Source organism: Algivirga pacifica (genome assembly GCF_039543525.1).
Taxonomy (GTDB): domain Bacteria; phylum Bacteroidota; class Bacteroidia; order Cytophagales; family Flammeovirgaceae; genus Algivirga; species Algivirga pacifica.
Genome location: NZ_BAABJX010000022.1, coordinates 1 through 115,343 on the forward strand (window position 1 = coordinate 1; position 115,343 = coordinate 115,343).

Annotated in this window: 93 protein-coding genes (1 of these 93 running past the window's edge); 47 read left to right on the top strand and 46 right to left on the bottom strand. The window is 38.5% G+C overall.

Going from position 1 to position 115,343, the window contains the following annotated elements:
- Positions 1-641 precede the first annotated feature (641 nt).
- From ABD985_RS06950 to ABD985_RS06975, 6 genes are all read left to right on the top strand, one after another.
- Positions 642-1,511 (top strand): polysaccharide biosynthesis/export family protein, encoded by an 870-nt coding sequence (locus ABD985_RS06950; protein WP_345370376.1) that lies wholly within the window; start codon positions 642-644, stop codon positions 1,509-1,511.
- 15 nt (positions 1,512-1,526) lie between these two features.
- A complete protein-coding gene (locus tag ABD985_RS06955; RefSeq protein WP_345370378.1) occupies positions 1,527-3,950 on the top strand; it encodes a polysaccharide biosynthesis tyrosine autokinase in 2,424 nt (807 codons plus the stop codon).
- Between the two features lie 114 nt (positions 3,951-4,064).
- Positions 4,065-4,823, top strand: coding sequence for a tyrosine-protein phosphatase (locus ABD985_RS06960; protein WP_345370379.1), 759 nt, complete (start codon positions 4,065-4,067; stop codon positions 4,821-4,823).
- 13 nt (positions 4,824-4,836) lie between these two features.
- On the top strand, positions 4,837-5,808 hold the full coding sequence (locus tag ABD985_RS06965; RefSeq protein WP_345370381.1) for an NAD-dependent epimerase/dehydratase family protein: 972 nt from the start codon (positions 4,837-4,839) through the stop codon (positions 5,806-5,808).
- Between the two features lie 47 nt (positions 5,809-5,855).
- The gene (locus ABD985_RS06970) at positions 5,856-7,244 is read left to right on the top strand and encodes a tetratricopeptide repeat protein (RefSeq protein WP_345370382.1); all 1,389 of its coding nucleotides are present in this window, start codon (positions 5,856-5,858) and stop codon (positions 7,242-7,244) included.
- Positions 7,245-7,391: 147 nt separating this feature from the next.
- Positions 7,392-8,171 (top strand): phosphosulfolactate synthase, encoded by a 780-nt coding sequence (locus ABD985_RS06975; RefSeq protein ID WP_345370383.1) that lies wholly within the window; start codon positions 7,392-7,394, stop codon positions 8,169-8,171.
- A 107-nt stretch (positions 8,172-8,278) separates the two neighbouring features.
- Here the strand turns inward: ABD985_RS06975 and kdsA are convergent, their stop codons facing one another.
- Positions 8,279-9,067: a 3-deoxy-8-phosphooctulonate synthase gene (gene kdsA, locus ABD985_RS06980; protein ID WP_345370384.1), complete on the bottom strand. Its 789-nt coding sequence runs from the start codon at positions 9,065-9,067 to the stop codon at positions 8,279-8,281.
- 249 nt (positions 9,068-9,316) lie between these two features.
- On the opposite strand from kdsA, the gene ABD985_RS06985 reads away from it, so the two are divergent.
- The 7 genes from ABD985_RS06985 (at position 9,317) to ABD985_RS07015 (ending at position 19,315) form a co-directional block, all read left to right on the top strand.
- Positions 9,317-10,852: a PAS domain-containing sensor histidine kinase gene (locus tag ABD985_RS06985; RefSeq protein WP_345370386.1), complete on the top strand. Its 1,536-nt coding sequence runs from the start codon at positions 9,317-9,319 to the stop codon at positions 10,850-10,852.
- A 20-nt stretch (positions 10,853-10,872) separates the two neighbouring features.
- On the top strand, positions 10,873-11,322 hold the full coding sequence (locus ABD985_RS06990; RefSeq protein ID WP_345370388.1) for a response regulator: 450 nt from the start codon (positions 10,873-10,875) through the stop codon (positions 11,320-11,322).
- 15 nt (positions 11,323-11,337) lie between these two features.
- A complete protein-coding gene (locus ABD985_RS06995; RefSeq protein WP_345370389.1) occupies positions 11,338-12,948 on the top strand; it encodes a sensor histidine kinase in 1,611 nt (536 codons plus the stop codon).
- Between the two features lies 1 nt (position 12,949).
- On the top strand, positions 12,950-13,999 hold the full coding sequence (locus ABD985_RS07000; protein WP_345370391.1) for a response regulator: 1,050 nt from the start codon (positions 12,950-12,952) through the stop codon (positions 13,997-13,999).
- A 521-nt stretch (positions 14,000-14,520) separates the two neighbouring features.
- Positions 14,521-16,704, top strand: coding sequence for a DNA helicase RecQ (recQ, locus tag ABD985_RS07005; protein WP_345370393.1), 2,184 nt, complete (start codon positions 14,521-14,523; stop codon positions 16,702-16,704).
- A 118-nt stretch (positions 16,705-16,822) separates the two neighbouring features.
- Positions 16,823-18,094: a phosphoribosylamine--glycine ligase gene (gene purD / locus ABD985_RS07010; RefSeq protein WP_345370395.1), complete on the top strand. Its 1,272-nt coding sequence runs from the start codon at positions 16,823-16,825 to the stop codon at positions 18,092-18,094.
- A 30-nt stretch (positions 18,095-18,124) separates the two neighbouring features.
- Positions 18,125-19,315 (top strand): 5-(carboxyamino)imidazole ribonucleotide synthase, encoded by a 1,191-nt coding sequence (locus ABD985_RS07015; protein ID WP_345370397.1) that lies wholly within the window; start codon positions 18,125-18,127, stop codon positions 19,313-19,315.
- A gap of 61 nt (positions 19,316-19,376) precedes the next feature.
- On the opposite strand, the gene ABD985_RS07020 is transcribed toward ABD985_RS07015, so the two are convergent.
- The 5 genes from ABD985_RS07020 to ABD985_RS07040 form a co-directional block, all read right to left on the bottom strand.
- Positions 19,377-20,282 (bottom strand): rhomboid family intramembrane serine protease, encoded by a 906-nt coding sequence (locus ABD985_RS07020; protein ID WP_345370399.1) that lies wholly within the window; start codon positions 20,280-20,282, stop codon positions 19,377-19,379.
- A 137-nt stretch (positions 20,283-20,419) separates the two neighbouring features.
- Positions 20,420-21,229: a rhomboid family intramembrane serine protease gene (locus ABD985_RS07025; protein WP_345370400.1), complete on the bottom strand. Its 810-nt coding sequence runs from the start codon at positions 21,227-21,229 to the stop codon at positions 20,420-20,422.
- A 91-nt stretch (positions 21,230-21,320) separates the two neighbouring features.
- A complete protein-coding gene (recJ, locus tag ABD985_RS07030; protein ID WP_345370402.1) occupies positions 21,321-23,039 on the bottom strand; it encodes a single-stranded-DNA-specific exonuclease RecJ in 1,719 nt (572 codons plus the stop codon).
- A 116-nt stretch (positions 23,040-23,155) separates the two neighbouring features.
- Entirely contained in the window at positions 23,156-23,647 is a 492-nt protein-coding gene (locus ABD985_RS07035) for a hypothetical protein (RefSeq protein WP_345370404.1), read from the bottom strand.
- Between the two features lie 495 nt (positions 23,648-24,142).
- Positions 24,143-25,936, bottom strand: coding sequence for an ABC transporter ATP-binding protein (locus ABD985_RS07040; protein WP_345370406.1), 1,794 nt, complete (start codon positions 25,934-25,936; stop codon positions 24,143-24,145).
- 258 nt (positions 25,937-26,194) lie between these two features.
- On the opposite strand from ABD985_RS07040, the gene ABD985_RS07045 reads away from it, so the two are divergent.
- The gene (locus tag ABD985_RS07045) at positions 26,195-27,124 is read left to right on the top strand and encodes a DNA/RNA non-specific endonuclease (RefSeq protein WP_345370407.1); all 930 of its coding nucleotides are present in this window, start codon (positions 26,195-26,197) and stop codon (positions 27,122-27,124) included.
- A 33-nt stretch (positions 27,125-27,157) separates the two neighbouring features.
- Here ABD985_RS07045 and ABD985_RS07050 read toward each other — a convergent pair whose 3' ends face one another.
- From ABD985_RS07050 to ABD985_RS07070, 5 genes are all read right to left on the bottom strand, one after another.
- Positions 27,158-29,293 carry a protein-disulfide reductase DsbD family protein gene (locus ABD985_RS07050; protein ID WP_345370408.1) on the bottom strand — a complete coding sequence of 712 codons (2,136 nt, stop codon included), beginning with the start codon at positions 29,291-29,293 and terminating at the stop codon, positions 27,158-27,160.
- A gap of 29 nt (positions 29,294-29,322) precedes the next feature.
- Positions 29,323-29,628, bottom strand: a complete 306-nt coding sequence (locus ABD985_RS07055; protein ID WP_345370410.1) for a DUF4286 family protein — start codon at positions 29,626-29,628, stop codon at positions 29,323-29,325.
- Positions 29,629-29,982: 354 nt separating this feature from the next.
- Positions 29,983-30,798, bottom strand: a complete 816-nt coding sequence (murQ, locus tag ABD985_RS07060) for an N-acetylmuramic acid 6-phosphate etherase (protein WP_345370412.1) — start codon at positions 30,796-30,798, stop codon at positions 29,983-29,985.
- A 206-nt stretch (positions 30,799-31,004) separates the two neighbouring features.
- Positions 31,005-32,498, bottom strand: a complete 1,494-nt coding sequence (locus ABD985_RS07065) for a sodium:solute symporter (protein ID WP_345370414.1) — start codon at positions 32,496-32,498, stop codon at positions 31,005-31,007.
- Positions 32,499-32,501: 3 nt separating this feature from the next.
- Entirely contained in the window at positions 32,502-33,725 is a 1,224-nt protein-coding gene (locus ABD985_RS07070) for an exo-beta-N-acetylmuramidase NamZ family protein (RefSeq protein WP_345370415.1), read from the bottom strand.
- Between the two features lie 252 nt (positions 33,726-33,977).
- Between ABD985_RS07070 and ABD985_RS07075 the strand changes: the two genes are divergently transcribed.
- Positions 33,978-35,288 carry a tetratricopeptide repeat protein gene (locus ABD985_RS07075; protein WP_345370417.1) on the top strand — a complete coding sequence of 437 codons (1,311 nt, stop codon included), beginning with the start codon at positions 33,978-33,980 and terminating at the stop codon, positions 35,286-35,288.
- Between the two features lie 145 nt (positions 35,289-35,433).
- Here ABD985_RS07075 and ABD985_RS07080 read toward each other — a convergent pair whose 3' ends face one another.
- Positions 35,434-36,732, bottom strand: a complete 1,299-nt coding sequence (locus tag ABD985_RS07080; RefSeq protein ID WP_345370419.1) for a nucleoside recognition domain-containing protein — start codon at positions 36,730-36,732, stop codon at positions 35,434-35,436.
- A gap of 88 nt (positions 36,733-36,820) precedes the next feature.
- Positions 36,821-37,273 carry a hypothetical protein gene (locus tag ABD985_RS07085; protein ID WP_345370420.1) on the bottom strand — a complete coding sequence of 151 codons (453 nt, stop codon included), beginning with the start codon at positions 37,271-37,273 and terminating at the stop codon, positions 36,821-36,823.
- Between the two features lie 130 nt (positions 37,274-37,403).
- Here ABD985_RS07085 and ABD985_RS07090 point away from each other — a divergent pair, with 130 nt between their 5' ends.
- From ABD985_RS07090 to ABD985_RS07100, 3 genes are all read left to right on the top strand, one after another.
- Positions 37,404-38,183 carry a hypothetical protein gene (locus ABD985_RS07090; RefSeq protein ID WP_345370421.1) on the top strand — a complete coding sequence of 260 codons (780 nt, stop codon included), beginning with the start codon at positions 37,404-37,406 and terminating at the stop codon, positions 38,181-38,183.
- 18 nt (positions 38,184-38,201) lie between these two features.
- Positions 38,202-39,440: a S41 family peptidase gene (locus ABD985_RS07095; protein WP_345370422.1), complete on the top strand. Its 1,239-nt coding sequence runs from the start codon at positions 38,202-38,204 to the stop codon at positions 39,438-39,440.
- A gap of 91 nt (positions 39,441-39,531) precedes the next feature.
- Complete coding sequence (locus tag ABD985_RS07100) at positions 39,532-42,045, top strand: M14 metallopeptidase family protein (RefSeq protein ID WP_345370423.1); 2,514 nt, start codon at positions 39,532-39,534, stop codon at positions 42,043-42,045.
- A gap of 379 nt (positions 42,046-42,424) precedes the next feature.
- On the opposite strand, the gene ABD985_RS07105 is transcribed toward ABD985_RS07100, so the two are convergent.
- Entirely contained in the window at positions 42,425-42,919 is a 495-nt protein-coding gene (locus ABD985_RS07105) for a hypothetical protein (RefSeq protein ID WP_345370424.1), read from the bottom strand.
- 320 nt (positions 42,920-43,239) lie between these two features.
- Here ABD985_RS07105 and ABD985_RS07110 point away from each other — a divergent pair, with 320 nt between their 5' ends.
- The 3 genes from ABD985_RS07110 to der all read left to right on the top strand — a co-directional run bounded on the left by ABD985_RS07110 (position 43,240) and on the right by der (position 46,423).
- On the top strand, positions 43,240-43,971 hold the full coding sequence (locus ABD985_RS07110; protein WP_345370425.1) for an LOG family protein: 732 nt from the start codon (positions 43,240-43,242) through the stop codon (positions 43,969-43,971).
- 20 nt (positions 43,972-43,991) lie between these two features.
- Positions 43,992-44,930, top strand: coding sequence for a lytic transglycosylase domain-containing protein (locus ABD985_RS07115; protein WP_345370426.1), 939 nt, complete (start codon positions 43,992-43,994; stop codon positions 44,928-44,930).
- A gap of 188 nt (positions 44,931-45,118) precedes the next feature.
- Positions 45,119-46,423: a ribosome biogenesis GTPase Der gene (der, locus tag ABD985_RS07120; protein ID WP_345370428.1), complete on the top strand. Its 1,305-nt coding sequence runs from the start codon at positions 45,119-45,121 to the stop codon at positions 46,421-46,423.
- A 41-nt stretch (positions 46,424-46,464) separates the two neighbouring features.
- Here der and ABD985_RS07125 read toward each other — a convergent pair whose 3' ends face one another.
- A complete protein-coding gene (locus tag ABD985_RS07125; RefSeq protein ID WP_345370430.1) occupies positions 46,465-47,412 on the bottom strand; it encodes a FecR family protein in 948 nt (315 codons plus the stop codon).
- 18 nt (positions 47,413-47,430) lie between these two features.
- On the bottom strand, positions 47,431-47,961 hold the full coding sequence (locus ABD985_RS07130; RefSeq protein WP_345370431.1) for an RNA polymerase sigma factor: 531 nt from the start codon (positions 47,959-47,961) through the stop codon (positions 47,431-47,433).
- Between the two features lie 311 nt (positions 47,962-48,272).
- On the opposite strand from ABD985_RS07130, the gene ABD985_RS07135 reads away from it, so the two are divergent.
- The 3 genes from ABD985_RS07135 to obgE all read left to right on the top strand — a co-directional run bounded on the left by ABD985_RS07135 (position 48,273) and on the right by obgE (position 50,395).
- On the top strand, positions 48,273-48,458 hold the full coding sequence (locus tag ABD985_RS07135) for a hypothetical protein (protein WP_345370433.1): 186 nt from the start codon (positions 48,273-48,275) through the stop codon (positions 48,456-48,458).
- Positions 48,459-48,620: 162 nt separating this feature from the next.
- On the top strand, positions 48,621-49,202 hold the full coding sequence (locus ABD985_RS07140; protein WP_345370434.1) for an adenylate kinase: 582 nt from the start codon (positions 48,621-48,623) through the stop codon (positions 49,200-49,202).
- 200 nt (positions 49,203-49,402) lie between these two features.
- Positions 49,403-50,395: a GTPase ObgE gene (obgE, locus tag ABD985_RS07145; RefSeq protein ID WP_345370436.1), complete on the top strand. Its 993-nt coding sequence runs from the start codon at positions 49,403-49,405 to the stop codon at positions 50,393-50,395.
- A gap of 385 nt (positions 50,396-50,780) precedes the next feature.
- On the opposite strand, the gene ABD985_RS07150 is transcribed toward obgE, so the two are convergent.
- Complete coding sequence (locus ABD985_RS07150) at positions 50,781-51,776, bottom strand: glycosyltransferase family 9 protein (RefSeq protein ID WP_345370438.1); 996 nt, start codon at positions 51,774-51,776, stop codon at positions 50,781-50,783.
- A gap of 95 nt (positions 51,777-51,871) precedes the next feature.
- On the opposite strand from ABD985_RS07150, the gene ABD985_RS07155 reads away from it, so the two are divergent.
- The 4 genes from ABD985_RS07155 (at position 51,872) to ABD985_RS07170 (ending at position 54,686) form a co-directional block, all read left to right on the top strand.
- Positions 51,872-52,465, top strand: a complete 594-nt coding sequence (locus ABD985_RS07155) for a sigma-70 family RNA polymerase sigma factor (protein WP_345370440.1) — start codon at positions 51,872-51,874, stop codon at positions 52,463-52,465.
- A gap of 131 nt (positions 52,466-52,596) precedes the next feature.
- Positions 52,597-53,169: a guanylate kinase gene (gene gmk, locus ABD985_RS07160; RefSeq protein ID WP_345370441.1), complete on the top strand. Its 573-nt coding sequence runs from the start codon at positions 52,597-52,599 to the stop codon at positions 53,167-53,169.
- A 249-nt stretch (positions 53,170-53,418) separates the two neighbouring features.
- Positions 53,419-53,994 carry a nicotinate (nicotinamide) nucleotide adenylyltransferase gene (gene nadD, locus ABD985_RS07165; RefSeq protein ID WP_345370443.1) on the top strand — a complete coding sequence of 192 codons (576 nt, stop codon included), beginning with the start codon at positions 53,419-53,421 and terminating at the stop codon, positions 53,992-53,994.
- Between the two features lie 17 nt (positions 53,995-54,011).
- The gene (locus tag ABD985_RS07170; RefSeq protein ID WP_345370445.1) at positions 54,012-54,686 is read left to right on the top strand and encodes an ABC transporter ATP-binding protein; all 675 of its coding nucleotides are present in this window, start codon (positions 54,012-54,014) and stop codon (positions 54,684-54,686) included.
- Positions 54,687-54,799: 113 nt separating this feature from the next.
- Here ABD985_RS07170 and ABD985_RS07175 read toward each other — a convergent pair whose 3' ends face one another.
- The 5 genes from ABD985_RS07175 to ABD985_RS07195 form a co-directional block, all read right to left on the bottom strand.
- A complete protein-coding gene (locus ABD985_RS07175) occupies positions 54,800-55,336 on the bottom strand; it encodes a hypothetical protein (protein WP_345370446.1) in 537 nt (178 codons plus the stop codon).
- Positions 55,337-55,379: 43 nt separating this feature from the next.
- On the bottom strand, positions 55,380-56,234 hold the full coding sequence (gene mreC / locus ABD985_RS07180) for a rod shape-determining protein MreC (protein WP_345370448.1): 855 nt from the start codon (positions 56,232-56,234) through the stop codon (positions 55,380-55,382).
- Positions 56,235-56,526: 292 nt separating this feature from the next.
- A complete protein-coding gene (locus ABD985_RS07185; protein WP_345370449.1) occupies positions 56,527-57,552 on the bottom strand; it encodes a rod shape-determining protein in 1,026 nt (341 codons plus the stop codon).
- A gap of 60 nt (positions 57,553-57,612) precedes the next feature.
- Positions 57,613-58,245, bottom strand: a complete 633-nt coding sequence (locus tag ABD985_RS07190; protein WP_345370450.1) for a carboxypeptidase-like regulatory domain-containing protein — start codon at positions 58,243-58,245, stop codon at positions 57,613-57,615.
- A gap of 124 nt (positions 58,246-58,369) precedes the next feature.
- Complete coding sequence (locus tag ABD985_RS07195) at positions 58,370-59,020, bottom strand: hypothetical protein (protein WP_345370451.1); 651 nt, start codon at positions 59,018-59,020, stop codon at positions 58,370-58,372.
- Between the two features lie 530 nt (positions 59,021-59,550).
- Between ABD985_RS07195 and atpD the strand changes: the two genes are divergently transcribed.
- Positions 59,551-61,053 carry a F0F1 ATP synthase subunit beta gene (gene atpD, locus ABD985_RS07200; RefSeq protein WP_345370453.1) on the top strand — a complete coding sequence of 501 codons (1,503 nt, stop codon included), beginning with the start codon at positions 59,551-59,553 and terminating at the stop codon, positions 61,051-61,053.
- Positions 61,054-61,118: 65 nt separating this feature from the next.
- Positions 61,119-61,364, top strand: coding sequence for an ATP synthase F1 subunit epsilon (atpC, locus tag ABD985_RS07205; protein ID WP_345370455.1), 246 nt, complete (start codon positions 61,119-61,121; stop codon positions 61,362-61,364).
- 233 nt (positions 61,365-61,597) lie between these two features.
- Here the strand turns inward: atpC and ABD985_RS07210 are convergent, their stop codons facing one another.
- From ABD985_RS07210 to ABD985_RS07225, 4 genes are all read right to left on the bottom strand, one after another.
- Entirely contained in the window at positions 61,598-62,398 is an 801-nt protein-coding gene (locus tag ABD985_RS07210; RefSeq protein WP_345370457.1) for an SDR family NAD(P)-dependent oxidoreductase, read from the bottom strand.
- A gap of 103 nt (positions 62,399-62,501) precedes the next feature.
- Complete coding sequence (locus ABD985_RS07215; protein ID WP_345370459.1) at positions 62,502-63,032, bottom strand: GNAT family N-acetyltransferase; 531 nt, start codon at positions 63,030-63,032, stop codon at positions 62,502-62,504.
- A 44-nt stretch (positions 63,033-63,076) separates the two neighbouring features.
- Positions 63,077-63,517 (bottom strand): hypothetical protein, encoded by a 441-nt coding sequence (locus ABD985_RS07220; protein WP_345370461.1) that lies wholly within the window; start codon positions 63,515-63,517, stop codon positions 63,077-63,079.
- Positions 63,518-63,547: 30 nt separating this feature from the next.
- Positions 63,548-63,850 carry an antibiotic biosynthesis monooxygenase family protein gene (locus ABD985_RS07225; RefSeq protein ID WP_345370463.1) on the bottom strand — a complete coding sequence of 101 codons (303 nt, stop codon included), beginning with the start codon at positions 63,848-63,850 and terminating at the stop codon, positions 63,548-63,550.
- A 443-nt stretch (positions 63,851-64,293) separates the two neighbouring features.
- Between ABD985_RS07225 and fahA the strand changes: the two genes are divergently transcribed.
- The 3 genes from fahA to ABD985_RS07240 all read left to right on the top strand — a co-directional run bounded on the left by fahA (position 64,294) and on the right by ABD985_RS07240 (position 67,634).
- Positions 64,294-65,556 carry a fumarylacetoacetase gene (gene fahA / locus ABD985_RS07230; RefSeq protein WP_345370465.1) on the top strand — a complete coding sequence of 421 codons (1,263 nt, stop codon included), beginning with the start codon at positions 64,294-64,296 and terminating at the stop codon, positions 65,554-65,556.
- A gap of 87 nt (positions 65,557-65,643) precedes the next feature.
- On the top strand, positions 65,644-66,696 hold the full coding sequence (gene corA, locus ABD985_RS07235) for a magnesium/cobalt transporter CorA (protein ID WP_345370466.1): 1,053 nt from the start codon (positions 65,644-65,646) through the stop codon (positions 66,694-66,696).
- Positions 66,697-66,950: 254 nt separating this feature from the next.
- Positions 66,951-67,634 (top strand): hypothetical protein, encoded by a 684-nt coding sequence (locus ABD985_RS07240; protein ID WP_345370468.1) that lies wholly within the window; start codon positions 66,951-66,953, stop codon positions 67,632-67,634.
- Between the two features lie 66 nt (positions 67,635-67,700).
- On the opposite strand, the gene ABD985_RS07245 is transcribed toward ABD985_RS07240, so the two are convergent.
- On the bottom strand, positions 67,701-69,749 hold the full coding sequence (locus tag ABD985_RS07245) for a S9 family peptidase (protein ID WP_345370470.1): 2,049 nt from the start codon (positions 69,747-69,749) through the stop codon (positions 67,701-67,703).
- A gap of 218 nt (positions 69,750-69,967) precedes the next feature.
- Positions 69,968-70,867 carry a DUF3078 domain-containing protein gene (locus ABD985_RS07250; protein WP_345370472.1) on the bottom strand — a complete coding sequence of 300 codons (900 nt, stop codon included), beginning with the start codon at positions 70,865-70,867 and terminating at the stop codon, positions 69,968-69,970.
- Positions 70,868-71,232: 365 nt separating this feature from the next.
- Between ABD985_RS07250 and ABD985_RS07255 the strand changes: the two genes are divergently transcribed.
- The 4 genes from ABD985_RS07255 to ABD985_RS07270 all read left to right on the top strand — a co-directional run bounded on the left by ABD985_RS07255 (position 71,233) and on the right by ABD985_RS07270 (position 75,300).
- Entirely contained in the window at positions 71,233-71,910 is a 678-nt protein-coding gene (locus ABD985_RS07255; protein WP_345370473.1) for a YggS family pyridoxal phosphate-dependent enzyme, read from the top strand.
- A gap of 208 nt (positions 71,911-72,118) precedes the next feature.
- Positions 72,119-72,673 (top strand): hypothetical protein, encoded by a 555-nt coding sequence (locus tag ABD985_RS07260; RefSeq protein WP_345370475.1) that lies wholly within the window; start codon positions 72,119-72,121, stop codon positions 72,671-72,673.
- Positions 72,674-73,059: 386 nt separating this feature from the next.
- Positions 73,060-73,452 (top strand): response regulator, encoded by a 393-nt coding sequence (locus ABD985_RS07265; RefSeq protein WP_345370477.1) that lies wholly within the window; start codon positions 73,060-73,062, stop codon positions 73,450-73,452.
- A gap of 117 nt (positions 73,453-73,569) precedes the next feature.
- On the top strand, positions 73,570-75,300 hold the full coding sequence (locus ABD985_RS07270) for a tetratricopeptide repeat protein (RefSeq protein WP_345370479.1): 1,731 nt from the start codon (positions 73,570-73,572) through the stop codon (positions 75,298-75,300).
- 326 nt (positions 75,301-75,626) lie between these two features.
- Here the strand turns inward: ABD985_RS07270 and ABD985_RS07275 are convergent, their stop codons facing one another.
- The gene (locus tag ABD985_RS07275) at positions 75,627-75,980 is read right to left on the bottom strand and encodes a hypothetical protein (protein ID WP_345370481.1); all 354 of its coding nucleotides are present in this window, start codon (positions 75,978-75,980) and stop codon (positions 75,627-75,629) included.
- 193 nt (positions 75,981-76,173) lie between these two features.
- Positions 76,174-77,157 carry a hypothetical protein gene (locus ABD985_RS07280; protein WP_345370483.1) on the bottom strand — a complete coding sequence of 328 codons (984 nt, stop codon included), beginning with the start codon at positions 77,155-77,157 and terminating at the stop codon, positions 76,174-76,176.
- A gap of 173 nt (positions 77,158-77,330) precedes the next feature.
- Here ABD985_RS07280 and ABD985_RS07285 point away from each other — a divergent pair, with 173 nt between their 5' ends.
- The gene (locus ABD985_RS07285; protein ID WP_345370484.1) at positions 77,331-78,173 is read left to right on the top strand and encodes an alpha/beta fold hydrolase; all 843 of its coding nucleotides are present in this window, start codon (positions 77,331-77,333) and stop codon (positions 78,171-78,173) included.
- A 93-nt stretch (positions 78,174-78,266) separates the two neighbouring features.
- Here the strand turns inward: ABD985_RS07285 and mutL are convergent, their stop codons facing one another.
- Positions 78,267-80,237, bottom strand: coding sequence for a DNA mismatch repair endonuclease MutL (gene mutL / locus ABD985_RS07290; protein WP_345370487.1), 1,971 nt, complete (start codon positions 80,235-80,237; stop codon positions 78,267-78,269).
- A 225-nt stretch (positions 80,238-80,462) separates the two neighbouring features.
- Positions 80,463-82,151, bottom strand: a complete 1,689-nt coding sequence (ettA, locus tag ABD985_RS07295) for an energy-dependent translational throttle protein EttA (protein ID WP_345370489.1) — start codon at positions 82,149-82,151, stop codon at positions 80,463-80,465.
- A gap of 501 nt (positions 82,152-82,652) precedes the next feature.
- Here ettA and ABD985_RS07300 point away from each other — a divergent pair.
- Positions 82,653-83,990: a DUF349 domain-containing protein gene (locus ABD985_RS07300; protein ID WP_345370491.1), complete on the top strand. Its 1,338-nt coding sequence runs from the start codon at positions 82,653-82,655 to the stop codon at positions 83,988-83,990.
- 51 nt (positions 83,991-84,041) lie between these two features.
- Here the strand turns inward: ABD985_RS07300 and ABD985_RS07305 are convergent, their stop codons facing one another.
- Both ABD985_RS07305 and hslV read right to left on the bottom strand, forming a co-directional pair.
- The gene (locus tag ABD985_RS07305) at positions 84,042-84,941 is read right to left on the bottom strand and encodes a 1-aminocyclopropane-1-carboxylate deaminase/D-cysteine desulfhydrase (RefSeq protein ID WP_345370493.1); all 900 of its coding nucleotides are present in this window, start codon (positions 84,939-84,941) and stop codon (positions 84,042-84,044) included.
- The gene (hslV, locus tag ABD985_RS07310; protein ID WP_345370495.1) at positions 84,941-85,477 is read right to left on the bottom strand and encodes an ATP-dependent protease subunit HslV; all 537 of its coding nucleotides are present in this window, start codon (positions 85,475-85,477) and stop codon (positions 84,941-84,943) included. The genes ABD985_RS07305 and hslV overlap by 1 nt, the downstream gene beginning before the upstream one ends.
- A 265-nt stretch (positions 85,478-85,742) precedes the next feature.
- Here hslV and ABD985_RS07315 point away from each other — a divergent pair, with 265 nt between their 5' ends.
- Positions 85,743-88,292, top strand: a complete 2,550-nt coding sequence (locus ABD985_RS07315) for a M1 family aminopeptidase (protein ID WP_345370496.1) — start codon at positions 85,743-85,745, stop codon at positions 88,290-88,292.
- A 208-nt stretch (positions 88,293-88,500) separates the two neighbouring features.
- Here ABD985_RS07315 and ABD985_RS07320 read toward each other — a convergent pair whose 3' ends face one another.
- Together ABD985_RS07320 and ABD985_RS07325 are read right to left on the bottom strand one after the other, a co-directional pair.
- A complete protein-coding gene (locus ABD985_RS07320) occupies positions 88,501-93,156 on the bottom strand; it encodes an MG2 domain-containing protein (RefSeq protein WP_345370497.1) in 4,656 nt (1,551 codons plus the stop codon).
- A gap of 10 nt (positions 93,157-93,166) precedes the next feature.
- Positions 93,167-95,980 (bottom strand): carboxypeptidase-like regulatory domain-containing protein, encoded by a 2,814-nt coding sequence (locus tag ABD985_RS07325; RefSeq protein WP_345370499.1) that lies wholly within the window; start codon positions 95,978-95,980, stop codon positions 93,167-93,169.
- Positions 95,981-96,230: 250 nt separating this feature from the next.
- On the opposite strand from ABD985_RS07325, the gene ABD985_RS07330 reads away from it, so the two are divergent.
- Positions 96,231-96,995, top strand: coding sequence for an iron-sulfur cluster repair di-iron protein (locus ABD985_RS07330; protein ID WP_345370501.1), 765 nt, complete (start codon positions 96,231-96,233; stop codon positions 96,993-96,995).
- 58 nt (positions 96,996-97,053) lie between these two features.
- On the opposite strand, the gene mnmC2 is transcribed toward ABD985_RS07330, so the two are convergent.
- Both mnmC2 and ABD985_RS07340 read right to left on the bottom strand, forming a co-directional pair.
- On the bottom strand, positions 97,054-97,743 hold the full coding sequence (mnmC2, locus tag ABD985_RS07335; RefSeq protein WP_345370503.1) for a tRNA (5-methylaminomethyl-2-thiouridine)(34)-methyltransferase MnmC2: 690 nt from the start codon (positions 97,741-97,743) through the stop codon (positions 97,054-97,056).
- Between the two features lie 126 nt (positions 97,744-97,869).
- Positions 97,870-101,076 (bottom strand): S41 family peptidase, encoded by a 3,207-nt coding sequence (locus tag ABD985_RS07340; RefSeq protein ID WP_345370505.1) that lies wholly within the window; start codon positions 101,074-101,076, stop codon positions 97,870-97,872.
- 277 nt (positions 101,077-101,353) lie between these two features.
- Here ABD985_RS07340 and ABD985_RS07345 point away from each other — a divergent pair, with 277 nt between their 5' ends.
- The 4 genes from ABD985_RS07345 to ABD985_RS07360 are packed head-to-tail and all read left to right on the top strand — an operon-like array spanning position 101,354 to position 105,779.
- Complete coding sequence (locus tag ABD985_RS07345; protein ID WP_345370507.1) at positions 101,354-102,634, top strand: nucleotide sugar dehydrogenase; 1,281 nt, start codon at positions 101,354-101,356, stop codon at positions 102,632-102,634.
- 38 nt (positions 102,635-102,672) lie between these two features.
- Entirely contained in the window at positions 102,673-103,668 is a 996-nt protein-coding gene (locus ABD985_RS07350; RefSeq protein ID WP_345370508.1) for an SDR family oxidoreductase, read from the top strand.
- 7 nt (positions 103,669-103,675) lie between these two features.
- On the top strand, positions 103,676-104,998 hold the full coding sequence (locus ABD985_RS07355) for an O-antigen translocase (protein ID WP_345370510.1): 1,323 nt from the start codon (positions 103,676-103,678) through the stop codon (positions 104,996-104,998).
- Positions 104,982-105,779, top strand: coding sequence for an SDR family oxidoreductase (locus ABD985_RS07360; protein WP_345370511.1), 798 nt, complete (start codon positions 104,982-104,984; stop codon positions 105,777-105,779). The genes ABD985_RS07355 and ABD985_RS07360 overlap by 17 nt, the downstream gene beginning before the upstream one ends.
- Positions 105,780-105,836: 57 nt before the next feature.
- Here ABD985_RS07360 and ABD985_RS07365 read toward each other — a convergent pair whose 3' ends face one another.
- The 7 genes from ABD985_RS07365 to recF form a co-directional block, all read right to left on the bottom strand.
- Positions 105,837-107,438 carry a DUF4301 family protein gene (locus tag ABD985_RS07365; protein ID WP_345370513.1) on the bottom strand — a complete coding sequence of 534 codons (1,602 nt, stop codon included), beginning with the start codon at positions 107,436-107,438 and terminating at the stop codon, positions 105,837-105,839.
- Between the two features lie 222 nt (positions 107,439-107,660).
- Complete coding sequence (gene rfbB / locus ABD985_RS07370; RefSeq protein ID WP_345370516.1) at positions 107,661-108,686, bottom strand: dTDP-glucose 4,6-dehydratase; 1,026 nt, start codon at positions 108,684-108,686, stop codon at positions 107,661-107,663.
- Between the two features lie 5 nt (positions 108,687-108,691).
- Positions 108,692-109,552, bottom strand: coding sequence for a dTDP-4-dehydrorhamnose reductase (gene rfbD / locus ABD985_RS07375; protein WP_345370517.1), 861 nt, complete (start codon positions 109,550-109,552; stop codon positions 108,692-108,694).
- Positions 109,553-109,565: 13 nt separating this feature from the next.
- Positions 109,566-110,126: a dTDP-4-dehydrorhamnose 3,5-epimerase gene (rfbC, locus tag ABD985_RS07380; RefSeq protein WP_345370518.1), complete on the bottom strand. Its 561-nt coding sequence runs from the start codon at positions 110,124-110,126 to the stop codon at positions 109,566-109,568.
- A 10-nt stretch (positions 110,127-110,136) separates the two neighbouring features.
- Positions 110,137-111,027 carry a glucose-1-phosphate thymidylyltransferase RfbA gene (gene rfbA / locus ABD985_RS07385; RefSeq protein ID WP_345370520.1) on the bottom strand — a complete coding sequence of 297 codons (891 nt, stop codon included), beginning with the start codon at positions 111,025-111,027 and terminating at the stop codon, positions 110,137-110,139.
- 21 nt (positions 111,028-111,048) lie between these two features.
- On the bottom strand, positions 111,049-112,131 hold the full coding sequence (locus tag ABD985_RS07390; protein WP_345370521.1) for a mannose-1-phosphate guanylyltransferase: 1,083 nt from the start codon (positions 112,129-112,131) through the stop codon (positions 111,049-111,051).
- A gap of 156 nt (positions 112,132-112,287) precedes the next feature.
- Positions 112,288-113,388, bottom strand: a complete 1,101-nt coding sequence (gene recF, locus ABD985_RS07395; RefSeq protein WP_345370523.1) for a DNA replication/repair protein RecF — start codon at positions 113,386-113,388, stop codon at positions 112,288-112,290.
- A gap of 237 nt (positions 113,389-113,625) precedes the next feature.
- On the opposite strand from recF, the gene panB reads away from it, so the two are divergent.
- Positions 113,626-114,444, top strand: coding sequence for a 3-methyl-2-oxobutanoate hydroxymethyltransferase (panB, locus tag ABD985_RS07400; protein WP_345370525.1), 819 nt, complete (start codon positions 113,626-113,628; stop codon positions 114,442-114,444).
- Between the two features lie 7 nt (positions 114,445-114,451).
- Positions 114,452-115,132 carry an RluA family pseudouridine synthase gene (locus tag ABD985_RS07405; RefSeq protein WP_345370527.1) on the top strand — a complete coding sequence of 227 codons (681 nt, stop codon included), beginning with the start codon at positions 114,452-114,454 and terminating at the stop codon, positions 115,130-115,132.
- 40 nt (positions 115,133-115,172) lie between these two features.
- Here the strand turns inward: ABD985_RS07405 and ABD985_RS07410 are convergent, their stop codons facing one another.
- On the bottom strand, positions 115,173-115,343 hold the final stretch of the coding sequence (locus tag ABD985_RS07410; protein ID WP_345370529.1) for an aldehyde dehydrogenase family protein. The gene runs 1,260 nt beyond the window's last position; 171 of the gene's 1,431 nt are visible here — the last part of the coding sequence; its start codon lies off the right edge, out of view; it ends in the stop codon at positions 115,173-115,175.

The following is a 115,343-nucleotide window of genomic DNA, read 5'->3' on the forward strand; positions in this document are numbered from 1 at the left end:
ATAGTGAGATTCAAAACCAGAACCTTAACTTATATTTTTTAACTTCTTCGTTTCAGAAGCGGATGCAAAGGTAAGAAAACTTTCAATTACAATCCAAATTAATTTTGAAGTTTTTTTTCAGTGAGATTTCTTAAAAACCTACACTCTCAATAGCGAGAAGTGCAATTTCAACACCTTCCCAAAACTTCTTTTTCTTACTTTCCTTCCGAAAGCGGATGCAAAGGTAAGAAAACTTTTAACTAACTTCCAAAACAAATTTTCAAAAACTTTTCAGGAGTAAAATCCGAGAATTTTGTGGACAAGAAATTACTCCAAAGAGCGTATCCCATGACCTGAATTGTTGTGGCCTTCCGTTTGAAGGGGATGCAAAAGTACGACTTTTTATTACATCTACAAATAATACAAAGAGAAAGAAAGAATATAACAAGCTAAACACTTAATGATCAATAAGATTAAATATTTTATATCTTTACGCACATAAAGTGCATAGGTTTTGATGTAATATTATCAGATATTTCACAATATATAAACTTCTTTGCCTGTTAAGCAGGTTATAGACTTTTTGGTACTTAGATCAACTTCTAAAAAGGGGGATCAAAAAATGTGGTTCAATTAAGCCCTCCCTAAAATACGATGAACAAATGAGTAGAATTACTATTATAACAACTATACTAACATTGGGGTTACTTTCCTCCTGCTCATTAAAAAAAGCAGTATTATTTCAAACCCCCACCTCAGTTAATGCAGAAGTTTTTGAAATGGAAGTAAATGACATTACAAAAAACTATACTATTAACTATAATGATTACTTAGCCATTTCAGTATATACTAATAAAGGAGAAAGGCTAATTGACCCGAACAATGAATTTTCAGTAGGAAATGCTCCCTCTGCCAACAATAATCGATTAGGGAATCAGAATAATCGACAGAATCAATCCATGATGGCTCGCTTACCTATTGAACGCAACTCTCAACCACCTCAAGTCTATTCTGTAGATCCTAATGGAGAAATTAACCTACCCATGGTTGGTAAAGTAAAAGCAGTTGGATTAAACCTCTTTGAGTTGGATGCAAAACTCGTTGAAGCCTATGAGGCCTACTATAGAGATCCATTTGTTATTAGTCAGTATACGAATAAGAGAGTTTTAGTCATGGGGGCCCTCGGAGAACAAATTGTTTACTTATACAATGAAAAAATGACAGTATTGGAGGTTCTTACGTCGGTAGGAGGTATTCTTCAAAACGCCAAAGCCAACAAAATACGTCTCGTTCGTCCAGATCCCACCACAGGTTTCAAAAATGCTAGTGTACAGTTAATTGATCTTACAACTATAGATGGATTAAAAAGTGCTAACCTTAAAATGATGCCAAATGATGTCCTTTATGTAGAACCTAGAAGACGTTTTGATTCTCAAAACCTTCGTGACGCAACTTCTATTATCGGAGCGGTAACCAGTACTATCACAGGGGTCATTTCTCTTTACTTATTAATTCAAGAAATCAACAAATAAAGTCTTTTCACCAAGATGTCAACAGACTTCAAAGTACAAGAACAAGCACAAGGGTATTCTCCTCAAGGAGTAGAAATCGACTTTGACAAACTCAGGTTTGTTATTTTTAAAAGTCTTTTATGGATAATACTAATCTTCGGAATAGCTTCTGCGATTGCCTATATGTATCTTCGATGGACTCCTATGACCTATAATGCCTATAGTATTATCAAGTTGGAGGTACAAAGCTCGAAGAACTTTTTAAACCAAGAGTATAGTGTATATAGCGGTATTAGTTACGAATCCGTCAATATGTCTGGCGAGATTGAGTTATTAAAATCAGATTTAATGTACGAGAGTGTAATGGACTCCCTAGATCTTAGTGTAAGTTACTATTCTTTGGGTGAGATCTCCTACACAGAACTTTATAACCAAACGCCATTTGAGGTACACTATCAAAGTTATGATCATCAATTTTATGGAGAAGGGTACATTGTTCAAATTCTGGATGAACAACAATTTGAACTAAAGTATGAAGAGGATGGAAACAAGCAATCCAAAACCTACTTATTTGGTAATACGATTCAATTAAAGCATGGAGAAATCACGGTCAACTTAAAAAGACCCTTACTGGAAGAGAGTCTCGCTTTATCATATAAATTCGTACCACACCCTAAAGAAGAAATAAAGAGGTTCTTGAATCAAAACTTAAATGTCAATATCGACAACCGCAAAGCCAATACCCTAATTGTTTCCTTTGAGGCCAACAATAAGAATAAAGCTGTCGCTATCGTTGATGCTTTTATTAGAAACTATAAGGAAAAAACTATTTCCAATAAGAACCAAGGACACAAGCAAATGCTGCATTACTTAAGTCAGCAGCAAACTATCGTAAAAGATTCCCTTAGTCGATATGAACAGCTTTATAAAAACTATACGAGTTTAAGTCAATTCTCTGGCCTGAAAGACCAAGAAGAAATTCTCAATCGGGTTCAAGAGCTCGAACAACAAAATGCTCTACTCGGTACCAATATTAAAAACTATGAAAATATTCTGACACTAATAGCTGATGACTCCAGTGCAATTTACCTGGAAGCCATAGCCAACGTCATTGAAGATGAGCAACTATCCGGTTTAGTCAAAACAATTCGTGCAATGGAAACAAACCTTGATCGGGTGACGATTTCCTACACCACTGAAACTATTGCCAGAAAACAGCAAGAGGATCTATTGAAAGCAAATCATAATGCACTCTCCGAGCTTGCTAACTTTAGAATCACTCTTCTTAAGGAGAATATCATAGAAAATAGAAAAGTCATACAAAAGCTTCAAAAAACCTTCTATAGTAATATAGGAGGAGATCCTGTTTTAAAAAGGATCAATAAAAACATGAATGTGTATGAAGATATGGCCTCTCTGTTTGCCTCCAAAATTATTGAAGTCAATATTGTCAAAGCAAGTACCGTGGAAGGTTTTAGAACTATTGCCCCTGCAACAGCCTCTTCTACCCCAGTTGCTCCTATACCTTCCAAAGTAATAGGGTTGAGTATAGCTGCGAGTTTCTTTCTTTCTATTATTATGATTCTGGTACGATATATTGCACACAATAAAATTTATAGTATCAAGCAAATAGAGAAACAAACCAATGCACCTATCCTAGGTGTGGTTCCTGAATACCAGAAGGAAGAAATGAATTTCTCTCAACTCGTAATTCATAAGAATCCTAAATCTTCCATTAGTGAAGCTTTTCGATCGCTTAGAACTAACCTTGATTTTCTGCAATCAGTACAACAGGATAATCAAAACAAGATCATCTCCGTCACCTCTACGATTAGTGGAGAAGGAAAAACCTTTGTCTCTGCCAATCTTGCTGGTATGATTGCTTTGTCAGGTGCTAGAGTGGTCTTGCTAGACCTAGATCTTAGAAAGCCTAAAATTCATTTAGCCTTCAATGAGGACAATACACAAGGCGTATCCTCCCTATTAGTACAACAAGCTTCTATTGGCGAATGCCTCAGGGATACCGAAATTGATAACCTTAAGTTTATCACTGCGGGACCTATTCCTCCTAACCCAGCTGAGTTGATTCTTTCCAATGCGTTTGATCAGCTACTCGAAGACCTTAAAAAGCAGTTTGATATCATTATGTTTGATACCCCTCCTGTAGGATTAGTAACAGATGGTATTATTGCTATGCGACATGCTTCTGTTCCTATCTATGTAACAAGGGCGGAGTATAGTAAAACATCGTTTGTGAAAAATATCAATCACATTATTGATAATAAAAAGTTCAAGAATCTATCCATTGTACTTAACTGTGTGCCCGCTAGAAAAGGTTATAGCAACTATGATTATGGCTATGGTTATGGATATGGCTATGGTGGCTATCACTATGGAGGGGATGGATATTACGAGGAAGCTCCTCCTAAGAAAAAATTTCCTTTTAATCTTTTCTCTTAATCGAACCTAATAAACGATATACCTTATGGTTTTAGGTACTATCTTTGTCAAACTTAATTTTTTGAAGAAAAAATATAACTACGTTTAGATTTCTTTCCTTAATACATAAGATATATGCTTTTTTCCCTATTTAAAAAGAAGAAAAAGAAGGCTCAAAGAGACCTTCCGCCTGTATTAGTCGATATGCATTCGCATATCTTACCAGGTATTGATGATGGATCGAAAAATATGGAAGAGACCATTATTATGCTGAAGGAGTTTCAATCTTTAGGATACAAGAAGATGATCATGACCCCTCACATTATGATGGACTTCTTTAGAAACACTCCTGAAATTGTCTTAGGAAAACTAGAAGAGGTAAAAGTCGCCGCCAAAGATGCTGGTATCCATATGGAGCTAGAAGCTGCCGCTGAGTACTACCTAGATGAAGCATTCATAGAAATGATTGAAAGTGGTGCACCTTTACTAACTTTTGGGGATAACTATGTATTGTTTGAGCTATCATACATGAACGAAAGTCCTTTAATAGACAAGGCTATTTTCATGTTGAAATCAAGAGGCTATAAACCTGTTTTAGCTCACCCTGAAAGATACCTATACTTAGGAGGTAAATACCAAACCTTTATAGATCTAAAATCCAAAGGAGTATTATTACAACTGAATATCTTATCCTTCATTGGTTATTATTCTAAAGGATCTCTTGACCTTGCTGAAAGGCTAATTAAAGATAAGCTGGTAGCCTTTATTAGTAGTGACTGCCACAAACCAAGACATATTGAAAAGCTTATCAAAGCAAGAGAGACAGAACTGTACCAGGATGCTCTGGAGTTGTCCCTTTTAAATAATTCATTACTCACCAATACTGAGCAATAAACACTTCACTAACTTGCGCTATTTTATCACAGGCTGCTCCGGATTTGTAGGAGAACATATTGCTAGAAAAGTCATTCTTGAAGGAGGAACTGTAAGAGCCAGTAAACGCTCCAATAGCAATACGCTTCGTTTAAAAGATCTGGAGCAGTATATCGAATGGGTAGATATTAATCTTCTTGATCCAGAAGCCATCGCTATTGCTATAAAAGATTGCAACGCCATTATTCACACTGCTGCCATGGTCTCTTTTGATTCTTCAAAGGCACAGAGCATGGAAGAGTTCAATGTACAAAGCACTGCTAATATTGTTAATGTAGCATTAGAGAACAATATTCCTTTATGTTATGTTAGTTCCATTGCAGCGGTAGGTAGTTCTTCATCGAATACTCCCATTAATGAAAATCAAAAATGGGAGGATTCTGCAGAAAACTCTGCCTACTCTATCTCTAAATACCATGCAGAGCAAGAAGTATGGAGAGGTGTTGCTGAAGGCTTAAAAGCTGTTATCCTTAACCCTTCTGTTATTTTAGGGCATGGAGATTGGCAAAGAAGCAGCTTAAAAATATTCAACTATATATTAAATGAGGGATATTATTACCCTCAAGGCTATTTTAGTTATGTCGATGTAAGGGATGTTGCCAATCTGGCTTATAGAGGACTAACAGAACAAAAATATGGAGAGCGATTTATCCTTAATAGCGGTAGCCTACCTTATCAAAAGGTATTCCAAACCATTGCTCGCTATTTTGATGTTCGTCCTCCTCAAAAGGCTTTACCCATATGGATGGGAGGTATTGCAGCAAAACTAGAGGCACTTCGCACACGTATATTTGGAGGAGAGCCCAAGATTACCAAAGATCTCATTCGATCTTCCTCTCAAAAGAAGATTTATAGTAGTCAAAAAGCTATAAGTACTTTTGAATATGCATTTTATAGTCTGGAAGATACCATGAAATGGGTCAAAAAAAATTATAATAATACCTGATTTTTATTATATTTTCAGGGAACAAACAATTCTTCTTTTTAACGTTTATGGCGGATTTTCATAACAAAGAATTAAATAATGCTTTGAAGCGGTTTGAAAGTATGCTCAAGAATAAAAATGAGCTATTTTTTGACCTTCATGTCTTTGAAGAAATTATTGAACATTACATTTCCAATGGAAAATCTGAACAAGCGCTACGCGCATGTCATATTGCCATTAAACAATACCCCTTCTCCACCGGAATTCTAATTCATAAAGCGAGAACCTTAACCCTAGTGGGAGAGTTCAAGCAAGCCTATGAAGTAGTAGAACAGGCGGAAGCTATTCAACCTAACGAATTTGATGTACTTTTTTGCAAGGCATCTCTAGCCTCTGCGCTCAACAAGTACGAAGAAGCTCTACACTACTATAATCGCTCTCTTGCTTTTGCTGAAGACAAGTCTGAGGTATATTACTGTATTGCATTTACCTATCAATCTTACAATAAGGTAGAAGAGGCTATTGACTACTACCTAAAAGCATTAGAAGATGACCTTGCTCACGAGGATGCTATTCATGAATTATCTTATTGCTTGGACTTGTTTCCTGCAAAAGAAAAGGTAATCAACTTTTTAAAGGAGATTATTGATCAAGACCCATATAATGAATTTGCCTGGCACAACTTAGGTGTCATTTATAATAGCCTTGATCAAAAGACAGATGCAGTACAAGCATTTGAGTATGCTACTTTGATTGACGATCAATATGCGGCAGCCTTTTATAATATGGGGCATGCCTATACAGACCTTGCAGATCATCCCAATGCCTTTAGAGCCTACCACGCCACTGCTGAACTAGAAACAGACAATGCAGAGGTTCTGTATCTTTTAGGCAATACAGCGGCTGCTATGGAAGACCCTAAGATTGCCTTAAAGTACTATCAAAAAGCTTTGAAACTTGATCAGGAACTGGAAGAAGCTTGGTTTGCGGCTGGAGAGACCTTGAGGTTGATGGAAAAAAACCTTGAGGCGACACATTACCTAGGAAAGGCCTGTGAACTCAATAGGTTCAAGGATGAGCACTGGAGCTCTCTAGCTCAGGCAGAAGAAGCCCTTGGACATTTATCTTCTGCCACTAATGCTTATCAACAAGCGGTCAATATCAACCCTCAAAATACTTCTCTATGGTTGATGTGGGCCAAAATGTTTCAAAATGAAGGTGATTTACAGCAAGCATTAGAAGTTATCTCTGATGGCTTAGATGATAACCCCGATGATGCTGACCTCCTTTATAAGGCAACAGCCTATGCATTAATGAACGGTAATATGGAAAGTGCCTATGACTTTCTAACCTTGGCGTTAGTAGTTGATCCGGAAAAACAAACCATCCTCTTTGAGTCCTTTCCTGAAGAAAGGATGCAAAAAATGTTAAAAAGCATTATTCAGCAAGTTCAATAAGAAACTGAAAGTCATCGTTATAGACGGTGACTTTTTTTTTATCTAAAATTTCCCTTCCCAAATTTGGGTACTGCACGTTTAGCGTTCTCAAAAGAATATCAATATATTCGGACTTGTATTATTCAAATAATTGCTAAACCCACCCTTATGAATATTCAACTAAATCAAATTCCCCAGAGAACATTAAAACCTCGTACTGATGGACTTACTATGATGATGGACAAGGGAATGTCTATTCGAGATGCTGAAAGCATTCTGGAAACTTCATCCAATTATATTGACATTATTAAACTTGGATGGGGAACATCAGTAGTCTATCCTAAACTCAAGGAAAAAATTGCACTTTACAAATCTGCAGGTATTCCTGTCTATTTTGGAGGTACATTATTTGAAGCCTTTGTCATTAGAGATCAATACAAAGACTACAAAAAAATGTTAGATACTTACCAGATAGAATACGCTGAAGTCTCTGATGGCTCCATTGAGTTACATCATGAAGAAAAGTGTAACTTCATTAGTGACCTATCTCAACAAGCTACTGTGTTATCTGAAGTTGGCTCAAAGGATGCTGAAAAAATTATTCCTCCATACAAATGGATAGAATTAATGAAAGCGGAACTAGAAGCTGGTGCCTGGAAAGTTATTGGAGAAGCTCGTGAAAATGGAAATGTTGGACTTTATAGAGCTTCTGGAGAAGTAAGAACTGGATTAGTGGAGGAAATACTAACACAGATCCCTAGTGAGAAAATAATCTGGGAAGCTCCTCAAAAAGCACAACAAGTTTGGCTTATCAAGCTTATGGGGGCCAACGTAAACCTTGGAAATATTGCCCCTCAAGAAGTAATTCCCCTTGAAACTATTCGACTGGGATTAAGGGGAGATACTTTTGATCATTTTCTTAGTTCCACTGGCAATACGTTGATTTAAAACAATTGGAATGAAGGTAAAAAGTAATAGGTAAAAGGGATAAGGTAGTTTAATTTCATCCTATTACCTTTTACCTTTTACCTTTTACCTTTTACCTTAAATGGTAGTTATGATATGTGCTTTAACACCTCTTCCAAGACCCCTTTCAATTCATCTAAAGGAACCATGTTAGGCCCATCAGAAAGTGCTTCAGAAGGATTTCTGTGTGTTTCAAAGAAAAAGCCTTTTACCCCTACTGCCGCTGCTGCCTTGGCAAAGTAAGGAGCATATTCTCTATTTCCACCACTTTTACCTTGTGCTCCTCCTGGCTTCTGACAAGAATGTGTTACATCCATCACCAATGGATAGCCAAAAGATTGCATATCAATAATATCCCTAAAATCTACTACCAAATCATTATTACCGAAAGACTTTCCTCTCTCCGTTAACATGACTTGCTGGTTTCCTGTATACTCTACTTTTTTCGCTGGGTATACCATATCATTACCAGAAAGGAACTGTGCCTTTTTAATATTGACAATTTTGCCTGTATTAGCGGCCTCCAACAATAAGTCTGTTTGTCTACAAAGAAAAGCTGGAATCTGTAAAATGTCTGCAACCTCTGCCACTGGCTTGGCCTGAGATGATTCGTGAATATCCGTGGTGACTGGTAAGTCAAATGTTTCTTTTACCTTCTGTAATATTTTGAGCCCCTCTTCCAAACCAGGACCTCTATAAGCATCTACCGAGGTACGGTTTGCCTTATCAAAAGATGCCTTGAAAATATAAGTGATCCCCAACTCTTCTGTCATTCGCTTAAGTTGCTCTGCCAGATCCATGATCATTGCCTCATTTTCAATCACACAAGGACCTGAAATAAGGAAAGGACCTTTCTTTAATTCTTGATATAAATTCATAAATCCAAATTCAACTAATTAATACCCTAAACAGCACAAAATTTGTATACAATGATAGCAATAAGTGGTGACCTGAGTCACCTTTTTTGCTTTTTTATTTCTCTTCTCTATAACTTGTCACTTCAGTACAAATACAAAATTATCAGATCTGTCTTATTAACAAACAATGGGTTATCCTATGGTGAAGGTTTGTTACTTATAAAAGTACTCTTTCTAAAAAAGCATAAGGCATTATAAATTATAAAATACATGAATCCCTCTACAAATAAATCATCTAATATCAATGATGAAAAGTTCAATAATATAGCCTTCAAAGCACTCTTTGAAACTGCTGCTGAGGGAATTCTGATCACCAACAAAGACGGTATCATCGTTCTTTGTAACCCGAAAGTTGATCAGATGTTTGGCTATCAGAAAGACGAACTTATTGGTCAAAAGCTAGAGATACTTATTCCTCAGGAGTACAAACATTCCCATGTACATCACCGAGACAACTTTTATAAAAAACCCTCTTCCAGACCTATGGGGTTAGGCAAGGATTTTCCTGCCAAGCGCAAAGATGGTACCGTCTTCCCCGTAGAGATTAGTATCAATAGTATGCAATTGGATGAGGAACGGCTTTCAGTCGCTTTCGTAACAGATATCTCAGGAAGAAAAAAAGTGGAACAGCAAGTATTGAAGAGTAGAGAACTGCTCTCTTACTTTGTACACCATACTCCTGCTTCTGTAGCCATGCTGGATAAAGAGCTGAAATACATCTTGGTGAGCTCAAAATGGGCAACAGAATACGGATTGAAGGAAAAAGAAATTATCGGGTTAAAACACGAAAGTATTTTCCCAGACTATCAAGCACATTGGAGTCACCTTTATGAAAAGTGTCTTTCTGGAGAGGTGATCGATATTGGGGAGGAAAGTATTCTTAGACCCAATGGAGATACAAAATGGCTGAAATGGGAAGCACACCCATGGAAAGATGAGCATGGAGAGACTGGAGGAATCATTATCTTTACTGAAGATATTACCGAAAGAAAAATTGCTTCTGAAACACTTCAGAAAAAAGAGAAAGAACTCAAGCTGTATACACAGCAATTAGAGCGCAGCAACCGCGAACTAGAAGACTTTGCCTACATTAGCTCACACGATCTACAAGAGCCTCTACGTAAAATTCGTACGTTCGGTGATCGGCTTAATCACAAAGAGCGTGATAACCTATCACCTAAAGGTATTGATTATATAGAACGAATGATGGGTTCTGCTACACGTATGCAGACACTTATCAATGACCTTCTGGCATTTTCTAGAGTCACTTCTAAAGCCCGTCCTTTTACCTCTGTAGACCTCAATAAGATTGTTGAAGAGGTATTAAGTGACTTGGAAGTGGCCATCGAAACGAAAAATGCTAAGGTAAGGATCAACCCCCTTCCTACGATCCCTGCAGATGCTACTCAAATGCGTCAACTCTTTCAGAATCTGATTAGTAATGCCTTAAAATTCAGTAAAGAAGAAATTTCCCCGGAAATTACCATTTCTTCAGAAATAAATGATAAAGAAAAGAAAGTATATATTAAATTTGTAGATAATGGTATTGGTTTTAATAATCAATACAAAGAGCGTATCTTTCAAATTTTCCAACGTCTGGAAGGTAGAAAATATGAAGGTTCTGGAATAGGCCTTGCGATCTGCCAAAAAATTGCAAACAGACATGGAGGAGATATCAGTGCAGACAGTATACAAGGAGAAGGGACTACCTTTACTGTCACATTAAGCACTGATCACTCCAACTAACCAAATAGTATTACAGGATTATGATCTACAACAAAATGGAGCCAATCACCATCCTTTACGCAGATGATGACCCAGAGGATAGAATGTTGGCATTAGAAGCTTTCGAAGAAAGCAACCTGAACAATAAGCTAACTTTTGTCGAAGATGGGGAGGAGTTGCTGGACTATCTTTATCATCAAAATAAGTACTCTGATACTGAAAAACACCCTACTCCTGGCTTAATCATCTTGGACTTGAATATGCCTAAAAAGGATGGTCGAGAAGTACTTAAGGAGCTGAAAAAAGACAGTAAGCTAAGTGCTATTCCTGTTGTAGTATTGACTACTTCCTCTTCAGAAGACGATATTCAAGACACCTACAAGTTGGGCGTTAGCTCCTTTATTACCAAGCCGGTCACTTTTGAATCCTTAGTAGAAACTATTCAAACCTTAGGCAAGTACTGGCTGGAGGTGGTAAAACTACCTCTCTAAAACAACTACAAACGAATGAGTGATATTATTCGAATCTTATTGGTTGACGACGATGAAGATGATTATCTAATTGCCGAAGACCTATTAGAAGATATTAAAACGCAAGAGTATGAACTGGATTGGATTCCAGACTATGATACTGCTCTAGACGTAATACGTGACAATCGACACGAAGCTTACATCATCGATTATCGACTAGGAGCACAGACTGGGTTGGACTTAGTCCATGCTTCTCAAGAAGACGGTATTCATCGCCCTTTCATCTTATTGACAGGACAAGGAGATATTGAGACTGATGAACGGGCTATGAAAGCGGGAGCCTTTGATTATATGGTGAAAGGAGAGATTACTTCAGCCCAACTAGAACGCTCTATCCGTCATAGTATACAGCACAGTAAGAACATACAGAAGATTCGCTCACTCAACGAACGTCTGGAAGAGCGTGTGCGAAAGCGTACCCGAATGTTGGATAAGGCAATTCAAGACCTTCAACTATCCAATGAGTATCTTCAAAAGCAAATCTCTGAACGTGCAAAGGCAGAGGAAGCCCTCCTTAAAAGCCAACATATTTACCGTACCATTGCCAATAACTTCCCTAACGGAATTATCTGTGTTTTGGATATACATCATCATATCGTATTTGCTGATGGTAAAGAGCTCGGAAAGCTAGAGGTAAATGTAGATGAGTTAATAGGAAAAAATGTTCATGAATTTTCAGCTCTTCCACTTAACAACCAACAGGCTCTACAACTCGCCTTTAAGGGAGAGGAAAGTATGTATGAAACTCAGGTAAATCACAAGCAGTACAGTGTTAGTGTAGTTCCTTTCCCTGTTTCCAAAGGAGGAGTGATTTCACAAGTGATGTGTGTGGCTATTGATATCAGTAATCAAAAAAACATTGAGAATGAGATCAAGAAAGCCCTACAAAGAGAAAAAGAACTGAATGAACTAAAGAGCCGATTCGTATCCATGGCATCCCATGAGTTCAGAACACCACTCAGTACCATTCTTTCCTCCGCTTCTCTGATTGCCCGCTATCCTGAGGCACATCAACAAGAAAAAAGGGATAAACATATTGAGCGTATTAAGTCGAGTGTAAACAACCTCACTCAAATTCTTAATGACTTTCTTTCACTTAGTAAGATGGAAGAAGGCAAAACGATGCTTCACCTCTCTACCTTTGAACTTTCACAAGAAGTCCAAAGTATCTGTGAGGAGATGTATGCCGTTAAGAAAATCGGTCAATCCATTAATTATCAACACGAAGGAGAAGAGATTATTTGTAGAAGTGACAAACAAGTCATCAAAAACATCCTTATTAATTTACTGTCAAATGCCATCAAGTACTCGTCTGCAGGAAAGACCATTTGGGTACGTACCCATCAAAAAGGCGACCACCTCTGTCTCTCAGTAAAAGACGAGGGCATTGGTATTCCCAAAAGCGAGCAAGGGCATCTTTTTGAACGTTTTTTTAGGGCAGAAAATGCCACAAACATCCAAGGAACTGGTCTTGGGTTACATATTGTAAAGAAATATGTTGATCTCATTAAAGGAGATATCTCCTTTGATAGTCAATTGGATGAAGGAACCACTTTTAAAATTTCACTACCACAAAATATACGTTAAGATGAAACGGATTTTATTGATCGAAGATAATACGGAGGTAAGGGAAAATATTGCTGAAATATTAGAATTATCGAATTATGAGGTAATTACAGCCGAAAATGGAAAAGTTGGGGTTGAGAAAGCTCGAGCAGAAAAGCCGGACCTTATCATTTGTGATATTATGATGCCAGAACTTGATGGTTATGGCGTACTATATGCATTAAGCAAAGAACCGTCTACGGCAAGTATTCCTTTTATCTTCTTGACAGCAAAAGCTGAGAAAGCTGATTTCCGAAAAGGAATGAGCCATGGCGCTGACGACTACTTGACCAAACCTTTTGACGACCTAGAATTGCTAGAGGCTATTGAAGGCCGTTTGAAAAAAAATGATATCCTCAAAAAGGAATATGATAAAAGTAAGGAAGGGCTCGATAACTTTATGAATGATGCTCGTAGTAGTAACTCTTTAGAGTCTCTTTCCAAGGACAGAAAAACAAGAAGCTATAAGAAAAAGAGTGTCCTTTTCTACGAAGGAGATATGCCTAACGCACTCTTGTATGTCAATAAAGGAAAAGTTAAAACCTTCAAGACCAATGAAGATGGTAAGGAGTTTATCACAGGTATTCATGGTCCTGGTTCATTCTTGGGCTACATCTCTCTATTGAAGGACATCGCTTATATTGAAACTGCTACTGCTCTGGAAGGCTGTGAAGTAAGTATCATTCCTAAGCAGGATCTAAGCAGTTTACTATATGAAAACAGGGAAGTTGCTCAGAAGTTCTTGAAGATGCTAAGTAGTGAGGTTGTAGAAAATGAAGAGAAACTCCTTAAACTAGCTTATGGATCGGTTAGACAGAGAGTAGCAGAAGTACTTCTACAACTTGATGCTAAATACGAGCAAAAAGGAGAGAGTATTAATATCACTCGTGATGATTTGGCTAAGATTATCGGTACAGCCAAAGAAACATTAATTCGTACTTTGTCTGATTTCAAAGATGAAAAATTGATTGAAATCAAAGATAAGCACATTACTATCCTCAATCAGGAAAAGTTAAAAAGAGTGAGTATTTAAATAATCATTAAGATACATTTACAACTCATTCAAAGCCTTAGAGACATTGTTTCTAAGGCTTTTTTCATTCTCCCTCTCTTTATTTTGTACAGTTTTTACAAATTGGATATTTGTGGCACTTTATAAATGCTTTAAGTACTGTTTTCACACTCCCTACAACTAAGAAAATTACTTTTCATTGAAAAAGAAATCCTATCCGCCTCCTGCTATATTAAAAAAATACAATTAAAAGTGATTATATCACAAAAAGCACCCTATTTTCGAGCCTGTTAATAAAGGATATTTCAAAGGAAAAATATTATGAAATACGGGAGGCATTTTGTAAATTCATATAAGGTGAATATCTGACACGATACTTTTCCGAAAGATCAAATTGAAATTATACAATTGCATGCAATCTTTATGTTTTAACAATTGCCCATGTTTGCATGCAACATTAGAAACTATAAATGTCTTAGTTAGCAAATCGTACTTCAACTTTTATTCTTAGACGATTTGTAGGTGATGTAACTTGCAGAACCATGGTAAAAACAGATTTTAAGGACACCCTTAAGCTAAAGCTTAAGGAGGTATTCGGATACAATAGCTTTAGAGGAGATCAAGAAGTTATTATCAAGAATATACTAGCAGGAAAAAATACCTTTGTCATTATGCCTACGGGGGCAGGAAAGTCTATGTGCTATCAGCTTCCTGCAGTAATGCAAGAAGGTACAGCAGTAGTGATCTCGCCTTTAATTGCTTTGATGAAGAATCAGGTCGATCAACTGAGAGCATTGGGAATCAGTGCTCATTTCCTCAACTCGACCCTCTCCAAGACAGAAGCAAAGAAAGTCAAAAAAGAGCTTTTAGAAGGTACTGTCAAGTTACTTTACGTAGCACCAGAGTCCTTAACGAAGGATGATAACATTGAACTTCTTCGTCAATGCAATATCAGCTTTGCAGCAATTGATGAGGCACACTGTATCTCTGAGTGGGGACATGATTTTCGTCCAGAGTATCGAAAGATTCGAACCATCATTACTCACCTCAAAGAAGGAATTCCCATTATTGCCCTAACGGCCACAGCAACTCCAAAAGTACGAAATGATATTCAGAAGAACTTGAATATGGAAGATGCTGATATTTTTCTTTCTTCCTTTTATAGAGAAAATCTTTTCTATGAGGTTTTGCCTAAAATTAATCCTGAAAAGCAGCTCATTAAGTTTATCAATAAACATAAAGGGCAATCGGGTATCATCTATTGCTTAAGTAGAAAGAAAGTAGAAGAGATCGCTAACTTATTAAAAGTCAATGGTGTTAAGGCGCTTCCCTATCATGCTGGAATGGATTCTTCCATCAGAATGCAAAACCAGGATGCCTTTCTCAATGAAGATGCAGCCGTGATTGTTGCCACCATTGCCTTTGGGATGGGGATTGATAAACCCGATGTTCGATTTGTCGTACACTATGACGCTCCCAAATCACTAGAAGGATATTATCAAGAAACAGGTAGAGCCGGAAGGGATGGTTTAGAGTCTTATTGTCTGATGTTCTTCAGTCCCAAGGACATTACCAAACTGGAAAAATTCAATAAAGACAAGCCTGTTACTGAAAGAGACAATGCACGAATTCTCTTACAGGAAATTAGCTATTATGCGAATTCTTCGGTTTGTCGTCCTAAGCAGCTATTACATTATTTTGGAGAGTATAAAAATGGTGGTTGTAACCATTGCGACAACTGTCTTCGCCCTCATGAACCTTTTGAGGCTAAAGATGATGTTTTACTTGTCCTCAACAGTGTAAAATTAACTGAAGAGCGTTTTGGTATAGAACATATTATTGATGTAGTCATGGGTAAAAACAATGAATACGTTAATAGCTATGACCATCACAAATTAGATGTTTTTGGAAAAGGTAAGTCAGAAGACAAAGCCTACTGGAATACAGTCATTCGTCAATCCATGATCTCTGGCTTCGTCAAAAAAGACCGTGATAATATCACTATCCTTAAGCTGACAGAAGCAGGAAGAGAGTTCCTTCAGAACCCTTACTCTATTAAGTTCACGAAGGATCATGATTATGAAAATGAGGATCTACAGGATATTGATGATACTGGAAATGGGAATAGTCACGCATTTGACGAAACGCTATTTGAACTCCTAAAAGGAATTCGGAAAAAAATTGCCAAGCAAAAAGGACTCCCTCCTTATGTGATCTTTCAGGAGCCATCACTAGAAGAAATGGCTACGACCTACCCAACAAATATTGAGCAAATCTCACAGATTAATGGTGTAGGTATAGGGAAAGCTCGAAAGTTTGGATCTGAGATCGTTAAGGTGATCAAGAACTACGTAGAGGAGAATGATATCACTCCAGCTTCTGATGTAATTGTTAAGTCCGCTGTAGATAAGTCAAAGACAAAGATCTATATCATACAGCAAATTGACCGAAAAATAGATCTGGAAGATATCGCTGATAATAAAGGAATTTCCTTTGATGATCTCCTAGATGAAATAGAACACATCTGTTATTCAGGTACTAAACTGAATCTTGATTATTATATTGAACAGATCATGGATGACGAAAAAATCGATGAACTGTACGATTACTTTATGGAAGCAGATACCGATAGGCTAGAAGTAGCCTTAAACGAACTCGATGAGGACATCAGCGAAGATGAAATTCGATTGATGCGTGTAAAATTCCTTTCAGAGTTGGCAATGTAACGCGATCTATAGGCTCTTTTGAATCAGGCTGGAGATTTTCTTTTCCGGCCTGATTTTTTTTCTCATATTCGCACCTTGAATATCTATATATTTTACAATCTCATACCAATTAGTAACGATGAATGTACTGGTTTTAGGCTCCGGCGGAAGGGAGCACACATTTGCTTGGAAAATTGCTCAAAGTCCGAAATTGTCCAAACTATTTGTTGCTCCAGGTAATGCTGGTACTGCAGCTATTGCGGAAAATGTCAACATAGGTGTCACTGATTTTGATGCTCTTGCAGATTTTGCTTTGGCACAGAAAATAGGACTAATTGTAGTTGGACCAGAGGCTCCTTTGGTAGAAGGAGTTGCGGATTATTTTGCTGAGCGAGCAGACCTTTCTCATATTACTATTATTGGTCCTAAGAAAGCAGGAGCTCTACTAGAAGGAAGTAAGGATTTCTCTAAGCAATTCATGTTAAAGCATGGTGTTCCTACAGGAGCTGCAGAGACCTTTACTTTAGAGCAACTAGAAAATGGATATGCATTTCTAGAAAAACAAACGGCTCCTTATGTATTAAAAGCAGATGGTTTAGCAGCTGGTAAAGGAGTAATCATTACAGAAGACCTTCAAGAGGCCAAGGACTCCCTAAAAGAAATGCTAGAAGGGAAGTTTGGAGATGCTAGTAGCCAAGTATTGATTGAACAATATCTATCTGGTATTGAGCTTTCTGTTTTTGTTTTGACTGATGGAGAGAACTATATCACACTACCTTCTGCTAAAGATTACAAGCGTATTGGAGAAGGAGATACAGGCTTGAATACAGGAGGTATGGGAGCGATCTCACCAGTTCCTTTTGCAGATGATGCATTTATGCAAAAAGTAGACGAGCGTGTTGTTAAACCTACAGTAGAAGGATTGAAGAAAGACAATCTAGATTATGTTGGGTTTATCTTTATTGGCTTGATGAACTGTGATGGTGAGCCTTATGTTATTGAATATAACGTTCGCATGGGAGACCCTGAAACGGAAGTAGTGATTCCTAGACTGGAAAGTGATCTACTAGAAATCTTCCAACTAGTGGGAAAGAAAGCTCTTTCAGAAGTTAAGCTTGAGGTAAAACCTGAAACAGCAACAACTGTTATGATGGTTTCTGGTGGCTATCCTGAAAGTTATGAAAAAGGAAAAACCATGGAAAGCATTGAGGAAGTAACTGATGCTATTCCTTTCCACGCAGGTACTACCATTAATAATGATGGAAAAGTTGTTACAGCCGGTGGACGTGTAATCGCACTAACTGCATTTGGTGAGGATATACAAGAGGCCTTGAAAAAGTCTTATAAAGCAGCCAATACGATTCAATTTGATGGACAGTACTTCCGTACTGATATTGGCTTTGACTTATAAATTGAAAATAGAGTATTCAACATAATACGTATGCAACAAGAAGCAGACAAGCAGTCCAAATTGGGCGTATTGGGAGGAGGACAACTAGGTAGGATGCTTATACAGGCAGGTATGAACCTTAATCTTCATACTAAGGTTCTTGACCCTGATGCTGAAGCACCTTGCCGTGATCTGGCAAGTGAATTTGTCGTAGGTTCGCTCACTGATTATAAAACAGTGATTGAATTTGGACAAGATGTAGACACACTGACCATCGAGATCGAAAATGTCAATACGGATGCTTTGATGGATCTACAAAAGCAAGGCGTAAAAGTGTACCCTCAACCTGAGATTATTCGTATGATTCAGGACAAGCGTACACAAAAGCTTTTCTTCCGTGAACATAATATTCCTACGTCAGAGTTTTTCCTGACATCCAACAAGGAGGAACTTCAGGACTTCATACAGTTCTTGCCAGCCGTACATAAGATCGGTAAAGGAGGGTATGATGGAAAAGGAGTTATCAAACTATCTAGTGAAGAAGATTTTGACAAAGCCTTTGATGCTCCTTCTGTATTGGAAAAACTGGTAGATATAGAGAAAGAAATCTCTATTATCATTGCCCGTACCATTAAGGGAGAAGTAAAAGCATATCCTGCTGTAGAGCTAGTATATCACGATGCCAACTTGGTTGACTATTTGTTGGGTCCTGCAGCTATTTCTAATGAGGTTGCAGAGGAAGCTGAACGTATTGCTACTGACCTGGTGAACGAAATGGAGTTTGTAGGCTTATTGGCCGTAGAACTATTTGTTACCAAGTCAGGTAAAGTGTTGGTCAACGAAATTGCTCCTCGTACACATAATAGTGGACATCAAACCATAGAGGCTAATTATACCTCTCAATTTGAGCAACACTTGAGAGCTGTACTGGAACTGCCTCTAGGAAGTACCCAGCTAAGAACACCATCAGCAATGGTGAATGTCTTAGGTGAAGAAGGGTACACTGGAATGGCTCACTATGAAGGTCTTTCAGAAGTCCTGGGTAAAGAGGGCGTATACATTCATCTCTATGGAAAAAAAATCACAAAGCCTAACCGTAAGATGGGGCACGTGACGATTATTGATGAAAACAAAGAGCAATTATTAGAAAAAGTTGACTTTGTAAAGAAAACGTTGAAAGTTATTTCTTTAGAGGATCAAGATGCTGATACTACGGAAGAGGTAACAGAAGATGATGAATAAATCTCTTTGATCAAGACGAGACAAGTCATAAAAAAGGCTCCCAGATGGGAGCCTTTTACTTTTAATTTTTTTTCTGACTAGCCTTAAAAAGAATTTCCTTTTCTTCCTGTGTGAGGTTTTCATATCCTCTTTCCGAGATCTTGTCAAGAATAGCATCCACCATTGCCTGATCTGGCTCGGAAGATTTCTTGATGTTTGTTTTTCTTCCTCTATGAGTCACCTTAAATTTTCGACTAGGTTTATTCCAATTAGTTATCCAAGTTAAAAAGTTAGAAACCCAACTACCTAAGTCAACTCCTTTCTTGAGAGATTTAACATAGATAAATCCTGTCAAGGCACCTCCAAGGTGGGCAATATGTCCTCCAAAGTTATCTCCTCCGCCTAAAGAGATTACGTTCATAAATATGTAAGCTAGTGCCAGGTATACAATCTTTACAGGTCCAATGAATAATAAATTCATTCTATAATCTGGAGCTACTGTAGCCGCTCCTACAATAATTGCGTAGACACAAGCTGATGCACCAATCAATCCAATCATTGGAGGGGCAATAGGGTTCTGCATAAAAGAGCTTGCGAAGTAGGCAATCATATAAATCAAACCTCCCGCTAAACCTCCTAATACATAGATATCCACCAACTTTTTATTGCCTAAATATTCCATGAAAATGACCCCAAACCAATATAACCCCAACATATTGAAAACAATGTGCAGGAAATGTGAAAGGCTATGCGTAAAAAAGTAAGTCACCAAGGTCCAGGGTTTAGTGATAAACTCCAGAAATGAAGATGGCAAGGCGATGTACTCCAGTATATAGCGCTCAAAGGCATAAGGCCCCACAGCGTACCTTAATACCAGAGAAAGAATACTCATTGCGACAAACGCAACCACATTAATAATAATTAGCCTTGGAAGGCTATTATTCGGCTTATTCCATGTGGTTTTAAAATCTCTGACAAAGCTGTTCATTGGACTTGTGTGTTAGTATTTTCTAATTAAACCGCATATTAAACTTATTTGTTATTTATCGGCTGAGAAGAAAGGGTATATGACAAACCTTTTCGAAAGAAGATAAGTATTCCTTTTAGTAGAAACAATGTATTTTTCTAATACAACGCTTTCATCCCCCACTTTTTCAACAGTAAAAAAGCAAATAACATCCCTCCAAGGTGAGCCAAATGTGCTACGTTATCCCCTGGTGTTCGTTGTAATTCTCCATAAATTTCAAATAAAGCATAGGCCCCCACTAAGTACTTTGCCTTAATTGGAATAGGAGGAAATAACAACATTAACTTAGCATTGGGAAATAAATATCCAAAAGCCAACAAAATACCATAAACAGCTCCTGAAGCTCCCATCATAGGTATATTCAACTTAAAATAAGTCAAATCATTCACAATCTGTCTACCCTGCCCAATCAATACAGAACTTTCAGGGTTTTGATCAAATGCTCCTGCAAATTCTTTCACCGCTTGTTGGTACTCAAATCGGAAACCAGAGATCCCTCCTACTCCCTCTCGTATAAAATTCCCGAAAGTCTCAGGAGATGGAGAGTTTAAATAAAGCTCTGCCAATTGCTCTAGTTGAAACTTGTCATAATAGTCCAGTGCAGCGAACATAGCACCCCCGCCCAGTCCAGCAACAGCATACATCAATAAAAATCGTTTTTGACCTAACGTACGTTCTAGCATAGGACCAAAAATAAAGAGTGCAAACATATTCCCTAACAAGTGCCCAAAGTCTGCATGTACAAACATATAGGTAATCACCTGAAATGGTTTAAAGCTCTCAGAGTGTATATAATGGTAACTAAATAAATCACGGATTGGTATGATATCAAATTGCTGTACAACAAATATCGCAATATTGATGATCAACAGATTCTTAACAACAGGGGTAATATTAAATCCTAGCATAAATTATTTATTCTGTAAGTTCTTCTAAAAATATCACTGTAAGTCTATACAAAGACTTACAGATTAAGTCCTTCTTTCCATGGTGAGAGGGTTATCCTACCCTTTCAGTACTCCTGATATCCTTTACCTTCAATTGAAAATAACGATGAGGCCCATAATGATAAGCTTGAATACTATAAGCCATATCAAACTCCCGACCACTCTTCAAAAATGACAAAACGTCAGGGTTAGCTTGATAAGACACTGCCTCAAAGCGATGTAAGCGTCCTTTTTGACGTACCGTGAACTTCATGTACCTTTCTTTCAATATACGTACTTCACCAGATACAGTTAGTCCTCTAGAAAAAAAAACTGCTTGTTTATGTTCTGGTCCCCAAGGTCGAAGTACTTCTAGTAACTCATAAAGCTCTAATGTGATTTCATCTAAGTGTAATTCAAGGTCTAATAATAAAGATTGCGCTGTCAATCTATCTGTTTGATGAACTCTTTCTATAGAAAGTGAGGCCATAAAACACTGCTCAAATACCTCTCTATGGTCAGCAGCTAACTGTAGTCCTGCCGCTTGAGCATGCCCTCCAAACTGTTGTAAAGTACCCTCACAGGTCTGCAGTATATTATATAAATTGATTTGATTAGCAGAACGGGCAGAACCTATAATCACTTCTTCTTTCTGTGTTAGTAATACGACAGGCTCCTGTACTTTCTCCGCACACCGGGAGGCGACAATTCCCAATACGGCTGCATGCCAATTCTTATTATAAAACACTCTGGTATCCGGTGCTGTTTTCAACAAAGTGAAAACCTCTTGTTCTACGGCTTCCTGTTCTACTTTTCTCTGTTGATTTAGCCACTCCAATTCTATCAATATATCGCTTACCTCCTGTTGCTCATCTGTAACCAGCAAGGATACAGACAAAGTCGCATTGGCCATACGTCCCGCTGCATTTAAACGTGGACCTATTTTAAAGACTAAATCCGATATGCTTATGGATTGTTGAAACTTTCCCACCCGTTTCAGCAAGCCTATTAATCCCTCTTTTGTGGTACTTCTTAGTTGTCTTAACCCCTCTCTGGCAAGAATACGGTTTTCTCCTTTCATAGGAACTATATCACAAGCAATACTCAGTACCAATAAATCCAGTTGCTCATACAAATGGTCTTCTGGCACCTCCATATAATCACAGAAAGCTTGTAATAATTTATACCCTACCCCTGCGCCCGAAAGCTCCTTAAAAGGATAAGTACAACCTGCTTGTTTAGGGTTCAATAAAGCATAAGCCTCCGGAATATCCCCTGTCACTTGATGATGATCACATATAATCACATCGATTCCCATGTGTTGTGCCATCTCTACCTCCTTTACTGCCGTTGTACCACAATCAAACGTTACAATCAGTCCACAGCCATGCTCTTTGGCAAACTGTACCCCCAATTCAGAAAGTCCATAACCTTCCACATAACGATCAGGTAAATAATAGACATAATGGGGATAAACATCCTTGAAGAATCGAATATACATACTCACTGCCGATACGCCATCCACATCATAATCTCCATAGAAAAGAATCCGCTCTTCCTCCTCTATTGCCTGCACCAAACGCTCAACAGCCTTTTCCATATTTTTCATCAAGAGAGGGCTATGAAGACGATCCATTCCTCCATATAAAAATGTCTCAGCAGTATCAACAGTAATCCCCTTTGACTGTAACAAAGGCATCAAGGATAATGGGATTTTATGATCGAGACAAAATTGTTCCAATAATTGATCTGCAGATGTTTCTATTCGTCTCCACTGGTACTTGGAATTCATGAATACGATTGATTTGGTGGGAATAATAAAAAAGAAGCTGTCACATAACAATTATGAAACAGCCTCCTATCCAATAAACACTCGGTCTATTTTATTTCTTATGTACCTTCAACTTCTTAAAACAAATGTCCAGATACCACGCCTTCTCTCAATAGAAGGTTGAAGATCAACACACCTGTGACCGTCCCTACCAAAATTCCCAAAATAAAGGTAATCGTATTATTCATAGATCCTTCAGAAGAAGAGTGTATCGCCTGTATCTCTTCCTTTACCTCTTCTGGTAATTTGTCCTCCAGCATCAGAAGGCTTTTTTCTTTCTCCCGAATTTCTGTTTGAAGATTTACGAGTAGTTCTTCTTTTTCCCTTACTTCCTGTTCTTTTACCAAAACACGGTGCTCAAAAACATTGAGCAGTTTATCTGCATTCGCTTTAGACGTTTTTAGCTCATCAAACAAATAGCGTACTTTTTCTTCCTCGGTAATGTAACGTTTTCGTCTTCCCTTCAATAGAAAAAACAGCATACCTGCTGTGGTTAATACAAAAAAGGCAGCCCAGAAATAGAAATATTGTTGCAAATGAAAAATAACCTGATACCAAGCGTCGTTCATCGGTTCTCTTGTTTAGTCTTTAAATGGTTCTCTCGTCGACTAGCTTTCAATAGTCTAAATATATATTAGGAAAAGAGGACTTTCCCAATTCACCGTTAATGTAACCATTCTTGATGAATTTGCATAAAGGCAGGTTTGGAATAGTTTAGATAAAGAAACATGAATCATCCTGTATTAACAAATGACTTAGTTTTCTGAGAATTCATCACTTTACAGCTATTTTACAAGCCCTTTATAAGCTTCTTCATTTTTTCCTTGATGAAAAAACGAAGCAAAAAAATCAAGGCTTTAAAGAATTTGCCTAATTTTTTATCGCAAAAGCTAAAAATTCCAAACTCGCTGCGCTCAGACAATGGAATTTTCTTAACGCTTTCACAATTAAAAATCTTAACGGCAATTCTTCAAGGCCATTTTTAAATATATAAAGGTACTTTTTTAAACAAAAAATAAGTTATCCCTTAAATGTTAATATGGGATGACTCATATTTCATCTCCTTACTCCTCCGAAGTTTCTACATCAGACTTGATTTGCTTTTCGTAAAGGTCCTTATAAAAGCCATTGGCTTTCATCAACTCCTCATGAGACCCCATTTCAACTACCTCTCCATCATTAAGGAAGATAATCTTATCCGCTAATTTGGCCGAAGATACCCTATGGGAGATAATGATACTCGTACGGTCTTTCATAATTCCCTTGAGGTTATTTAGAATAGCATTTTCCGTATTGGTATCTACTGCCGATAAACTATCATCAAGAATCAAAATCTTAGGTTTTCTAATCAATGCTCTTGCAATAGATGTTCTTTGCTTTTGACCACCAGAAAGGGTTATTCCTCTCTCTCCTACCATCGTACTTAAGCCTTTATCAAAACGCTTAATGTTCTCCCAAAGGTCAGCATCCTTCGCCGCCTGAATGATTTCCTCCTCCGATGCATCATTCTTACCAAAAGCAATATTGTTCTTTACGGTATCAGAGAACAAAAATACATCTTGTGGCACATACCCTATCTGATTTCTGATATGGGCGATATCATAGGATTTGATGTCCTTGCCATCAATCAACACTTTTCCATCAGTGGGGTCATACATCCTACAAACTAAGTTGGCAATAGTACTTTTTCCAGCTCCTGTTGTTCCTAACAAGGCCAATGTTTCTCCAGCTCCTACTTCAAAAGACACTTTCCTCACGGCTTTAATTCCTGAATCAGGGTAAACCAAACTCACACTATCAAATTGTATACTTCCCTGTACAGGATGTTTCAACTGTTCCGTAGAAACAATATCATTTTCTGTTTGTAAAAACTGATTGATTCGCTTTTGAGAAGCTGCCGCACGCTGTACAATACTCGTCACCCACCCCAAAGAAGTCACAGGCCAGGTTAATAGATTGACATACATGATAAACTCTGCGATGTTTCCAGCTGTAATACTTCCCTTAGCCACTTCTATTCCTCCTACATATACTGTCAGAATCGTACTCAGGCCAATTAAGGAAAGCATCAAAGGATAAAACAGTGCATTCACCTTCGAAAGTTTAAGCTGTTTATCTTTGTAATCATTAGCCGCATCATCAAACATACGAGCATTGTCTGATTCCCGAATAAATGCCTTGATCACACGAATCCCGGAAAAGGCTTCTTGCACAAACGTAGACATATTCGATAAACTCTCTTGTATATCCTCTGAACGCTTATTGATCAAGTTATTTACGTAGTAAATACTGATCGACAACAAAGGCAATGGCAATAATGCCCATAGCGTGAGGTTCACATTCACAGACAGCATGTAGCCAATCACCAATATACAAGATACCGTTAGGTTCATTCCGTACATCATCGCAGGCCCCAAGTACATTCTCACCTTTCCTACATCTTCAGAAATACGAGCCATCAAATCTCCAGTATTATTACGACGGTAAAAACTCAATGGTAGTGACTGATAATGCTGAAAAAGGTCATTCTTCATATCATACTCAATCTTTCGGGACATGACGATCACCGTTTGTCTCATGAAAAACAGGAAGACACCTCTCATCAAAGCCATTGCTACAATCAATAACCCATAGAAAAATACTGTCTGGTAAAAGTCACTTCGAAAAGCTTCCTGCAAACTACTTCCATCAAAAATATTATAGGTGTCAATAGAATCAATCACCAAGTTAAGGGCATGTCGTACCATTTGTGCTGGCACAATGGCAAAGATATTTGCCAACACGACAAATAGGACCCCTGACAATAGCATCCCTTTGTATTTGTATAGATATTTATTTAGATATTTAAGCTCTTTCATAAGATATGTTTTCTACAACTGATTGTCTCGCACACACTACCGCACAAAGGTAAGAAAAAGGGAATAAGTAGTGGACACCTATGTACAGGTATTGCACTTTACCTTCTTTGTTTTACAATATTCGCCCATTGTATTTTGTGGTCGATTTTTTGTACTATATCAATTCAAAAAGTATAAGATACCATTGAATCAAAAGAGGTAATGGATTAAACACTTATCTCCAATGAACAATTGTTACGTTTTAAATTAACCAAAGTAATGAAGATTCTGTTTCTGATTTTTAGCTTATTCCTCTTCTGTAGCTGCTCACCTAAAGAGAAAAAAGAAAGCCTCAGCGATAAAGTAGCCAAAGACTTATCAAGTCCTAAGCATTCTACAAAAAAGGTAGAGCCTATTACCCTTTCTCCTTCTCATAGCAAAAACGACAAAGGTACAACAACTCTAAATTACAGTATTCCCTCCTCTTTAAATTTTCTTCCTACCTCTACTACGGGTGTTATTATCAAACATAAAGCCTATACCTTATCCTATGTTGAAACACATGAACAAGCGGAATGGGTAGCCTATGAGCTAACCCGGGAAATGATGGATCAAAGACGCCGAAATAATATCAAGCGAAAAAATAACTTTAGAGATGACCCTTCCATTCCTACAGGATCTGCTTACCTAGACGACTATAAATACTCTGGGTATGACCGTGGCCACCTTGCCCCTGCCGCCACTGTAGGGTATACGATAGAAACTATGTCGGAGAGCTTTTACCTATCCAACATGAGTCCACAAGACCCTGATTTCAATCAGAAAAAATGGCGACTTCTTGAAGAGCAAGTAAGAGAATGGGGATTCAGGGAAAAAGCCCTTTATATCGTCACAGGGCCTGTATTGGAAGATGGATTAAAACAAATAGGAAAGCGTTCTCGCTCGGATCAAAATAATAAGCGCGTATCTGTACCTAATTACTACTACAAGATCATCATAGATCGTACGGATGAGCCTAAAGCCATTGCATTCCTAATGCCTAATAAGGAAATCAAGGACAGTATGGAAAACTATATTGTCAGTATTGATCACATTGAAGAGATTACTGGAATCGACTTTTTCCCTGCCTTGGAGGATTCCTTGGAAAATCGTTTAGAGAAGAAAGGAGATATTCGGGAGTGGAAAATTAATCCAAAAAAATTTCAGTAAAAGTAAGGGCGACCACGAGGGTCGCCCTTATTTTTATTTCTTAGAAGCTGTCAACTCATTTTGCTTCTTATAGTTCTCAATTCCTTTATCCAGGTACTGTACAAACTTAGTCGCATTTGGCTCATAACCTACTGGTTTTTTCACCAACAAATCGCCATCAGCATCTACCAGACAGTAGTAAGGTTGTGCAAGGTTTCCAAACTTACGACGCTCGAAGTCGAAGTTCTGGTCACCAATTGTTTTCTTTACCTGACCATCTAGTTCAGAAGTATACCACTCTGACTCTGGCAACTCAGTAGGGTCATCTACATAGAGTGCCACAATGATATAATCTTTTCTCAGACGTTGCATTACCCTTGGATCAGACCATACGTTGTCCTCCATCTTACGGCAATTAGCACATCCCTTTCCAGTAAAATCTATAAAGATTGGTTTGCCTTCTCTACGAGATGCTTCTGCAGCTTGTTCCCAATCAAAATACCCGTCCAAACCATGTGGCAAATCAAACAAATCATCATGCTTCACCATTTGAATCGATGACTGCTTTTCTCCCGATACAGGTCCGTGATAACGTAACTCTGTTCTTACCACTTCACCTAAATCAAAGCTATGGTGTGTTTGTGGAGGTAAAATACCTGAAAGTAAGTTTAGAGGTGCTCCAAACATTCCTGGAATCAAGTAAACCACAAAAGAGAATGTCGCTATAGACAACAACAAACGAGGCACTGATACCTTATCCAAAGGCGCATCATGTGGCAAACGTAGTTTTCCTAGTAAGTAGAATCCCATCAACGTGAAGATGACGATCCAGATCGCTACCATCACATCTTTATCCAGAATATTCCAGTGGTATACCAGATCAATCATGGATAAGAATTTCAGGGACAATGCTAACTCAACGAAACCGAAAACTACTTTTACGGAGTTCATCCATCCCCCAGACTTTGGTAGTCCATTCAGCAACTTAGGGAAAAGGGCAAACATGGTAAATGGCAAAGCGAAAGCCAATCCAAACGCTGTCATTCCCAAAGCTGGCTTCAAGAAATCACCACCAATCGACTGAATCAAGATCGTACTGGCAATAGGTCCCGTACAAGAGAAAGATACCAATACCAACGTCAATGCCATAAAGAATACAGCAGCCAAACCTCCTTTATCAGATTGCGCATCCATTTTATTTACCAATGAACTTGGTAATGTAATCTCAAATGCCCCAAAGAAAGAGATTGCAAATACGATAAACGTCAAGAAGAATAATGTATTGGTCAGCCAGTGTGTACTGATCTGGTTTGCAATGGCAGGGTTACCAAATAAAGGTGCCAACACCACTCCGATAAATCCATAGATCAATACAATGGATGTTCCATACAAGATCGCTTTTCCTTTACCTCCTTTCTGATTCGTAAAGAAAGACACCGTTAATGGAATCATAGGGAATACACAAGGAGTCAACAAGGCTCCTAGTCCTGACATAAACGCCAACACCATAAAGCCCCAAACAGACATTTCACCTTCTTCTGACTCCATCGATAACATACTCTCTTCTTCTTGTGCGTTATCTACCGTTGTCACTTGTTTTTTGACATTATCAGAAGCTGTTCCTTCCTGTGCTACCTCCTCAGCTTTCTTTTCAATAATTTGTCCTGTTCTTGGTTGCACTGCGGCTCCTGTCACTTCTTTCAAAGAAAACGTGAAAGCATTAGAAACCGGAATACAAGAACCCAATTTGTCGGAACATACCTGTCCTTTTAAGTTGGCTTTAATCGCAAAGTCTTTGCTTAGCACTTTTACCTTTTGCTGGAAGTTTCCTTCTTTCTTGAAATAAGAAATCTCTCCTTCCCAGGTTTCATCATATTTACGCTTTGGATCAACAGGAGTTAGTTCTCCTACCAATTCAAAAGTACCATTCTCTTCAAATTTCACAGAAGTCAGTACCGGCCCCAAGTCCGCATCAAAATCATTGGAATACAGATACCACTCTGGTTGTATCTTCGCCGTGAAGGTTAATGTAATCACCTCCCCTACCTCTGCAGACTGTGTTGACATTGAGGACTCCCATTTGACAGGAACCTGTGTGGAGGGACCACCAATCCCTTGCAGCAACTGTGCTTGGACACTCAATGGGATTAACCACAGAAGCCCAATAATCAGTGAAAAAAGTTTCTTCATCTTGTCTGTTCTTATTATAGTTGGTTCGCTTATATTTCTTTTAGAGTCGTTGCAAAGGCGGCATACTTCCCTCGATATTTGACATTCATCAATTGAAAAAATTCTTTTTCAGCACCTCCCTGAAACGCCAAAAGTGCTTCTACTCCTTTCAAATTAATCTGCATCGCAAATGTCTGTCCATTGCTCTCTGCTATTTCGTCTTGTAAATGCAGTAAACGATGAGACTCATATCCTCCCATTTTAGCCAATGCAGGTAAAAATTGTCCCTTCATCCATGCGACCCATTCGTGGGCTATTGCTTCATCAACATTTACCGTTACATTATATACGATCATAATCCTCTACCCTTGTTATAACTCTGAATACTAGTTGTTTCATTACAAATATACGGACTTTCCTACTGTGATATATGAAAATTCCTAGATATGTAACTTCTATTACACTACAACCAAATAGGCAAAAAGTTCAAAGTTTCTCTACCTTAATAACAATAGTTTTAGATTTTTTAGGAAAATTGCCAGTGTAGGTGGAGTGTTTATCGTTGGTGGTGACTGGTGGTTAGTGATTGGTGAAGTATTTTCTAATCACTAGTGACTAGTCACTAAATACTAATCACTAACAAACAAAAAATCCCCTCCAGAAAAACTCCGGAAGGGATCGTACCTCTCGTTTTCAAAAATATAAAAAGATTATTGCTTAAAGTTATCAACAGCTTTTCTCACTGATCCGTACTTCAATAGCAATGCATTCGCTTCCTCATAAGAGATCTCTCCTTCTCCTATTTCTTGCATAATCATTCGTGTACCACGGTCTACCAACTTCTCATTGCTCAACTGCATATCAACCATCTTGTTTCCTTTCACCTTACCCATTTGGATCATGGTAGACGTTGAGATCATATTCAGAATTAGCTTTTGAGCTGTACCAGACTTCATACGAGTGCTACCTGTTACGAACTCAGGACCTACTACTGCCTCGATAGCAATCTCTGCCTCTTTTGAGATTGCAGATCCTGCGTTACAAGTAACAGCTGCCGTCAATAACCCTTTCTCTCTTGCTGTTCTCAAACCACCAATAACATAAGGTGTACGACCAGAAGCCGCAATCCCCACCAAAGTATCTAGCTCATTGATATTGTGTGCTTCCAGATCCTTCCACGCTTGTGTTTCATTATCTTCTGCTGCTTCTACTGCATTACGAATGGCTTTATCACCTCCGGCAATCAATCCAACGACTAACCCTGGATCAGCACCATAGGTTGGAGGAATCTCAGAAGCATCCAAAATTCCCAGACGTCCACTGGTTCCAGCACCAATGTAAAAGATTCGTCCACCTTTCTTCATACGCTCTACAATACCACTTACTAATTGCTCTATTTGTGGGATTGTTTTTCCTACGGCCTCATGTACTTTTGCATCTTCACGGTTAATGTTTTGCAAAAGCTCGCCCAATGGCATTTGATCTAAGTTATCGTAATTTGATGCTGACTCTGTTGTCGATATCATATGCTAAATTCTATTATTATTTTGGACATGCAATGAGCATGCTCCTACGTTGAATAATCTCTTTCATAAAATTGGTTATCCATATATATGAACCCCAATTTGTATTCGGACGCGCCAGTGGCGTGTCCCTACGGTATGGTGCATAATCAATATACTACCCGTTACTCTATACCTATGATTCCCCAAATACATTCCTGTACCCTAAATTACGCCAATAAATCACCGGAAGAGTCACTCAATAAAGGCTCTTGCATTGGTATAAAGCGTCTTCCTGAAATAGTCCATAGTCCTATAAAGGTAAACAAGCCATTAACAATCAAAATTTCGAACCCAAACTTATACCCCCACAATAATTCCTCAGAGTTCGCATTCAGGATATAAGAAAATACAGGTGAAAGAATACACACTAAAGGTACCAAACGGTCTGCTGGCTTTCTCTTCGTCAACATACCAAAAGCAAATAACCCCAATAAAGGTCCATAAGTATATCCTGCGGCCTTGAATACCGAAGTAACTACCGTCTCATCATTAAACATCTTGAAAAGGATAATTACCATAACCATCAATGTAGAAAATCCAATGTGTACCACTCTTCTGATTTTCTTCTGTTTCTCCTCTGGCTGATGGCTAATGTCCATCATATCTACACAAAATGAAGTCGTCAGGGCAGTTAAAGCGGAATCAGCACTAGAGTAGGCTGCTGCGGTTATCCCTAATAAAAACACTGTCCCTGCCAACGTTCCAAAGTGCTCTAAGGCCAACGTAGCATACAAAGCATCTGTACGCCCCGGAATCTCCACCCCTTTGGCTTCTGCAAACATATATAGCATTACCCCCAATACTAGAAAGAGTACAGTAGAGATTACAAAAGTGATACTAAAACTTAGAAGGTTCTTCTGTGCATCCCAACGGCTCTTACAAGTCAGGTTCTTTTGCATCATATTCTGGTCCAACCCATTCATCACAATGGCAATAAAAATACCTGCGATAAACTGTTTGAAGAAGTTATTTCCTGCTTTCCCATCCCACACAAAGATGTCTGCATAAGGATGACTTTTCACTTCTGTTACTACTCCCCCTAAAGAAAGATCCAGCTCCGTAGCGATCAACCAAATGCTAATACCTACCGAAGATAGCATAAATAAGGTTTGCAAAGTATCCGTCCAAACAATGGTCTTAATCCCTGCCTTAAATGTATAAAGCCAGATCAGTAGAATTGTGATGAAAACCGTTACCCCAAAAGGTATATTATAAGCGTCAAAAAAGAAGAGTTGTAAGACCAATGCCACTAAGAAAAGCCTGAAGGAAGCACCTATCGTTTGAGAAAGCATAAAGAATAAAGCCCCCGTTTTATAAGAAGCATTTCCATACCGATCTCTAAGGTATTCATAAATAGAAGTCAACTTCATCCGATAATACAGGGGGATCAGCACAAAGGCAATGACCCAATACCCTACAAAGTTTCCTAATACAAATTGCAGATAAGACCATCCACTCCCTCCTACTGCCCCCGGCACAGAAATAAAGGTAACTCCCGACAAGGAAGCCCCTACCATTCCAAAGGCAACCAAATACCAAGGTGATTTTCGGTTTCCGGTAAAAAATGTATCCTTATCCGCTCCTCGGGAAGTCAGATAAGAGATCAACATCAATACTAAAAAATAAGCGACCAGGATCGCTAAGACGTAAGTTGGTTTCATCGTTTATTCAAAGTCTGGATACAACAAATATTTTTTACGCATCGCTTTATATACTTGTAAAGAAGGTGCCCAACTATCTCTGATTTCCTCTTCACTCTTTCCTTCTTCTACTTGCTTTCTGAGTTGATCAGTACCTGATAGTTTATCCATAAACGACGCTCTCGTAAATAACTTCTCTCCCTTGTTTTCAAACTTGCGATGCCATTCCAGTAAATAGTTTAAAGAAAACCCTTTTGTCTCTACCTGACGAAGATCTACCCCATAGCACTCCTCTCCTTTTAGTTTAGGATTTTTTGCGGCTCCTGGAATTGATCGAGGTTTAAAAGTGAAACTTCCCATTCCTTTCTCCTTATAGCCTATTACCTGAAAAGGAAAGTCTGTTCCCCTTCCAATACTTACCGGTGTTGCCTCAAAGAAACAAATAGAAGGGTATAAACGAATCGACTGGTCATTAGGTAGGTTAGGTGATGGTTTAATAGGTAAGCTGTAAGCCATCTTATGGGTATAGTTTTTCACAGGAATGACCGTTAACTCACAAGTCTTCTCTCCTTCCAACCATTTTTCTCCATTGATCATCTTTGCTAACTCTCCTACAGTCAGTCCATGAACAATAGGAATAGGATGCATCCCTACAAAAGACTGAAAATTCATATCCAATATTGGTCCATCCACATAATCACCATTGGGGTTAGGACGATCCAATACCAGCATTTCCTTATTGTTCTCTGCACAAGCTTCCATCATATAATGCATAGAACTGATATATGTATAGAAACGTACCCCTACATCCTGTATATCAAATAGCACTACATCAAGCTCTTTCATAAGGTCTGCTGATGGTTTCTTATTTTTTCCATATATAGAAATTATCTCCACTCCCGTCTTTGGATCTTTAGAGTCTTTGATATGTGCTCCAGCATCGGCATCTCCTCTAAAACCATGCTCAGGAGCAAAGATATATTGGATATCTACTCCTAGCGCATATAAAGTATCCACCAAGTGTGTATTTGCTATCGTAGAAGTCTGATTCACCAGCATTCCTACCTTCTTTCCTTTTAGGAGTGGTAGATAGGCTTCCAGCTGTTCTGCACCCACTTTTATGGGGCCTTGCTGAACTGTCGAAGGTTCTTTTTTATTATCTTTCTCCGTACTATTGCCATTGATACAGGAAGCTAAAAATAAGCTTACTACCGTTGTGATAAAAAAAGTAAGTCGTTTATTGTTCATGATTTTAGGAAGGGTATGCTGTTAAAAATATTGTATGGACTTTTACGTTCTCTTCTAAAAGAAAAATCTCAAAAGTGCTTTTAATATTACCTATTTCAAGTAGTGATTATAAATATATTTGAAATAAATATGGTCTTAAGGGTACACCCTTAAAATTTTACAACCCATTGATTCGTTATTAAAATTACGCAACTTGCAAACACAAAATGTGGTCACAGCCACCATCTCATTCGTCATTATTCCTGTTTTGATATGATTCAGAAGAAACTGGTCTTATGTTTATTTTTTGCCGTGCTCTTAGGTCCTCTCAAAATGGCTTTTGCCCAAAATGCATTAGCCTATTATGTCATTGGGGAGAAATTCAGAGAGCATAATGAGCCCCTAAAAGCTATAGACCAATATAACAAAGCCATTAAAATCGACCCGGCTAATCCACAGTTCCACTATCAAAAAGGAATGTGTTACCTTTCGCTTAGACAATTTGAAAATGCCTTAAACGCTTTTAAGGTGGCGGAAGAGTACAATCCTAACAGTCTGGAGACACACAAGCGACTATACAATATCTACATGCAAAAAGACTACTTTGATGATGCCATCTATCATTTAGATCGCATTTTTGAATTAAGTCCTCATGAAAAGATAAAAATTCAAGCAAAATATTCGATTGTCAGTATCCTCTTTAAGCTAGAACGTTTATTAGACACTGAAAAACACCTATTGGATCTCCTCAAACTGAATCCTATTGATACCCGTGCCTTGTTTTTCTGTGCTAAACTCTATAATGAGCAAGGCAACTATACAAAAGCAAAAGAAGCAGCTTTAAGTGCATTGCAACACTTACAAGGGCAAAACTACAAAGTCACCGTTCCTTATTACTTTGAATTATGTAAGTCTTATTACTACTTAAAAGAATATAATGCGCTAAACGAGGCGATACAACGAGCAAGCTACGGACGATACAGGGAGCTGGTTTTTCCCTATACCAGTATGTTTAAATTGCAAGTAGCCAATTGTTATTACAATACCTTTGATTTTAAAACGGCTGCTATCATACTACAAGAAGCCTTGCAACAAGGAGGAAATGAAGAGGCTATTTATCAGTTACAGTTAAAGATTTCGGGGAAAAAAGCCGATAAAAGTAAGCTTATCGAACATTGTCTCATTCGTATTCAGGAACAACCCGATACGCTGAGAGTAGCTCAATACCTCGCAGAACTCTCTAACCTATATATGGATCAAGGCAATTATGCCAAGGTCATCCAAACCACAGAGCAATGCCTTAAAATAACACCCGATAATTATAAGCTGGAATACCTAAAGGCCATTGCCTTTATTCAATCCAACCAAAGAAAGCAGGGGATTGAAATTCTGGAAAGAATTACGACTTATAGAGGTCTAAATGTTAGAACAAAAGCTGCCTTTAACTTTACCTTAGCCCAAGCTTATTTGCTCGAAAAACGTAAACGCGAAGCTGACTTGCGTTTGCTTAAAGCTAAGATTGATACGCAGTTCAAGTATGCCGTTATGTATCTGCAAGAACAAATCACACAACAAGAACTCTAAAAACTTGTTCATGGTGTTTAATTGAGCTTCGCTCGTTCATAATGTTTAGGTGAAATTTTTCTTCATTCAAAAGAACAACTAAACATTATGAACGAGCGAAGCTCAATTAACATACGCCGTGTAGCGGTATCAACAAAAGTAACTCCTAGTGGAAAAAGACATAGGACATCACAATGGCGGCAATCACACCAATCGCATCCGCAAATAATCCGGCACCAATTGCATATCTCGTCTTTTTGATATTTACTGCACCAAAATAAACAGCAATAATATACAAGGTAGTATCTGTAGCACCTTGCATCGTACAAGCTACCTTGGATGCAAAAGTATCAGGTCCCATAGAGCTCATTAACTCCACCATTAACCCTCTGGCTCCACTACCACTTAAAGGTTTCATCAAACCTACTGGCAGGGCAGGCACAAAGTCGCTGTTTAGCCCTACATAGGCAAAGCCATACTTAACTAGGTTAATAATAATATCCATCATACCGGAAGCCCTGAAAATCCCGATAGATACCAACATGGCTACCAAATAAGGAATAATCCTTACAGCAATATTAAATCCTTCTTTTGCTCCATCGATAAAAGCTTCATAGGCATTAATCCTGCGATAGAAGGCTAATCCCACAAAAGAAGCAATCACACTAAATAATATAAAGTTACTTAGTAAGGCCGAATAGAACTTCACGTCTTCCTCCCCCATATGGGTAAAGGTATAAATCATTACACCAATCAAACTGATAATACCCGCTAGATAGAGCATAACTACTCGATCAAACAGATTGATTTTTTGATAAAGGGACACGATGATCAATCCAGCAATAGAAGAAATAGCTGTAGTCAACAAAATTGGTATAAAGACGTCTGAAGGTTGTGCTGCTCCTGCTTGTGCCCTATACATCAATACAGTGATTGGAATCAGGGTCAATCCTGAAGTATTCAAGACCAAGAACATGATCATAGGGTCTGAAGCGGTATCTTTATCCTTATTCGTTTTCTGCATTTCGTGCATAGCTTCCAGTCCCAAAGGAGTTGCTGCGTTGTCCAATCCCAACATATTCGCTGAAAAGTTCATTAGGATAGGTGTCATTGCCGGATGATCTACCCCCAAAGAAGGGAAGATACGTTTAAAGAAAGGCCCTACCAATACCGATAATACCTTCACAATACCACCTCTTTCTCCCACTTTCATCAATCCCATCCACAAAGCCATTGTACCCGTCAAGCCTATAGAGATCTCAAAAGCAGTCTCAGACATTGCAAAAGTACTGTCCACTATTTTCTGGAAGACCAAAGGGTCTGCATTGATAGACGTCTGTATTGCAGAAATAATCTCTGAATTAGCGATAATGCCGGTCTCTATACCGTACCAAAGTATTAGCTTAAGTAGTGCTACAATAAATGCGATCAGGATAAACCCTATCCATATGTAATTTAATGCCATACCTCAATTAATTTGTCCATAGAAAAAAAGTCACTGAATATAATGTTCAGTGACCTCCTTATATTATTACTATAAATATGTTGTCTCATTATTCTAATAAGAGAGACTCTATGCGCTCTCCTTGTACTCTTTTTTGATTCACAAGCTGTGTCTTGTGTACCCTAGCTTCTTCCAATGAGTGAAAGTTTCCCTGAAAAGATTGCACGGTTATTGAGAAAACCGTTTTAGGGTATTTCTCTTCCAAATGTTTCTTGAAGGAAGTTAAAAGTCGATACTTCTCATCTTTCCAAAATATTTGGTCAACCATCAAGATTGGTGAGAAAATATGCGTATCGCCTGAAATACAGTTCTGTCTAGTAATCTGTAAATAAGTGTAGAATGAACGCGATGACTTTGATTTCTTAACCATTGGGTCTCCTTCTCCTGCATTAACAAGTACTACCGAAAAAAAGCTTAGACACAATGCGCCCAAAATCTTCAAAAAAAGTTTGTTAGAAAGCATATTCAATAAACGTTGGCTGTTGGCTAAATAAGGATTCATCTCTAATTTACTATTTTTTATAAATATTATGCAAGTAGGGTTTAGAAAATACACTTATTTTAAACTATTAATTCAAGTATGAATCATTTACATGATGATTAGATAACATTTACCCAACGATAAATAAAAGATGAAAAAAATAATCTATAGTTGGATACTGTGTTTGTATCCACTATTCAGTTATGCTCAAGATAGTATTCCTCCCGATGCTTACCCCGTCAAACATTCATTAGGGCTTCACCTGCACTCCTTAGTGAATCAAACTTTAGACCATAGTATCTCTTCTTTAACCTATTTGGGAGGAGGAATTGGAGGAGGGGTTTCATATGAGGCCACTCATCCCAAGCGATTTCAGCAAGTCAAGCTACATACAGGCCTTAATGCCATGGGACCTATTACAGGAAACGAACTATCTGATGCATTACAAGGGGCTTTTCATTTTATTATTGGGTATGATTATCTTAGGAGTATAATCCGTCAACCTTCTTATAGATTGCTTTTAGGACCTTCTTTTATCTCTCAAAGTAATATTCGCTACAATACACTTCTCTCCAACAGTGCCGTAACCTATGATAGTTTTAGTGGACTAACCCTTTCTGGCAGATTGGAAGCTTCGCTACCTATACGACATAGAACTCTTCGTCCTTACTTACAAACACAATTAGGGATCTTAGGCCTAGGAATAAGACCCTTTTATGCCACTACCTTAAAAGTAGATACCCTATACACCTATCTAGCAACTATAGGAAACCACCCTTTCTTTCTTAATGAGCTAGGGATCAATTACCCTCTACAAAATGGGAACGCATTGGCACTATCCTACACATGGAACTATTATAGTGTACATGAGTTTAATACCGTTTGGAATGCCACACACTTTCTTCGCTTCTCTCTATTTTTCGATCTTTAGTTCTCCCTTTCTTCCATTATGAAAAAATTTACCTTCATCTTCTTTATACTGCTTTTATCTTTTTGCTTTGGGTGTGAAAATATCTTCTTTGATCGCAAACCCGATGAAAACCCAAAAGCTTTATTTGAAAACATGTGGACTACCATTGACCAAAAATATTCTTTCTTTCAGTATAAAGATATTGACTGGGATGCCATCAGACTTCAATATAATCCCCTTATACAAGACGATATGAGTGATGATGAATTATTCAATGTGTTAGGAGACATGCTTAATGAATTACAGGATTGGCATGTTAATCTTAATTCTCGTACGGATATTAGTCAATACGAAGGAATCAATAGAAATGAAGATGAGAATGGCTTCTTCACTCGTTTTGAACAGGATTTTTACGATCCAAATATTTTGGAAGAGCAGTACTTCATTCAAACAAATCAAGCAGATGAAGACATTAAAGTAGCCAACGGCTTCTTGCATAAGATATTTACTCGTACAATTAACGGGAATACTGAAAAGATCGGCTACTTACGTTTTAGTAGTTTCTCTCTCTTACTAGACACTAAAGCATTTGACGAAGTAAGCCTACGGTTTAGACAAGAAAATGTCAAAGGGGTTATACTCGACTTAAGAAATAATGGCGGAGGTTTTCTAAGTAGCGCTCAAAACTTAGCCGCTTCTATCATTCAAAGAGAAGATAGTGATGTTGCCTATTCTATCTATAAAAGTGGCCCTGCCCATGACGATTTTACAAGCCCTGTAGCTATTTCTATTACACAAAGAGATACAAACAACTTATTCAACTTCCCGGTAGCATTGTTACTCAATCGAAATAGTTATAGCGCTAGCTCTTTTTTTGCAGCCTTTATGCGAGCACCAGGGTTTGAACACGTAAGAAGTTTTGGTAACAATACAGGTGGTGGTAGTGGCTTACCTTCTGATTATCAATTAGCCAATGGGTGGAACTATCGCTTTTCAGCGACTCGTACTTATAGCCCGTACATTAATCCCTCAGATATTTTCATCGGTGAAGATCAGTTTATCACGAATTCCGGTAGTCCTCTATCTCATCCAAATGGTGGATTTGATTTTGAAGCTGGAGTTCCCGTTGAATTCCCTGTATCCTCCGAGCAATTTGAACGTTATCGAGAAGAGCAACTCGACTACTTAATGGAAAGTACGATGCGATTATTAATAAACAATAGCACTGTAGAGTGGCAATCACTACCTAAAGGCTCCTCTATTGACTTTGACCTTTAAACATAGAGAACTCATAGAGGTCTCTCCTAAATTGCATTATTTTCATATATTTACACATCAATTATAAAATTTCCACGATTACTATCCGTATATGAAAAAACTATTCTTTTACCTGCTGCTTTGGGTAACCGTCACTCCTTCCCTAGCTCAAGTCACCTCCCCTGAGGAATTTTTGGGATACCCTATAGGTGCTTCTTTTAGCTTTCACCATCAAACCATTGAGTACTTCAAGCAAGTGGCTAATCAAAGTCCCTTGGTACAAATCAGAAGTTATGGAAAAACCTACGAAGGAAGGGAGCTGCTTTATGCGATTATCACCTCTGAAAAAAATATGGACAAACTAGAGGAATTACGCCAAGCCAACTTATACACTGCTAATCTCACTTCAGAAAATAACACAGAAAGTCCATTACCTATCGTTTGGTTCAGTCATAATGTGCACGGCAACGAGGCTTCTTCTATGGAAACCTCTATGCAACTCCTTTACGAGCTTGCAACCCAAAAACACCCTCAAACACAAGAGTGGCTGGATAATATGATCATTATGATTGATCCTTGTGAAAACCCTGATGGAAGAGATCGGTACGTCTATTGGTACAAGCAAAAAAGAAATCGTATTACCAACTCCTCCAAATACACTTGGGAACATCAAGAACCTTGGCCATCAGGACGTTTCAACCATTACCTCTTTGACTTAAATAGAGATTGGGCCTGGCAAACACAAATCGAGAGTCAACAAAGAACAAAAGTTTATCAGCAATGGATGCCCCATATCCATATTGATTTACATGAAATGAATCCAGAGTCTACTTATTTCTTTGGACCTGCCGCAGAGCCTATGCATGAGGAAATTACTAACTGGCAAAAAGACTTTCATCAAATTGCGGGTGAACACCATGCCCAGCACTTTGATAAACAAGGATGGAGTTACTTCTCCAAAGAAGTCTATGACCTTTTTTACCCTAGCTATGGAGATACCTGGCCTATGTTCAATGGTGCTATTGGATTTACCTTTGAACAAAGCGGTAGCGGTAGAGCGGGGGTTTCATACCTTCAATACAGCGGGGATACTATCACATTGAAAGAGCGAGCTGAACATCATTTACTCGCAAGTTTATCTACCTTGGAGATCGCTTACAAGAAACGTAAAGACTTACTACACTCCTTCAAAAAATACTTTGAAGAGGGACCCAAGAAGGGGCATCAAACCTTTATCGTGAATAATCAGGGGAGCAATCAACAAAAGGTTAATGCACTTAAAGAATTATTAGAACAACAGGGAATTACCTATGCCTATGCAGATACCAAAAAAGACCTGCAAGGCTTTAATTACGAAAAAAATAAGAAAAGTAATTTCTCAGTCAATAAAGGAGACCTTGTTGTTTCTACCCGACAGCCTAAAGGGAAATTAGTATCAGTACTGTTTGAGCCAAAATCTTCTTTATCAGATTCCCTTACCTATGACCTTACAGCCTGGTCGGTTCCTTACATTTTTGATGTTCCAGCCTGTATGATTAAGGGAAATATCAATACCCGAAGTACTCCTGTTGATTCCCTATTCACATATCCTGACTTTAAGTCTGAGCATTACACTTACATTTTACCTTGGGATGACTTGAACAGTAGTATTATACTCAGTCAACTATTACAGAAAAAATACAAATGTCGAATGAGTCAGAAGGAATTCAGTAGCAACACTTCTGATAATAAACATACATTCCCTGCTGGCTCTATTCTTATCTCCAAAGCAAGTAACCAAACCTTTAGTCAAGAAGAGCATCAATGGTTAGTAGATTTAGCAAAAAAATATGCTCATCCTCTCTTCACTACAGCTAGTGGTATGGTACTCGAAGGAAAGGACTTTGGCTCTATGGCTTATCCATTTATTAAAACTCCTAAAATTGCTCTGTTAGCAGGGGAAGGACTATCCCCTACTGCTGTAGGAGAATTGTGGTACTTTTTCGAACAAATATTGCAGTATCCTATTCATATCATTGATATCAACCATCTAGAACAAGCCAAACTGGAGCAGTATACTGTAATCATTGCTCCTTCTGGAAAATATGAAGATCATCTGCAAAAGGAGCTTCTGAGATATGGGAAAGAAGGAGGAAAACTTGTCTTATTAGAGAAAGCTATTAACATCGCTACCACTGATGAAGATACTGCCTTATCCAAGGCAATTAAGGCGAAAAACAAATCAGAAAACCGTGTCAACAAGTATGCTGCTAATTCTCTGCTGTATGCTATGAAAGAAAGGGAACGACTTGCGCACAACAGCGCTGGAAGCATTTATGAGATTGACTTGGACATTTCTCATCCGATTGCTTACGGAAAAAGTGCAAGTACCTTTATTATGAAAAGAAACAATACTACTTACCCTCTTTTAAAGAGTGGTTGGAATATCGGTACCTTCCAAAAAGATGGACTTATCAGTGGCTTTGTGGGACATCAGCTTAAAGAAAAAATACCTATGAGTCTTTCTATTGGACAAGAGCAATATGGAAGTGGATCACTTATTTACTTTACTGACTCCCCAGTATTTAGAGGGTTCTGGAGAGGCAACATGCTCTTGTTTAGCAACACACTCTTTTTTAACTACTAAAATATGAATCATCCCATATTAACAAATGGCTTAGCTTTCTGAGAATTCATCACTTTACAGCTATCTCAAAAGCCCTTTATGAGCTTCTTCATTTTTTCCTTGCCACCGTGGCCCGGATGAAAAACGAAGCAAAAAAATCAAGGCTTTGAAGAATTTGCCTAATTTCTAATCGCAAAAGCTAAAAATTCCAAACTCGCTGCGCTCAAACAATGGAATTTTCTTAACGCTTTTACGATTAAAAATTTTAACGGCAATTCTTCAAGGCCACTTTTAGATATATAAAGGCACTTTTTAAAGAAAAAAACATGAGTCTCCCTTAAATATTAATATGGGATGATTCATGTTTCTCTTTGATCTTTCAATCTATCTAATATACAGGCTAGTCGTCTTCGCTAGAAAGCTCCTCTCCTTCCCTACCTACTTGCTCATATAACTCCTGAATTATATTGAGTTGATCCACAACTTCTCCAGACAAGAACTTCCCAACCTTTCCTGTTTTAAATCTTATAAGACAGGTTTTACTCACCTCTTCTCCTCCCCTAGTTACTACTTGTCCACCTGTTTCAGTATGAATTGTAAAGGCTCCCTTCTCCTTCAATAGAAAAAAGTGGTTTTCTTCCTCCAAATAAACTGTCAATGGATAATAAGCATAGTCTGCCTTCTCCACATCAAAATAACGAACGTATAAAGTCTTATTTTTTTCATCAAAAATTACATTGACATAATATATACGTTTGTCCTCCTCTGATGGTAAAATTATCTCTTCATTACTACTCACATACAATCTCATATTAATATCTGAAACCACCTTGCGAATCATAGTATATTGATCTTTTTCTTTTTGCTGAGCATAGGTATGATGTATTGTTGACAAGGCTATAATTCCAACAATTAATCGTAAAGAAATTTGAGAGATGAAATGCATGGAAATGGTTAATAAGTAGGAAAATGATATAGGTTTCAGTAAATGATCTCTTTCTCCGAGACACTACTATCGAAAAACTATTCGCCTACGATATAAAGTTCCATTACATAAGATGATTCTCCTGTTTGCAACGAGAGTTCAATTTTGAGTGTTATATCACTACCCAAAGGACTAGTAAATCATAGATTATGAATATAATAAGAGTCCTTTTGTAGAGAGATATAATGGCTACATCAGCACATCCACACAACACATAGACTTACATTCTTATGAAAGAGAAGAAGCAACAGGGTTTTCAGAAAAAGCCCCCCCATATCAAACATTTTGAACAAAAAAACTGGAGTGAGATAAAAAGCACCAACTCCTGGGTGATCTTCAAAGTAATGGCTGAATTTGTAGAGGGATTTGAAAAACTAAGCCGCATAGGGCCCTGTGTCTCTATATTTGGTTCGGCTAGAACCAAGCCTGAGCATCCATACTATCAACTAGCAGAAGAAATTGCGTATAAAATTGTAGAACATGGATATGGCGTAATATCAGGTGGAGGTCCCGGAATTATGGAAGCGGCCAACAAGGGGGCACATCGAGCTGGAGGCACCTCTGTTGGACTAAATATTGAATTACCCCACGAGCAAGAACATAATGCCTTTATCGACCGGGATAAATTGATTAACTTTGATTACTTTTTCGTTAGAAAGGTTATGTTTCTAAAATACTCTCAGGGTATCATTGTCATGCCAGGAGGATTAGGAACATTAGACGAATTCTTCGAAGTATATACTCTGATCCAAACCAAAAAAATTGGAAAATTCCCCATCATTCTGGTCGGAAAATCATTTTGGTCAGGTCTTATCGAGTGGATCAAAAACGTTGTACTAGAAGAAAACATGAATATTCATACCGAAGACCTCGAGCTTATTAACATTGTTGATACTGCCGATGAAGTTGTTCAAGTCATTGACTCCTTCTATGCGCAATACTTGCTTTCACCCAACTTTTAATCATAAAATTAACCAGAATCGTGTTGAATCAATCCGCCATTTACAGTATCACACTCTGTTGCCTTTTTCTCACCTTCAGTTGTGGAAAAACAACAGAACAACCTATAAAGAACAAAGCCGTTGCTCAGGTAAACCAGACAACTCCCACTTCTCCTTCTTTGGAAGAGAAACAAAAAGTCTTGATGAACCTCAAAGTTCCTCAACCATACTCCTTCTGCGATGAACCTGTCAACTTAAAGGATATCGACGTACAGGAACGTTTTGAGAGAGAATTATATGTCAACACCTTTTGGCACTCCAACACCATCTTATTACTCAAAAGAGCTCATCGTTGGCTCCCAGTAATTGCTGAAATATTGAAGGAAGAAGATGTTCCGGAAGATTTCAAGTTCTTACCTTTAATAGAAAGTGGTCTGACTAACGTTACCTCTCCAGCAGGAGCTAGTGGCTATTGGCAATTCTTAAAATCAACCGCAAAGGATTATGGCCTTACCGTCAATAAGGAAGTCGACGAGCGCTACCATGTGCAAAAGGCTACCCGTGCTGCTTGTCATTACCTAAAGAAAGCAAAAGAACGTCTAGGTTCTTGGACATTAGCTGCAGCAGCCTATAATAGAGGGGTCACAGGTATAGAGCGAGCACTAGAAGATCAACAAGCAGAAAATTACTATGATTTATTGCTCAATGAAGAAACCTCTCGTTATGTCTTCCGTATTTTAGCGATCAAGGAAATCTATCGTAACCCTCAGAAGTATGGATTCCCACTCTACAATAGCAGCTATTACACCATGGAAGATCTAAAATATCAATCTGTCTCTGAAAGTGTTGGTAACCTTGCCTCTTTCGCTAAGAGTCATGGGATTTCTTACAAATTATTGAAGCGATATAACCCTTGGCTTAGAAAAAATAAGTTAACAGTTAATAAAGGAACCTCATATCTTATCGCTTTACCGAAGTGATATGCTTAAATATTACAATTATTTCAAGCGAATTACGATATTTGCAAACTGCATAAGTTTCAGGAGTTCTGGAAGGTTATAGTGCTTCCATGCCAACACAAAGATTGTTGAGTCGCTATGCCCCTTCGTTCTCTTTATTTTAGAGCGAATAAGCTCACAAAAAAGGAATAGAAAAGAATAATAATAATATGGCAAATATAGTCGCAATAGTGGGACGCCCGAACGTTGGTAAATCCACACTATTCAATCGATTGGTAGAAAGGCGTGACGCGATCATGGACAATGAAAGCGGTGTCACTCGTGACCGTCACTATGGTAAAGTACAATGGACCAACAAGAGCTTTAACGTTATTGATACGGGAGGATATGTTGTCGGTTCAGAAGATACCTTTGAGACTGCTATCCGAGAGCAAGTGGCTACTTCTTTAGAGGAAGCTTCTGTAATTCTCTTTGTAGTGGACTGTATCACAGGTCTGACAGACCTGGATAAGGATTTCGCGAAAGTCCTTAGACGCACCAACAAACCTGTTTATCTGGTTGCGAATAAAGCAGATGATTCTGAGAAGTTAATGATGGCGGCAGAGTTTTATGAACTTAATATGGGAGATCCTTATCCTATTGCTGCTACCAGTGGCTCAGGGACGGGAGACCTTTTGGATGCTGTTGTTACTAACTTCCCAGTAGATGTGGAAGAAGAAGCTCCTGAGATTCCACGTATCTCAGTTATCGGAAGACCTAATGTAGGTAAATCGTCTTTGGTTAACTTACTGTTAAATGACACTCGTAGTATTGTAACTGATATTGCTGGTACGACCAGAGATGCTGTTGATGCTCACTACAGAGCTTTTGGTCATGACTTTATTCTAACCGATACCGCTGGTATTCGTAGAAAATCCCGTGTAAGGGAAGATATTGAGTTTTACTCTGTGATGCGTTCTATCAAAGCGATTGAGAATGCCGATGTGTGTGTAATGATCGTCGATGCGAGCAGAGGAATGGAAGCGCAGGATGTGAATATCATCAACTTAGCGCACAAGAATAAAAAAGGGTTGGTCATCATGGTCAATAAATGGGATCTAATAGAGAAAGAGACCAATACTGCCCGTGACTTTGAGCGAGAGATCAGAAGCAAAATTCCACACTTGAATTTCGTACCAATTATCTTCACCTCCGTATTGACGAAGCAGAGAGTAATGAAGGTGATGGAAAAAGCCGTAGAGGTATACGAAAACAAGCGTACAAAAATTCCTACTTCTAAACTTAATGAGGTAATGTTGAAGGAAATTGAGAACTTCCCTCCTCCTTCGTATAGAGGTAAGTATATTAAGATTAAATATATCACTCAATTACCAACTTATAATCCAACATTCGCTTTCTTCTGTAACTTCCCTAAACATATTAAGGAGCCTTACCGAAGATTCTTGGAGAATAAGATGAGAGAATATTTTGAATTTGAAGGTGTCACAATACAGTTGATTTTCAGATCAAAATAAATGAAGAAAGCAGAGACGTTACGATAACATCTCTGCTTTTTTTACTTCTTCAAAGAACAATCTTGTACCTCTACCGTATTTTTACCTACTAACTCAAAGCACAAATCAAGCTCTGAAAGCGCTTCTACCATAGATTGAGGCATATGGTTATAATTGAGTGTCCCTGTGAATCTCAGATCTTTCACCTTTTCGGGTAATTGTAACTCCCAATCTGTTTCCTTCTGCATATACTTACCCAAGACTTCTAAGGATATATCTTCATAATAAGGTACACCAACCTCCCAACCCAAGACTTGTGTCAGATTGGATTCATACACTTCAGAAAGTATCCCATTAGCCCTTAAATGTACAGATTGACCAGTTGTCAGTGTCGTACCTGATAACTGCTGCCCATTAAGCTCCCCCTCTATACAATCTAATCGAAAAGAGTTGTAATCAGCCCATACATGCAACTTCTTTCCTGTAAAAAGTAATGGGCCATAATAGGTATTGATATATAAAGTTACCTCATCCTTCGCTGTTTCAAACAGTGCTTGTCCCAGCAAACGTACCTCTATAATTTCATCCTTAACATGTTCCCTCCTGTATTCCAATTCGGTCTCAGGTGCTATCTTTACAGTGACATCATGTACATTCACGACTGTCTGTTGCTTGGACATACCTGTGATCTGTATAGAGTTTTGTGACCAATAAGATAAGCCTACCACAATTCCCATTAACAATACAATACCAAATAAAGACAGCAGTGACCAGTTCTTCCATACTTCTCTATTCAGAATTTCAGAGAATTCTAACTTAAGCTTATCTACAAAAGAAATATCAGGATCTGGAGGAGTCTCTATTTTCTCCAAAAGCAGAGACCAAGCCTCTCTTTCAGAGCGTTTAAAAGGTAGACGCCAACGACTAGTAACGTCGTTCAACAATTGTTTCCAACGCGATTTCCCTTGAGATTCATCATTTATAGACAGTTTTCTTTTTCGTTTGATCATTTGGTCCGTTAAAGGTGATTATATCTTATATGCAATTGTACTTCTAAGGATATCCAAGGCCTTCTTCATACGTTTCTCCACGGCTTTTACGCTCACCTGAAGTCGATCGGCTATTTCATTGTAAGTTAATCCCTCAATACGATTCATTAAAAAGACTTCCCTACTTTTTTCTGGAATGTCCGAAATCGCCTTTTGTAATTGCATATCAAACTCCTTAAGCTCCATCTCGTATTCAGGAGACTCTATCGTTTCTTCTTTCCGGTTTACAGGGTTAATCGCAAAATTAAATGCCACCGTACCTCTCTTCAGATAATTAATCGACAAATTATTCGCGATGGTATACAGATACGTTTTAACTGTATCGGTTTTCACCTCTTGCCTTTTCTCCCAAACCTTCAGAAAAACTTCCTGGGCCAAATCCTCTGCCACTTGAGCGTCTCCTACCTTATAGTACACGAAGTTTCGGATACTTGCATAATACTGATCAAACAGCGATTTAAACGTATTCACGTCTAATCCCTCTCTATTTAGTGTTTCTGTAGCTGCCAAAAGAAATAAATTTTGTTGTTAGTTATGTTACTATTTTTGCTGGAGTCGATGATTAACCTCTCCAGGCTAATTTTTCACACTTCAAATATTCACAATAAATATGACTAAAGTACACTGTGTTAAGATTGATTTAGTTATTGGATGTCAACACTTGCAAAAGTAAGACCATTTCTCCCCCTATCACAGGTAGGGGAAACCATCGTATATCTGTATATACGTAAGAGAGTCTCTCTCATTTTTTTAGCACTAGCATAGGACCAATTAGCGGATACATCATGAAGGCTGATAAAGAAAAAAACACGGGTAGTGATATGAAGAACAATACACTTACAAACAGCCATGTGCTTTTTGAAGAATCCATTGAGGTCAGTTTTTTATCAAGGATTGAAGAAGTGATAGATACCTGGAGCATCTCAGGGTATATGTCTACAGAAGAGGCTTGGGAGAAACTGGAAAAATCACTTTTTGAAAAAAAGAGCAATCGAGATTTACTTTAAATAGGCATTTGGGAGAATCATGTTTCGTATATTCCGATTCAATGATTTTGTATTAAAAAATTAATGTCTTTAATTTGAGCTCTTTAAGTTTGTTTGTCCATTCTTTTTGAGGTATTGGACAACAATCCAATAACTTTATTTGTAATAATATTCCTTATATACATGCTTAATCTTGTTTTATTTGGCCCTCCAGGAGCAGGTAAGGGTACTCAAAGTGCCAAAATCAAAGAAAAATACAACCTGATTCACTTGTCTACAGGTGATTTGCTTCGATCTGAAATTGCCGCAGGTACGGCGTTAGGTTTAAAAGCAAAAGAATTGATGGACCAAGGGCAACTTGTTCCTGATGAGGTAGTCATTGGAATGATTGACTCTAAACTGAAAGAGCATGCAGATGCCAGTGGTTTTATCTTTGATGGTTTCCCTAGAACCATTGCACAAGCTGAGGCATTGGATAACCTTTTGGAGCAAAACGGTACGAGTATTTCTGGTATGGTAGCTTTGGAGGTAGGAGAAGAAGAGCTAACGGCTAGAATCTTGGAAAGAGGTAAAACCTCCAACCGTGCAGATGACCAGAACGAAGAGCTTATCCGCAACCGCGTTAAAGAATACAATGCAAAGACAGCTCCTGTAGCTAACTATTATCAAGAACAAGGCAAGTTCAAGTCTGTGAATGGTGTAGGAAGTATTGAGGAAATCTTCGATAGTCTTTGCTCTGCAATAGAAGCACTAAAAGTTGCTTAAGGTGACTTAAACAACTTAAGAGCATCATTATAATTAGGGTATTGAGCTAATCAATACCCTTTTTTAGCGAATGATCTTTAATCAGTATCTGTTATAACCATTAGGTTCATACAACTAAAATTACAGTATATAGAGGGTGTCTCAAAAGTCGACAAACATTGTTTACTTCTGCGACAACCTCCTTTCAATCCGGAAAAATAATGGCTTCATCCAATTTTATTGATTACGTAAAGATTTTCTGCCGCTCTGGAAAAGGAGGCGACGGCTCTGTTCATTTTCGTAGAGAAAAGTTTGTTCCCAAAGGAGGACCTGACGGAGGAGACGGAGGACGTGGTGGCCATATCATCGTTAGAGCCGATGAGAGTATTTGGACACTTTTACACCTTCGCTACACCAAGCACATGCATGCTGACAATGGACAGAATGGTGCGGGACACGGAAGTAGCGGTGCACAAGGGGAAGACATGATTATCAAAGTACCCATGGGAACAGTTGTAAAAGATGCCGAAACCGGAAAAGTCTTGTTTGAAGTAACAGAACACGGAGAAGAGCGTATATTAATGACCGGAGGAAAAGGTGGTCTTGGCAATGCAAACTTCAAAAGTGCTACCAATCAAGCCCCTCAATATGCCCAACCTGGACAAGAGTGTAAGGAAGGATGGGTTATTCTTGAGCTAAAGGTATTGGCTGATGTAGGACTTGTAGGCTTCCCTAACGCAGGTAAATCTACTCTACTATCTGTCATCTCAGAAGCCACTCCAAAAATCGCAGACTATCCATTTACGACCATGACTCCTAATCTTGGAGTTGTTGCCTACAGAGGTGAAAAATCATTTGTAGTCGCAGATATCCCTGGGATTATAGAGGGTGCCTCAGAAGGAAAAGGTCTTGGGGTTCGTTTCCTAAGACATATTGAGCGAAATGCGGTACTACTATTTATGGTGCCTTCAGATGCTGACCATATTGGCAAAGAATATGAGATCTTACTCAACGAAGTAAAACAGTATAATCCTGAACTTCTAGACAAGAATAGAGTATTGGCAATTACTAAGTCAGACCTTGTTGATGAAGAACTAGAGGAGATGCTTATGGAAACACTACCCAAAGATGTTCCCCATGTATTTATTTCCTCAGCCACTCAGAAGGGAATTACTACACTGAAAGATGTTCTTTGGCAAGCAATTGGCCGATAAGAAGGTAAAATTAAAACATGAATCATCCCATGTTAACAGATGACTTAGTTTCCTGAGAATTCATCACTTTACAGCTATATCACAAGCCCTTTATGAGCTTCTTCATTTTTTCCTTGATGAAAAAACGAAGCAAAAAAATCAAGGCTTTGAAGAATTTGCCTAATTTTTAATCCCAAAAGCTAAAAATTCCAAACTCGCTACGCTCAAACAATGGAATTTTCTTAACGCTTTTACGATTAAAAATTTTAACGGCAATTCTTCAAGGCCGTTTTTAAATATATAAAGGCACTTTTAAACAAAAAAACATGAATCATTCCTTAAATGTTAATATGGGATGATTCATGTTTCTCTTTAATTCGGGCGACCACAAGGGGCGCCCTTACTGCTACTCTTCCAGCATCCCTTTTTTTCTTGCATACTCTAGAAGTACCTCTTCCACAGCAGCAATCTCTATCTGTTTTATACAGGTACACCCTTTCTTTTTTGTACAGTCTATACATTCCGTCTCCCCTGAAGATAGTATGTTTACAGAAGTATTGTTCGGAGGAGCAAACTGTCTTGATTCCACAGGAGGGGTCATCATCACCGTTTCTATGCCTGCAGCCACCGACAAATGTGTATACACCTGATTAAAGGATAAGAAAATATCTCCTCGATTCACTAGTTTCAAAATTTCTTCCTCCTCTTCCAATCCTGTTTTATCCTTGACGCTTGGTAAACGGAACAGTTCCGGTGTATACTGTTTTAGTAGTTGTCCCTCTTTCTCTGTCCCTACTACCACAAAATTAAAGATATGCTTAGGCAAGCGCTCAATCAGTTCGAAATAATTGACGACTGGCCAAATACGTTCTGCTCCTTCTTTATAAGGGTACATCACCACATTAATCAATGATTTCTTGATTACCCCTCTATATACCATAGGAGGTGTTTGTGGAAGTGTAATTTTTGGGAACTCTTGATCACCTACTTCTTCTTGCTCTATTTCTAACCCTACACTTACCAACGCCTCAGCTCTTGCTGTGACTCCTTTCACCCCTTCCGGCAGTACAACTGTCTGATTGTAATAACGCTTTTCTAATAAAGACCCTTTCTCGGCTATCCTTAGTGCAATCCCCGCTTTTTTAGCTGCTTTAGCTACCATTTTATCCTTGTGCAAGAATAGAATGGCATCAGCTTGTATGTTTTCTATACTTTTCCCTACATTTCTTACATCCATTACCCCTTCAATTTCAGGGAAGTAGTCTAATAGAAACTTTCCTCCTAAAGGGACTACAAAATAGAGCTTGCAGTCCGGCCACTGCCGTTTTATATCCCTTACCACCCCCATGGATAATAAGGCACTTATAACATTATCTGTCCTACTGATAACGATTGTTTGCATATCTTTTGAACGATTAGTACTCATATAGTGCAAAAATACTTTATTTATCTGTCAGGGTTTTGTATATTGATATAAACTCAAAAGGTTCCAACCCTATGGAAAATGACCACAAAAAACCCGCTTACTCGGATCGCAAAAAAGTGCAGATCTTTGAGCAAGAGTTTGTACCACATATAGATTCCATGTACAATTTTGCTTATAAGCTTACATTGGATGAGGAAGATGCTAAAGATCTGGTACAAGACACTTATATGAAAGCATTCCGATTCATTAATTCTTTTGAAGAAGGAACTAATGCCAAAGCATGGCTATTCCGAATTCTTAAGAACAGTTTTATTAATGATTATCGCAAAAAAAGTAAACAACCCTCTAAAATTGATTATCAAGAAGTAGAAAGTGTTTATAATTCTGAGGATGTCGACTTAAATATCACCACAGACCTCAGGACAGAAACCATGAGTAACCGTATTGGAGACGAAGTCACCAATGCTTTAAACTCATTAGCCGTCGACTTTCGTATTGTCATTATCTTATGCGACTTAGAAGGATTTACCTATGAGGAGATGTCCAAGATCTTGGATATTCCAATTGGTACGGTAAGAAGTAGGCTACACCGAGCCAGAAATCTACTAAAGGAAAAGCTGGTCAATTATGCCAAAAAAATGGGATATAACGCCAATAGCATTTGATTAAACCAAAAAAGTAGTACTTTTGCCCACCAAAGCACAAATTTATTGTTTTAAAAATAAGGAGCTCATGTAAATGAGCCTTATTTTTTTATACGGAAAAATAACGTAAACCTTCTGTGATTCTACATTAAATGGCTTCATCAGGCAAAATTTTTATTTTCTCCGCCCCTTCCGGATCCGGAAAAACCACCATCGTCAAACACCTCCTGAAATGTGAAGAGTGTCTTACCTTTTCCATCTCAGCCACCACTCGTGCGCCAAGAGGAAAAGAACAACACGGCAAAGACTACTACTTTTTGAGCCTTGAGGATTTTAGAAAAAAAATCAAGGATGATGCCTTCGTCGAATACGAAGAAGTATACGAGGGCGTATACTACGGCACTTTAAAATCAGAAGTGGAACGTATATGGGCTAGCGGTAAGCATGTTGTCATGGATGTAGATGTGATCGGGGGCATTAATCTTAAAAAATACTTTGGAAACGACGCTATGGCTATTTTCATACAGCCACCTAGTGTGGAGGAACTGGAAAGACGATTGCGTTCGAGAGCTACAGACCCTGAAGAAAGTATTCGAGAGCGAGTTGATAAGGCCGCAGACGAGTTAAAATATGCGACTTCTTTTGATGTCACTCTTATCAATGACGATCTGCAGGAAGCATTTGAAAAAGCAGAAGAACTTGTACACAGTAAGATTAAAGAGTAGACTATCTCATAAACCGACAGGTTTAATTTTATTGATAATAGAAAAAGGAGAAAGGTTGAAGGAATATGCAGCCTTTCTCCTTTCTCCTTTCTCCTTTCTCCTTTCTCCTTTAACCCCTGAACGCCCCTCTCTACATCCTTATTACTTTATTATAAGTTATCAGACCTTCCCTTTTTTTTTTCACTCCATAGAATCTCTATTTTTGTACCTTTCTAGAGGTAAAATAAAAAATACTGAATAGTACAATATATGAGAGTAGGTCTATTTTTTGGTTCCTTTAATCCTATCCACATTGGACACCTGATTATTGCCAATACGGTAGCTGAAAGTGATATTGTGGACGAAGTCTGGTTTGTAATCTCTCCACAGAACCCTTTCAAAAAAAAGAAAACTCTTCTTCATGAGTTTGATCGTTACGATATGGTAAAACTGGCCATTGATGACAACCCCCATTTGAGGGCTTCTGACATTGAATTTAACCTTCCCAAACCAAGCTATACAATAGATACATTAACCTATTTATCGGAGAAGTATCCTAAACATCAGTTCAAGATCATTTTAGGTGAAGATAACTTGACAAACTTCCACAAGTGGAAAAACTACGAACAGATTCTATCCTATTATGGACTAATTGTCTATCCTAGACCATTCGTAGATCCTTCCCCAATTCTCCAAGAGCCCAATGTGACTATGATTGAAGCTCCTAAAATTGATATTTCTGCCACATTTATTAGAAATGCCATACAAGAAGGACGTACCATACGTTACCTATTGCCTGACTCAGTGATTGAGTTAATTCAGAGAAAGAAATTTTACCAAGACTAAACTACATACAACAGTCTATGAAGGCCATGATCGTAGAAAACCTCTCTAAGGGGTTTAATTTGGGTAAGTCCAATGAATTTTACGCCCTTAAAAATATTTCTATTTCTATCGACAAAGGGGAATGTGTATTATTGAAAGGGCCTTCGGGATCTGGTAAAACTACCCTACTTACCTTACTTAGTTGCCTCTCGAAGCCAACTTCTGGCTCTTATACTTGTATGGATGTTCAGGTTTCTAAATGGTCTGAGAAGTTTTTAACCCGATTTCGGAAAGAGCATATTGGTGTTATTTTCCAGCACTTCAATCTTATTACTGGATTTTCAACCGCTTACAATATAGCCCTACCCTTAATTCCTTTAGGGCTATCGACTAAAGCATTGGATGAAAAAGTAAAAGAAGCTGCCGAAAAAGTAAATATTGCGCATAAGTTAGATACTCATGTAGATCGGCTCTCAGGAGGAGAACTACAGCGTGTGGCTATCGCCAGGGCATTAATCAGCGCCCCTGAAATCTTATTTGCCGATGAACCTACGGCTCATTTGGACAGTAAAAATGCCCAAGAGGTTTTATCTATTTTTGAACAATTGAAAGAAGAAGGCAAGACCATCCTTATTACGACGCATGATCCTCTTGTAGAAGAACACGGAATTATTGACCGCACCATCCTAATGAAAGATGGTGTAATTGTTTAGTGGCACTTCTAAAGCTGTTATAAATAAAAGAGAAAGGATGAAGGATTATAAACCTTATTAAAAGGTATTTATCCTTCATCCTTTCTCCTTCAATATCACAAGTAATATTATCCTTAAGAAGATCTGAAACGAGTTTTTCTTGCTCCACCAAAAATATATTGTACACTGACAATCACTGTCACTGTAAATGTAGCACTAGCTACTCCTCTTAATAAAGCCGATAAGAATAATCTGGTATTGAAATACTCCAAGGCAAACAAGCCTACATGATGCACCGATACCAGAATAAAGGCATAAAGTGCAAACCATTGAAAACCTCTAGAACTCACACTAGGGAGTGTAGTCAAATCATCTGCTTGCTCTTCCTTACTCATTAGTTTCAAGATATAGATACGTGCAAAAGCCATTAAAACACAAGCTGCTGCGTGCATACCTAAAGTATCATAGAAGACATCAACGATAAGTCCTAGAAAGAAACTCATAAACAAAGCCGTCATATTACGAATACCAAATGGCAAGATTAAGATCAAAGCCACATAAGGATAGAGTAGAGCATAATCAAACAGCGCAAAGTTTCTCAAAAATATCCCTTGCAATAATATCAAAACAAAAAATAGGGCAACGAGTCTCCCGATAACTGATCCTACCATAATCTATGATCTCCAATTTGTTTTATCGTATTCTATTTACTTACTACTCTTTCAAGGATACCTGTTCCAACGAATCTTTCTCATCCTTAAACAAAGGACTCACTACATACACAAAAGATAGCTTAGAAAAGTCTTCAAATAACTCTACCTCTACTTTTAGGAACGTTTCTGAGGAAAGATTCTCCACACTTTTAATCGTACCAATAAGGACTTCTGGTGGGTAAAGCGCATTATATCCAGAAACACCAACCGTATCTCCCACAGCAACATCAATATGTCTTGCTAGGTAATTCACCTGTCCTACTGCTGGGTTTTGACCATCCCAGGTTACTGTACACAAGGCATCATTCTTTGTTAGCTTTGCAGAAACCTTCAAGTTTGTATTCAGCAAAGAGTAGCAAGTCGCAAAGCTATTGGAAGTCGCTTTTACCTGTCCTACCACCCCTTGAGAAGTAATCAACCCCATCCCAGGCTTTACTCCATCTTGCTCCCCTTTATCAATGGTAATATGATTTTTTGCCTTAAGCGTACTGTTATTAATCACATTGGCTGGGATAAAGCGATAGTTACTGGTATCGTAAAGACTATCTTTTTGGAATTGAAAAGTGGTATCCAACTGCTCTTGTAATAAGGCCGATAGTTTCTCATATTCTAATAGCTGCTGACGAAGTGTTGCATTTTCTGCCAACAGCTTATCATTATCGTCCTTAAGGGTAACATAATCCTCCAAGTCAGCGGTGGTTTGCATCATACCTCCTACGGCCCTGTTCGCTGATGTAAAAAACACTGCCTTCTGATAACTATTATTGTTAATAATCAGCAGCATACAAACAACTTCCAACAGTACAAAAACCAGAAGAACCCTTAACCTATATATAAATGCAAATAGCTCCTGCATATGTTCATTTAATTGATCGCTCTTGAGATCGCTTTGACATGCTGTTCATTTCCGTCTCCACACTATCTCACAAAATAAAAAATGGCCTATATAACCATGGCCAAATATAACAAATGGTCAGGTAGGGAAAGGATATTTTCACAAAAAGTTCCAAAGTCTATCCTTTTACTCACTGACCAATTGCTTACTATAATAAAAAAGCTTTTTGTTTATCGCTTAAGATTTATCATTTACAAATCAATATATATTGATTCTTTCCAAAAGCTATACCAGAATCCTTGTAACGCTATACTTAGTATAGTAATACAGATTTATATTGTTGCAAGTTTACCAATGCTTCCGCTGTTCCTGCTAATACAGTACGTAAAGGATCATCTGCAATATGTACAGGCAACTTCGTTTTCAAAGAAATTCGCTTATCCAATCCTCTCAGTAATGCTCCTCCTCCTGTCAAGTGAATTCCTCTATCATAAATATCTGCTGATAACTCCGGAGGTGCGGCTTCCAAGGCTTTAAAAATCGCTTCTTCTACTTTGGTTAAAGATTTATCTAATGCAAAGGCTACTTCTTTATAAGATACTTCTACAATTTTAGGGACTCCTGTGATTAGATCACGTCCTTTCACCACATAGTCCTCCGGCTCATCATCTAACTCTGTAATCGCTGAACCTACACCAAACTTAATTTGCTCAGCAGTACGTTCTCCAATCAACAAGTTATGCTGACGACGCATGTAATCTAGAATATCCCTATTGAAAATATCTCCTGCGATTCTCAAAGATTCATCACAAACAATACCTGAAAGTGCTATAATCGCAATTTCTGAAGTACCTCCTCCAATATCAACGACCATAGAACCCGTAGGCTCTTGAATATCAATCCCTAGCCCTATCGCCGCAGCCACAGGTTCTGGAATCATGTAGACTTCCTTGGCGCCTGCATGTTCTGCAGAGTCTCGTACAGCTCTCTTTTCTACCTCCGTAATTCCCGAAGGTACACAGATTACCATACGGTGAGAGCTCACCATAAAACGTCCCTGAAGTTTAGATTTCTTGATAAACGTTCGAATCATCTGTTCTGCCGCATGGAAATCAGCAATCACTCCATCCCTTAATGGGCGTACTGTTTTAATGAAATGATGTGTTTTCTCATGCATTCTCATCGCCTCCTCTCCTACAGCAATCACCTTCCCGCTAGACTGGTTCAAAGCAATGATGGATGGCTCTTCTACCACCACCTTTCCTTTGTTTAAAATGAGCGTATTGGCCGTGCCAAGATCAATAGCCAAATCAGTAGTAAAAAAATCGAATAAGCCCATTGGTTTTAAAAGTATCGGTAAATATGAATACGCCTTTATTTGATATCAGGCTAATATGGTTCACTTTTTCTTTTTCCGAAGTGATTTAATCAGCTCTGCCCAGGCAAAAGGATTGAGCAAAGGATTCGACGGAGCTCCCATCAGACGATTATCTTGTACTTGATTTCGAAGTTTCATGTATTCCCGGTAATTTCCAGCTCCATCCATGGATAATGACATAACCATTCTTTCCATAGCCTCTTTGCTCAAATTTCGTTCCATGTTTTCCAATCGACTATCCTTTTCATCTCCTAACGCCATAAATGCCTCCTCAAATAGTTCCTTGGTTGGATAAGGGAAAAACTCCAGTACAGGCAACAAGGTCGTATCACTCTGTAAGTCAATCAGTATAGTTAATCCTAACTCCTCACTTCTAGGCACTACCAACTCTTGTTGTTTGTACCCTACCGCCCTAATGATCACTGTATCTCCAACGACCGTAGGTAAGGAAAAAAAGCCAACATCATTGGTCGCTACTCCTCGATTTGCATGCTTAATGTACACACTTACCCCTGGTACACCATAGTCTTCTTCACCGTCCACAACAATCCCGGAAAGCTGAAATGTTCTCTGCTCTCCTTGTGCAAAAATGTCTTGAAGTGGTGTAAAAGCGAATAAAATGATGGCTGCTAAAAGAAAAAAGTTTGTCTTCATGCGCTGTTCCCAGGTTAAGTTTATTAAAAATACGAGCTCGGTGTTACAACACGCTCATCCAAAGAGTAGTTTCTATGTAGTTACTCCTTGAACAATCCATGGGAAATATTAACAAACGCCTAATTTATTTGCCAGAGTATCCTAGCATCTCATTTTTGAAGCGTTCAAATTCCTCTTTTTTCAATTGCTGTAATAAATCACTCTTTTCTTGCACCCACTTTTCCAAGGGGTATTCTCCATTCGGGTAAAGCTCAAAATAACTCTTATATTCGACTCCGTAGGCCTCTATAGCTTCTTCATAGCTTTGATCCAAAAGTACGAAGTTCAAGCGAATATTTTGCTTCAAGCTTCTCATAAAAGAAGGCTCCTCCAGCATCATCTGTTCCATCTGCTGAAAGTAACGTTGCACTGCTTGCGCTTCTTCTTCCTGTGCTTTTCGATCCAACTCCTCCTGAGAAGGAATATTGTCCCACTCTGCTGCCGGTCCTACAATTACCACCTCTTCGTCTAAAAGTATGGCATCTCCCTCTAGCATCTGCTTCTTAAGCATGCTTTTCCACTTCTTAATCTGCTCTTTCTCATTAATGGTCATACTCACCCATGCTTTTCCCACATAGGCAGACCATAGCATAGAGTTCGTGGGATCTAGTTGCAGCTTTTCCCACAATTCCGGTTTGTTAAGAGGGTCATGTTCCCTGGCTATTCCTTGAGTGGACACTCCTAGCAGAAGTCCCAGCAATACCAATCGGAGCGAATACATGATTGTCTTATACATAATTATAATAATGTCGCTAAGTATCAATAAGTATTTACCATCCCCTTACTCATCTCAAAGATGTAAGGTTACATACTGGTCAGTATACACGCATCTCTCTTATGTAAGGATTAAGAGTATGTTGGCAAGTCATGCTACTTGTACATGCTCCAATTGTTCTCTGTCGATAAAGTGACACTTGTATAATGAAGCAACGAAAAAAAAAAACATTTCTTACAAAATCAGCTCACGCAAAAAATCCATATCCCATTAATAGTGTATAGCTTATCCAATAAGTAACGGAAAAAAACGAGAGGAATGCAAGGTTTTTATAAAGGAAAAAAGAAAAAATAGCATAGAAGTAACATCCCATCTCTCAAAGATGTAAAAAACTTTTAAGTGTAAATTATAACTTTGTTTAGATCTACTTTGGAAAATAGGGAGATATATATAGTTTTGCGTTTCGAGAGATCAACGGGATACTATTGTCTCTCAGAATATTTAAATTTTTTCTAGCGTAATAGGTTCTTGAATATATAACATATAATAGAATGTCAAATCTTGGTAAGATCGCTCAGGTTATCGGACCGGTTGTAGACGTAAGCTTTAGCGAAAGTGCTCAGCTTCCTGCGATTTACAACGCCCTTACTGTTAAAAAAGAGAACGGACAGGAGTTGGTTCTTGAAGTTCAACAGCATCTTGGAGAAGACCGCGTACGTACAGTCGCTATGGACGGTACAGAAGGTTTAAGAAGAGGCTTAGATGTAATTGATACAGGTGCACCAATCGCGATGCCTGTGGGTGACGATATCAAAGGTCGTCTTTTCAACGTAGTTGGAGAGGCTATCGATGGTATGAAGCAGCCAGAGGGTAAGCAAACGGCCCCAATTCACAGATCAGCCCCTAAATTCGACGAGTTGTCAACTTCTACAGAGGTCCTTTTCACAGGTATCAAAGTAATTGACTTGTTGGCTCCTTATACAAAAGGTGGTAAAATTGGTCTTTTCGGTGGTGCCGGTGTAGGTAAAACCGTATTGATCATGGAATTGATCAACAACATTGCAAAAGCATACTCTGGTATCTCAGTATTCGCTGGTGTAGGTGAGAGAACTCGTGAAGGTAACGACCTTCTTAGAGAGATGATCGAATCTGGCGTAATCAAATACGGTGAGGAGTTTGCAAAAGACATGGAAGAAGGTGGATGGGACCTGAGCAAAGTAGACTACGACGAGTTAGCGAAGTCTCAGGCAACACTGGTATTCGGTCAGATGAACGAGCCTCCAGGGGCACGTGCTCGTGTAGCCCTTTCTGGTCTTACTGTAGCAGAATATTTCCGTGACGGTGACGGAGAAGGAAAAGGTAACGATATCCTATTCTTCGTAGACAACATCTTCCGTTTCACGCAGGCAGGTTCTGAGGTATCAGCCCTTCTAGGTCGTATGCCTTCAGCGGTAGGTTACCAGCCAACGCTAGCAACAGAGATGGGTGCGATGCAGGAGCGTATTACTTCTACAAAAAGAGGTTCAATTACTTCCGTACAGGCCGTTTACGTACCTGCGGATGACTTGACTGACCCTGCTCCAGCGACGACTTTCTCTCACTTGGATGCAACAACCGTACTTTCACGTAAGATTGCTTCTTTGGGTATCTACCCTGCGGTAGATCCATTGGATTCAACTTCACGTATCCTTTCTGCAGATGTTCTTGGTGATGAGCACTATGGTACTGCTCAACGCGTAAAAGAAACTCTACAGCGTTATAACGAATTGCAAGATATCATCGCGATCTTGGGTATGGACGAGCTTTCTGAAGAAGATAAGCTAGTTGTACACAGAGCGCGTCGTGTTCAGCGTTTCTTGTCTCAGCCATTCCACGTAGCAGAGCAGTTTACTGGTCTTTCTGGTGTATTGGTAGACATCAAAGATACGATCAAAGGTTTCAACGAAATCCTTGATGGTAAGTATGACCACCTTCCTGAAGCAGCCTTCAACCTTGTAGGTGGCATTGAGGATGCTATCGCGAAAGGTGAGAAGATGATGGCTGAAGCTAAGTAATTTGATTCTTAGTAATGAGTAGCGAGCACATCGCTACTCATTTTTCATCTATAAATAACGATATTATGTACCTTGAACTGATCACACCTGATACTAAAGCCTTCGAAGGGGAGGTTCAGTCAGTAAAGGTTCCAGGCATTGAGGGAGAATTCGAGATGCTGAACAACCACGCTGATATTATCAGTGCTCTGGAAAAAGGAGATTTGAGAATTGTGACTGCTAACGGAGAAGAAAAAACTTTCGTAGTAGACGGTGGTACTGTTGAGTTGATCAACAACAAAATCACGGTACTTGCTGAGGCAATTCTGTAATTTGGGTATAAAACCTAAATGAAAAGCCACTCTGGATATATTATCCGGAGTGGCTTTTTTGTTGAATCGTTGAATCGTTGAATTGAGCTTCGCTCGTTGATTCGAGTTGATATGTTGATTGGCACAGATATTACCAATCAAAAAACAGTTCAACTCGAATCAACGATTCAACGAGCGAAGCTCAATTCAACGATTCAACAAAGCGATTTGGAGTATGATGGATCAATATTCAACTATACCATGGCATCCTTCATCGACGAATGGAATATCTTAATTCGAAGGCTTCTTGGCACCAACTTAAATCCTGTACTCATAAATTTCGCCATGATTCCCGGTCTTACTACTTTTTTCTTACCAATGGCCTGAATAATATCTGTCGCTACTTTCTTAGAGTCATCTCCAATATTAAAGTCCATTCCGGCTCTATTCTCAAATCCTGTTTTTACGGGTCCGGGTGTTACACTAAGCACATCGACACGATGTGGACGAAGCTCATAAGCCAACCCTTCTGCCAAAGATTGTACATAGGCTTTGGTGGCTCCGTAATTCGTCATATATGGTGTTCCTTGGAAAGAAACTAAAGAGGACAACAGGACCAATGCTCCTTTTCCTTCTTTCTTAAATTGATTTCCCAAGAAGTGGCTCAACTGCAATACGGCACGACAGTTCAAATCCAGCATATTCTCCAATAAAGAATAGTCCATCTCCAGCAACTCTCCTCCTGTACCATATCCTGCATTCAATATGGCAATACCTACCTGATATTGATTTAGATGATGTTGAAGTGCTTCTACATCCTCCTTTTTGGCAAGATCTCCTGGTAAGGTAGTCACGTTTACGCCATACTGACTATTGATTTCCTGCTGAATTTGATCCAGTAACTCTTTTCTTCTTCCCGTAATCAACAAATCGAAACCAGCTTCTCCCAACTGATAGGCTAGTTCTTTACCAATACCTGAGGTAGCTCCTGTAATTAGGACTAGCTCATTGTAGTTACTTTTTAATGTTGCAATACGTTTCTTTGACAGTGCCATATAAATTGATTGTTAGTGTTTATTTTTAAAAATTTTAAATTCTATTCTTCAAAGGATTCAGACAGATGATAGAACGTACGTATTGTAGTATAGTTTTTGGCTTTCATGATAATGGTATTATTGAAGAACTCTTATAAAGCAGCACTTCCGATCCTTCCTCTCCCAGCTTAATCTTTTCAACCTGCCTCAACCCCAGCTTTTCTAATAAACGCTGAGAAGCAAGATTATCTGGATTAACGATACCTTTGATGACCTTCAACCCAAAATCTTTGAATGCTTTTTCCATTAATACCTTAGAGGCTTCGTAAGCGTACCCCTGCCCTTCATACTCCGGCAATAAGCCAAAGCCTATATCTACCCCCTCTACTCCTTCTCGATCGTATAATCCGGCAAAGCCTAGTTTGGCTCCATCTTTTTTTCTAATAATGGTATAGTTTCCATACCCCAATCGCTCGAATTGAGGTTTCATCTTTTCAAGAATATGTTTTTGGGCAGCTTCTTCTGTGTATATCTTTCGGTCTCCTATATTTTGAATCCATTTAGGAGTATTCATCAGTTGTAATACAAAAGGGGCATCCTCTTCCTTTGTTGAACGTAATACTAGTCGTTCCGTTTCTATACTATTTATCGGCATGTTTATATACTTTCAAAGCTGCTAAGTATACCATTTTTTAATCATTAAGGCTTAATCTTTTCTACCTCTAAAATCACCGGACTTTCCAGAATATGGAATAAATAGTGCCCTTGCTCTACTTTTACCCCGATATCCATCAGCCTTGATTTTTTCGTTTCTCGATCACGAATACCTATAATCTTATTCTGAGAATCATAAATCCAAGATACCGATTCCATATCCAGTTCTTTTGAAGGGTCTTGTACCTCTACACGAGCATTCCCTCCTTGATCAAACGTAAAAACCGCTTTAAAGAATAACATCCTAAGAAAGCTTTCCGTCATAGCTACTTGCTCTTCAGAAATCCCCTTAGGCATCAGTTCATCAGCAATAATCATTTGCTTTACTTTCCATGTTCCATGAAAATCTTCTTTCTGCTGTCCAAAAGAATTTACCCAACCCAATAAAACTATAAGGGATAAGAAGATGTATTTTTTATTTATCATGATGTTATTTCTTAGTACATGTAGTATTATTCAATTTTTATTCTCAAAGACAACCTCAAAATGCTCCACCACCGGAAATGGATCATAATAATGATGCAATAACCTCTTCCACTCCTGATAAGCTTCCGATTCCCTAAAACCTACCGTGTGGTCTTCCAAGGTTTCCCATTGTACTAGCAAAGCATATTTATGGTCATCTTCCAGGCAACGTTGCAATTGATGGTTTTTATACCCTTTGATAGAAGCTATATATTGACCGGCCAGCGCAAAATCTTTCTCGAACTGAGTGGTCATTCCTGGTTTTACACGAAGAAGGGCTATTTCTTGAATCATAGATGAAATAAAAAAATGGACTTGCTGTTATAGCAAGGAATAGTATTTATTGGATGTATAATATTACATAAAAAAGAAAATAGAAGAGGTGTTATTTCACAATAATATTCGACACAGGGCGGTGTCCTGTGCTAATACTAATAGCTTTGCTCCATTCTTATACTCTCCAATCATATCCCTCTTTATACCATTTCTATCTAAAATATTTAATATCTTTTCGAAGGTCCATTTGGATCTATAAGAGTTTGCTTGGAATACTGATTTAGATAGAGAAAATTTCTATAACCTGTTCAAATCAAGTCAGATTTGAAGATAATAGTGGCTCTATTTGATGAAAATATGGATTGATTTGAACAGTGATTAGAGGAATTTTCTGTCTGAATCAGTATTCCAAACAAGCTCTAAGCCTATAAACTATACACCACACTAAAAACAGATATACGATGATAGAACCACAACTAACCAATCGACCTTCCTGGGTGAATGTCTCTAAAAACTCCGACTTCACACTTTACAACCTTCCTTATGGTATTTTTAAAACCGCCAAACGCTCTCCTAGAGTTGGTGTTGCAATAGGAGAAGAGATTCTCGATCTGACAGCAGTCGCCGCATTAGGATATATGGATGACTTGGGAATGGATGTCACCGTTTTTGATCGCCCTAAGCTTAATGACTTTATTGCCCTAGGCAAGCCTATATGGACAAAGGTTAGAGCCAGGATAAAAGAACTTCTTACAGAGGGTAGTGATCTATATAAACATGCGGATAAGGTATTGGTCGCTCAAGTGACGGCAGATATGTTACTTCCTGTAGAAGTGAAAAACTACACGGACTTTTATTCCTCTCAAGAGCATGCCACCAACGTAGGCATTATGTTCAGAAGTAAAGAGAATGCTCTAATGCCAAACTGGAAGCACTTACCTGTAGGGTATCACGGACGCGCTTCTTCTATCGTAGTTTCTGGAACGAATATTCATCGTCCGAAGGGGCAGATGATGCCACCTAATGCCGAAACACCTGTCTTTGGTCCGTCTCAGCGTATGGACTTTGAACTAGAGATGGCCTTTATCACAGGGCGTGCGACTGATTTGGGCGATTCTGTCACTACTGCTGATGCAGAAGAACATATCTTTGGTATGGTTGTCTTCAATGATTGGTCAGCACGAGATATACAAAAATGGGAGTATGTTCCTTTGGGACCTTTTTTGGGCAAAAACTTCGGATCATCCGTCTCTCCTTGGATTGTTACGATGGATGCGCTAGAACCTTTCCGGGTAGCAGGGCCTTCACAAGATCCTAAAGTACTTCCTTATCTTCAGTATGAAGGGGACAAAGCCTTTAATATCAATCTAGAGGTCGCTCTATTACCAGAAAAATGTCAAAAAGAAACGATCATTAGTCGTTCCAATTTCAAATACTTGTACTGGAATATGGCACAGCAACTGGCACATCATACCATTAATGGTTGTAATATTGAGGTGGGTGATATGTATGCTTCAGGTACCATCTCCGGCAAGTCTGAAGATTCTTATGGCTCTATGCTAGAGTTATCTTGGGCAGGACAAAAGACCATTTTGCTAGAAGAAGGAGGAGAACGAAAGTTTCTGGAAGATGGTGATACGGTCATTATGAGAGGCTATTGTATCAAGGACGGAATACGTGTCGGCTTTGGAGAAGTAAGGTCTAAATTACTTCCAGCGAAATAAATGTAGGCCCTCGCATGATGCGAGGGTTCTATCTCAACAAGCTTGAACAACTAAACATCATGAACGAACAGCGTTCAATTAAACAGTATGAACACAACATCTAGTAAAATAGGGTTACCTCCAGGTACGCTAGTGCATGTAGGTACACAATGGAGCGATGAGGTAAAAATCTCCGTAACCGATTATACCCCTACCACAATTGAAGAGTATCAGGTCAATACGATAGAGGAGGTCTTCCAATTAAAGGAGCATACTTCTGTCAGTTGGATCAATATCGATGGATTACATGATACAGCATTGATCACTAAGCTTAGTGAACACTTTGAGCTGGATACCCTGATGATGGAAGATATTATCAATACCCAGCACCGCCCTAAGTCCGAAGGGTTCGAGGATCATGAGTTTATTACGCTTAAAATGTTGGGGTTGACTGCTGATGGAAAAAGTATTGTGGAAGAACAACTCAGCATTATACTAGGAAAAAACTGGGTTATTTCCTTACAGGAAAAAGAAGGGGATATCTTTCACGAATTCAGGGTAAGGGTAAAAGATGGGAAAGCCAAGGCTCGAAAAAAAGGGCCTGATTATCTTTTCTATCGACTTATTGATATGGTTGTAGATAATTATTACCATGTGACGGAGCACTTTGGTGATACCATTGAAGCAATGGAGGAATCCATCATTGCTCATCCAGACCGCAGGGCATTAATTGATATACAGCAACTCAATAAAAAGGCTAGTCAGTTTAGAAAAGCAATTTCTCCCCTACGTGAAGCTATTCTCAACTTACAAAAAAATGAAAGTGAGTTGCTCTCGGAAGATACACTGCGTTACATCAAAGACTTGATGGAACATGTGGTCTACATTAATGAGTTAATTGACCATCAGAAAGAGATGATTGGTAACTTGATGGATTTGTACCATTCAGGGGTAAGCTATAAGATGAACCAGATTATGCAATTGTTGACCCTGGTCTCTACGATCTTTATTCCACTTACATTTATTGCGGGGATCTATGGGATGAACTTTGCTTATATGCCAGAGTTACAATGGCATTGGGGGTATTTCGGGGTATGGGGATTGATGATTGCTGTTGCTATTGTGATGGTCTTCTACTTTAAGAAGAAAAAGTGGTTATAAAAGGGTGCCCCTTGTGGGTACTGCGGCCATAAGCATGTCACTTACGTGATAGATGAAGGATGAAGGAAGGGCGTCCCTTGTCATCTCCCCGACAAGGTAAATTCTATTATTCGATCAACCAATCAATACTATTCCACGTATTCATATATTAAGGTTGAATAAATAATCCTTATACTGCTCACTAGCTCTGTTCGGCCTAATTAATGAATACTACTCAACAAACGGCATAACTAATACCACACCACCCCTTCCCTATGGCTTACAACATACATACTCCCTCTAAAAGAACACTGTGGGCTCTTAAATACTTATTAAAGCCTTTACTACTTTTCTTGCTCCCTATCTATTTATTGATCAGAGGAAGTGTCTTTTTATATCAATACTATGAATGGAATACTTGGATTGCCTTAGGCTTGACCTATATTATATCCTTATTTCTTTGTCTGTACTATACCTCTTTTCTATATAGAAAAGTTCTTCGCAGGCAATATATCAGTATGAGGGAGTTTAAGATCACCTTCTTTATCATGACAGGACTTACGCTCTTTTATTGTGGTGCCTCACTCATTACCCTTCCTATCAAAAACCATAAAGTATCAGAAATTAGAAAAGAATATACCAGCCTACATCCTTTTCTTCGCTTAGGGGTAAGAACATTATTATGGATTGATCGTGATCTACTCATCACTGATGCGGAACGCGCTCCTGAAGATTACAGAAAAATGGGGCTTCCTTCCAAAAAAAGATCATTGCACTATACTCAAAGCACAGGCTATGTACACGCCATGGATATACGTGTCAGTGACCGTTGGTGGATACGCAATCGTTTAGTACAGCTTTACTTTTGGACTTTAGGGTTTAATGCTGTACGGCACGGGGGTACGGGAGATCATTTGCATATTTCCCTTTCATTGGCAGAAAGGCCGGAAGCATGGTAGTTAGGAGTTAGGAGTTCTTTAAAAAAACTTAGTACTTATAACTTCTAACTCCCAACTCCTAACTATTTATTCCATACCAAGTATCATTAGGATAAAGGCAAACTCAAACGCGATTTCTCTTAGCGTTTCAAATCGTCCTGAAGCACCTCCGTGACCAGCACTCATATTGGTTTTCAATAACAATAGGTTATTGTCTGTTTTCAGTTCTCTTAACTTGGCAACCCATTTAGTAGGCTCCCAATACTGTACTTGAGAGTCGTGAAGGCCAGAAGTAACCAATAAGTTAGGGTAATTCTGTGCCTTTACCTGATCGTATGGAGAATAAGACTTCATATAGAAGTAGTAAGCCGGATCATTGGGGTTGCCCCATTCCTCGTACTCTCCTACTGTTAGCGGGATACTTTCATCCAGCATCGTAGTCACTACATCCACAAAAGGAACATCTGCCACTACTGCCTTGTATAACTCTGGACGCATATTTATCACTGCTCCTACCAATAACCCTCCTGCACTTCCGCCATTGGCTACTATACGGTCCGGACTACTATATCCTTCTGCTATTAAGTGCTCCGTACAAGCAATAAAGTCTGTAAAGGTGTTTTGCTTATGCAATAGTTTTCCATCCTCATACCAAGGTCTTCCCATCTCTTCTCCTCCTCGGACATGAGCAATAGCAAACACAAATCCCCTATCCAACAAACTCAAACGAACGACACTAAAGTAAGGATCATAAGAATATCCATAAGAACCATAAGCAGTCAAGTACATCGGTGCATGCCCATGTTTTTCAAACCCTTTCTTATAAACCAAAGAAATCGGAATCTGTGTGCCATCTGCTGCTGTCGCGTGAATGCGTTCGGCTTGATAATCCTCTGAGGAAAATCCACCTAATACGGGCTGTTGCTTCAATAATTCTTTATGGCGACTTCCCATATGGTAATCAAATGTCGAACGAGGTGTCGTCAAGGAATTATACCCATAACGAAGAATCTTCGTATCAAAATCATAGTTCACACTGATCCATGCAGAATACGTTGCTTCTCCAAAATCAAGATAATGCTCTTCTCCATCCGACCAATGTTTGATACGAAGATGCGTTAGTCCCCCAATACGCTCTTCCAATACCATGTAATCCTTGAACACCTCTATCCCTTCTAACAAAACGTCTCCTCTGTGGGCGATCACCTCTGTCCAGTCCTCTTTTTCGGTAGCATGTATAGGAGCTTCCATCAAACGGAAGTTGGTCGCCTGCCAGTTCGTCAATATATAGAACTTATCTTCAAAGTGCTCTACCTGATACTCATGCTTCTCCTCCCTCGGCAAAAATACCTTTAGTTCCTGAGCTGGAGTCTCCGCTTCCACATAGTGAATTTCACTAGAAGTGGTAGATCCTGAATTAATAAAAATATATCGACGGGATTTTGTACGATGGATTTGAAGGGTAAACTTCTCGTCAGTCTCTTCAAAAAGAAGTTGGTCCTCTTGCTGCTCAGTGTCCAATTGGTGTTTCCACACTTTGTTGGGACGCAAGGTTTCTTTATCCTGTGTCGTATACAATAAGGTCTTATTATCAGCTGCCCAGCAACAGTTTCCTACTGTCTCCTTTAGGGTATTCCCTATTGGCTGACCTGTTTTTAGATCTTTAACCTTGATTTCGTAAATTCTTCTTCCTACAGTGTCAACAGCGAAAGCCAGTAATTGATTATCATCGCTGATCACCATAGCACCTACCGCAAAGTACTCATATCCTTCCGCCTCTTTATTCGCATCCAGCAATACCTCTTCTGGAGCTGTAAGACTTTCTTTTTTACGGCAATACACTGGGTATTCTTTACCTTCCTCATAACGAGTATAATACCAGTATCCATTTCTACGATAAGGAACCGACTCATCATCTTCCTTAATTCTAGATCGCATTTCTGAGAAGAGGGTCTCTTCCAATGCCTTAGAGGGCTCCATCATGGACGCGGTGTAAGCATTTTCTTCCTCCAGGTAATCAATTACCTCTTGGTTTTCTCGCTCTCGCATCCAATAATAAGGGTCAATACGAACATCCCCATGTTTTTCAAGCGTATAGGTCTTTTTGGTCGCTAATGGCGGATTAATTACTTGCATTCGGTGTTGATCGTTTGGTAAATATTGTCGTGACATTCATGCTTAAAACTAAGAACCGGAAACTTATCAAAGTTTCCGGCTCTGCTAAGAGATTCAAAAATAAGGATCTCCCGTATTAGAAGACTACACTAATAAGAAAAAATATTATTCTGTCCTATCAGAGCTTTTTTGGAATACTGATTCAGCAATAGTATCCATCTTCCTTTCTTATAGTATAATTAGTAGCTTACTGCTACTCCAACATTTAATACATGCTTAAACTGTACTCCTTGTCCTGTTGTTCCATCACTTTTTGGAACCAAAACATCTGGATCATAAATCAATTGGGTTCCAAAGTTAGTATTAATATACTTATTCACTTTGAATACTAATAGTGTTCCCCAGTTTACGACCCAACGATCCAACTCTTCATAAGGAGCAAACATATTAAGGTCTGACTTAACAGAAACATTCTCCATCAACTTTGCTTGAATCGCATTATGGATTGTCATACCAAATTGATAACGCATACGCTCTCCTGCTTCTACACCAAAAGCACCTTGTTCTGACAACTGCTCATCCATCACAAAGGTAAATCGGTTAGATACAGGTGCCAATGAAAGGCTGACGATATCTTTATAGTTGTACTCTGCCTTGGCATTCAATACCAAATAACCAGGTGCCATAAAAGCTGAGATCTTTCGGCGCATCTCTTGATCATCGGTCTCATCCATATAGAAGTCATATCCAACATCCATTTGTGTCCTTAGCTGTGCACTTCCAAGAAGCCTCCAATGTTCATTGATTTTATACCCCATATCGGATGTCAAAACCATTTGATCATCTGTTTTCTTAACGTTGTAACGAGAATCTCCTTGTCGTACTACTCCATAGGCCATATCTAGTTGTGTACCCCAAACCATTGCTCCTTCGTCCATTTTGGTTTTAAGGGATAACACTGCTCCTAAAGCTGTAGAATTTTGTCCTCCGGCAGCCCAGTTATATAAGCCTACATTCGAAAAGTTTACTCCAAAGCTTCCTTGATGAAGCCAAACGGAATCTTTAGAAGCAATTTGTGCAATAGCGAACTGAGAAACCATTACCAATAGTAATGAAAACAAAATAGTCAGTTTTTTCATTCTGTTATTTTAATTTATAATTATTGAGTGTTTTTTATCCAAAAAGTGATAAAACATAAGGATTTAATCCTGCTGTCAAATATCGGAATATCAATCGTTAACCATAACAATAATAAGTAAAATATTAGGATTCGCTAACAGTTAAATTAGCTTTTTTAGAGCAAAAAGAATGTGTATTAAAGACATGTAAACAACCATTTTTTATCATTTTTGCATTTAATAATGATACCGCCAACCAAGTGATTGCTTGGCCTATTAAAAATATACCTTTTACCTTCGTTCGGGCGACCACATGGGGTCACCCCTACCTTTTACCTTTTACCTTTTACCTTTTACCTTTTACCTTTTACCTTTTACCTTTTAACATGAGCGCTTTATCTGAAAACATCGAAAAATTTGAAAAAGAACTTGAAGGCACAGACTGTAAATTGGTCGCTGTAAGCAAGACCAAACCCATCAGCTTGCTACAGGAAGCCTACGACTGTGGCATTCGGGTTTTTGGTGAAAATAAAGTACAAGAGCTTACCGAAAAGCACGAGGCCTTACCCAAAGATATTGAATGGCATATGATCGGGCACCTTCAAAGAAATAAGGTGAAATATATCGCTCCTTTTGTTAGCCTTATCCACTCTGTAGATAGCTTAAGGCTTCTTGCTGAGATCAATAAAAGAGGTGCACAACATGAACGTGTGATTCCTTGTCTTCTGCAAATTCATTTAGGTAAAGAAGAAACCAAGTTTGGACTCGATGAATCTGAACTCGTTGAGTTACTTCAACATGACGATTTTTCCAAAATGGAGCATATCCGTATACGAGGTCTCATGGGTATGGCTTCCAATACGGATGATGAGCAAACCATCCGAGAAGAATTTAAGAGTCTCAAACAATTATTTGAAAAAGTAAAATCAACCTATTCCCTCCCTCAACTTGAACTGAAAGAAATCTCTATGGGGATGAGTGGTGATTATAAAATTGCCATTGAAGAAGGGAGTACACTCGTTAGAGTTGGCAGTGCTATTTTCGGTGCACGTAATTATTCCTAACAAGGTAAAATGTATAAGGTAAAAGATATGCAGGAATAATCTTTTACCTTATACTTTTTACCTATTACCCTTTATCGTTTCCTTTATTCACAAATACTATTAAATTAAATAGTAAAGAAAGGTACTCCCAACTTACCTTAAAACGACCCAACCACAACCTTTCAGAGGGTCGTCACTAAAAGCCCTTCAACTTTAACCCTGCAACTATATGAAGCAATTACCCATTCAGAGAATCAAAAATAAAATTGCTGTAGAAAAACAACTCCAACAAAATTTACACCTCTTATTCATACTGTATGCCTTTTGCAGCTTCTGTCTTTATCTATTCGTAATACAAGGCATTAAAGACAAAGCTCCCAGTTCTCTCGCTTTACCTTATGATGGCGTGATTGAAGTGAGTGTTTGTATTCTTTGTAGTAGTATCCTGCTAGGACTGGCTTATTCCCGCGCCAGAAAAGATAAGATCGTACCCCTACAAATCTACCTTTCGTTCTCCTTAATGAGTCTGCTCATTGGTCTTTTCTTTTGTTATCAGTACTATGTCTTACTGTCTTATAAAACAGACTTTCCTATACTTCTTTCTACGTTCTTAATTTGTACTGAAAGTGCTTTGTTCTTTGTTTTACAAAGCTACCTCACGATTAGAGCATTCCAATACCAAGTACACTCCAGAAATCTCTATAGCATAAAACGAATCTACTTGTTTAGTATTTACAAAGCCTGTATTACTTTAACTTATTTAGTCGCTACTTTTCCTTGGTAAAAGCATAAGCACTGTTATTTATTAGTACTATATTATTACCTTTTATTAAAATTTCAATATTTAATAAGTATTTTTAGATAAAATTTAAAATAATATATCTTTTGTTAATATTATTAATTACATTTAAGGTATAGTTTAAATTAGAACATATCATATATATATAAAATATTTAAGCACTGTTCCCTACAGTGCTTTCAAAGACGCTTCTTTTAATACGATGGAAGTTTAAATAATTGAATTGGTTAAGAAAAAAGACATGCTTTGCGTGTCTTTTTTTTGTATTATATTTTCAGGGGCAGAAATAATAGCATACCATTTAATCCACTGTCCAATATCCTATTTCGAGGAACGATTTATATTATTTAAACCATAACACTTACTATACCATGGAAACTGTAAAATCAGTTTTTATCATTGACGACGATACGACCAATAATCTGATCTGCAAAAAAATGATTGAGAAATCAGGTTTCAGTACGAATGTTACCTGTATTACCGATGTAGCGCAAGCCTTATCTCGCCTTCAGGAACTTGAAAGTAGCAGTGATTTTCCTGAAGTCATCTTTCTGGACATCAATATGCCCCCTTCCAATGGATGGGTCTTTTTAGATCAATATATGGAACACTTTTCTCATAAAACAATCAAAGTGTTTATGCTATCTTCAGGTGTAACAGACTATGAAAGGGAGAAAAGCAAAAAATACGAGCTTGTTTCTACGATTATGGACAAGCCTCTTTCTATAGATAAGTTGCAATACATTAAGGAGCAATTTATGTAATCATTCAATAACAGTACCCCTTTCTAACAGTTAGTCATATAAACATAGTCGATGTCAAGCTTTCGGGTAAGGTCATTTTATACCCTAATTCATCTTCTAAACACAGGCTAAAATATTATGTTTGTAAGTATCACAAGAACATTACTAAGAATGAGAGGGGTACTATTACTACTGATTGCTTACTTTTTAACGACACAAAGTGTAGCGGCACAACAACATACTATTGCACCTCAGCTGCAAAAAGCTGACTCTCTACTTCATGCATTTCAAGTAGATAGTGCCTCTACAATTCTTCAGGAGTACCTCCAAAAATCCCAAAGTAACCCACTCTATAGTATTTATGATATAGGTCGTGCTTATCAAGAAACTGCTGAATTATTCGCCAATTATCAATACTTTTCCAAAGCCCTAAGAACGTGTCAGAATGGAATTGTTTTTCTTTCAACACAAGAGGTTCTACCATATGGTATGCTAGGAGAGCTTCACAGTATGATTGGCAAAATACAACATCACCTACAGCTTGGTCCTCCTACGATTGATTCCTACACTCAGGCGATGAAGATGTATGAAAAAGCTAACAACCCCAGTTATGAGGTGGCATTGGTCGAGCTTTATATTCTTTTTGGGAATACCTACTTTCAAAGTAATGACTTTGGACTAGCCGTCAGCTATTACAACAAGGCCATCCAAAAGCTGGAGCAACTGGACTCTTCTGTAAGGCCTGATGTGGCTCAATTGCACCTTAAAATAGGCTTAGCCCTCAAAAAAACAGGAGCTATGAAAGCCGCTGAAACTTCACTAAAAACAGGTTTACAGATTACAAAAGAGATCTATGGCACTACTCATATAAATAATCGAGTATTTTATAGAGAGCTGGCCTATTTATATATACATCAAAAAAACTTTGAGGAAGGGCAGCAGTTTGCTAAAGAAGCTCTCCGTCTTTATCTCCAAAATATAGAGAGTAAGTCAGAAGCAATTGCTTTTCAGGAGCAAATGGCTATCGCATTCTTTACTGCAGCAGCTTATGAGTTATCCTTTTATTGGTACCATAATCTTCTACAGCAACTAATAACACAAAAAGGAAAGGCCGAAGCGCCTCAAATTGGCCTTCGTTACCTTCAAATAGGTCAGAAGTTTGTTTTGGCTGAAGCCTATACCTTTGCCATTCAATCCTATACCATTGCCCTGGGATTATATAATCAAACTTTTGGGAGAAATAACCTGAAGTCGGCCAAAATTATTGGAAATCTAATCGACCTCTATGTTAAATCTGGAGACATTGCTAACGCTAAACGATGTCAACAAGAGAAAGTCAAAATTTATCAGATTCTTGCTGAGAATAGCTATACTGAAGCTGAAGACCTTTTTGACGTCGCCTCTCTCTTTCAATTGGAAGGAAATACTGACTCTGCTACGGTTTACTATCAGGAACTTCTACTCAAATTTGAGCAACATCCTAAATGGTATCCTACTTCTATTAATAACCTTTCGATGCTTTTCTTTCAGAAGAAGGATTATGATACTTCTCTAAAGTATGCGTTACTACTCAAAAGGTATTATAACGATCATTATCAGGCCAACCATATGAAGGTGCTGGGGTCAGACTTACTATTGGGAAATATCTACTATGCTATGGGAAACACAACTCAAGCTTTATATCATTATCAAAAAGTACAGCATCATAAAAAGTCTCTCCTGAAGCTTTTTAACGAAGTTGCTCTACAAGCTAACCTCAATTTAAGTGACTTCTACGATCAGAAAGGAGAACTACGGAATGCCCGAGCGTATAAATCTATTGCAAAAGAAATTGAAAAAGAGCTTCACCCTAATATTTCCTTTTACTAAGAGCTTGTTTTAAATACTGATTCAGGTAGGGGAAATTTCTATAACCTTCTCCAATCAACCCAGATTTAGGGTACACGCAGTGAAAATAGTGGTTTCTATTTACCGAAAATATGAATTGATTTGAGTAGTGATTAGAGGAATTTTCTCTCTGAAGAGGCATTCCAAACAAGCTCTAATAGGAAGCTACCTCATCATGCCATACATATTATCCATAGATATTAATGTTAAACGAGAAAGGATGAAGGAATATAACTTCTTTACAGAGGTGCTTTTCCTTCATCCTTTTCCTTTATCCATTTGGAATGATGTATTGTTTCATTGTTCCCTTAAAGGGCGTTGTTTTTTTCTTCTAGCATTTTCATGATGCCTTTGATATGTATCTCCAGTTCCTCTAGCGTGAGTTCCGTATCCAAAGTTACGCTCTCTGACTTGAAGGCATTGCTAATACTCTGTAAAAATGCTTCCAAACTTTCTAGCCTAAAGGTACTCAGCCTTGTCGTAAACTTATGCTTGATATCACTAAAACCTTGAGCATTATTATTTCTTAAGGCATCTTTCATTGTTTCGAAATCCGTTGCGAATTCCTCTTGTGACACTTTCAGAAAACTCTTGTAACCATCTTGGTCACCTTCATACAAAGTATCTGTAAAGCTAAAATCCATATAATATTTTGTCAGCATTGGTTGGAATAGATTGATCAAAAATCAGTTACATGTACAGGTTTATGTACAATAACAAAGATAGACAACTGTCTCTCAATACCTCATGTAAGGTCTCCTAACAATGTTAAAGAAGTTGCAAATTGATGTCAATACTTACATGCTATTCCAATTCATGCAACTACTGCCATTTCCTTTTGCAATCGCCTTATCATTACAGCTTTCCCTCCCATAATATCCAATAAAGCATGGGAATCAATATGATTAAGGAGGTCAGGATATAAATAAAGTAGTCTATTCTCGTCTTTAAACGTGAATAGGAATACCTCAATGTACCTTCTTTAAGGTAGAGACAATTTTTGAAAATCAATAATGATAATAAAATGTAATAACTTAAAAACAACCCAAAACCTACATAATGATACTGGCTCAAAAAGATATCATAAAGACATAAATGGGAAGGTAAACCATAGATATACTTTACAAAATGCAGCTTTAATAAAAGAATTGCGATCACCACATATCCTACCCCTATCAATAATGTCCAATAAGGGGCAATACCCTTGCGAGCATTCAGTAAGAGTATGGTAATATATAGTCCTCCAAAAACCCAAAGCAAATAGTCAATCCACTCTTCTGAGAGTGTCCAAACAGTAGTATCATCTCCCCAATCAGAAAACGCTACACTACAACAAGTTGTAATAATATCTGGTGTTATTCCTGCAAAAAATAAGTACATCAGCAACAGTTCCACCAACAGTATAATTGCTATAGGTGGGATCAACCAATACTTCAAAGGGGTCAGTGGATAGGTAGGCTCCCTATCATCCAGGTAATTCATGGAAAGGAATAAGACATATAAAAAGACGGCCAATACTTTAAGATAGAGTAAAGGATAGCCGTATTCATTTACTGATAATACTCCCTGCGCACACATCGCTCCCTTAATCAACGGAGGAATATGAATATTCACCGTTACCATAAAAAGTATTAAGGAAAACAATTGAAATAGTAGAGCAAAACGTACCACAGAAGATACTAAATATGTCTGTCGCTCCAATTGTAACTGCTTCTCACTCACGGCCACCTCATCCCAACCTGCTATGATTCGAACTCCATAGTAGACTGCCCCTAGTCCTATTAACAAAGTACTTACCTGAATCAATAACTGTGTAATTACCCAATAATCTGTTAGCATATGTGCTTTATGTTTATGAAGATTTCTTCCTCCTATAGTATTGTTTTCCCTGACTATTATTCAAATATAAGCGTATGTTGCCAATTTTGTTTTCCAACTCCCATTCTTGATAAGTCCATCAAGAAAAAGTAAATTGAATACATATTCACTTTTAATATCCCAAACAATATCCGATGACTAAGACGACTATGACTACCAACGGTTTTCTAACGCTCCCCGACGGCACCATAGAATATATCAAGCATGGAGAAGGCAAACCCTTACTTATCTGCTTACATGGTTTTGGAGATAGTGCCAAACTTTTCTCTGTACTAGCTCCTACACTACAAAAACGATATACTGTATATGCCATCAGCTTACCCTTTCATGGAAAGTCTACATGGAAAAAAAAACAATTTACCCTGAATACATTAATCGAAGTGATCGAGTTGATCAAGCAAAAAGAAAAGCAAGAACGACTCAGTATCATGGGATATAGTCTAGGAGGAAGAAGTGCTCTTATGCTAGTACCACATTACTACAAGCTATTGGATCACCTCTATTTATGTGCTGCTGATGGCATCAAGACACATCGCTTATATGACTTTGCCCAACTGCCACATTGGTTCAGTGTTATTGTCCCTATTGTCATGCGTAGTCACAAACTGATGTTTTGGTTAGTGGGACTTGCCTATCGCAAACAATGGATCTCAAAATTTCTATATGATTTTACTTATAATCACTTTAATACCAAGGAGCAGCGGAGAAGATTCTTTGGATGTACCACTTTCGTAAAGTCTTCCCGAAATATGAACTTGGAGCAGGTACAAGCTTATCTTAATAAAGAAAAGGTACCTGTAGATTTATACTTTGGCAAAAGGGATGAAGTCATCCTAATGGAAGGAGCACAAGAATTTGAAAAAGCAGTAGACGGAGCTACACTCTATACTTTGGATAAAGGGCACCTTCTCATTGACGAAGACCTCATGTTATTATTGGAAAAACAGTTGAATACAAAAGTAAAAAGAGAGCATTGACGATCTGATCAATGCTCTCTTTTTACTTTTATCTATCAGTTACTGCTTATCCTTTATGAGCAGCAACTATTATGTAGTATAATGCTAAACCTACTATTGGAACAAGTTCTCGATAGCATCCATTTTCATCAAAACGATCGTCTTACGCCCTTCTGGTGAGAAATTAGGGTTAGAGCAAGCAAACAGTTGTTCAATAATGGAACGCATTTCTGCCGTTTCCATAGACTGCCCTTTCTTTATTCCTGTACGCTTAGCCAATGACCTTGCGATTGTTTCTCCATGGGAAAGTTGCAGTGTATCTCGATTATGCTTGATCTGTTCAATGATTCCTTCTAATACACCTTCCTCATTACTGTTATGGATAATAGCAGGGATACCATTGACTACTACCTTACTATGCTCCTTGATTTCCAGCGAAAAACCTAAGGCCTTAATTTCATCCTTATACTCAGCTAAAAGCAATAAGTCAGCAGGGCTCAGTTCAATGGTACGAGGAAACAAAAGTTTCTGTGATACACCTGTATTCTGATTAATCTCTTGTAAGAAGCGCTCATAGAGAATACGTTCGTGTGCTGCTTCTTGATCCAGTAACGTAATTCCTGATTTCACCTGATACAAGATATAACTATTACGGATCTGTATAGGCTCAATCTTTTCTATAGGAGTTTCTTTTTCTTCTTGCTGTACTTCATCCAACTCATTCGCTCTACTACTGAAAGTGATCGTTGGAGATGCTTCTACGTTTTCATCAGGAAAGTTATCAGAATCCATATTGAACATAGGATCCTGTTGCTCCCAAACCTTGCTCATCGCAGAAGGAGCAGCCTCTTCATCCCAGTTATTAATTCTGGAAGAAAGTCGTGTCACTACCTCTTCAGAAGAGTTATCCTCTGTGTTTTCTATATATTCAGGTCTTCCAAAAGAAGGAGCTGTCTGTTCTTCTTTAGAAGGAATGGAGAAGTCCATATTGAAACTTCCAGAAGAAGTTCCTCTTCCCATGATTTCTCTTTTGGAAACTTCTGGCAGCTCCTCAGCAAAATTGACATCCACCCCAAAATCAATGGAAGGTGCCACACCATAACCTGCCAATGCCTGCTTCACTGCTGCACTCACTAATGCATACAATGTACGCTCATCGGTAAACTTAACTTCAGTCTTAGTGGGATGTACATTCACATCTACATCCTTGGGATCTACCGTAATATTGAGTAGATAAAATGGGAAGGTGCCCTCAGGAAGTAATCCTTCATAGGCTGTCATCACTGCATGATTCAAGTAAGAGTGCTTGATATAACGTCCATTCACAAAGAAAAACTGGTCGCCTCTTGTTTTCTTGGCGGCGTCAGGGCTTCCGACATATCCACCAATTGACATTACCTCAAGATCTTCCTGACAAGGATAAAGTTGTTCCTGATAAGACTTTCCAAATAGGGAAACAATACGTTTAGCCATTTTTCCTCCCCTAAGGCTGAACATCTCATTATCGTCATGGTACAATACCATGCTGACTTCAGGGTTAGACAAAGCCACACGCTGAAACTCATCAATAATATGTTTTAGTTCTACAGGGTTGGACTTTAAGAATTTTCTACGGGCAGGAATATTAAAAAACAAGTTTTTGACCGCAACCGATGTTCCTTCTGGAGTACTGATCGGTTCTTGTGTTTCCAGCTTACCTCCTTCCATACAAATATGCACGCCCATTTCATCCTCAGCTCTTCTGGTTTTCAGTTCCACCTGTGCCACTGCTGCAATAGAGGCCAAGGCCTCTCCCCTAAATCCAAAAGTATGGATTGCAAAGAGGTCCTCCGAAGAGGCAATTTTGGAAGTTGCATGTCGCTCAAAACTCATACGCGCGTCTGTTTCAGACATCCCCTTTCCGTTGTCAATGACTTGGATGAGTGTCTTTCCAGCGTCTTTTACGATGAGCTTGATATCGTTACTTCCAGCATCTACCGCATTCTCCAATAGTTCCTTCACCACGGAGGCTGGTCGCTGTACTACCTCACCAGCTGCAATCTGGTTTGCCAAGGCTTCTGGAAGTAAACGGATTACGTCTTGCATATATATTGATTTGTATGGATATCCAGTCTAAAAAGCACAAGCTATCAAGAACTGTGCATAAAATACTATTTGATCACGTTATAGTAATAGCAAAAATAAGGGGTTTTCATATGAAATAAAACTTTCTAAAAAGCAAATAGTTGAGAATCTGTCACTTTAAAGCATAAAAAAACAGTAACCTTATTCAGATCACTGTTTTTTCACCTACTTATTATTGAAATATTCCTATTTCATCAATTTCTTATACTTCAAACGCTTCGGTGTGATATCCCCTACTTCTTGTCTTCTTTTCTCTTCATATTCTGTAAAGTTACCTTCAAAGAATCTCAAAGTAGAGTCTCCTTCAAACACCAGCAAGTGCGTACAAATTCTATCCAGGAACCAACGGTCGTGAGAAATAATTACCGCACATCCCGCAAAGTTCTCCAATGCTTCCTCCAGTGCTCTCAAGGTATTTACGTCCAAGTCGTTGGTAGGCTCATCAAGCAACAGTAAGTTAGCTCCTTCCTTGATAGACATCGCCAGGTGTACACGGTTTCTCATACCTCCTGACAGCTCTCCAATTTTCTTCTGCTGATCATTACCCGCAAAGTTAAACTTGCTTACATAAGCTCTTGAGTTGATCTCACGATCGCCTAGCAGAATGTTTTCCTGACCACCAGAAATGGTCTCCCAAACCGTTTTATTAGGATCCAATTGATCGTGCTCCTGGTCTACATAAGCAATCTTCACCGTTTCTCCCACATCAAAAGTACCCGCATTAGGCTCCTCTTTTCCTGTGATCATCTTGAAAAGTGTTGTCTTACCAGCACCGTTTGGTCCTACAATACCTACAATACCGTTTCTAGGCAAAGCGAAATCCAGGTTCTCGTACAAGATACGATCTCCAAAGGCTTTCATTACACCACTGGCCTCAATCACCTTGTTACCCAACCTTGGTCCGGAAGGAATAAATAGTTCCAGCTTAGCCTCCTTTTCTTTAGACTCTTCAGATACCATATCATCGTAAGCGTTCAAACGGGCTTTTTGCTTAGCGTGTCGCCCCTTAGGAGTCATACGAATCCAGTCCAGCTCTCGCTCCAACGTCTTCTGACGCTTAGATTCTTGCTTCTCTTCCTCAGCCAAACGCTTCTGCTTCTGATCCAACCAAGAAGAATAATTTCCTTTCCAAGGAATACCTTCACCTCTATCCAACTCCAGGATCCAACCCGCTACATTATCCAGGAAGTAACGGTCGTGAGTTACGGCAATCACGGTACCTGGATATTGCTGCAAGTGCTGCTCCAACCAGTATACAGATTCTGCATCCAAGTGGTTGGTAGGCTCATCCAATAGCAATACATCTGGCTGCTGTAACAACAATCTACATAATGCTACCCTTCTTTTCTCACCACCTGAAAGTACACCAATTTTGGTATCTTCCGGAGGACAACGTAGCGCATCCATTGCTCTGTCCAGCTTGCTATCGATATCCCAAGCGCCCAGGTTATCCAACTTCTCCTGTACTTCTCCCTGCTCCTTGATCAATTTATCCATCGCATCAGGATCTTCCAATACCGCTGGGTCTGCAAACTTGAGGTTAATTTCCTCAAAGGCAGCCATCAGATCCATAATCTCCTGCACCCCTTCTTGCACGATTTCTTTCACTGTCTTCTCAGGATCCAATGTAGGCTCTTGCTCCAAGTACCCTACTGAATATCCTGGAGAGAATACTACCTCCCCCTGATAGTTCTTATCAATGCCCGCAATAATCTTCAAAAGAGATGACTTACCTGATCCATTTAGACCCAATACCCCAATTTTGGCACCGTAGAAAAACGATAAATAGATGTTTTTTAGTACCTGTTTGTTAGGCGGGTAAGTTTTGGTTACCCCCGCCATCGAGAAGATGATGGTTTCGTTATTGTTACTCATTGTCTGAGTTAAATTTTAGAATATGAATTTTTTTTAATAAGATCGTAACTAAAGCGACTTTTCAGGATGCAAGATAGTACAAATCCTATGTTTTAAGCGAATCTCTACACAATGCGGTATTGAACCGATTGTTTTTTGAAGAGATTACTGATAAAATTAAAACTTATTTGCAAAACATTTGGATTACCTATAAATTTCTGACGTGAACCAAGAAAGACACATATGATGTTTCCTTTTCAAAGGGGAATTATAATTTTTCCGGTGTTATTTTTTAAGAACTTCTCTAAATCAATGTTAATTCGTTTATGATGATGGAATAAACAACTAGCTATTAGTGTTCTTAATATAATTTTAAGTTCTCCAGTGAAAATTGTGGATTATTACTTTTGAATTTCGCAACCAAGACTTGAAACGTTTATTTTATAAGGTTTCTAACCTTACAAAATACTTTAAATACATATCGATTAAACAATTAACTATTAACCAAACAGGCAATAAGTAATGTCAACTACCCCAATTAAAGAGTACAAAGACATCACCGAGTACGGCTATATTCAAGACGACAAAGTATACCTAAAAGGCTACTATCACTTCAAAGATCGTGAAATAGGTGTGGTGCGTGACAGTGACGAAGAGTCTCTTCAGTATTTCGTCAATCGCTTTGACATGGTGACCAAAAAGGTCATGGAAGTGAAAGAGGCGGTGGCAAAGTCTGAGAACAAAGGTTCTTACTTGATGAAGCTGATTCACATGCGAACCTACTTGGCCCAATACAATGGCTTAGGTGATTTTACTGTGCTCTACGACGAAATCAATACACTTGAGGACGAGATCAACGAGTATATTGAAAAGAACAGAGAGAAAAACTACAACATCAAGAAGGCTCTTTTGAAAGAAGCTGAAGATTGGAGTAGTAGCTCTGATTGGAAAACTGCTTCCAATAAGTTCAAAGAGTTGAAGATGAACTGGATTAAAACCGGTAGTGCTCACAAGGAAATAGAACCGACACTCTCTGAGCGTTTTAACAAAGCACTTGAGCGTTTCTATGATCGCAGAACATTCTTCTATCAGGAGCAAGCCAAAATCATTAAGCACAGGGTTAACCAGTACACTCGTCTTATCAACCAGTTACGCAGAATCAACCGCCTGGGTGGTGGCAGTGACTTCGTACAGGAGGTAAAAGACATTCAAAAAGAATGGAGAGAAGTGGGTAAGATCGCCAAGAAGAAGTTTATGCAATTGCAAAATGACTTCAAGCGAGAAACTACTAAATTCTTTAATGACCTGAAACGTGGCAGCAGCAGCTCTTACGGTGCCCGTGACGATCGCTTTGGAGGAGGTGAAAGATCTTCGTTCACTAGAAGAAAAACTGGTGTTGAAGCGAAAAAGGAAATCTTGGAAACCGCAGAGGTATACCTTAAAAATGGTGCTCCTTTCAATATCTCTAACATTAAATCATTACAAAACTCCTGGAAATCTTTGGGTAAGCAACCATCTCAAGAAGATAAAGAGCTTAACCTGAAATTCCGTATTATTTGTAATGAGATCTTCGAAAGTCACTTCCTGGAAAGAACAGCCAAGAACTTGCACCCAGACCTATATAGTAAGTCAGACTTCGAGCAACTTAAGATCAAACTGGACCTGTTGAGAGATTCTCTTCGCCAGGATGAGCAAGAGTTGGATGAGTTCAACTATAAGTATGGTCCTGCTTTGGCGGCAAGTGGAGGAAAAAATCCAGAAGACTTCGCATTGTATCAGGAGAGAAACAACTTTATCAACAAGATGAAGACGAAACAAAGAATTCTTAAGAAGTTGGAAGATAAACTTCTGGCAATCTAAGTATCCTTTGCAATCATAATATCAAAACGGATAAGCCCTCTTAACAAGGGATTATCCGTTTTTTATTTGTAGCCCTCCTGTATGCACAACCACAATCTGGCTCCCTTCTGGAAAGTATCCCTTCTGTATTAAGTCATAGACGCCATACATCATTTTTCCTGTATAGATAAACTCCAACGGAATCTGGTTTCTTTCTTCAAAAGCTTCCATGAAAGCTAGAAGCTCAGGCTTTTTCTTTGCATATCCTCCAAAGTGGTAGTCGCAATTTAATGTCCACTGAGAAGAAGGTACATCCACAGAAGCCTCTTCCAATAACTTATGAATATCATCATACAAAAATTCTCCTCCTTTTAAGGCAGGAAAACCTATTGCTTGCTGTCCATCCTTTAAGCCCGAGAGTATCCCTGCCAATGTACCTCCGGTTCCACAAGCACAACAGATATAATCAAACGTTAACGGTTCAGCCTCTATTTCTTTTACAATCTCCTGACAGCCCGGTAAAGCAAACACATTACTTCCTCCCATGGGAACGGTGTAAAAATCGCCCCATTCCTCCTTCAATGACTGTAACACTTCTGGACTTTCATGGGTCCTGAAAGTGGTTCTATCCATATAAACCAACTTCATTCCTGCTTCCTTCGCAAAAGAAAGCGTCGGATTTAAAGGAAGGTGCTCCTCTCCTCGAATCACACCTATCGTCTCAAAATCCATCCAGAGCCCTGCCGCCGCTACCGCATAAATGTGATTGGAATAAGCTCCTCCAAAGGTCAATAAGGTCTTATGTCCTTCCTTTTTTGCTTGTTGCAGATTATACTTCAGTTTTCTCCACTTATTTCCAGAAATTGCGGGATGCGTCAAATCATCTCGCTTTATAAAAAGACGAATCCCGTAATCAGTAATTACGGGATCCTTAATCTCCTCTAAAGGAGTATTTTCAATAGGTTGCTTCACTATTCCAATACTTCTAAAACCAAGTTGTGGTTGGTGTAAATACAAATGTCTGCGGCAATATTCAAACCTTCTCTTACGATCTCTTCTGCCGAAAGGTGAGGTGCATGCTTCATCATGGATAAGGCTGCTGCTTGCGCATACATACTTCCAGAACCAATAGAAGCAATCTGATGATCTGGTTCTATCACATCTCCTGTACCAGAAATAATCAATACCTCCTCTTTGTTGGCTACGATCATCATGGCCTCTAGTTTACGAAGGTAACGATCAGTCCTCCAGTCTTTCGCCAGCTCAATGGCTGCCCTTTTCATATTACTACTGAATGCTGCCAGTTTCTCTTCAAAACGCTCCATCAACGTAAACGCATCGGCTGTAGACCCCGCAAATCCAATTGCGATATTGTTATTCAATCTACGCACCTTACGAACATTACTTTTGGCTACTGTATTTCCAAAAGTGGCTTGCCCGTCGGCTCCTATGGCCACTTTTCCATCTTTTACAACCGCAAGGACGGTTGTGGATCTAAATTTCGTCATTGGATTCTATAATTAAGGTAATATTGATCTGTTATCGGGTACTTGGTATACCATATTCTAAAGCATGTTAGTACTTGTATTCTCTATATCAAGATATAATCCTTTTTAAGGTTTTAGGACAAATTGTCAGCTTATTCCACTTTCCATTCACTTTTGCTGACGAAATGTAAGCGGATATCAAATATATATTAATCTTTAGCTACATTTAGGTCAAATAATTTGTACTAAAAAATATACATATAAATACCTGATAACTAAATAAAGAATGAACTATAGAATCATTTTTACACTATTTTCGGTTCTATTGGCTTTTACTGCTTGTAAAACCAAACAACCTTCCGCTCCCTTGGCTTCTCAGGTCGTTATCCCAACAGACACCGTATATCTCTCCAAGCCTGATAGCTTTGGGCAACCGCTATGGGTCAGACCAAAGGGAGAATACCATTCAGAAGATCACAAGCATTTCAAGCTGGATAACACCCGCTTGTTTGTTAGCTTTGACTGGAAGAAGCAATACCTATATGGACGCGCTTACCTTAACATGCAACCTTATTTTTACCCTCAAAATAAGGTTACACTAGATGCCAAAGGGTTTGATATTCACGAAACCTCCCTTACTGTAAATGGAAAGAACATCCCCATTGACCGTATGGAATACGACAGCCTGAAGCTTACTTTGTATTTTCAGGAAGTACAGCCAGAAGATGAACTGGAGGTTTATATAAAATACACGGCGAAGCCCAATGAACTTACCGTTAAAGGAAGTAGTGCTATTGTCTCGGACAAAGGCTTATATTTTATCAATCCAACCGGAAAAGAACCAAACAAGCCCCAACAAATATGGACACAAGGTGAGACAGAGGCCAGCTCTTGTTGGTTCCCTACATTTGACAGTCCTAACGTAAAAACTAAACAAGAGCTCTACATCACCGTAGAAGACCGATTCAAAACACTTTCCAATGGTAAGCTAATCTCTCAGGTACGTAATGCAGATGGCTCCCGTACGGACTACTGGAAACAAGATTTACCCCATGCTCCTTACCTATTTGCCATGGCTATTGGTGAGTTTGCCGTCATCGAAGAAGAGTGGAATGGAAAGAAAGTAGGCTACATGGTTGAACCGGAGTACGCTCCCTATGCCAAAGACATCTTTGGACATACTCCTGAAATGATGACCTTCTTCTCTGAACGATTCAACTATCCTTACCCTTGGGATAAATATTATCAAGTCGTAGTTAGAGACTTTGTTTCTGGTGCTATGGAAAATACGACAGCTTCCATCTTTATGGAAAATCTGCAAGTAGATGATCGTTACCTTTTAGACCAAAACTGGGACTTTATTATTGCCCATGAATTGATTCATCATTGGTTTGGAGATTTGGTTACCTGCGAGTCATGGAGTAACCTTCCACTTAACGAATCTTTTGCGAACTATGGAGAGTACCTATGGTCAGAATATAAGTACGGAATAGACGAAGCAGAAGTACTTAAAGAGAAAGAATGGCAAACCTACTTGTATGAGGCACAAACCAAACGGGAACCTCTTATTCGCTATCACTATACCGATCGGGAAGATATGTTCGATTCCCACTCTTATTCCAAGGGCGGAGTAATCCTGCATAACCTAAGAAAAACCATTGGTGACAAAGCATTCTTTGAAGGAGTAAACCTTTACCTGAAAACCAATGAGTATAAAGATGTAGAAGTTGATCACTTGCGATTGGCTTTGGAGGAAGTCACCGGACAAGATCTTCATTGGTACTTTGACCAATGGTTTATGCACAGAGGACATCCTGAGTTAAAAGTCAGTCATTCCAATGGAACACTTACAGTCAAGCAAACACAAAACCCTGCCTATACACCTATCTATCGTTTACCGGTAAAGGTTGCAATCTGGAAGAATGGAAAAAAGCAGGTGAAAGAACTAGTAATTGACAAGGCGGTACAACACTTCCCTAACCTTTATACGGATAAACCGGATGTTCTTATTTTTGATAGTGATAAAATTCTTCCTGCTGTTATCGATTATAGTAAAAGTACTGAAGAGCTTATTCAACAAGTTAAGTATGCCGAAAATGTACTACACCGCATAAAAGGATTGGAAGATCTAACAGAAGAACTAGGAAAAGATAGTGAAGTGGACTCTGTATTTTACCAATCCCTATCAGACGACTCATGGAAAATTAGAGAGGTTGCTTTAGAGTTATTGGAAGATTACCAAGGGAGTATGCAAGCAGTAATCACCCAAAAAGTTACTTCTTTGGTAACGGACGACCCTAAGTCTTTGGTCAGAGCTACCGCAATCAATACCCTGACCACTCTTAACGCCAATATGCTTCCTGTAGCAAAACAAGCCCTTAATGACTCCTCTTATACGGTGAGTGCTGTTGCTTTGCAAGCTTACCTGAGTATGGGGGGACCTGACTCTGAGAAGATTTGCGCACAATATGAGGATGTCAAAGACCTCAATATGGTTGTCGTTTTAGGAAACTACTATAGTTATTTTCAGGTACCCGGTAAGATTGACTGGTATGAAAAGCACCTGAACAGACTGAGTGGTTATGAGCGTAGTTATGTCTTCAACCTTTATGGCAGTTATGCCATGAATCAACCAGAAGATATACAAGACCAAGCCATCGCTTACCTCTTGAACTATGCCGAAAACAGCATCGATTACAAAACTCGTAATTCCGCTTATCAAGCGATCGTTACAATAGGAGCGGAAGATGCTCGTATGAAAAAGGTAAAAGAAGCTGCCAAAAAGGAACAGCACCCTAATGTGGTAAGCACCTTGCAAGCGATTGGCCTCCTTTAGATAAGGATATACCGTTTTAAACAACAAGCCAACCTGATTCCATCATGGAAAAGGTTGGCTTATTTTTTTGATGCTATTTAATCGTGGACTAAAGATAGTTTACTGCTATTTAGCTCTAAGAGCGTTTCGCCTTGCTCGTACCTCGCAGGCTATACTGAACTCTTAGAGCAGATACCTTTTTATATAAGGAAACTTAGCAATTAGTCCACTAGTTCTCTGGTAAAACGGTTTCAGCAGAACGAATTGTTATCCTTTGTCCCGCTTCCCAATCTTTCGCTTCATTGGTATAATATAAATAAGCTGTACTTGCCGGAGCCCCATATTGCCCTCCTACCTCTGCTCTCAAATCCAAGTGTATTTCCTTAACCTCTTCCGGTCCCATTGAGGTGAAATATAGCACTACATAATTCTCGAATAGCTCTACAAAGTCTGCCTTCTGCTCCTCTTTAAGAGCTTTCAGTTGCCATGGCTGTATCGACAATCCTGAAGGGATTCCAATCTTAGCTACCACCATAGGCAATCCCATACTTTGCTTATTTTTAATGGTAGCAGTAAGTCGACAGGTATTTCCTACTTGTGTTTCCTCTTGTAATAAACTTGTCGATAAATCTACCATGCAGTGCTCATCGCTTTGAGGAGTTTGGGTAGACCATTGTGTATCCAGAGTATACTGCATAGAGTCAATTCCCTGCAACTCAACTTTAACTTCCTGTTTACCTTTTGAAGAATAATACGCTTCTAATCCTTCAATGATTATATTTTTTTCTCTTTTAGTAGAAATTGATTGCTCCGCTACTTTTTTATTATTGACATAAACCAATAGGTGTCCTTCTCGATTACTTTGTACTGTTGTATACTGACTGTAGTTTACCAAAAATTCCAATGCAAGTATTGTTGACTGCGTTGCCCCATACCGTCCAAAAGATTTATTGCTGATGATGTAGTCTGCTGCTTTTGCAATTTGTGCCGCATTAACCCGTTCCTGCCTTAACATGGCTAACGCTCCCAAAGAAGCAATTTCAATTTGTAAACTTCTCCCTCCACTTTGTGTGATGGACACTCCTTTTAGCGCACCATAACCATCCTCTTTTACTAGCTTCAGGTACTCAGAAAGCATTTGATCCCCTTTTACTTTGTACTCTAACAAATAAGCCGCATTGGCCATCAATGCCATTCCGTAGGCATCTTTACTCTGAAGCGCTTCTTGATAGGCATAGTCAAATTCCCTCTGTATACCTTGCTCCCCAATTCTAGCCAATACATAAACAATATAAGCGTTGGTTCCTTTTTCCGTTGCTTGCCCGAAAGCATCATATTTTCCTTTACTCTGCTTAAAACCTCCTTTTCCATCGCGTCTATCCAACAACCATTTCTTGGTACGTTCAATTAATGCATCCTCTACCCCTTTATAGAACGGTTTCATTTCTGAAAACTCCAATAATCCATAAGCGGTCAGTGCCTCATGTGGAGGCAAATTTCCAAACCACTCAAATCCTCCCTTCTTGGTTTCATAGGCTTTCAATTTCTTATAGCCTTTCTTGATATACGCTAATGCCCTTCTTTTTACTTCTTTATTTTCATACCCTGTTTGTTCCATTAATTGTAGCGCCATCAAGTTCGGATAAGTAGAAGAAGAAACCTGCTCAAAACACCCATAAGGTTCCCTGATAATAGAAGCCACTCCATCCATTAGCTGCTCTGTCATGTTACCAGGAATAACTAAGCTAGCCTGAGTGGTATAGTTCACAGGATCTCTCAAGATAAAAGAAGTATTTGCCGATGTCATACCAGCATACGAAGCTTGCATCGAGAAACCTTTTGCTTTAACCTCTATTGGTTGGCTAACCTTATCTTGATACATATCTCCTCTAAAAGCTATTTCTAGCTGTCCTTTTTTAGGCCTTGTAGCGGTTGCCTTATACAATACTTTCTTGGTAGAATAAGGTGAAATTTTTTGTATCCTATTCGGGTGTTCAATGGATTCCAACGGACTATTAATTTCCAATATACCTGTTATGGTTTCAGCGGTATTATTTTTCAAGAAGATGGGAATATGTACGGTATCTTCCATCGTTAAATAAGCGGGTACTTTAGTTTCGATACCAAAAGAAAGTTGTGAAGAGAATGTATGCTCTTTTCTACCTACCAATCCTTTCGTACTCACGCCTTCTGCTGTTACACGAAAAGTGGTCACATCGTCTGAATTAAAAAACTTGACCATTGCCTTTCCATCTTCTCCGGTAATCAATGTAGGCAACCACAAAATGGTCTCCCGAAAGTCTGTCCGTTCTTTTACTTTCTCTTTTTTACTATACTTAGGCATATAAAATGCCCTGGTTTTACTAAGATCTCTACTTGGTTTAATGTAGGTCTGCACATATCTCGCTCCTTGCTTAAAAATCCGCCCACTTTCAATATATCCCTTGTGGGTATTAATCAGGATAACGCCTCCCTGGGCAGCACTTCCGTAAAGTGCCGTTGCCTCATTGCCTTTCATCACTGCTACCGTACCTATTTCTTCTGGAGACAAAGAATAGATTGCACCCTCTGCCACTGGTATACCATCCAATATATACAAGGGCTTATTGCCTACCCCTACCGTAGCATTCCCCCTAATCATTACCTGCGGCTGTCCTCCTCCTTCTGTGACCTGCACACCTGCTACTTTTCCTTGCAGTACATTTCCGATTTCTTGTGTTGTCAACCCTCTATCAAGCCCGTTGGAACGAATATTCACTACACTATACCCTAATGCCTTTTCCTCTGAGGCTACTCCAAAGGCGGTTACTACTACTTCATCCAACCGTTCTACCTCTTCTTCCATTTCTATAGGATCCATCCCTGCCCCCATAATATCCTCACTTATCTCAAAGTCTAAGTCTACTTCTTCTATGAGCTCTTCTGGAACTGGTAATATTTTAGCAATCTCTTCTTCAGAAGTAGTATAAATAGCTTTTTGTAGAATATTGTTCTTGGTCAATTTTATCGCAATATGATTCCTATTGACCATCTTAGGTACCTCCGCCAACAGATTAATACCTACCGAAGGATTTATTCCTACAAACACAAACCTTCCATTCTTATCCGTTTGTACCTTCAAGGTGCGACGATCCCTTTCCATTTCAAATAACTGCACGGTCGTTTTCAAAGGCTTATTACTTCTGGTATTGATCACCTGTCCGGCAATCACATTTTCTTTCTCTGGAGAATATTGGTAGGTTAAATCACTTTCGTTTAATTCTTCCCATGTAAACCTTCTCCAACCATGTGTCAACATCAAGTAATCCAATGCTTCTGCTGCTTTCTCTTCCTCAGGATCAAAATAAAAAGCCGGTTCTTCAATGCTTCCTTTTAAATCACTTCCCACTAACAGCCAGGATAAAATCGTATGTTGTTGATCATCCGCTACGGACAATATCTTATCATCAACCACTGCTACCGCAACATTCGCTGATACTGGCCTTCCTTTTTGATTCGTTGTTTTCAGCTCAAGCGTAATCTCCTCCCGAGGTCCGTATTGCTTTTTATTAGTCTTTAGTTCTATAGACAACCCCTCATGTCCCTGATTAAAGAATAAGCGCTCTGCCTGAGCAACCCCTTTTTCGTCAAACAATGTCAACTGCAATACTCCCATCGGAAGACCTTTTAAGGATATCTTCTTGCTTTCTTCCTCTTCTGTCCCTTTCCAGTATTTAGAATAGTAAACGGTTCCTCCATGTTGCACAATTGCATATCCACCTTGCTGCTCATTCGGAGTAGAGTATAGGAGATCGAGATACTCTTGATTTTGCTGAACGAAATGTATCCCAAAACCACTTTCCTTTACAGCTGGTAATGTATATTCCTTTTCAATTCCTTTTGGGTGTGTGATTCGAGCGCTATAGACTTCCCCTGCCTTTGCCTTATAATTAAGAGCTCCCATTCCTTGATGGAAACTCTCAAAGTCTAATAATTGATTCCCTTTAGCATCCAATAATACCCCTTTGATATCTGCCGGTTTACCAAATTCATTCAATGCCTTGAAAGCTATCCTGGAAGTCTTACCTGCAATCCACTCTCCTCCCTCTGGAAAAAATTGTAGGTCAATATCATTCAACACAATTGGAATGGCTCTGGAGATGGCTTCTACTGTTCCTTCAAATCCAATTTGTACATTCAATAAGCCATCATTGGTCATCAGATTTTCTGGAAGTTGAAATGCCATGTTTAGCATACCTTCTTCGTCTGTAATACCCGACCACTTTTCTTGTTTCTTCCCATTGAGACTATACAAAAAATCAACAGGCATATGTCTCAAAGGTTCATCATTCAGCATCCGTATAGAAATCTCTGCAGTCACCTCATCTCCAGGTCCATACGCCTCTCTTTGAAAATCCAGCTTCATCAGCAGACGAGGCTTCACTAATTTCATTACCTGCAACTCCTTCTCAAAAACATCCTGATTATCGAAATTTTGCATCCAATGGGTATAAGCTTTCACTCTATAATTACCTCCGACACTACTTTTCTCCAGGTCAAAACTTCCCTCAAATCCTCCTTCAAGGACTTGTAACGTTAGTTTTTGGACAGTATTTCCTTTCGGATCAATTAAGTCTATATAAGCAATATCACTAATTCCCGTAGGTGAAAGATCACTCCCATTACGCAAATACCCTTTGACCCATATCGTTTCTCCTGGCTTGTAAATGGGTTTATCTAATTGTAGGTATACCTTTTCTTGTGGTAACCTTTCATGGTAGAGTTTTAACTTTTGCTGAATGGTTCTCATCAATGGATTTTGAACTATAGGAAAAGCTCCCATCAAGACGAGTCCAAAAAATAATAGAGGGAAAAGACGTCCTTTATTTCTGAATAATTGTTGCATCCAAATAGGGTTATAGTGTTAGAGATAGTTTTAGTTTAAACGTTCGCATGGTAGGTACATTAAAATAATCCATACCTATACCATAGTGGTGACTCAATAATGTTGTCTGAGGATCAATTCCAGTATAAGGTGTCCAAAGTATAAGGTTTTCTGCTTGTAGAGATATACCCCATCGGTAGAAGAAATCACTTCCATCAAGTTGCTGGCCATATCCTACCGAAAGCGATTGCAAACGTAACCAGCTTCCATCCTCCACAACCTCCTCTGCAACCCCCTCAGCACCATAACGTACCCAACGGTTATGTTCTATACCCAAGGCAGGGGCTGCAAAATCCACTGCTTGTGTATTTATTTCTCCCTGTTCTGTGACTCCTCTATAAATATATCCTACTTCTTCACGAAGTTCCCCTGTCTCCTCAGACCTTCCTAGGTAATTGAGCATCTGCCGGGTTCCATTCCATACCTGTCCTCCTTTTTTAATATCCCATAACATTTCTATACGCCATCCTTCGTAAGAGAATGTGGTATTATACTTTAGCATCCAGTCTGGATTAGGATCTCCAATAATTCCTCTTTGCCTTTTTACCTTAGGATACCCTGTATCATCAATTATATGGTTTCCAAATCCATCCCTTTCGTATTCAGAACCCACCAATACCCCCAAAGGCTGTCCCTCTATCATATACTTCCCAATATTATCAAACCCTGCAATCTGTACTCTTCCCGAAGGGGAATATACTTCCAATACCTTATTCCTTACCCGTTCAAAAATCAAGGTACTTTCCCAACTATTCTCTCCCCACCCTAAATTCAATTGATAGTTGAGTTCTATATTTATCCCCCGATTACGGTATGTTCCCGTATTTGTCCAGGAATAGGTTGTCATATCCGACTGAACCGGTAATAATACATTACTATACTTACGATAAAACCAATCTGCATTAAGAAAAAAGTAGTGATTATTTATACCATTGGTGTAACTCAATGCTACACTTATATCATCCACTTGTTCAGGGGCTATCCCATTAGATATTATACTTTCCTGATAGGGGTAATAATTATTCAAATCACTACTGCTCAAACTCATAGCATTCATATACTGAGGATAATCCTTAAGGGATACCTCCTGATATGACCTGGCATAAGCAATACGTGTTCTAAGGCTTCTTTCATTATCTATCCATACATCTGTTAGATTAGTCAATATTTCTAAGGGATAGGTAAACCATGTAATCGAAGGGCTCCACCACAATACTTTCTGCTCTTGGAGCGTATTCGAATGATAAATATTGTTTCCTAGCTTTAAATAGGTTGCATGATAGTCTGTATGTCCGACTTTCCCTCTCCATAGCCATTGATGTGTTATTCGGCTTTTTAATAAAGGTCTTATCTCTTCACTGTAATCCTCCCTGTTATGTTGTGTCAGATAGTCCCTTGTGATCCAGTTTAACATATACTTGAACTCCGAATTCCACATACCATCTATCGTATGTTCCCATTGGGTCGTAAGATTACCCTGTTCAAATTTTCGTACCCTATCAGTGGACGTAGTAGGAGTATTTCCTATTTCCTCAAATTTTTGTCCTATGTATTCTGTCCAATAAGCCCCAGCAAGGCTCACATTCCACCAGTTATCATGATAGGCCACCTTACCTCCAAGCCAATGATTTCTGACTTGCTTTTTCGTATCTGTTCGTAACAACTGATAAGGATTTATACTCCAATTATCCGCATATGTCAAAGAAGGATTATAACTATGATCAAAAGTAGGAGGCGTTGTGATTGCATTAAAAAGGATTCTCTGATATAACCCACCTACATTGGGAAGCAACGACTCCTCTTGAGCAAACCGATAATCTATATTGTACCGCCAGGCATCTCTTTCTTTTCCTACGCCTACAGAAAAAGTATTCTGTTCCTCTTTATTTCCTTCCCATATCCCTCTAGCATCTTTCCTTGAATAGCGTGCATGATACCTTTGATTCCAATAAATACCTTCTATTCCTATGCGATGTACCTGACCAATACTTGGCTTAAATATTTCGTAAGGGTTGTATGTTTCTGCAGGAATACCAAATGTCCCCAACTGCAATTGTCCCTTGGGGTCATAAGTGTAATTACTATTGTCATACACCAACTCTTTTACCTTAGGTCCCCAGCTGAATTGTTCATTATCATGCCCTCCCCTCCAAGTTAAGTTTCCGTCTACAGGTCTTCCTTGTGCATATTCCTGTTGTAGTTTGGGTAGTTTTCCCACAAGACCTAACTGAAAAATACCCATATAGGATAATCGGGGAACAGAAACCTCCATTCGTTTTTCCTGATAGTACCTTCCTCTTCTATATTTCCATTCATACTCTCTGAGTGTATACTGATCAAATGGCTTCCCCCATAAATCGCTGGCCAGCTCATAGGTGGTAGCGTTGTGCTCCATGAGTCCTATTCCCTCCTTCACATCCATCAATGAATCCGAAATCATAATTTTTTGAGGAACAGAAGGCTTGTAATCAGGATTGATAACAATTGGTTTTTGCTGCTCCAAAGCATTTACAGATCGAGAGTTTTCTTCTGTTACCGTAAAGATTCTACTGCGGTACCCTATCATAACTACTCTAATGGTAGCTCCTAAAGGGACTTTCAGTTTATAATAGCCATCAAAATTAGCGACGGTACCATTGGTCGTACCCACCTCCGTTATATTGGCTCCGATCATTGGATCTCCTTGGGAGTCTAATAATGTTCCCTCTATAATTCTTTCCTGCGTATAAGCCAAGGTAAAGACATGAAGTAATAAGTATGTAGAAAGTAAAAGTCTATAGTTCATTAGAGATGTTGGGGGTTATTAAAAAAATATTCTACTCTCTTAAGTTACATTCCAAAGTAGAATGATTCAAAAATTAAGATTCAATTGTGTAATATTTGCTAATATTTTGATCTCTAGTTATTTTACTGAAATATCTTTTACGATAAAATAGAAGATTTTATTCCATCTATTTTTTCATATTCCTTTACCCCGTCAAGTATTTTATCACTGATTGCTAACGGGTATTACAGACTAAATTCAACTTGTTCCAATGGAACCATCCTATATACTACACACAAAACTCAAAGAACTAGTAGGCGTTCATTGTAACCTTGCTGCTCCCTTACACTTTCTGGGTATTCCCTTTTATCGATTTGCAGAGAATACGCTTCAAGAGATTTGTATCAAAAGAGGATTAGACCAAAAGAAGCTTTTACTTCATCTGCAAGAAAGTCAGAAGCAGACGGTTGTTCCTTCCTATCAATCATTAAGTAAATCTTCTGTTGATGTTGTTATCAATCATTTGAAGTCAACCCATATGTGGTTTATCCGCTATCGATTGCCTTTTATTTCTCAAATGATACAGGATATCGACAGTCAACTTTTCAATAGTCCAGAGATTGCTGAGGATATGAAAATTATCTTCCCTGAATTTATGGAAGAGTTTATTCATCATATCTATGAGGAGGAGGATACGTTATTTGAGTATATCAGAAAGCTGTACAAAGCTAAACAGGAAGGCTTTATGAATAGTACCGAGCTTTTCTACCTTATGAAAAGAAATTCTATTAAGGTCTATGCCCAACAGCACCAAGATGATGATGATGAGATGGCTGGGATTCGCTACCTCACTAATCATTATCAACTTCCAGCACATGCTTCTCCTTATATGAAGGTTATTTATTCTGAGCTGAAAAAATTTGAAGAAGAATTGATGCTTCACTCCTGTATAGAGAATGAAATTCTATTCCCTAAAGCCAAAGCATTGGAGAAAGCGGTAGTGTTGAAATTGACACAAGCCTCTAAACTGAATTAGGAGTTAGATATTGGGGATTAGGTATTAGTATTTTATACTATCACCTAATCCCTAACCCTTAACACCTACCAATTTTATGTCCTCTAGTCATTTCTCTCTTCCCAGGAGGGCCAGGCCATTTTTCCATAGTAAACCCTGCCGCCTTCAAATTTCTTCGGAACTGCCCTTGAGCACAATAAGTCACTAACAAGGCTCCTTCTTCAGCCATGTCGTAACATTTTTGGAATCGTTCAACTTCCCATAACTCTGGCTGTTTATTAGGTGCAAAAGCATCATAATAATATAGATTGAACGGATTATCCTCTTCTTCTAACTCGAATGTTTCTAATCCCTCATTTACCTTTTTAAGAGTGAAATTAGGAAGAATATCTACCGCCTCATTCCACGGTGCGTTATGGATTTGGTCAAAATATCCATGCAGCTCTTCTGGCAGCATACTCTTGTAATTCAATCCTTCCACAATCTCCTTCGACAAAGGAAAAGTTTCTAAGGAAGTATAGTGAATATGGTGATCAGGCATGGTCAATGCCTTCTGTATGGTCAATATGGCATTGAGTCCCGTTCCAAAACCAATCTCCAGAATACGGATAGCTTTGGTTTTCTCAGCAATATCTTCTAACCCTGATTTTAAAAAAACATGCAATGATTCTGTTACTGCTCCATGGGAAGAGTGATACGTTTCATTGAGTGACTCATTGTATAAAGTACTGGAGCCGTCACCTGTTTCTATAACCTTTATATTTTTCATGGATAATGTTCTGCTTATAGCGATAAGATGAATATCTACCTCATCTTTATAACAAAATTAGAAAAGGATTTTTAATCCATAAACAAAAAAGATCATCGACGAATCCGATGATCTTTTTGTTACCCTTTATTTTTTATTCACTTGTTTTAGTAATTCCTCTACTGCTCTTTTTAACTGAGCATCTTGTTTCTTCACATAAGCATCCGGAGCATTTTCTACGATAATATCAGGAACTGCTCCATTGAGTTCCTGATTTAACTGCGTTTGCTTGGCATACCAGGCACGGAAAGGCATTCTCAAAAGTGCTCCATCGATCATACGATGACCACCTGTAGAAATTACTGCTCCAAACGTTGGCTTTCCTACTAACAATCCTCTATTGAGTCCTTTGAATGCATGAGAGAATATTTCTGCATTGGAGTAACTGCTCTCATTACACAAGGCGATGGCAGGGCTTGTCCAGGCTGAAAGTGGAAGGCGCTCTCCATAAGGATAGTTAGAAGCGAAATCCTGATGATTTTTAAGACTATTGGTTGCTCCTCTCGGAATCGTATAGGCATGCTGCTTCACATTCAAGACGGCCATCAGGTAATCAGTCGTCCAACCACCTCCATTGTAGCGAACATCGATAACAATCCCTTCTTTTCCTTGTCCGGCGGCTGTCAGTTCTCTTTCGAAACGCTCAAAACTCGTCCAGTTCATCCCTTCTATATGAAGGTATCCTAAACGCCCTTCAGAGTATTCCTCTACCAATCGACGTTTTTCCTTTACCCATTCTTCGTATAGTTTCTCTCCGATATAGGAAACAGGACGAATCACCACTTCCTTGGTTTTACCATTTACCCCTTGAATCGTCAACAATACCTTTTCAGCACTTTGATTGGCTAAGGTCTGGTAGAAGTTAGCTTTAGGATCTATTGTATGACCATTAACTGCTGTAATCACATCCCCAACCTCCAACTTACTTTTCTGACGAAACGCTGGAGTACCTTCCACTACATGCGTTACCTCTACGCCTCTTTTATGGGGTTTCACTTCTATTCCCAATCGTCCCGTTCGCTCTCTTTGGGTTTGAGCCCTTTCCTCATTGCGATAAAGTCCCATATGACTGGCATTCAATTCTCCAAGCATCAAATTAAAAGCATATCTAAAATCTCTTGGGGTAGAAGCATTCAATACCAATGGTTGATACTTTTCTTTAAGGGCTTTCCAGTCTTTTCCATGAAACTCAGGGTCATAGAATCCCTCATTAATTGCACTCCACCCTTCTTCAAACATCTGCTTATGTTCTTCAGGGTAATCAATCAACATCTTCGCTTCATGCTTCAGTGACTCTTTTTTGGAAGACTTGATCGTCAGTTGCTGTAATTTTCCTGACTGTAGGAAAAATAAGCTCTTCCCATCTGTCGATAATTGTACATCTTTTATCCCTTTGCCCTTGGTAATACTTTTTGCCTCTTCACCGTCCCAGTTGATTTTATAAAGTTCTGTACTTTCACCAATAGGATTATTCTTCAAGAAATAAATTGTCTTTCCATCTTTGGAAAATAAAGGACTTCCTTCTTCTCCCGGATAAGCGGTCACCTGTACTAAGCGCTCGTGAATATCTTGCAGGTCAATCGTTATTGGTGCAACTGTCTCCTCTTCTTTTTCTTTTTTCTTGCTTTCGCTAGATGGTACCCAATCTTCCTCTTTCCACTCCTGTTGTGTTTTCTCCCAATCTTCCTTCTTTAACCACGCGAACCATATATCGTAATCTCCATTATTTCGTACAGACAAAAAGGCCAACTTTGAACCATCCGGACTCCAAACAGGGTTAACATCTCCTCTAGGGTGCATACTGACATTTGCCTTCTGTTCTTTGTTCTCTACAGACTGAATAAATACCTCTGAATTAAAGTTTAAATCAGGAATGGAGTAAGCCACCCATTTGCTATCAGGACTCCAGTTTACTCCATAAAATGAGGTCCAGCCATTGTCTACCATTACCTTTTCATTTTTTAGTTTTCCATTATCGGAAACCTCAGCCACCAGTAATGTTCCTTTTCCTCTTTGATAAAGGAGGTGCTTTCCATCTGGTGACATCTTTAAAGAATGTTCTTGTTCTTTGGTATCCGTCAATTGTACTAGTTCATGTTTTAAACTCTCAAAGATTCCTCCTATTTGCTTATCTGAAGAGCGAGATAAGTAAATGTCCTGATTACCGTTTCGGTCTGAAACAAAAAGAACTGTTGAGTCATTTACCCAAGTCATATCCTGATCTCTATAGGCACTATTGCTCAAGTTTACTGCACGAGAATCATCCTTATAGTTTCTTTTCACAAACACTTCTCCTCTAATCATAAAAGCGGATAAATCGCTGTTAGGAGCCAAAGCATACTCTTCTATATTGGCACGATAAGTTTTACGTACTACTTCATCAAATCGTTCATCTGTCTGTAATGGAATGAATACCTCCTTTTGCTCTCCTGTTTTCACATTCAAGGAATAGATCTCATCTCCTGCCGTATAAACTAATATCCCATTATCACTGATACCAAAGTGCCTTACTCCGAAATCTTCCTGAAAGGTTAACTGTTGGGCCGTTCCTTCTACAGTTCCATCTTCCTTTACTTTTTGCGTCCATACGTTATAGCGACCAGAGCGAGCACTCAAGAAGTATAGCATTCCATCTTTGCCCCACTTCGGTAAATAGTCCTGTCCCTCAAAGTCCGTAAACTGATGAAAAGTCTTTCGCTTACTATGATAAAGCCAAATATCCTTATTCGCCGAACCCTTATACGTTTCTCTTTCTACACGACAAGGTCCGGTTTCAAAAGCATACCAATCCGTATCCGGAGACTTTATTACATTATATCCTACTGCATCCAATAAACGAGTAGGTGTTCCTCCTGTAGCCTCTATGGCATAAGTACCTCTCTCCCATTCCACATAACCAAATAGTCGCTGTGCTCCAAATAGGATCTTATTATCAGTGGTCCATCCTGAAACTTCATCGTTAGAAGAATGATAAGTCAAACGCTCTGCTTTCCCTCCTGTAATCGGTATTCTAAAAATATCATCGTTCCCATATCGGCTTGCTGAAAATGCAATATGTTCCCCGTCTGGACTCCATATATTTTTCCCTTCATATCCTTCATGGACTGTCAATCGATAGGGGCGTCCTCCATCTATTTCTGAAACCCAAATATCTCCTTGATAAGAAAATGATAAATACTGTCCTGATGGACTAATATTAATGTAGCGAATCAAAGGTTTATTCTGAGCCAATAAAAAGAGAGGATTCAAAAACATCATCCCCAATAAAAAATATCTACTGATTGGTAGTCGCATAAATAAAATAATTGTTTTGGTCTAAAAATCTATATTAATGGTAATATATAGGTTATTAATACGAATATTATTATAAACCTTACCAATAGATTAACTTTCATAAGCTTATTTGGTTTTTCTGTACTTCTTCTAAAAATCAAGGAAGTTATTTTGATCTAATATGTTTGGATGTATTATTGTATCGTTATGAATAGAAGCAACAGCTCAAAATTTATACAAACAATTAAATAACGATTAACCTTTTCAGTGAATAAAATACCACTGTTCGATATATATCATGATTCATTCTACTATAAAAGATAAACGAATTGCCATTATTGGTTTAGGGTATGTTGGCCTTCCTTTAGCCGTCGAATTTTCAAAGTATCAATTGGATGTTACTGGTTTTGATATAAATAAAGAGCGGGTTAATGAATTATCTAGTGGTATTGATAAAACATTGGAAGTCAGTAAAGAGGAACTTGCTAATGCTTCTACCTTGCACTATACTTCTGATATTGACGCTCTAGAAAAAATTGATATTTATATCATCACAGTACCGACTCCCATCGATGAATATAAAACACCTGACCTTACTCCTCTGCGTAAAGCCAGTGAGATGGTGGGAAAAGCTCTTGGTAAAGGAGATATCGTGATTTATGAATCCACTGTATTTCCAGGATGCACGGAAGAAGTGTGTGTACCTGTTTTGGAAAAGTATAGTGGTTTAGTATTTAATAAAGATTTTTACTGCGGTTACTCTCCAGAGCGCATCAATCCAGGAGATCATGTTCACCGTGTACACAATATTAAAAAAGTAACTTCCGGAAGTACAGAGGAAGTTGCCGAACTCATTGATCAACTCTACGCCACCATTGTACAAGTGGGTACACACAAGGCCTCTTCTATTAAAGTAGCTGAAGCCGCAAAGGTGATTGAAAATGCTCAAAGGGATTTGAATATTGCCTTCGTGAACGAACTGTCCCTGATTTTTGATCGTATTGGAATTGATACAATCGAAGTATTAGAAGCCGCAGGGACCAAATGGAATTTTCTAGGTTTTCGACCAGGTCTTGTTGGTGGTCATTGTATTGGAGTTGACCCTTATTACCTTACCTATAAGGCTGAAAGTCTAGGATATCACCCTCAAGTCATTCTATCAGGACGAAGAATCAACGACAATATGGGGGTATTTATCGCCAATAAGGTTGTCAAGTTGATGATGAAAAAAGGTACTTTGAAAGAGGGTGCTAAAGTATTGGTTACAGGCATCACGTTCAAGGAAGACTGTCCTGATATCCGTAACTCAAGGGTTATTGATGTTATCCGTGAACTAGAAGGGTTTGGATTAAATGTAGAAGTATTTGATCCTTATGCTAACCCAGCAGAAGTAAAAGAAGAGTATGATATTGATTTATTGAAAGAGTTACCTATTAATAACCAATACGCTGCGATTGTTATGGCTGTCGCCCATCAGGCTTTTAATGAATTGAACTGGGATAAGTACGCTTCTGAGAATACTGTGATTTACGATGTAAAAGGCAAACTTGAACGTCATCTAGTTACAGACCGTTTATAAACATCTTTCACTAGGCATAGCATTGGATTCACATAATTATGGAACGAAAACTACATAACCGAAAAGTCTTAGTAACCGGAGGAGCGGGATTTATTGGAGCTAACTTAATAGAATCTCTGTTAGTACAGGATAATCATGTTACCTGTCTCGATAATTTTTCTACTGGAAAACGACACAATATCACCTCCTTCCTCGATCACCCTAACTTCACGCTAATTGAAGGGGATATCCGAGAGCCAAAAGACTGTGAGAAAGCTGTTCATGGTGTAGAGTTTGTATTTCATCAAGCGGCCTTAGGATCTGTACCCCGTTCCATTAACGACCCTAAAACAACGAATGATGTTAATATCACAGGATTTCTAAATATGTTAATTGCTAGTCGGAATGCTGGTGTCAAGCGTTTTATTTATGCTGCCAGCTCTTCCACTTATGGCGACCACCCTGGATTACCTAAGGTAGAAGATAAAATAGGACGTCCTTTATCTCCATATGCGGTTACCAAATACGTCAATGAATTATATGCCGATGTATTTTCCAAAACCTATGGCATAGAAACTATTGGTCTTCGATACTTCAATGTTTTTGGAAGAAAACAAGATCCTGAAAGTACTTATGCTGCTGTCATTCCAAAATTTATAGATCAACTCCTTAAGGGGCAACAACCTACTATCAATGGTAAAGGATTACATTCCAGAGATTTCACGTATATCGATAATGTAATACAAATGAATCAATTGGCAGCCCTTACAAACAATAAGGAAGCCATCAATACCGTATATAACGTTGCTTGTGGTGATAATCATAACCTCAACCAACTTCTGCAAACACTCATCAAATACCTAAGTGTTTATCAGCCTGCGGTAAATAACATTACTCCAATTCATGGACCTGAAAGAACTGGAGATATTCCTCACTCCCTTGCTGATATATCAAAAGCACAAACCTTATTGGGTTACCAACCTTCACACTCTTTTACAGAAGGCCTAAAAGAAACAGTCGATTGGTACTGGGAAACGTATGGATCACCTCAATAACTAATTGATGATTAAAGGCTTAATAAAAAAAATATTTCAAGAAAAAGGGTTTGCCTACGCTTCATATTGGTCACTCATTGCTACTGCTATCAGGGTATTGTCCCACTTAGTTATTAATAAAATATTAGCCATTTACATAGGTCCTTCCGGACTTGGTATTTTTGGGCAACTAAGAAGTTTTGTCATGATGACAGAACAACTTTCTTCCCTGGGTATTAATCAAGGAGTCACTAAATACTTGGCAAGTTATTCCTCTCCTGCACAAAGGATTCCTTTACTAAAAACGGCTTTATCCATTAGTATAATAGGAGGAATAATCATAGGGGCCTGTCTCATTCTTTTTTCAATCTCATTCTCCAAGCTGATTTTTAGTGACACCTCGTATGCTACTCTACTACGGACTTATGGAGTGACTGTCACCATTTACGGACTCAATATGATGTTTATTGCTATCCTATATGGATACCGGGGCATCAAGGAAAGTAGTATAGTGAATATTACAGGAAGCATTAGTTCACTATTACTCACTTCCATATTGACCGTTAGATGGGGCTTGATGGGAACACTGTATGCTACTATTAGCTTTCAAGTGGTCGTATGTGTTACTAGCTGGTTTTTATGTATTAAAATTCTCCCCTACCCTGAAAAAAATCTTTTAAAGACTCTATCATTTATCTTTAAAATAGCTTTCCATAAACAATATTTTTGGCAATTAGTAACTTACTCATTACTCTCAATAACTGTTATTACCTCCTCCTTTCATGAAATTATTTTAAGGCACATACTATCCGAAAAGCTATCAATGGAAGCTGCTGGTATATGGGAAGCTTTACTTCGACTTATACTTCCTTTTATGGTGCTCCTCCTAATGGTATTTCGCAGCTACTATCTTCCCGTAATAGCGGGAATTAATACTAGAAAAGGATTACTTAAAGAATGGAGCAAAACAACAAAGAATCTACTCATCATACTTGTTCCTTCATTTATAGGTATCTATTTACTAAGACACATTATTATAGACGTATTATTCTCTAAAGAATTTTATGCGGTAGAAATAATACTTCCTTGGTATTTAATAGGAGAGCTTTTTCGATTACTCAGTTGGCCTATCTCTTTTTTACTAATTGCCAAAGCTAAACTAACTTCTTATACCTTGATAGAATTATGTGGAAGTATCATTTATCTAACAGTCACATACTTTTATATAAACAGGTTTGATGTCAATGGTATAGGATATATACACCTTGGTACTTTATTCAGTAGCTTTATCGTTTATATCATTTACTTTTACTTTTTTCTACAATCACAGCAACATGAAACTATTGAATAAATTTGAAGATAAGGTGGTATGGATAACGGGTGCCTCTTCAGGCATTGGACAAGCCCTATGTATTCTACTTGCAGAGAAAAAAGTTAAGGGATTGATTATTTCTTCCAGGAGTAGAGAAAAGCTATTATATCTCAAGCAGTCACTGCCTCTAGCTCCCAATGACTGTTATATATCTCCTTTAGACCTAAATCAAGCTTCTTTTAGTACTGAGGTAAGAGAAGTTATTAATCATTTTGGAAATATTGATATACTTATCCATTGCGGAGGAATTAGTCAGCGTTCTTCTTTTTTAGAGACTACTGCTGAAACCTTTAATAAAATCATACAAACAAACTTTACAGGAACTGTAAATCTAACTCGAGAAGTTCTCCCGCACTTATTAAAACAGAAGTCTAATTCTGCTATTATCGTACTCAGCAGTGTACAAGGAAAGATTGGTATTCCCAACCGAACTGCTTATTCTGCCTCTAAGCATGCCATACAAGGCTTTTTTGAAAGTCTGCGTACTGAGTTGCATAAGGATGGTTTGAGGATTATGATCGTATCTCCGGGCTATGTGCAAACAGAACTATCAAAAAATGCACTGACTGGAAATGGTACTCCTAATAATCAGGTTGAAAATAAAGCAAGCATTTCTGCAAAGCAGTGTGCTCTAGCTATTATCAAGGGTTTTGAGCAAAACAAAAGAGAGGTCTTCCCTGCAGGAATAAAAGAATGTACCGCTTTATGGCTAAGAAAATTCTTTCCCTCCCTTCTCTTTAAAGCCACTCGTCTAAAATAAAAAAGGTGCCCCTATTCTTTTAGAGGCACCTTTTTTACTTTATAATCTATTGTATCCTTATATACTTCTCATCAATTGATCCTTAGTCATATGCTCACGTCTAAGTAAATCATTCACCTTTTTTACCGGGCTAAATGTATTGGCAGGAACCTCTACAAATAAAGTATTCCAATCAGACATAGACCCATTCCAAAGTCCCGGTAATTCTTGAGACTTAACCTCAAGACCATTTCTTGATTTTATCGCAATAAAGCCAGTATTTGGGTCTCTGTATTTCAGCAAATCAAATTTATTTCCCTCGTAATCTCTAACCGCACAAACAATATCTACAGGGTTAAAGTGAGTCGACTGCTGTATAATTTCCTTTACTTGTTCATTCTCTTCATCTAACTGCGCACTCTCTACAATCTGTAAAGAAACTGATCCATCACTATTTTTTGCCCAGAAAGGTCCTCCGCCCGGCTCACCTTCATTCTCTACCATGCCACAGACTCGAATAGGGCGATTCAATTTACCAATCACATAATCTTTTTTATCAGATAATGACTTGCTAACATAGTCCTCTGGGAAAATTGTACAAAGATTTTCATTGTAGAAGTTTTCTATTTCATCTAACAATGAAGTCAATTCTTCTTCACTCTGCACTTCGTCCAATGCATGTAAGAATGCAAATATATTTTCTTGGGCTTCCAAGAGTACTCCACCCAATACCTTTTTATTGAACTCCAAAGAAGGCTTTAATCGGTCAGGTTGTACATTATCAATATTCTTGATAAAAATAATATCAGCATCCAGGTCGTTCACATTTTCCAGCAATGCACCATGTCCTCCTGGTCTAAACAATAGCTCATCGTCTTCTTTTCTGAATAAGTTATTGTCCATATCTACCGCTACGGTATCGGTTGAAGGCTTCTGTTGTGAGAAACTAATGTTATACTGAGTTCTAAAACGTCTCTCGTATTTTTCTCTGATACGATTAATATGATATTCAAACTTTCGCTGATGCTCCGGAGATACTGTAAAATGAATATTCACATGACCTTTACAATCGCGAGCATACATTGCTCCTTCTACCAAATGCTCTTCTACAGGTGTACGCATCTCCTCATCTCCATATTTATGGAACTTCAATAATCCTTTAGGAAGAGATCCATATTCCATACCATCATTTTCCAAAAGTGCCTCCAACATTTCTACGTAGGCTCTTTTTTCTACCAATGCATCCAAATCCTTTCCTTTTCGGATCATCAGTTCCTGTAAATCATTATAAAATGCGGATTTCTTAATTCCATCAAACAACTCCAATACGTCCAAGTCATCTCCTGAAGCTTGAAAGGTATCCGTTCCAACCTCCGTTCCTCTGTGCTTTCTCAAAAACTCGTAAGCTACCTTAAACATACGTGTAGCTGCCCCTGATGCTGGCACAAATTTAACGAGCTTTTTTCCTTCTATACATTCTTCAAACTTGATTTCATAGGGGATTTTATCCGTTTCTGATACTTGCAGAATACCATCGGTTGTTACAGCAGCCTTAACCACTGCCATAGGAGGAAAACCTTTCTGAAAATTTTTGATTTGGGCATCTAAAGTTTCCTTGGTAATACCTTTATTCTTGAGTAGCGCTTTGTCACGCTCAGAGAGTATCATAGTATCTATCATCTTGACGTTAGTTTTAAATATTGGTTAATCAGAAGGTGATTTAATTTTTTGAGTTTTTTATAGAATTCACTTGTGTATTTAACAAAAGTAGGGAAGCAATGGATAGGAAAAAATCCCTATTACTAGTGAATTAATGCAATATTAATATGCAACTAAGCATTGATAATCACAAAAAAAACGGAAAATATCCCGTTTTTTTAATATTTGTAGTATTTATAACATTTACTTCACTAAAGCCATATACTTCTCTAAATACCAATCCACTGTTTTTTTAATTCCAGACTCAAAGTTTTCCTCTGCTTCCCAGCCTAAATCATTTTCAAGCTTAGTCGCATCTATAGCATATCGACGGTCATGCCCTGGACGATCTTTGACGAATGTAATAAACTGCTTATAAGATCCTTCACTCAATGGTTTTCGTCCATCTAGCAATTCACATATCGTATGTACGATATAAAGATTATCTCTTTCGTTACGTCCACCAATGTTATAAGTCTCTCCACTGACTCCTTTATGGTATACCAAATCAATACCTTTACAATGATCCATCACATATAACCAATCTCTAATATTTTTTCCATCTCCATAGATTGGAATAGACTCTTGATTTAATGCCTTGCGAATAATCACCGGTATCAACTTTTCATCATGTTGCTTTGGTCCGTAATTATTAGAACAATTGGTAGTTACAACATTCATTCCATACGTATGGTGATAGCTTCTTACGATCATATCACTACTCGCTTTAGATGCACTATATGGACTGTTAGGTGCATAAGGCGTCTCTTCCGTAAACAATCCCTCAGCTCCTAGTGTACCATATACTTCATCCGTAGAAATATGATGGAAACGAGCATCTTTATAAGCTTCTTTATACTGAAAAGGACTTTCCATCCAATAGTTACGAGCGACATCAATCAAAGTAAATGTACCATTCACATTGGTTTGTATAAATGCCTCAGGTCCGGTGATGGAATTATCCACATGTGACTCTGCCGCAAAGTGAATCACTCCCTGTATATCGTGTACTTCAAATAACTTTTGAACCAATGCTCGGTCACAAATATCTCCCTCTACAAACTCATAGCGTGGATGATCTGAGGGAATCTCACTCAGATTCTCTAAGTTACCGGCATACGTCAATTTATCTAAATTGATTAAACGATAATCTGTATATTTTTCTATAAAATAAGGAACGAAGTTAGCACCTATAAAGCCCGCTCCTCCTGTGATCAATATTGATTTCATGGATATTATTGAATGTTATGTACTGATAATAATTCCAGACAAGTTTTTAAACTTGTTCTCCAGTAAGGGATTTCTATATCAAAAGCTTCCTTGATTTTAGTCTTGTCCAACACACTATAATGAGGTCTTGCAGCCGGCGTGGGATAAGCAACAGTAGGAATAGGATTTACCTTTACCTCTGCTCCCTCCAAAATAGCTAAAGCAAAATCATACCAACTCGCTACTCCTTCATTACTAAAGTGATAGACACCAAATAACTCTTTGTCTTGTCGTATAATCTCTACCACCACTTTTGCTAAATCTCCCGCATAAGTTGGTGTTCCGATTTGATCGACAATAATCCCTAATTCCTCTCTTTCACTTCCTAAACGAAGCATAGTCTTTACAAAGTTGTTTCCGAAAGATGAGTACAACCATGAGGTACGCAGGACTACTGTTTTAGGATTTGCTTTCAATGCCTGCTGCTCGCCTTGCAACTTTGTCAATCCATATACACTAATAGGTTTCGTCTTATCTTCTTCCTTATATGGCAAAAATGACTTTCCATCAAAAACGAAATCCGTCGATATATGAATAAGCTTAGCTCCAAACTGCTGACAAGTCTCTGCCAATACCTTTACCCCTAAAACATTCACCTTTTCAGCCAATGCTTGATCTGATTCCGCTTTGTCTACAGCTGTATAGGCTGCACAATTCACACAATAATCAAATCCTTCCTCCTGAAACAACTGTTGAACACCTTGCTGTTCTGTAATATCCAACTGATCTATATCAACAAAAACGAAAGAATCCGTCTGCTGCTTAGAAAGTTCTCTCAGCTCCTGCCCTAGCTGTCCATTAGCTCCTGTAACAAGTATTTTCTTCATAAATCGCTATACTTTATAAGGCTGAATATATTTTCTCGAATGATGAGAATGTTGGTAATTGTTGGTCCTTTTCAGAGATAATCATATCCTCCTCCGGGATCCCCCAATCTATGTTAAGGCTCTGATCATTATAAATGACACCTCCTTCAGCCTTTGGATTGTAGAAATTGTCACATTTATAAAAGAACTCAGCTTGTTCACTCACTACCACAAACCCATGAGCAAATCCTCTAGGAATGAATAACTGTTTTCTATTTTCAGCAGTCAACTTCACGGCAACATGCTGACCATAAGTCTCCGACTCAGGTCTTAAGTCTACCGCTACATCGAGCACCTCTCCTGACAATACCCTTACCAACTTTGCTTGGGCAGCATCTCCATACTGTAAATGTAATCCTCTCAATACACCGTAGCGGGAGCTGGATTGATTATCCTGTACAAAATCAACAGACAAACCCGTTACTTCTTCAAACTGCTTTTTATTAAAGCTTTCAAAGAAGTACCCCCTTTCATCGCCAAAGACCTTAGGCTCTATGATATAACAGCCTGATAGTTTCGTTTCTTGAATATTCATAACTTGAAATTTATACACCTACCTCTTTTACCTTTCTTGAAGACTTTTCCAGTTGTACCAGATACTTTCCATATCCACTTTTAAGTAATGGCTCTGCCAGAGTCTTTAATTGCTCCCCATTAATATAGCCCATACGATAAGCAACTTCCTCAATACAACCTATTTTCAACCCTTGACGCTCCTCAATTACCCTTACATATTCTCCTGCCTGCATCAATGAGGTGATGGTTCCAGTGTCCAACCAAGCCGTTCCCCTATTCATTACTCCCACCTTTAGCATTCCTCTGTCTAAATAAACCTTATTCACATCTGTAATTTCCAGCTCACCTCGATCACTTGGCTTAATATTCTTTGCAATCTCTACGACCTGATTGTCATAGAAATAGATACCCGGTACTGCATAATTTGATTTTGGTTCCTTTGGTTTTTCTTCAATAGAAAGAACATTTCCTTCCTCATCAAAATCAATTACTCCATAACGCTCAGGGTCATGTACGTGATAAGCATAAACAACACCTCCTTCGATATCCGTATTCTTCTGCAGTAGCTCAGAAAGCCCCGTACCGTAAAAGATATTATCTCCTAATATCAATGCTACCTTATCATCCCCTATAAATTCCTCCCCAATAATAAATGCCTGTGCCAGTCCCTCTGGTTTAGGTTGTACCGCATAAGAAAAGTTACACCCCAACTGCTTACCATCTCCTAACAACTGCTCAAAAAGTGGTAAATGTTCAGGAGTAGAGATAATTAATACATCCCTAATCCCTGCCAGCATCAAGGTAGAGAGTGGATAGTAAATCATCGGTTTATCATAAACAGGAATTAGCTGCTTACTTATAGCCCTCGTCAAGGGGTGCAAGCGAGTACCGGATCCTCCGGCCAGTATTATACCTTTCATATCTAATAATGTAATGGGTTTTTATATAAAATCTTGACCTTTCTCTTCCTTCACGTCACTGACAAACTGTTTGATTCTTTGCTCCTGATCTTTCTGACAAATCAGTAACACGTTATCATACTCTGCTACTATATAATCTTGCAGCCCCTGAACGATCACCAATTTATCCTGAGGAGTTTTCACCACTGTTTCCCTTGTTTCATAAGTCATGATATTACCCTGTAAAACATTCTCATCCCTATTCTTTTCGGCTTGTTCATACAAAGATTTCCAAGTACCCAAGTCTGACCAACCAAAATCACTCCTCATTACATAAACATTGTCAGCATATTCCATGATCCCGTAATCAATAGAGATACTTCTACATTGGTAATAAGCCATCTTCAAGGCCTCTTGCTCCTTATCTGTATAAAACTTGTCTCTCATTTCATTAAAGGGAGCTGCAATATCAGGTAGGAGTTCATCAAACTTTTTAATAATTGCCTGAGCATTCCAAATAAAAATCCCCGCATTCCATACAAAATCACCACTAGTGATAAAGCTTACTGCCAACTCATAGTTGGGCTTTTCTGTAAATGTCTTTACAGGTTTCAACTTTCCTATGCTGGTGTCCGCTTCATCATTGACTTGTATGTAACCATAACCAGTATCAGGTCTACTGGGACGTATTCCCAATGTCACTAATATATCTCTTTCCTTGGTTTCATCCAGTACATAATTAAGTGTATTTCTGAACTCCTGAACATTCATAATTACATGATCCGCTGGAGATACCACGATATTTGCCTGTGGGTTTTTAGCCGCTATCTTATAGCAAGCATAAGCAATACAAGGGGCTGTATTCTTTCTATTGGGCTCCAATAATATCTGCTCATCCTCTAAAAAAGGAAGTTGCTCCTTCACTAAATCATAATATTCAACACTTGTCACCACATAGACATTACTAAGAGGACAAACCTCTTCAAAACGCTCTACTGTTTGTTGAATCATCGTCTTTCCAACCCCCAAAATATCCTGAAACTGTTTCGGATAACGCTGTCTACTGAATGGCCAGAATCGACTGCCGATACCTCCTGCCATAATGATCACATAATTATTATTCATAGTGGTTCAGTTTTTGGTTTTACTAAAAAGTGACGGTCTTCTCTTATTGACAATCATTACGCAATATTATTTACTACAGTGGGAAAAACCGTTGCATAAAGCCATAAACCCTACTTCTGTAATACTGAAAAGCAGCCTATTAATATTTATTCACTATTAGTTATTCTTTATATCCTTAACGTTTAAAAACTTGACCTCAGCATCTAATATAGATAATAACTGCCTGGTTCGTTCTTCCCTCGCATCTGTCACAAAAATTTGCCCGAACTGATGGTCTGCTACCAGTTGTAACAACTTTTGTATTCTATGATCATCCAATTTATCAAATATATCATCCAATAGTAATACAGGCTTGGTACTCACTAATTGTTTGATCAACTCAAATTGTGCTAGCTTCAAGGCGATCACATAGGACTTTTGTTGCCCTTGAGATCCATATTTTTTTAAAGAATATCCCTGTATTTTAAAATCATAGTCATCCTTATGTATCCCCTTTGTAGTACGTTGTAGCATGATGTCTTTAGAGAAACTCTCCTTAAACTGTACTAAAAAATCATCCTTGCCTACATCAGATTTATACGATAAAGATACTTCTTCTGCATTATCCGTTAAAAAAGAATAATAATGCTGAAACTGCTCATTATAAGCCTTTATAAAAGAATTTCTCTTCTCATAAATATAAACATTCAATGCTGATAGAGGCTCGTCATATACAGCGAATAAATCTTGATCAACCAAATGGAGAGGGTACTCATGATATTGTCTCAATAAGCTATTGCGCTGCTTCAGTAGCTTATTATATCGAATAAGTTGTTGTAGATATTCAGCATCTGCTTGTGAAATAATACTATCAAAAAATTTTCTTCTCTCCTCACTTCCTTCTCGCACTAAATCAGTATCATGTGGAACAATTAATACTGATGGAAACTTACCAATATGCTCACTCAAACGCTCATATTCTTTTTTATCAATACTGAATGATTTTTTTCCTTGCTGATACCCCGCATGTATTCGGGTGACCTTCTCCTTCTTATCCACAAATCCAAGAATCATAAAAAATCGCTCCCCATGCTTTACATTCTGAGACTCTACCGAACTAATCGCACTCCTAGTCATAGATAAATAATGAATCGCATCCAATAGATTCGTTTTTCCACAACCATTCGGTCCCACCAAGCAATTAATCTCTGGAGAAAACGAAATATGTGCTTCCTCATAATTCTTAAAGTTAATGATGTTCAGTTCCTTCAGATACATACGCTATAGCACTTACTTTTACCTCCCCCCACAATTGTCGCTATATTCATGAATAGTTTTTATCGTATAATTATGGTGATAGACCTTTTACCTTTACTTCTTACCTTTTCGCTTTTTTCCTTTATTTTTGCATTTCGAAATTTATATAAAAAAAGCACTCCTTCTTAGAAGTTCGCCATATTTTACCTATTCCGTGTTTTAAGTAATAAAACACCTCTTCATTTAAACTTGAAAGCGATGTCTGTACATAAAAAAGAAATCAAAAAAGTTACTACTCACCAATTGCAGGCAATGAAAAGCAGAGGAGAAAAAATCTCTATGCTTACTGCCTATGATTTTTCAATGGCTAAAATTCTCGATACAGCAGGTATTGATGTTCTTTTGGTAGGAGACTCTGCATCTAATGTAATGGCTGGTAACGAAACTACTCTTCCTATTACATTGGACCATATGATTTATCATGCGACCTCTGTGGTAAAAGCGGTAGATCGTGCGCTTATCGTGGTAGATATTCCATTTGGTAGTTATCAAGGAAATTCTTCAGAAGCATTGAGATCTGCTATTCGTATTATGAAAGAATCCGGTGCACATGCTGTAAAAATGGAAGGAGGAGCAGAAATCAAAGAATCTATTCAGAGGGTACTCTCTGCTGGCGTTCCTGTCATGGGACACCTTGGCTTGACCCCTCAATCAATTTATAAATTTGGTACCTACACTGTAAGGGCTAAAGAAGAAGAAGAAGCAAAGAAACTCATCGAAGATGCTAAATTACTGGAAGAGTGTGGTTGCTTTGCTATTGTACTTGAAAAAATTCCAGCGAACCTTGCTAAAAAAGTAGCAGAATCCTTAACGATTCCTGTTATAGGCATAGGTGCTGGAGCAGATGTGGATGGACAAGTACTAGTGGTACATGATATGTTAGGTATCACTAAAGACTTCAAACCACGCTTCCTTAGACGATATGCCGACTTGGATCGCATCATGACCGATGCTACCAAAGCCTATATCGACGATGTGAAGAGTCAAGATTTTCCAAATGAAAAAGAGTGCTACTAAATAAGTGATGAAGGATTTAAATATTTTGTATGAAGACAACCATATTATTGTTGTCAACAAAGAAGCAGGGGTACTAGTACAAGGAGACAGTACTGGCGACGAGCCTCTTTCCGATAAGGTAAAAGCTTATATCAAGAAAAAATACGATAAGCCTGGGGATGTATACTTGGCTACCATTCACCGGCTAGACCGTCCTGTAAGTGGTGTAGTTCTGTTTGCAAGAACTTCCAAAGCCGCTGATCGCTTGTCTAAGCAATTTCAGGATCGCTCCGTAAAAAAGACCTATTGGGCCTTAGTTAGCAATCGTCCTCCTGAAGATGAGGATACTTTAATCCATTGGATCAAGAAAGATACTGAAAAGAATAGGGTACATTGTTATGAGTCTGATCGTAGAGGTGGACAAAGGGCTGAGTTATCCTATAAACTTTTAGGTAAAGTAGGACAATATTACCTTGTACAAGTTAACCCTAAAACGGGAAGACCACACCAAATTAGAGCTCAACTAGCAAAAATTGGTTGTACTATCAACGGTGACTTGAAATATAAGGATAAAATAAAAAATAGAAATGGAAGCATTCACTTGCATGCTAGACAACTAGAATTCATGCATCCTACTAAAAAGGAGCCTGTAAGAATTACGGCCAAATTGCCTGAGGATAAGTTCTGGCAGAACTTTACACAATTCTAAAAATAAGACTACCTATCGGTTGATAGGTAGTCTTATTTTTTTAAAACCACTTTTTCAATGTATTAATCATTGTTGCACTGAAAGGAGTATATGGAGGATACAGCATACTCATATTGGTCAATCCAACTTTTTGTTTCAAGACTGAACGCTGATTACTAAACTCCAGGAATGAGTAATACCCATTTGCTTTTCCTATACCACTATTATTTAC

What these genes read in the sequence shown, in the direction of transcription:
- ABD985_RS06950 (WP_345370376.1), top strand. Translation starts at nt 642, where the DNA reads ATGAGTAGAATTACTATTATAACAACTATACTAACATTGGGGTTACTT.
- ABD985_RS06955 (WP_345370378.1), top strand. Translation starts at nt 1,527, where the DNA reads ATGTCAACAGACTTCAAAGTACAAGAACAAGCACAAGGGTATTCTCCT.
- ABD985_RS06960 (WP_345370379.1), top strand. Translation starts at nt 4,065, where the DNA reads ATGCTTTTTTCCCTATTTAAAAAGAAGAAAAAGAAGGCTCAAAGAGAC.
- ABD985_RS06970 (WP_345370382.1), top strand. Translation starts at nt 5,856, where the DNA reads ATGGCGGATTTTCATAACAAAGAATTAAATAATGCTTTGAAGCGGTTT.
- ABD985_RS06975 (WP_345370383.1), top strand. Translation starts at nt 7,392, where the DNA reads ATGAATATTCAACTAAATCAAATTCCCCAGAGAACATTAAAACCTCGT.
- kdsA (WP_345370384.1), bottom strand. Translation starts at nt 9,067, where the DNA reads ATGAATTTATATCAAGAATTAAAGAAAGGTCCTTTCCTTATTTCAGGT.
- ABD985_RS06985 (WP_345370386.1), top strand. Translation starts at nt 9,317, where the DNA reads ATGAATCCCTCTACAAATAAATCATCTAATATCAATGATGAAAAGTTC.
- ABD985_RS06990 (WP_345370388.1), top strand. Translation starts at nt 10,873, where the DNA reads ATGATCTACAACAAAATGGAGCCAATCACCATCCTTTACGCAGATGAT.
- ABD985_RS06995 (WP_345370389.1), top strand. Translation starts at nt 11,338, where the DNA reads ATGAGTGATATTATTCGAATCTTATTGGTTGACGACGATGAAGATGAT.
- ABD985_RS07000 (WP_345370391.1), top strand. Translation starts at nt 12,950, where the DNA reads ATGAAACGGATTTTATTGATCGAAGATAATACGGAGGTAAGGGAAAAT.
- recQ (WP_345370393.1), top strand. Translation starts at nt 14,521, where the DNA reads ATGGTAAAAACAGATTTTAAGGACACCCTTAAGCTAAAGCTTAAGGAG.
- purD (WP_345370395.1), top strand. Translation starts at nt 16,823, where the DNA reads ATGAATGTACTGGTTTTAGGCTCCGGCGGAAGGGAGCACACATTTGCT.
- ABD985_RS07015 (WP_345370397.1), top strand. Translation starts at nt 18,125, where the DNA reads ATGCAACAAGAAGCAGACAAGCAGTCCAAATTGGGCGTATTGGGAGGA.
- ABD985_RS07020 (WP_345370399.1), bottom strand. Translation starts at nt 20,282, where the DNA reads ATGAACAGCTTTGTCAGAGATTTTAAAACCACATGGAATAAGCCGAAT.
- ABD985_RS07025 (WP_345370400.1), bottom strand. Translation starts at nt 21,229, where the DNA reads ATGCTAGGATTTAATATTACCCCTGTTGTTAAGAATCTGTTGATCATC.
- recJ (WP_345370402.1), bottom strand. Translation starts at nt 23,039, where the DNA reads ATGAATTCCAAGTACCAGTGGAGACGAATAGAAACATCTGCAGATCAA.
- ABD985_RS07035 (WP_345370404.1), bottom strand. Translation starts at nt 23,647, where the DNA reads ATGAACGACGCTTGGTATCAGGTTATTTTTCATTTGCAACAATATTTC.
- ABD985_RS07040 (WP_345370406.1), bottom strand. Translation starts at nt 25,936, where the DNA reads ATGAAAGAGCTTAAATATCTAAATAAATATCTATACAAATACAAAGGG.
- ABD985_RS07045 (WP_345370407.1), top strand. Translation starts at nt 26,195, where the DNA reads ATGAAGATTCTGTTTCTGATTTTTAGCTTATTCCTCTTCTGTAGCTGC.
- ABD985_RS07050 (WP_345370408.1), bottom strand. Translation starts at nt 29,293, where the DNA reads ATGAAGAAACTTTTTTCACTGATTATTGGGCTTCTGTGGTTAATCCCA.
- ABD985_RS07055 (WP_345370410.1), bottom strand. Translation starts at nt 29,628, where the DNA reads ATGATCGTATATAATGTAACGGTAAATGTTGATGAAGCAATAGCCCAC.
- murQ (WP_345370412.1), bottom strand. Translation starts at nt 30,798, where the DNA reads ATGATATCGACAACAGAGTCAGCATCAAATTACGATAACTTAGATCAA.
- ABD985_RS07065 (WP_345370414.1), bottom strand. Translation starts at nt 32,498, where the DNA reads ATGAAACCAACTTACGTCTTAGCGATCCTGGTCGCTTATTTTTTAGTA.
- ABD985_RS07070 (WP_345370415.1), bottom strand. Translation starts at nt 33,725, where the DNA reads ATGAACAATAAACGACTTACTTTTTTTATCACAACGGTAGTAAGCTTA.
- ABD985_RS07075 (WP_345370417.1), top strand. Translation starts at nt 33,978, where the DNA reads ATGATTCAGAAGAAACTGGTCTTATGTTTATTTTTTGCCGTGCTCTTA.
- ABD985_RS07080 (WP_345370419.1), bottom strand. Translation starts at nt 36,732, where the DNA reads ATGGCATTAAATTACATATGGATAGGGTTTATCCTGATCGCATTTATT.
- ABD985_RS07085 (WP_345370420.1), bottom strand. Translation starts at nt 37,273, where the DNA reads ATGAATCCTTATTTAGCCAACAGCCAACGTTTATTGAATATGCTTTCT.
- ABD985_RS07090 (WP_345370421.1), top strand. Translation starts at nt 37,404, where the DNA reads ATGAAAAAAATAATCTATAGTTGGATACTGTGTTTGTATCCACTATTC.
- ABD985_RS07095 (WP_345370422.1), top strand. Translation starts at nt 38,202, where the DNA reads ATGAAAAAATTTACCTTCATCTTCTTTATACTGCTTTTATCTTTTTGC.
- ABD985_RS07100 (WP_345370423.1), top strand. Translation starts at nt 39,532, where the DNA reads ATGAAAAAACTATTCTTTTACCTGCTGCTTTGGGTAACCGTCACTCCT.
- ABD985_RS07110 (WP_345370425.1), top strand. Translation starts at nt 43,240, where the DNA reads ATGAAAGAGAAGAAGCAACAGGGTTTTCAGAAAAAGCCCCCCCATATC.
- der (WP_345370428.1), top strand. Translation starts at nt 45,119, where the DNA reads ATGGCAAATATAGTCGCAATAGTGGGACGCCCGAACGTTGGTAAATCC.
- ABD985_RS07125 (WP_345370430.1), bottom strand. Translation starts at nt 47,412, where the DNA reads ATGATCAAACGAAAAAGAAAACTGTCTATAAATGATGAATCTCAAGGG.
- ABD985_RS07135 (WP_345370433.1), top strand. Translation starts at nt 48,273, where the DNA reads ATGAAGAACAATACACTTACAAACAGCCATGTGCTTTTTGAAGAATCC.
- ABD985_RS07140 (WP_345370434.1), top strand. Translation starts at nt 48,621, where the DNA reads ATGCTTAATCTTGTTTTATTTGGCCCTCCAGGAGCAGGTAAGGGTACT.
- obgE (WP_345370436.1), top strand. Translation starts at nt 49,403, where the DNA reads ATGGCTTCATCCAATTTTATTGATTACGTAAAGATTTTCTGCCGCTCT.
- ABD985_RS07150 (WP_345370438.1), bottom strand. Translation starts at nt 51,776, where the DNA reads ATGCAAACAATCGTTATCAGTAGGACAGATAATGTTATAAGTGCCTTA.
- ABD985_RS07155 (WP_345370440.1), top strand. Translation starts at nt 51,872, where the DNA reads ATGGAAAATGACCACAAAAAACCCGCTTACTCGGATCGCAAAAAAGTG.
- gmk (WP_345370441.1), top strand. Translation starts at nt 52,597, where the DNA reads ATGGCTTCATCAGGCAAAATTTTTATTTTCTCCGCCCCTTCCGGATCC.
- nadD (WP_345370443.1), top strand. Translation starts at nt 53,419, where the DNA reads ATGAGAGTAGGTCTATTTTTTGGTTCCTTTAATCCTATCCACATTGGA.
- ABD985_RS07170 (WP_345370445.1), top strand. Translation starts at nt 54,012, where the DNA reads ATGAAGGCCATGATCGTAGAAAACCTCTCTAAGGGGTTTAATTTGGGT.
- ABD985_RS07175 (WP_345370446.1), bottom strand. Translation starts at nt 55,336, where the DNA reads ATGGTAGGATCAGTTATCGGGAGACTCGTTGCCCTATTTTTTGTTTTG.
- mreC (WP_345370448.1), bottom strand. Translation starts at nt 56,234, where the DNA reads ATGCAGGAGCTATTTGCATTTATATATAGGTTAAGGGTTCTTCTGGTT.
- ABD985_RS07185 (WP_345370449.1), bottom strand. Translation starts at nt 57,552, where the DNA reads ATGGGCTTATTCGATTTTTTTACTACTGATTTGGCTATTGATCTTGGC.
- ABD985_RS07190 (WP_345370450.1), bottom strand. Translation starts at nt 58,245, where the DNA reads ATGAAGACAAACTTTTTTCTTTTAGCAGCCATCATTTTATTCGCTTTT.
- ABD985_RS07195 (WP_345370451.1), bottom strand. Translation starts at nt 59,020, where the DNA reads ATGTATAAGACAATCATGTATTCGCTCCGATTGGTATTGCTGGGACTT.
- atpD (WP_345370453.1), top strand. Translation starts at nt 59,551, where the DNA reads ATGTCAAATCTTGGTAAGATCGCTCAGGTTATCGGACCGGTTGTAGAC.
- atpC (WP_345370455.1), top strand. Translation starts at nt 61,119, where the DNA reads ATGTACCTTGAACTGATCACACCTGATACTAAAGCCTTCGAAGGGGAG.
- ABD985_RS07210 (WP_345370457.1), bottom strand. Translation starts at nt 62,398, where the DNA reads ATGGCACTGTCAAAGAAACGTATTGCAACATTAAAAAGTAACTACAAT.
- ABD985_RS07215 (WP_345370459.1), bottom strand. Translation starts at nt 63,032, where the DNA reads ATGCCGATAAATAGTATAGAAACGGAACGACTAGTATTACGTTCAACA.
- ABD985_RS07220 (WP_345370461.1), bottom strand. Translation starts at nt 63,517, where the DNA reads ATGATAAATAAAAAATACATCTTCTTATCCCTTATAGTTTTATTGGGT.
- ABD985_RS07225 (WP_345370463.1), bottom strand. Translation starts at nt 63,850, where the DNA reads ATGATTCAAGAAATAGCCCTTCTTCGTGTAAAACCAGGAATGACCACT.
- fahA (WP_345370465.1), top strand. Translation starts at nt 64,294, where the DNA reads ATGATAGAACCACAACTAACCAATCGACCTTCCTGGGTGAATGTCTCT.
- corA (WP_345370466.1), top strand. Translation starts at nt 65,644, where the DNA reads ATGAACACAACATCTAGTAAAATAGGGTTACCTCCAGGTACGCTAGTG.
- ABD985_RS07240 (WP_345370468.1), top strand. Translation starts at nt 66,951, where the DNA reads ATGGCTTACAACATACATACTCCCTCTAAAAGAACACTGTGGGCTCTT.
- ABD985_RS07245 (WP_345370470.1), bottom strand. Translation starts at nt 69,749, where the DNA reads ATGCAAGTAATTAATCCGCCATTAGCGACCAAAAAGACCTATACGCTT.
- ABD985_RS07250 (WP_345370472.1), bottom strand. Translation starts at nt 70,867, where the DNA reads ATGAAAAAACTGACTATTTTGTTTTCATTACTATTGGTAATGGTTTCT.
- ABD985_RS07255 (WP_345370473.1), top strand. Translation starts at nt 71,233, where the DNA reads ATGAGCGCTTTATCTGAAAACATCGAAAAATTTGAAAAAGAACTTGAA.
- ABD985_RS07260 (WP_345370475.1), top strand. Translation starts at nt 72,119, where the DNA reads ATGAAGCAATTACCCATTCAGAGAATCAAAAATAAAATTGCTGTAGAA.
- ABD985_RS07265 (WP_345370477.1), top strand. Translation starts at nt 73,060, where the DNA reads ATGGAAACTGTAAAATCAGTTTTTATCATTGACGACGATACGACCAAT.
- ABD985_RS07270 (WP_345370479.1), top strand. Translation starts at nt 73,570, where the DNA reads ATGTTTGTAAGTATCACAAGAACATTACTAAGAATGAGAGGGGTACTA.
- ABD985_RS07275 (WP_345370481.1), bottom strand. Translation starts at nt 75,980, where the DNA reads ATGCTGACAAAATATTATATGGATTTTAGCTTTACAGATACTTTGTAT.
- ABD985_RS07280 (WP_345370483.1), bottom strand. Translation starts at nt 77,157, where the DNA reads ATGCTAACAGATTATTGGGTAATTACACAGTTATTGATTCAGGTAAGT.
- ABD985_RS07285 (WP_345370484.1), top strand. Translation starts at nt 77,331, where the DNA reads ATGACTAAGACGACTATGACTACCAACGGTTTTCTAACGCTCCCCGAC.
- mutL (WP_345370487.1), bottom strand. Translation starts at nt 80,237, where the DNA reads ATGCAAGACGTAATCCGTTTACTTCCAGAAGCCTTGGCAAACCAGATT.
- ettA (WP_345370489.1), bottom strand. Translation starts at nt 82,151, where the DNA reads ATGAGTAACAATAACGAAACCATCATCTTCTCGATGGCGGGGGTAACC.
- ABD985_RS07300 (WP_345370491.1), top strand. Translation starts at nt 82,653, where the DNA reads ATGTCAACTACCCCAATTAAAGAGTACAAAGACATCACCGAGTACGGC.
- hslV (WP_345370495.1), bottom strand. Translation starts at nt 85,477, where the DNA reads ATGACGAAATTTAGATCCACAACCGTCCTTGCGGTTGTAAAAGATGGA.
- ABD985_RS07315 (WP_345370496.1), top strand. Translation starts at nt 85,743, where the DNA reads ATGAACTATAGAATCATTTTTACACTATTTTCGGTTCTATTGGCTTTT.
- ABD985_RS07320 (WP_345370497.1), bottom strand. Translation starts at nt 93,156, where the DNA reads ATGCAACAATTATTCAGAAATAAAGGACGTCTTTTCCCTCTATTATTT.
- ABD985_RS07325 (WP_345370499.1), bottom strand. Translation starts at nt 95,980, where the DNA reads ATGAACTATAGACTTTTACTTTCTACATACTTATTACTTCATGTCTTT.
- ABD985_RS07330 (WP_345370501.1), top strand. Translation starts at nt 96,231, where the DNA reads ATGGAACCATCCTATATACTACACACAAAACTCAAAGAACTAGTAGGC.
- mnmC2 (WP_345370503.1), bottom strand. Translation starts at nt 97,743, where the DNA reads ATGAAAAATATAAAGGTTATAGAAACAGGTGACGGCTCCAGTACTTTA.
- ABD985_RS07340 (WP_345370505.1), bottom strand. Translation starts at nt 101,076, where the DNA reads ATGCGACTACCAATCAGTAGATATTTTTTATTGGGGATGATGTTTTTG.
- ABD985_RS07345 (WP_345370507.1), top strand. Translation starts at nt 101,354, where the DNA reads ATGATTCATTCTACTATAAAAGATAAACGAATTGCCATTATTGGTTTA.
- ABD985_RS07350 (WP_345370508.1), top strand. Translation starts at nt 102,673, where the DNA reads ATGGAACGAAAACTACATAACCGAAAAGTCTTAGTAACCGGAGGAGCG.
- ABD985_RS07355 (WP_345370510.1), top strand. Translation starts at nt 103,676, where the DNA reads ATGATTAAAGGCTTAATAAAAAAAATATTTCAAGAAAAAGGGTTTGCC.
- ABD985_RS07360 (WP_345370511.1), top strand. Translation starts at nt 104,982, where the DNA reads ATGAAACTATTGAATAAATTTGAAGATAAGGTGGTATGGATAACGGGT.
- ABD985_RS07365 (WP_345370513.1), bottom strand. Translation starts at nt 107,438, where the DNA reads ATGATAGATACTATGATACTCTCTGAGCGTGACAAAGCGCTACTCAAG.
- rfbB (WP_345370516.1), bottom strand. Translation starts at nt 108,686, where the DNA reads ATGAAATCAATATTGATCACAGGAGGAGCGGGCTTTATAGGTGCTAAC.
- rfbD (WP_345370517.1), bottom strand. Translation starts at nt 109,552, where the DNA reads ATGAAGAAAATACTTGTTACAGGAGCTAATGGACAGCTAGGGCAGGAG.
- rfbC (WP_345370518.1), bottom strand. Translation starts at nt 110,126, where the DNA reads ATGAATATTCAAGAAACGAAACTATCAGGCTGTTATATCATAGAGCCT.
- rfbA (WP_345370520.1), bottom strand. Translation starts at nt 111,027, where the DNA reads ATGAAAGGTATAATACTGGCCGGAGGATCCGGTACTCGCTTGCACCCC.
- ABD985_RS07390 (WP_345370521.1), bottom strand. Translation starts at nt 112,131, where the DNA reads ATGAATAATAATTATGTGATCATTATGGCAGGAGGTATCGGCAGTCGA.
- recF (WP_345370523.1), bottom strand. Translation starts at nt 113,388, where the DNA reads ATGTATCTGAAGGAACTGAACATCATTAACTTTAAGAATTATGAGGAA.
- panB (WP_345370525.1), top strand. Translation starts at nt 113,626, where the DNA reads ATGTCTGTACATAAAAAAGAAATCAAAAAAGTTACTACTCACCAATTG.
- ABD985_RS07405 (WP_345370527.1), top strand. Translation starts at nt 114,452, where the DNA reads ATGAAGGATTTAAATATTTTGTATGAAGACAACCATATTATTGTTGTC.